Below are 114,308 nucleotides of genomic sequence, written 5' to 3'. Positions count from 1 at the left end.
GACCAGCGATGACCTGCCCGTCCTGGGCGATTTAGGCTACGAAGGCGAATCCGGCACCATCACCGTCGCCTTCAAGAAACCGAAAGGCGGCGAACTCACCGACGACCAGAAAGCCCACAACAAGACCCACAACGGCAAACGAGCCATCGGGGAACGCGGAAACTCCATGCTCAAAACGACCTTCAAAGCACTCCGCAACATAAGCCTGTGCCCCCGGAAAATCGGCACCATCGTCAAAGCCGCCCTCGTCATCCTTCACACCGAACACGACCGCACAACATGATCACCCACAGCGACCAATCGTTACCCGGAAAGGCTCACTGGCTTGCGGTTCAGCCGCTCACCAAGCTCCTCTCGCCACCCCATCAACCCCAGGGCGGCAGTATCGGGGCGCGCCTTCTCCCCTTCCACGTAGGAGCCGCAGACCAGGCTCACGCCGCCTTTATGCCGGGCACCGCCTGGCCAGTAAGCGGGTATCCGCCAGGCTCGTCCCGAGGTCCTTTGTCCACCTCGGTTTTGATGCCATCCTCATAGGTTTCGACACGTCAACAGCTACGACGCCACGTCTTCCTGGTCCCCACCTGACGCCTCTAGAGGGCGCCTTTTCCACCTCGCTCACCACAACAGGCTTCAACTAATGCAGCAGGTGGCGGTTTGAAGCCCTCCCCCGCAGGACGGCTCCGAAGAGCCAACACTCCTTCATCGCCTACGCAGCAACACATCAAGAAGCCCTGCCTACACCAGCTCCTCTCCGCGCTAAGGACACACACAAAGCCCTACTAGTGTCCCGCGTCGGAAATTAGTGGTTTAGTTTGGTATGATATGCGGGTGGCGGGTTCTGATGTTGAGTTCGCGTTGAGTGATGACGAGCGTGATCAGCTCCATCGATGGTCTCGGGGGTCGTCGCGGTTGGCGGTGCGGGCGCGGATTGTGTTGCGCTGCGCGGAATCCGGGGTGGTGTACGAGCAGGTCGCCGCTGATCTGGGTGTGACCGCGATGACCGTGGGTAAGTGGCGTAAGCGGTTTGCCGAGGCGAGGCTGGATGGGTTGGTCGACCGGCAACGGTCGGGACGCCACAAGGCTGATCTGGTGCTCACCGATGAGGAGCGAGAGCAGCTGACGCGGTGGTCACGGCGGGCAAAGTCGTCCCAGGCGTTGGCGTTGCGGTCGCGGATCGTGCTGGCCTGCGCCCAGCCAGGCGTGATGAACAAACAGGTCGCGGCCGATCTGCGCATCGCTGTGAACACGGTGAACAAGTGGCGCCGACGGTTCGTGGCCAAGCGTCTGGAAGGACTGGTGGACGAGTCGCGGCCAGGGCGCCCGCCGTCGATCCTGCTGGACACAGTGGAGGAGGTGATCACGGCAACACTGGAAGAAACGCCAAAGAACGCCACGCATTGGTCCCGGGCGTCGATGGCCGCCCGCAGCGGCCTGTCGAAGTCCACCATCGGGCGCATCTGGCGAAAGTTCGAACTCAAACCGCACCTCGCCGACGGGTTCAAGCTGTCCAGTGACCCGTTGTTCGTGGAGAAGGTCGTCGATGTTGTTGGCCTGTACCACAATCCGCCGGAGAAGGCGGTGGTGTTGTGTGTGGATGAGAAATCCGGGATGCAAGCCCTGGACCGATCACAACCGGTGTTGCCGATGATGCCCGGCATGCCCGAGCTACGCAGTCATGATTACATCCGGCACGGGGTGAGTAGCCTGTTCGCCGCGTTCAACATCGCCGACGGCACCGTGATCTCCGCGATCCACCGCAAGCATCGCGCCGTGGAGTTCAAGAAGTTCCTCGCCCGCATCGACAAAGCCGTCCCAGCCGAGCTGGACGTACACCTGGTCTGCGACAACCTCGCTACCCACAAGACCCCGGCCATCAACGACTGGCTGGCCAAACATCCGCGCTTCAAGCTGCACTTCACCCCCACTGGCTCTTCGTGGATCAACCAGGTGGAGCGTTGGTTCGCCTTCCTCACCGACCAGCTCCTGCGCCGCGGCGTCCATAAAAGCGTTGCGGCGCTGGAAAAAGACGTCCGCGAGTGGATCACAAACTGGAACGCCGACCCCAAACCCTTCGCCTGGACCAAGACCGCAGACGAGATCCTCAACTCACTACACAAATATATCTCACGAATTTCCGGCGCGACACGCTAGGGGGCCGTAGCCGTTCGCTGCGCATCGAGCGCCATCAAGATCGGCGAGCCTGGACCACAGAAGGCGGCACCGCCGGGGTGGCCGGTGCCGCCCACAGGGTCCTAAAAGGACGCCCGTCAACGTTCCCGAGCGGAGCGCTGGTTGAGTTTCTCAAGCCAACTCGCGATTGCCTGTGCGGTGGCCCCGGCGTGCTCGTCCATCATCGAGAAGTGGTCGCCCGGCACCTGGGCCGTGGCATCCGCGAGAGTCCACCCCGGCCGCCAGGAGTCGTCTGTCCACGGCCGCCCTTCAGGGTCTGCGACGCAGTCTTCGGTCCGCACGAACAGCGTCGGAGCACCGATCGGCGTCGGAGTCCACTCGGTGAACATCCGGAAGTACCCGCCCATCGCGGTGATACCGACGTCCTGCATGTCCGTGAAAGTCGCGAGCTTCTCATACGTCCGGTGGGCCATCGCCACGGAGAACCTCGGCGTGATCTCACCGGGGATGTAGGTGTCCAGCAGTACGACCCCGGCCGGGAGGACCCCGCGACGCTCCAGCTCACCGGCTACCTCGTGTGCCAGCCAGCCCCCGGAGGAATGCCCGACCAGCACGAACGAGCCCCCGGCGAATTCCTGCAGCACCGCCTCCGCCTGCGTCCGAACCGCCACTTCGATGGCGGACGGCAGCGGTTCTCCCGCAATGAATCCAGGCATCGGGATCACCGAAACGTTCCGCACATCGCGGAAGCCGGCGGCGATCCGCGCGTACTGCTGCGCGGGCGGCATCCCGATCAGTGCCGGCATGCACACCAAGGCAGGCTCTTCGGGACCGCGGGAAAGCTGGACGGGTTTCGGCAGGGATTCCAGCTCGCCAGGCGAACCGAACACCGGTCGCAACTGGGCAGCGACCTTCACCAAATCCATCCCGTCAAGTATCCGGCCAGCCGCATACGCCTGTTGGAAGAGTGACCTCACGGGCTCTGTGGAGTCGTCGTTGTCGTCGGTTCGCCTCGGTGCCGGCGCGGTCGCGGTCGCGGTGCCCAGCTGCGCGCACACGTGCCAGGCGAGTGCCGCCGCAGTGCCGTGATCGAAGGCCAGCGTTGCGGGAAGCCGCAGTCCGGTGGCGGTAGCGAGGCGGTTGCGAAGTTCGATGGCTGTCAACGAGTCGAAACCCAGCTCGGCCAAAGGCTTCTCGATGTCCACGTCGCTCGACCTGCCGTGCCCCAGTACCACCGCGATTTCGGCGCGGACGCGCTGGAGCACTTGCTCCCGACGTTCGTCCTCCGACAATCCGGCCAGCCGTTCGTGCAACGGCTCAACCCTGGAAGTGAACGAAGTGCGGCGGCTTGGCCCCATTGCCATGCCATGCAGCATCTCCGGAATCTCGGCCTGCGCGGATCGGGCCTGCACACGCAGTGCTTCGACATCCAATCGCACCGGCGCCAGCAACGGTTCGTCCGAGCGAACGGCAGCGTCGAACAAGGCCAGCCCTCCCGGTGCCGAAAGCGGGGCAATGCCCGCCCGCGACAGCCGCTCCACATCTGCCGCAGCGAGGTCGCCCGCCATTCCATCGATACTCGCCCACAGCCCGGAGGCCAGCGACAGCGCGGGCAGCCCCTGGGCCTGCCGGCAATGAGCCAAGGAATTCAGGAAAGCGTTGCCGGCAGCGTAATTGCTCTGCCCCGCGCCGCCGAGCAGGCCCGCGACCGAGGAGAACAACACGAACGCCGACAGACCGAGTTCCCGAGTCAGCTCGTGCAGGTACCACGCGGCATCCACTTTGGGCCGCAACACCGCGTCCAAGCGCTCCGGTGACATCGACATCAGCACACCGTCATCCAGCACACCGGCGGCGTGCACCACCACCCTCAACGGGTTTTCCGCAGGCACCGACGCCACCAGCCGCGCAAGCGAGTCCCGATCTGCCGAGTCGCACGCGACGACCGCGACATCGGCGCCGGCCTGCTCCAGCTCGGCCACCAGCTCGTCCGCTCCTGGCGCCGCCAGACCGCGACGACTTGCGAGCAACAGGTGCCGCACACCGTGGGCGCTGACCAGATGGCGTGCGAGCAGGGCCCCGAGCCCGCCGGTTCCGCCGGTGACCAGCACGGTGCCCTCATCCCACCTGAACGCTTCGCCGCCACTCACCTTCACCTGGCCGAGGCGAGGCGCCAGCACAACTCCCGACCGCACCGCGAGCTGCGCTTCTCCTGCAGTCAGCGCTTCGGCGAGTGCCGTCTGCGAAGCTTGCTCGTCGTCCACATCGATCAAGGCGAATCGGTCCGGGTGCTCCGCTTGCGCGCTGCGGACCAAGCCCCACAGCGGCGCGTGTACCAGGTCGAGCACGTCTTCTCCAGCAACTGCGGAGACCGCCCGATGCGTCAGCAGGACCAGGCGCGTACAGACGAACCGGTCATCGGCAAGCCATTGCTGCAGCATCGCCATCGCCTGTTGCGTCGCCCTTCGCGCGGCGGTCGGCAGCTCCTGCATCGCCTGGGGGCGCGGGCACGGGACGATGACCGCGCCAGGAGCTGAACCCCGCTTGGCAACCTCGGTGGCCAACGAAGCAAGGTCCGCATGGGACTCGACCTGGACACCAGTGGTCTTCAGGGCAGCGTGCAACTCCGGTTCGTCCAAACCGACCACCGCGCAGGAGGTCAGAGACATCTGCGCCGATCCAGCCGACCTTATCCACTCGACGTGCAGCAGCCGCTCTTGATCGCCGCGACCGGCACCGATCTGGTCGGTGGAGACCGGTCGCGTCGAAAGCGATTCCACCGCAGCGACTCGTCGCCCTGTGGCATCCACCAACGTCAATGAGACTGCACCGGAACCCAGCGGCGAGAGCCGTACCCGAAGCGCTGCTCCTCCAGCGCGGTACAGCTGGGCGCCACGCCAGGAAAACGGCAGCCGAGCTTCCGAGTCGGGCGAAGCACCAAGCGCCATCGCGTGCAGTGCAGCGTCCAGCAGCGCCGGGTGGATGCCGAAACCCGTGGCGTCTGGTGACCCGGCCAATTCGGCGAAGATATCGTCGCCGTGCCGCCATGCGGCGCGGAGCCCTTGGAATACCGGACCGTAGGTCAAGCCGCGCTCGGCGAGGCGCTCGTAGAACTCCGCCAGATCGACCTGCCGGGCGCCGTCCGGCGGCCATGCCGTCGAATCCGCCGGCGGCACCGCACTGGCCTGGGCCAACAGCCCGGACGCAATCCGCCGCCAGTCGCCGTCTTCATCAACGCCTCGGGAATAGAGCTGCAAACTGCGCCGGCCGGCCTCGTCCGGAGCCCCCACCGCCAACTGCACCGCCGCAGCACCCCGCTCCGGCAAGACCAGCGGTGCCTCCAAGGTGAGCTCCTCAACACGTTCACAACCGACCTGGCTACCGGCCCGCCACGCCATCTCCAGCAACGCGGTGCCGGGGACGACGACTTGGCCCAGCACGCGGTGTTCCGCCAGCCACAGATGCGTCCCCACCGACAGCCTGCCGGTCAGCAGCACCTCATCGCCGCCCGCGACCGGCACCACGGCACCCAACAGCGGATGCTCCGCCCCGGTCAGGCCAACCCCGGTCACATCACCGGAATCCGGTGGCTCCAGCCAGTACCGCTGTCGTTGAAAGGCATACGTGGGAAGTTCGACTTGCTTTGCCCCCGTACCAGCAAAAAACGACCCCCAGTCCACCGCGTCACCACGAGTGTGGATCTGCGCCAAAGCGGCCAGCACCGTTCGAACCTCATCACGGTCCTTCCGCACCAACGGAATCCCCGTCGCCCGCCCGGCCTCCGCCACACACTCATGAACCAAGCTCGACAACGCCCCGTCCGGACCGAGTTCCACAATCGTGTCGACGCCCTGGTCCACAAGCGCCTGGATACCGTCGGCGAAGCGGACGGGCTCTCGCACCTGGCGCACCCAATACTCCGGCGTAGCCATCACGCCCACGTCATCGAGGTTTCCGGTCAGCGTCGAGACAATCGGCAGTCCTGGAGACCGGTAGTCCACGCGCCGGGCAATCTCGGCGAACTCCGCCAGCATCGGATCCATCCGATGCGAATGAAACGCATGCGAAACGCGCAACCACCTCGACCGGATCCCGTGCCCGTCCAGCCGACCGGCAATGTCATCGAGCACATCCCGGTCACCGGAGAGCACCACTGACCCCGGAGCATTAACCGCCGCGACACCAACACGATCCCGCACCCCATCCAGCAGCGGGCCGACTCGGGCCTCGGTCGCGGACACCGCCAGCATGGCACCGCCAGAAGGCAACGCCTGCATCAACCGCGCACGACCCGCCACCAGCCGAGCCGCCTCCGCCATCGACAGCACACCTGCGGCGAACGCCGCGGCTAGCTCCCCGACCGAATGCCCCAGCACTACGCTGGGCTGAACACCCCACGAACCCAACAACTCCCAGAGACCGACCTGCAACGCGAACAAACCCGACTGCGCCCACAAAGTCCGATCCAGAAGGGACTCGTCGGAGCCGAACACCACATCCCGAACCCCGACTTCCTTCCCCAGATTCGCATCGAGCTCGGCGCACGCTTCGTCGAAAGCACCGGCGAACGCCGGAAACGCCGAATACAACCGGCGGCCCATCCCCAACCACTGACCGCCTTGACCCGCGAACACAAACCCGGTCCGGCCACCAATCCCGACAGGTCCCGTAACCACACCAGCAGCGTCATGACCGGCAGCCAGTGCATTCAGGCCAGACAACAACGTGTCACGATCCGACCCCAGCACCACCGCCCGCTCATCCAGCGCCGAGCGGTTTACCGCAAGCGAATACCCGACGTCCAGAGCGGAAACATCGGTACTTTTGTCCAAGTAGGACACCAACGTTTCCGCCTGGGCGGATCGCGCTTCGGGTGTTTTGCCCGACACCACCCACGGCACCACCGGAACATCCAGAACAGGACTCGAATCCGGCTCCGCTGCCTGATCCATCTCCCCCGTGAACTGTTCCAGGATGACGTGCGCGTTGGTGCCGCTGATCCCGAACGACGACACCCCCACCCGGCAGGGGCGACCACTGTCGGGCCAGGGCGTGTTCTCCGTCAGCAGCTGGACGCTCCCCGCCGACCAATCCACCTGCGAGGAGGGTGCATCCACGTGCAGCGTGCGCGGAAGTTGCCCGTGCCGCATCGCCATCACCATCTTGATCACACCGGCAACACCCGCCGCCGCCTGCGTATGTCCGATGTTGGACTTCACCGACCCCAACCACAACGGCCGACCAGGATCACGATCACGCCCATACGTAGCAATCAGAGCCTGCGCCTCAATCGGATCACCCAACCTGGTCCCGGTCCCATGCGCCTCCACGGCATCCACATCGGACACCGACAGACCCGCACTCGCCAACGCTTGCTGGATGACCCGCTGCTGCGACGGACCGTTCGGCGCGGTCAAGCCATTCGACGCACCATCCTGATTCACCGCCGACCCACGAACCACCGCCAACACCGGATGCCCATTCCGCCGAGCATCCGACAACCGCTCCAACAACACCAAACCAGCACCCTCACCCCAACCGGTACCGTCCGCGCTCTCCGCGAACGACTTGCACCGCCCATCCCGTGCCAGGCCCCGCTGACGGGAAAACTCCACAAACGTCGCGGGCGTCGACATCACCGTCACACCACCGGCAAGGGCGAGATCGCATTCGCCGGAACGCAACGACTGACCCGCCAAATGCAATGCCACCAACGACGACGAACACGCCGTATCCACCGTCACCGCAGGACCCTCGAAACCAAACGAGTACGCAATCCGGCCCGACGCGACACTCCCAGCACTGCCATTGCCGAGATACCCCTCGAAACCTTCCGGGGCTCGGCTGGCGAACCGGGCACCATAGTCGTGGTACATCAGGCCCGCGAATACACCGGTCCGACTCCCCCTCAGCAACCCCGGATCGATCCCCGCCCGTTCAATGGCCTCCCAGGACAGCTCCAGCAGCAGCCGTTGCTGCGGATCCATCGCCAACGCCTCGCGCGGGGAAATCCCGAAGAAACCCGCATCGAATCGGTCGGCGTCGGTGAGGAAGGCCCCTTCCCGCACGTAGGTCTTCCCAGTCCGTTCCGGGTCCGGATCGAACAAGCCCGCCAGATCCCAGCCGCGATCGGCTGGGAAGTCCGCGACCGCATCCACGCCCCCGGCCACCAAACGCCAGAGCTCCTCCGGCGAGGATACCTGACCGGGAAAACGGCATCCCATCCCGACTATCGCGACGAGATCGTCTTCGGCGACCGGTGCCCTGGTCGTCGTCACCGGCGGTGGCGTCGTCGCGATCTCGTCTGCCAGTTCCTGGTGCAGGAACCGGGCCAGCGCCCTCGGCGTCGGATAGTCGAACACCGCAGTCGCCGGCAATCGCACCCCCAGTACCCCGGCAAGGCGGTTCCGCAACTCCACACCAGACAACGAATCAAAGCCCAGATCCCGGAATGCGCGCTCGACCCCGACGTCAGCCGCGCTCGAATACCCAAGCGCGGCTGCGGCGTGCTCCCGCACCACCCCGAGCAGGGTGCCCTCGTCCGCGAGCTCGGTTCCGCTACCTCGCCTATTAGGACGGATGGTGGGTACCAGTGCCGTCAACAACGCAGGCAGCGAGCCCGACCGCGCCTGCTCGGCCAGGAAGGTCCTGTCCAACTTCGCCGGAACTACCGCTGCTCGGTCCAGCGCCAGCCCGGCATCGAACAGCCGCAATCCCTCCTTGGTGGACAACGGCGGGTTAGCGCGCGCGATCCTGCTCCGGTCGACCTCGCTGAGCGTCTCCGTCATCCCGCTCGGCTGCTCCCACAGGCCCCAGGCCAGCGACACCGCAGGCAGTCCCTGTGCCCGCCGGTAATGCGCCAATGCGTCCAGGAACACATTCGCCGCCGCATAATTGCCCTGCCCAGGAGCGCCGACCACACCGGAAAGCGAGGAGAACAACGCGAAGAACGACAGGTCGATATCACGAGTCAGCTCGTGCAGATTCCACGCTCCCGCCGCCTTCGGGCCGAACACCGCTCCCACGTCCTCCGGTGACAACGACTCGATCACCCCGTCGGCCAGCGCCCCCGCAGCATGCACCACGCCGCACAACGGAAATTCCGCCGGGACCGCCGCCAGCAACGACTCCAGATCAGCACGATCCGCGACGTCGCACGCCACCACGTCGACCACGGCACCGAGGCCCTTCAGCTCACCCACCAACTCGGTGATCCCAGGAGCATCCCAGCCACGACGGCCCGTCAACACCAATCGGCGGACACCGCGTTCGGTCACCAGGTGGCGGGCAACCGCGCCCCCCAACAGGCCCGTGCCGCCCGAAATCAGCACGGTTCGGTTGGGATCCGCCACAACCGCGGGCACATCGATCTGCCCGGCGACCGAAGCTAAGCGGGGCGCTCGCACCGCGCCCTTCCGCAGGGTCAACTGCGGTTCCATCGAGCCCAGCGCACTCGGCAATGCATGCCACGATTCGGCGGTTCCGTCGACGTCCGCCAGCACAAACTGGCCCGGGTTCTCCACCTGCGCTGCACGCAACAACCCCCACAACGGCGCATGCGCCAGCTCTGATGCACCGTCACTCGGAGCCGTCGTCACCGCTGCACACGTCACCACCACCAGACGTGCCTCGGCCAACCGCGGCTCAGCCAACCACGCTTGGAGCAGAGCCAATGTCTCCTGGGTCTCCGCAAGCGCGGCTGCGCCGGTGTCGGGATCCGCCGGTTCTCCGGCGCAATAGACCACGACATCAGGAACCAGCGCGCTGGAATCAAGTTCCTCGGCGAGCTCCGCCAGACTCGCGCAGCGAACGGCGGAATCCGTTGCGAGCTTGATGAGATCGTCTTTACCGCAGGCAGTATCACCAAGCAAGGCCCAGCGACGCGGTTCCGTCGGCTGCGTCGCCACCGGCTCCCAGGTCACCTCGAACAGCGCGTCGCGGACAGCGTCCCGATTCGCCAGCTGTCCCGGCGACACGCTTCGGAGCTTGAGGGAATCGATCGAGGCGAGCAACCGCCCACGCTCATCCATCACGGCCACCGATATCGCGTCGGGTCGCCTGGTCTCCAGCCGCACCCTGCTGATCGTCCCTGCCGGAGCGGAAAGTTCGACGCCGGTGAATGAGAACGGCAGCCACGCGCCACCTTGCTCCGGGCGGTCGCCGAGCGCGGACGCCTGCAGCGCGGCATCCAGCAACGCTGGGTCGAGCAGGAATCCCGACGCCATCGCATCGGCCTCTGCCAGCGGGGCGATTTCGGCGAGAACCTCGTCACCACGACGCCATGCCGCCTGAAGCCCCTGGAACAGCGGCCCGTACTCGAACCCGTTTCCGGCCAGAGCGACGTAGAACTCATCGAGAGTAATCGACTCGGCACCCTCAGTCGACCAATCAGGAACCGCCCTACCACCGGTAGTGCCGACGACGAGTTCGCCGGTGGCGTGCCGCGTCCAACCCCCACCTCCTGACCCACCGGCCGGGCGGGAATACAGCGACACCCTTCGCCGACCGCCTAGGTCGGGTGCGTTAACCAGCAGCTGGATTTCGATGGCGTCGTTCATCCGCGCACGTTCTTCCACAGTTTCAATTGAAACTGTGGTCCCCCCCGCAGGGCCACGACTACCGGTGCCCCCCGCGCGGTCGGGCACGACCAGCGGTGTTTCCAGGGTGAGCTCTTCCACCCGGTCACAGCCGAGACGCGCCCCTGCGTGCAGGGCCATCTCCAGGATGGCGGTGCCGGGGACGACGACCTCGCCCAGCACGCGATGCTGGGCCAGCCACGGATGCGTCCCCACCGACAACCGGCCGGTCAGCACCGTCCCATCACCATCGGCCAGCGCAACCACGGCCCCCAGCAACGGATGCTCCGCCGCAGCCAGGCCGATACCCGTCACATCGCCGGAATCCGATGGCTCCAGCCAGTACCGCTGCCGCTGGAAGGCATACGTCGGCAACTCGACCCGTCGAGCCCCGGTGCCGGCGAAATACGCCGACCATTCGACCGGAACGCCACGCGTGTGCGCCCGCGCCACCGCGGCGACGATAGTTTCGGTTTCCGCGCGGTCTTTACGCAGCATTGGAATCGGCATGGCCTGATCAGCCGACGAATGACAATCGGGAATCAGAGCCGACAGCGTCGCGTCGGGGCCGAGTTCGAAGATCGTGGCGACCCCTTGCTGCGCGAGCACCTGGACGCCGTCGGCGAAGCGGACGGGCTCTCGAACCTGACGCACCCAATACTCCGGCGTAGCCATCACACCTGCGGTGTCGAGCTCACCCGTCAACGTCGACACGACCGGTAGGTCGCAACGCCGGTAGTCCACGCTGCGTGCGATTTCGGCGAACTCCTGCAACATCGGGTCCATCCGATACGAATGAAACGCATGCGAAACGCGCAACAACCGCCACCGAAGCCCTTGCCCATCCAGCCCGCCGGCGATGTCCTCAAGCACCTCCCGATCGCCGGAAAGCACCACCGACTCAGGAGCGTTGACCGCGGCGATCCCCGCACGATCACCCCGATCCGCCAACAACGGCCGCAGCTGCTCCTCGTCAGCAGCCACCGCCAACATGGCACCGCCAGAAGGCAACGCCTGCATCAACCGGGCACGACCCGCCACCATCCGAGCCGCATCCGGCAACGACAACACGCCCGCCGCAACCGCCGCCGCCAACTCGCCGACCGAATGGCCCAGCACCACGCCCGGCCGGACACCCCACGAACCCAGCAGGCTCAGCAAACCAACCTGCAACGCGAACAAACCCGACTGGGCCCACAGCGTCCGATCCAACAAGGACGCGTCGGAACCAAACACCACATCCCGGACCCCCACGTCCTGACCCAGATGCGCGTCCAGTCCGGCACATGCTTCATCAAACGCGTCAGCGAACACCGGAAACACCGAGTAGAGCCCCCGGCCCATCCCCAACCGCTGTCCGCCCTGACCGGCGAACACGAACCCAACCCCGCCAGAGACCGGGGATCCCGACACCACCCGAGAAGCCTCGCGGCCGGAAGCCAGCGCTTCCAACCCGGACAACAACGTTTCACGGTCCGCTCCCAGCACCACCGCCCGCTCCTCCAACGCGGCCCGGGAAGAAGCCAACGAAAACGCCGCGTCCAGCGATGAAATATCGCCATTCTCATCCAAATAGGACATCAACGCGCTCGCCTGAGCGCTGAGCGCTGCCGGTGTTCTCCCCGACACGATCAACGGGACCGCTGGAGTGTCCACGGTCGATTCCGCATCGGGCCCGCTCTTGTCCGTAGTCTCCGCTGGTGTTTTCGAGGCTTGTTCGAGGATGACATGTGCGTTGGTGCCGCTGATCCCGAACGACGACACCCCCACCCGACGAGGATGGCTGTTGTCGGGCCAGGGCGTGCTCTCCGTGAGGAGCTGGACCTCCCCCGCCGACCAATCCACTTCCGCCGTAGGTTCATCCACATGCAACGTGGCGGGCAGCTGCCCGTGCCGCATCGCCATCACCATCTTGATCACACCAGCGACACCCGCCGCCGCCTGCGTATGACCAATATTCGACTTCACCGACCCCAACCACAACGGCCGATCCCTATCCCGCCCCTGCCCGTAAGTGGCAATCAGAGCCTGCGCCTCAATCGGATCACCAAGCCTGGTTCCAGTCCCATGCGCCTCCACAGCGTCCACATCAGCCACCGACAAACCCGCACTCGCCAATGCCTGCGTGATCACCCGCTGCTGTGAGGGCCCATTTGGCGCCGTCAAACCATTCGACGCACCATCCTGATTCACCGCGCTACCCCGCACGACCGCCAGAACCGCGTGCCCGTTGCGCCGGGCATCCGACAGCCGCTCCAACAACACCAGGCCCGCGCCTTCTCCCCAACCGGTGCCATCCGCTGCCGCCGCAAACGACTTGCACCGCCCATCCGCCGCCAAGCCCCGTTGACGCGAAAACTCCACGAACATTCCCGGCGTGGCCATCACCGTCACACCACCCGCAAGAGCCAGATCACACTCACCAGACCGCAGTGCTTGACCCGCCAGGTGCAGCGCCACCAACGACGACGAACACGCCGTATCCACCGTCACCGCAGGACCCTCGAAACCAAACGAATACGCAACCCGACCCGAAAACACGCCTCCCGCGCTGCCATTACCTAGATAACCCTCGAAACCCTCTGGCGCCCTCGTGATGAACCGCGCGCCGTAGTCGTGGTGCATCAGCCCCGCGAACACGCCGGTCCGACTCCCCCGCAGCGAAAGCGGATCAATCCCCGCCCGCTCCACGGTTTCCCAAGCGACCTCCAGCAGCAACCGCTGCTGCGGATCCATCGCCAACGCCTCACGCGGGGAAATCCCGAAGAAACCGGCGTCGAACTCTGCCGCATCTCGCAGGAAGCCACCCTCACACACATACGAGGTCCCAAGACGATCGGGATCCGGATCGAACAACCCCGCCTGATCCCAGCCACGATCGTCCGGGAACTCCGCCACCGCATCCAAGCCCCCGGCCACCAAACGCCAAAGCTCCTCCGGCGAGGACACCCCACCCGGATAACGACAGCCCATTCCCACGATCACAACGGGATCGTCAGCAGTCGCCACCGCCACAGCCGCCGGTGCGGAAGTCGGTGCCTCCACGCCACCAATCAGTTTGTTGAGCAAGAACCGAACCAACGCCCGCGGTGTCGGATAGTCGAACACCGCAGTAGCCGGCAACCGAACGCCCAGCACCCCGCCAAGCCGGTTCCGAAACTCCACACCGGACAACGAATCAAAACCCAAATCCCGGAAAGCACGATCGGCCCCAACCTCGACCGCACCCGAATGCCCCAGCACAGCCGAAACATGCTCGCGCACCAAACCCAACAGCTGGGTTTCCTGATCCAGGTCCGGAAGCCTCCGCAGCCGACCGACCAGACCGTTGACATCCGCCGACTCGTTGACCGCGCTCCGCCGCACGGGCGCTGGAGCCAGGTCGCGCAACAACGCAGGCACCCCGCCGTCGGCCGCATCAGCGCGCAGGGCGTTCAGATCGACGTGGACCGGAACCAGAAGCGATTCGCCAGGAACGCGAAACGCCATCTCGAACAGCCGCAACCCGTCCGGCGCGGACATCGGCGGATTAATGCGCGCAATGCGGCTGCGGCCCGCCGCATCGAGCGCTCCGGTCATCCCGCTGGGCTGCTCCCACAAGCCCCAAGCCAGCGACACGGCAGGCAGCCCCGCCGTCCGCCGGTGCTGAGCCAGGCCGTCCAGGAACGCGTTCGCCGCCGCGTAGTTTCCCTGACCCGCAGCCCCCGCCACGCCGGAGAACGAGGAGAAGAGCACGAAGAACGAGAGATCCAGATCACGGGTCAGCTCGTGCAGGTGCCACGCACCGGCGACCTTCGGCCCGAACACCTTTGCCACGTGCTCTGGTGTCAGCGACTCGACGACCCCGTCGGCAAGTGCCCCGGCCGCATGCACCACTCCGCGCAGCGGGAACTCTGCCGAGATCGTCGTCAGCAGCCGGTCCAACTGGGCCCGATCCCCGACATCGCAGCTCGCCACCTCGACCGCAGCTCCCAGGCCCACCAGCTCATCCACCAGGTCGGTGACCCCGGGGGCGCTCCAGCCGCGTCGCCCCGCCAGCACCAGGCGGCGGACACCGCGCTCCGTAACCAAATGCCGGGCAACCAACCCGCCCAGCAAGCCCGTACCGCCGGAAAGCAACACCGTCCCATCCGCACCAAGCACTGGGATCCGGCTGTCCTCGGCGGCAACACATCGTGCCAGGCGAGGCACCCGGACTTCACCGGCGCGCAACGCCAGCTGCGGTTCTCCGGAACGCACGGCCGCCGCGAGCGCACGCCATGACTCGGCGGTTTCGTCCACATCGACCAACGCGAATCGATCCGGGTTCTCCGACTGCGCTGAACGCAACAAACCCCACGACGCAGCATGCACCAGGTCGGAAACACCCTCGGCGGGACCTGTCGACACCGCACCACACGTCACCACCACCAGGCGAGATCCGGCGAATCGCTGCGCCGCCAACCAATTCTGGATCAGGTCAAGCACGCGTTGTGTTGCCGCACGTGCCTCGGAAGCAACGTCCAAGTCCTGGCGAGACGCACCGCATGGCACCACCACGACGTCCGGGGGCGGGTCAGCCAACCCGGTCAGGTCGGGGTGGAGTTCCGTGCCAAGTGCCGAGCCGCAGGCTCGGGCGAGTTCGTCATTGCCGATCACTGCCCAGGAGACCGGCTTGGCAGCGCCGGGCGAGATTCGCTTCCAGTCGACCCGGAACAGGGACTCGTGTTCCATCGCACGGGCCGCTGCCAACTGCTTGTCCGGAATCTGGCGCAGCACCAGCGAATCGATGGAGAGCACGGCTTGGCCAGTCGCGTCGGTCGTGAACACCGACACCGCATTCGCGCCCGCCGGAACGAGATGCACCCGAAGCGAAAGTGCGCCCGTCGCTTTGAGGGACACACCTTGCAACGCGAACGGGAGCCATCCCTCGTCCGGATCCTCTTCGGCTGCGCCCAGCGCCTGCAGTGCCGCGTCCAGCAGAGCAGGGTGGACTCCGAACCTGGCGGCGTTTTCGCGATGTGCGGTGGGCAGACCGACCTCGGCGAAGATCTCGTCTCCGCGCTTCCAAACCGCCTGCAACCCCTGGAACGCCGGACCGAAATCGAAGCCCCGCTCAGCTGCGCGCGCGTAGAAGCTGTCCAGTGGAACCGCGACAGCATCGTTCGGCGGCCAAATCCCATCGCGGCCCTGGCCGGCGTCTGGGTGATCGCTGGAGGTCAACGTACCGGTCGCGTGGCAGGTCCACGAGTCCTGCGGCACGTCGTTGTCCCGACAGGAATGCACGCGGACCGAGCGGCGCCCGGCCTCGTCCGGACCGCCAACCGCGATCTGCACCTGCACCGCACCGGTCGCGGGCAAAACCAGCGGAGTCGTCAGCGACAACTCCTCGATCAGATCGCACCCGACCTGGTCCGTGGCGCGTATCAGCATTTCCACGAAGGCGGTTCCGGGCAGCAGGATCGCCCCGCGGACAACGTGGTCGGCCAACCAGGGCTGGGTCTTGACCGACAGCTTGCCGGTCAGCAGGAACCCGCCCGCATCGGCCAGCGTCACCGCAGCCCCGAGCAGGGGATGCTCGACGGAGCGCAAGCCCACCGAACCGAGATCGCCCGCGTCGTACTCGGCGGACTCCAACCAGTACCGCTGCCGCTGGAACGGGTATGTCGGCAGCGGCACGCGTCGGGCTCCGGTGTTGGGGAATGCCTGTTCCCAATTCACCGGCAGCCCGCGCACCTGGCACTCGGCCAGCGAAGTCAGCCAGCGCCGAGAGCCGCCCTCGCCACGCCGCAGCGAACCGACCACCACCCCGCCCGCGTCCGCGGCTTCCAGGGTTTCCTGGATTCCGGCGGTGAGCAGCGGGTGCGGGCTCACCTCAACGAAGAACCGATAGCCCTGATCTGCCATCCGGGCGACGGTCTTCTGGAAGCGGACGGGCTGCCGTAGGTTCTGGTACCAGTAGTCGGCGTCGAGTCGGCCGGTGTCCGTCCGCTCGCCGGTGACCGTCGAGTAGAAAGCGATCTCAGCAGGTTCGGACCCGACTTCGCCCAGCCGGTCCAGAAGCCGGCCCTGGACCTGCGCGATCTGCGCCGAATGCGAGGCGTAATCAATTCCCACCCGCCGGGTCTGCACGTTTTCCGCGGTCAGTTCGGTCTGCAGACGCTCCAGAGCCGACGGTTCGCCGGAAACGACAGTGGAGCCGGGTCCGTTGACCGCCGCAACGGTAAGCTCCGGCAGGGCTGCGATTCGCTTCACCACCGCGCTTTCCGGCAAGGCGATCGCGAGCATGCCTCCCTTCCCGGTCAGCGCCGACACAGCATTGCAGCGGGCAGCGATGATGCGCACCGCATCAGTCAAAGACAAAGCCCCCGCCACATGGGCGGCGGCGATCTCGCCCTGGGAATGACCGACCACCGCGGCGGGCTTCACTCCGCACGAACGCCACAGTTCGGCCAGCGACACCATCATGGCGAACAGCGCGAACTGAATCACGTCGTCGCGATCCAGCGCGGGTGCATCGGGATCACCGCGAAGGACGCCGAGCAGCGACCAGTCCACGTAAGGGGCCGTAGCCCCCGCGCATTCCTCCAGCTTCCGCCGGAACACCGGCGAGGATTCGGACAGTTCCCTCGCCATCCCCTGCCAATGCGAGCCCTGGCCGGGGAACACGAACGCGACCTTTCCCTTGCAGTCGGCCGCGCCTTGCACCACGTTGGCAGCCGGAACGCCCGCAGCCAACGCCGTCAGTCCGGAGACGAAGGAGTCCCGATCGCCGGCAACCACGACAGCCCGGTGCTCCATCGCAGCGCGACCGGTGGCCAGCGAGTACCCGACGTCCCCCAGTCCCGGCTCCGGGTGCTCGGTCACTGCGGAGAGCAACTCGGCAGCCTGCTCGCGCAATGCCGTCTCCGTCTTGCTGGACAGCGGCCAGGGAAATGCCCCGGTCGGCTCGGTACTGCCCGAGACCGGCTCGTCGGATACTTCCTCGACGATCAGGTGTGCGTTGGTACCGCTCATGCCGAACGAGGACACCCCCGCTCGGCGCGGCCTGCCGGGATCCGGCCAGTCAACGCTGTCCGTGAGCAGCCGCACCGCGCCCGCCGACCAGTCCACGTGCCGCGAGGGCTGGTCGATGTGCAGGCTGCGGGGCATCTCCCGGTGCCTGATGGCCATGACCGACTTGATCACCCCGGCCACACCGGCGGCAGCCTGGGTGTGGCCGATGTTCGACTTGAGGGAACCCAGCAGCAGCGGGTGATCCGCCGACCGGTTCGCCCCATAGGTGGTGATCAGGGCCTGCGCCTCGATCGGGTCGCCCAAGGTAGTGCCCGTGCCGTGCGCCTCGACCACATCGACCTCGGCGGGCGACAACCCGGCGTTCGCCAGAGCTTGGCGGATCACTCGCTGCTGTGCGGGGCCGCTGGGCGCGGTCAGGCCGTTGGACGTCCCGTCCTGGTTGATCGCGGAACCGACCACCGCCGCCAGCACCGGGTGGCCGTTTCGCCGTGCGTCCGACAGCCGTTCCAGCAGCAGCATTCCGGCGCCCTCGCCCCAGCCAGTGCCGTCGGCGGCATCCGCGAAGGGCTTGCACCGGCCATCCGAGGCGAGTGCGCGTTGCCGGCTGAACTCGACGAAGGCTCCCGGCGTGGCCATCACCGAAATGCCACCGGCCAGGGCCAGGTCGCATTCGCCCAGCCGCAGGGACTGGCAGGCCAGGTGCAGCGCCACCAGGGACGACGAGCAGGCGGTGTCCACGGTGACCGCCGGGCCCTCCAACCCGAAGGTGTAAGCCACCCGGCCGGATGCGACGCTGCCCGCGTTCCCGGTGGCGAAGTAACCCTCGAACTCCGCGGGGGTTTTGCTGAACCGCGACGCGTAGTCGTGGTAGATCAGGCCCGCGAACACACCGGTCTTGGTACCCCGCAATGAAAACGGGTCGATGCCGGCGCGCTCGAACACCTCCCACGAGATCTCCAGCAGCAACCGCTGTTGCGGGTCCATCGCCTGTGCCTCGCGCGGACTGATCCCGAAGAGCCCTGCATCGAAGTCCGCGACCCCGCGCAGGAAACCACCCTCGCGGACGTAGGAGGTCCCGGCTCGGCCCGGATCAGGATCGAACAGCTCGTCCAGATTCCAACCACGGTCTTCGGGGAAGTTCGCGATCGCGTCTCCTCCGTCGACGACCAGTCGCCACAGCTCCTCCGGAGTGGAGACGCCACCGGGATAACGACATCCCATCGACACGATCGCGATGGGGTCGTGCTCCTGGCGCTCCAACTCGTGCAGGCGTTCGTGCGCCTCTTCCAGTTCGACGACGACACGCTTGAGGTACTCGCGGAGCTTTTCTTCATTGGCCATCGAAATACACCGTTCCAGTAATCAGGGGAGCTGAGGCGAGGAAAAGGCGGTCAGCGCCGGAACTTCCGGTCAATGAGGTCGAAGATTTCGTCGTCCGTGGCCGCCGTCAGCGATTGGGGTGTCGTCGCTCTGGCCGTGCCGTCACGTGCCCCGTCCCACTTGGCGAGGAGTGCGTGCAAGCGCTCCGCCACCTTGGCCTGGTCCTCCAGCGGGATCGAAGGCCCTTGCGCCAACGTGGTATCCAGCCTGTCGAGCTCGGCGAGCAGCGATTCGATGCCGTTGTCCGGCTCCGCGACCAGGGCCGGAACCAACTGTTCGGACAACGCCAGCGGCGTCGGGTGGTCGAAAACCAGCGTCGGCGGCAGGCGAAGCCCGGTCACCGCGTTCAACCTGTTGCGCAGCTCTACCGCGGTCACCGAATCGAAGCCCAGTTCGGCGAAGGTCCGATCGGGTTGCACAGCCTCCGCCGAATCGTGCCCCAGGGTGTTGGCGGTTTCCGCCAGCACCACCTCCAGCAGCAGGTGTCCGCGCTCAGCGGGCGGCAGTGCGGCCAGCTGCTGCCCCAGCTCGCCGGCACCGTGTTTCTCCTCGGTCTCGGTGTCGGGCCGTAGATCCACGATCTCGTCCAACAGTGGTCGCGGGCGGGCCGCGGTGAAAGAGGCGGCGAATCGCTCCCAGTCCACATCTGCGACGGTGATGGCGGTTTCTCGTTGGGACAGGGCCTGTTGCAGCGCGAAGAGGGCCGACTGCGGTTCCATCGGTACCAGGCCCCTTCGGCGGAGATGCGCCTCGTTGCCTTCCTGAACGGCCATGCCCGAACCCGCCCACGGACCCCAGGCGACGCACGTCGCCGGCCGACCGTAAGCCCGTCGGCGCTCGGCAAGGGCATCGAGATACGCATTGGCGGCCGAATAGGCTCCTTGTCCGCCGGCTCCCCAAACCCCCGAGATCGAGGAGAACAACACGAAGGCGTCCAACGGTTGCCCGCCAAGCAGCCTGTCCAGGTTCGCCGCGCCGACGACCTTTGCCGACAACACGTCGGCGAACTGCGCCAAGGTCGTCTCGGCCAGGTTCGCAGGCGTCCCGACGCCGGCGGTGTGCATTACCGCCGACAGCGGATGCTCCGTCGGGACGGCCGCCAGCACCGCCGCCAGCTCGTCGCGGTCCGTCACATCGCAGGCCACGACTGTGACTTTCACGCCGAGTTCGGTCAGGTCGGCCTGCAGGTCCGCTGCGCCGGGAGCTTCCGGACCGCGGCGACTGATCAACACCAGATGCTCAGCTCCCCGCCGGGCCAGCCATCGTGCGACCTCGGCACCGAGCGCGCCTGTTCCGCCCGTGATGAGGACCGTTCCCCGGCTACGCCATGTCTCTGACCGGGGGTTCTGCGCTGCGCGCACCACTCTGCGAACGAACAACCCGGATGAACGCACGGCGAGCTGATCTTCGGTCCCCGTCCCGGCGAGTGCGGCCACCAACCCGTTCCGGGACGTCTCGTCCAGTGTCTCCGGAAGGTCGATCAGGCCACCCCACCACTGCGGATGTTCAAGGCCGACGACCCTGCCGAGCCCCCAGATCAAGCCGTGGTCCGGATCCGCCGGACCGTCCTCGGTCCGGGCCTCGACGCCACCGGTCGTGGCCAGCCACAGCGGGGCGGAAACACCCGCATCGCCCAACGCCTGCGTCAGGATCACGGTAGCGGCGACACCACGGGACAGGTGCGGATGCGCCGCGCAGGGCATTCCGTCCATCGCCAACAGAGACAGCACACCCGTCACCTCGGTGCGGTCGGCAACGACGGCGCGCACCTTGTCCACAAGCGCACTGCGTCGGAAGTCCTGCTCGGTCAATTCCAGGACCGCGACCTCGGCGCCGCGCGCGATCAGCGCGTCGATGACGACCGCCGGTTGATCTCGGGGCACGTCAGCTGGAAGCACCACCAGCCACACGCCCCGGAGGGCGGCTGCGGACGGCACCTCGACGGACCTCCAGCGCACCTGGTAGCGCCAGGAATCCGCGAGGGCCTTCTGGCGTTGTTTCTCGCGCCAGGAAGCCAGAACGGGCAGCACCTCCCGGAAGGGCTGGTCCCGGTCTATGCAGAGTTCATCCACCAACGGTTCCGGATCGGCGCGCTCGACCAACTCCCAGAAGCGCGCGTCGACCGGGTCGGCAACCACATCGCCGCCGCGCCCGTCCGCTTGCCCGGCCAGCCAGTACCGCTGGCGCTGGAAGGCGTAGGTGGGCAACTCGACGGTGCGGGCGCCGGTGCCGGCGAAGCAAGCCGACCAGTCCACCGCACCACCGCGGACGTGCACGTGCGCCAGCGCCGCCACCGCGGTCTCGACCTCATCGCGGTCCCTGCGCATCAGCGGGATCGCCGCCACCCTCCCAGCCTGGTCGGACCCGGCCAAGCACTGCTCGACCAAGGCCGACAACGCCCCGTCCGGGCCGAACTCGACGATCGTGTCCACACCTTGGCCGACGAGCGCTCGGACACCGTCTCCGAAGCGGACAGGATCACGCACTTGGCGCGTCCAGTAGTCGGCCGCGCACATCAGTCCGGTGGTGTCCAGCGCACCGGTCGCGGCGGAGACGATCGGCACCACCGGTTCACCGAACTCGACGCACCTGGCGGTTTCCGCGTACTTGTCCAGAATCGGTTCCATCCGGTACGAGTGGAAAGCATGGGAGACCCGCAACCATTTGGTCCTAAGCCCTCGGGCATCGAGTTTGCCTGCGAGCTCCACGAGCACGTCGCGGTCGCCGGAGAGCACTACCGACTCCGGGCCGTTGATCGCAGCGATGCTGACCCGATCGCACACCCCGGAAAGCAGCGGTCCGACCGCCTCCTCGCTGGTGGCGACCGCGAGCATTGCGCCGCCGATGGGCAATGCCTGCATCAGATCGGCCCGAGCCGCAACCAACCGTGCAGCGTCCGGCAAGGACAACACACCGGCCGCGTGCGCCGCAGCCAACTCGCCGACAGAGTGCCCCAGCACCGCGGCTGGCCGCACGCCCCACGACCTCAGCAATCCCAGGAGACCGACTTGAACCGTGAAGATCCCCGACTGCGCCCACAACGTCCGGTCGAGCATCTGCTCATCAGCACCGAACAGCACACCCCGAACGTCCGCGCCCAGGTGTGCGCTTAGCGCGTCGCAGGCTTCCTCGAAGGGGTCCGCGAACGCCGGGAAAGCCGCGCACAACGCCTTTCCCATCCCCAGCCACTGACTGCCCTGACCGGAAAAAACGAATCCGATGCGGCCACCGGAATTCGCAGAGCCGGTTACCACCCCCGGCGCCGTCCGGCCATCGGCGAGCGCTGCGAGCCTGGACAGCAGGGCCTCCCGATCGGCACCCCACACGACGGCGCGCTCGTCCAGCACAGAACGAGTGGTCGCGAGTGAATACCCCAAATCCAGCGGAGAAGCGCCAGGCCCCCGGTCCAGCCGGGCCTGCAGCGCAGCCGCTTGGGCCTGCAGCGCTGCGAGACTCCTGGCCGACAACATCCACGGGATCACCGCTGGATGCGCGGTGACCCGCCGATCCGATTGGTCGATCTCCGCTGGTTCCGACGGTGGTTGTTCGAGGATGAGGTGTGCGTTGGTGCCGCTGATCCCGAACGACGACACCCCCGCTCGACGAGGACGGCCGCTCTCGGGCCAGGGCGTGTTCCCGGTGAGGAGCCGAACGGCCCCGGCAGACCAGTCCACCTGCGGAGTGGGCTTGTCCACGTGCAACGTCGCAGGCAACTCCCCGTGCCGCATGGCCTGCACCATCTTGATGACCCCCGCCACACCGGCCGCTGCCTGCGTGTGGCCGATGTTGGATTTGATCGACCCCAGCCACAGGGCCCGTTCAGGATTCCGCTCCTGCCCATATGTCGCGATCAGCGCCTGCGCCTCGATCGGATCCCCGAGCCCGGTACCGGTCCCGTGCGCCTCCACGACATCCACATCGGACGCCGACAGTCCCGCATTCGCGAGGGCCTGCCGAATCACCCGCTGCTGGGACGGACCATTCGGCGCAGTCAAGCCATTCGACGCACCATCCTGATTCACCGCAGACCCGCGAACCACGGCCAACACCCGGTGACCATTCCGAGAAGCATCCGACAACCGCTCCAGCAGAACCAGGCCGGCACCCTCACCCCACCCGGTGCCGTCCGCAGCGGCCGCAAACGACTTGCACCGACCATTTGGCGCCAAACCGCGCTGACGAGAGAACTCGAGGAAAGCCAGGGGCGTCGACATCACCGTCACACCACCCGCCAGCGCCATATCACACTCACCCGAACGCAGCGACTGGCACGCCAAATGCAACGCCACCAACGACGACGAACACGCGGTATCCACCGCCACCGCAGGCCCCTCAAGACCGAACGTGTAGGAAATCCGGCCAGCCAGGACACTCGCGGCGTTTCCGGTCAGGAGGTGACCCGCCGCCTCCGGCGCGGCAGCCACTTTCGCACCGTGGTCCTGTCCATTGGTCCCCGCGAACACACCGGTCCTGCTGCCCCGCAACGACAGCGGAGCGATTCCTGCTCGTTCGAAAACCTCCCACGCCACTTCGAGCAACAACCTCTGCTGCGGATCCATCGCGCGCGCCTCGCGAGGGCTGATGCCGAAGAACCCGGCGTCGAACCGATCAGCAGCGGTCAGGAAGGCACCTTCTCGCACGTAGGTACTGCCTGCCCGATCCGGATCCGGGTCGAACAACGCGTTGCAGTCCCAACCCCGATCGACGGGGAACGTCGATACCGCGTCACGTCCCGCAGAAACCAGCTGCCACAGCTCCTCGGGCGAGCAGACGTCGCCCGGATACCGGCATCCCATCGCGACCACGACAACCGGATCATCCACTGGATCGGCCCCGGCCACGACGGTGGTCGCGGGCTGCGCTCCCACCAGCTCGACGACCAGCTGCTCTGCCAGCGCGGATGGGCTCGGATAATCGAAGATCAACGTTGTCGGCAGACTCAATCCTGTTGCCTCGCCCAACCTGTTGCGCAGTTCGACGGCCATCAGCGAATCGAATCCGAGCTCCTGGAACGCCCGGTCAGGACCAACTGGGTCAGACCCGTTGTGTCCCAACACAGTCGAGGCCTCCGCCAGCACCAAGTCCAGCATCGCCCGGCGGCGTTCGGCGGCGGCCATGCCTCCGAGCCGCTGTAGCGGGCCGGCCGAGTCCGCCGCACCGGTGGTGTTCTCCGCATCCGCCAACGCCTGCTGTGCTTCGGGCAGCTCGTCGAGCAGCGGACGCCGACGGGACATGGCGAACACCGGGGCGAACGTCTCCCACGCCATATCGGCTACGACCAGGGATGTCTCGTCACGATCCAATGCGCCCTGAAGTGCCAGCAACGCCCGATCCGCAGCCATTGGCACCAGACCGGCCCGGCGCAGCTGTGCACCGCCTTCACCTGCGGCCATGCCGTCACCGGCCCACGGCCCCCACGCAACCGCAGTCCCTACCAACCCCCTTGCCCGACGCTGCTGCGCCAACGCATCCAAGTAGGCATTCGCCGCCGCATAAGCGCCCTGCCCCCCAGCACCCCACACACCGGAGACTGAGGAAAACAGCACGAAGGCATCCAGTTCGATGTCGGCGAGCAACTCATCGAGATTCGCCGCACCACCTACCTTCGCCGACAGCACCCCAACGAAGTCGGTCAAATCCATCGACGCCACGTCGCCGACTTCAACGACCCCCGCCGCATGCATCACCGCGGTCAGCGGGCAATCATCCGGAATGGTCGCCAACACTTCGGCCAAAGCGTCACGATCAGCCACGTCACAGGCCTTGATCGACACCCGAGCGCCCAGCGCCTCCAGCTCCGCCCGCAAATCTCCAGCGCCCGGAGCCGCCGCGCCTCGACGGCTGGTCAACACCACATGCTCAGCCCCCGCACCCGCCAACCACCGAGCAACATGCGCCCCCAAACCGCCCGTACCACCCGTCACCAACACCGTCCCCCGAGGACGCCACACCGACCCGGCACCCGACGCACCAGCGCGTTCCAACCGCCGCATGAACACACCATCGGGACGTACCGCGATCTCGTCCTCGCCAAGACCTGCCAACACGACCGACAAGCGTCCTCGAGCGTCCTCATCGAGCAAGCCCGGCACGTCGACCAGGCCACCCCACCGGTCCGGATGTTCCAGACCGACGACGCGGCCCAGTCCCCACACCAGCGCCTGCCCCGGGTTCACCGGCACATCCCCGACCGCCACACCACCACACGTCGCCAACCACAATGGCGCCGACACATCCGCGACCCGCAGAGCTCGCAGCAGTACCAACGAGTTCAGCGCGCCATTCGGCAAAGCAGCGTTCGGCGAGGACGGCGATTCATCCAGCGCCAGCAAGGACAACACGCCGCTTATTCCCCCTGATGCGACAAGCAACGAGCGGAATCGTTGCGCCAGGGCTTCCTCGTCGTGCCCGGCGAGCTCGCACAGAACTGCCGAGCAACCCCGTTCCTCGAACATCTCGTTGAAACGCAGAACTTGCCGACTCGCAGACCACCCCTCCGGCACGACGACGAGCCATGTCCCCGACAACGAGGGGTCTGGCAAATCTGCCCGCTCATGCCAGGAAATCCGGTACCGCCACTGGTGCAACAGGGATTCATTGCGGATCCGGCGATGCCAGGAGGAGAGGACCGGAACCACCGACTCCAGGGACGCCTGCACGTCGTGATCGCCGGTTATGTGCAGAGCAGCGCTCAGCGCGCCGACATCTTCCTGCTCGACGAGTTCCCAGAAGTCCGACTGGGGCGCGGGATCGGCGGATTGCCCGACCGGTTCGGATGGTGAGTCAAGCCAGTACCGCTGTCGTTGGAAGGCATACGTGGGCAGCTCGACCTGCTTTGCCCCAGTACCGGCGAAAAACGACCGCCAGTCCACCTCGGCACCACACACATGGACCTGCGCCAAGGCCGTTGTCACCGTTTGCGCCTCGTCGCGATTGCAGCGCATGAGCGGAACCGCGGCCACCCGTCCGCCCTGATCGGATCCGGCCACGCACTCCTGCACCAGCGCCGACAACACCCCATCCGGACCGACCTCGACGATGGTGCTCACGCCGTGAGCCGCGAGCGCAGCAACACCGTCGGCGAAGCGGACGGATTCTCGCACCTGGCGCACCCAATACTCCGGCGTAGCCAGCATGCCGACCTCATCGAGCTCACCCGTCAACGTCGACACGATCGGCAGCCCTGACGACCGGTAGTCCACGCTCCGGGCGATTTCGGTGAACTCCGCCAGCATCGGATCCATCCGATGCGAATGAAACGCATGCGATACCCGCAACCACCTCGACCGGAGCCCTTGCCCGTCCAGCCGACCGGCAATGTCATCGAGCACATTCCGATCACCGGAGAGCACCACCGACCCGGGAGCATTGACCGCGGCGATCCCCACACGATCACCGCAGTCGGCCAACAACGGCCGCAGCTGCTCCTCTCCAGCAGCCGCAGCGAGCATGGCACCGCCAGCTGGCAGGGCTTGCATCAACCGGGCACGGCCCGCCACCAACCGAGCCGCATCCCGCAACGACAACACTCCAGCAGCAAACGCCGCCGCCAGCTCGCCGACCGAATGGCCCAGCACCACAGCGGGTCGGACACCCCACGAACCCAACAACTCCCAGAGTCCGACTTGCAACGCGAACAGGCCCGACTGCGCCCACAAGGTCTGGTCCAGAAGTTGGGTATCCGAACCAGACATCACATCTCGTAGCCGGGTTTTCTGCCCGAGATGCGCATCCAGCTCACCGCAGGCTTCGTCAAACGCGTCGGCGAACACCGGAAACGCCGAGTGGAGCCCGCTTCCCATCCCGGGCCACTGACCACCTTGACCGGAGAAAACGAATCCGACCGGCCCAGCGGCACGAGTGCCTGTGATCACCTCGGCAGCGTCATTACTGGCGGCCAGCGCCTTCAACCCCGGCAGCAACGCGGCACGATCCGCACCCAGCACGACAGCGCGGTGGTCCAACGCCGGACGGGTAACCGCAAGCGAATAGCCGATATCTCGCGGGGAAGCATCAACGCGATTGCTCAAGTAGGACATCAATGCATCTGCCTGGGCGGATAGCGCTTCGGGTGTTTTGCCCGACACCATCCACGGCACCACCGGAACATCGCGGACAGAACCCGAATCCGGCTCTGTTGAGCGCTGCGACTCTCGCGGAGGTTGTTCAAGGATCAGGTGCGCGTTGGTGCCGCTGATCCCGAACGACGACACGCCCGCCCGGCGATGACGACCGCTGTCGGGCCAGGGCGTGTTCTCCGTGAGGAGTCGGACCGTGCCCGCAGACCAGTCCACCTGGGCGGAGGGCTCGTCCACGTGCAACGTGCGCGGCAGCTCCCCCTGCCGCATCGCCATCACCATCTTGATCACACCAGCAACACCCGCCGCCGCCTGGGTATGACCAATATTCGACTTCACCGACCCCAGCCACAACGGCCGACCGGGATCACGATCTCGGCCGTACGTAGCGATCAACGCCTGCGCCTCGATCGGATCACCAAGCCGCGTGCCCGTCCCATGCGCCTCCACAGCATCCACGTCGGACACGGACAGCCCGGCACTCGTGAGTGCCTGGGTGATCACCCTTTGCTGTGACGGACCATTTGGCGCCGTCAAGCCATTCGACGCGCCGTCCTGGTTCACCGCGCTACCCCGCACCACCGCCAGAACCTCGTGCCCATTGCGCCGGGCGTCCGACAACCGCTCCAGCAACACCAGACCGGCACCCTCACCCCACCCGGTGCCATCAGCGGCCGCCGCGAACGACTTGCACCGCCCATCCGGAGCCAGACCCCGTTGACGGGAGAACTCCACGAACGTCGTCGGCGTCGACATCACCGTGACGCCACCGGCAAGGGCGAGGTCGCACTCACCGGCCCGAAGTGCTTGACCCGCCAGGTGCAACGCCACCAACGACGACGAACACGCCGTATCCACCGTCACCGCAGGCCCCTCGAAACCAAACGAATACGCAACCCGACCCGACAGCACGCTCCCCGCGTTACCCGTCCCGAGGTGCCCTTCGAAGCCCTCCGGTGCTCTGGTGATGAATCGGGCCCCATAGTCGTGGTACATCAAGCCCGCGAACACACCGGTCCGGCTGCCGTGCAACGAGAACGGATCGATCCCGGCCCGCTCCAAGGTTTCCCAGGCGACCTCCAGCAGCAACCGCTGCTGCGGATCCATCGCCAACGCCTCACGCGGGCTGATGCCGAACATGTCAGCATCGAACTCCGCCGCGTCCCGCAGAAACCCGCCCTCACACACATACGAGGTCCCGAGACGATCGGGATCAGGATCGAACAACGCCGCGAGATCCCAGCCGCGATCGTCCGGGAACCCAGCCACCGCATCCACGCCGCTGGCCACCAGCCGCCAGAGCTCCTCCGGCGACGACACCCCACCCGGAAAACGACATCCCATCCCGACAATCGCAACAAGATCCTCTTCGACACTCGCTGCCCTGGTCGCCGGCGTCGACGTGGACGCGACCTCACCTGCCAGTTCCTGATGCAGGAAACGCGCCAGCGCCCGCGGCGTCGGATAGTCGAACACCGCAGTCGCCGGCAACCGCACCCCCAGCACCCCGGCAAGGCGGTTCCGCAACTCCACGCCAGACAACGAATCAAAACCCAGATCACGGAAAGCACGGTCGCCCCCAACCTCGACCGCACCGGAATAACCCAGCACGGCCGAAACGTGCTCCCGCACCAAACCCAACAGTGCGTCCTCATCCTCGACCTGAGAATTGGCAGCTCTCCTCGCCACACCGCCGCGAACAGGAACCAACGCGCTCAACAACGCCGGAATCGCGTGCGATCGTCCGTTCCCGACTAGCAGCGCCCTGTCGAATCGAGCGGCAACGACGCAAGCCCGGTCCCTCGCGAACGCGGCATCGAACAGGCGGAGTCCATCCTCCGTGGAAAGTTCTGCGATGCCCGTCCGCGCCAACCGCTCCACCGCCGCCGCGTCCAAGCCACTCGTCATACCGCTGGGTTGCGCCCACAGTCCCCACGCCAACGACAACCCAGGCAGCCCACGCGACCGGCGATAACGTGCCAATGCATCCAGGAACGTGTTCGCCGCCGCGTAGTTGGCCTGCCCCGCGGCACCCGCAATCCCAGAGAAGGACGAGAAAAGAACGAAGAACGAGAGATCCAGATCGCGGGTCAACTCGTGCAGATGCCATGCCCCCGCCACCTTCGGGGCGAACACCGTGGCCACATCCGCCGCCGACAAGGACCCGATCACTGCGTCGGCCAACACCCCAGCGGTATGCACGATCCCCCGCAGCGGGCAGTCGACCGGAATGGCGGCCAGCACCTGCTCCAGATCGGTGCGGTCGGCCACATCGCAAGCCACCACGTCAACCACGGCGCCCGCGCGCGCCAGCTCATCCACCAATTCGTGGACTCCAGGCGCATTCCAGCCACGCCGACCTGCCAACACCAAACGCCGAATCCCATGCTCCTCCACCAGGTGACGGGCAACCACTCCACCCAACGCACCGGTGCCACCGGTGATGAGGACGGTCCCGTCGGTGTCGAGTTGCGGGGAGGAGCCCTCCTCACGCACCTTGAGTCGCCCCAACCGAGGCACCAGCGTCACGCCGCGCCGAAGTGCCAGCTGCGGTTCTCCTGCTCGCGCGGCGGCCGGCAACGCCTGCCACGACTCAGGTGTGCCGTCCACGTCCGCCAGCACGAAGCGACCCGGGTTCTCCGACTGGGCTGAACTCAACAACCCCCACGACGACGCACCCACCAGGTCGGCGACGTCCGAATCCGAGTCGGCCGACACCGCTGCACGCGTGACGACCACGAGCTGGGATTCGGCGAACCGCTCGTCCGCAAGCCACGACTGCACGAGAGCCAGCAGATCGGAGGTCGACTCTTGGGCGCGCGACGGCAGGGATCCACCCTCGACCTCTTCGGCCGACATAGCTGCGACCAACACCGAACCCGGGGCAGGAACGTCCGAGTCCACCGCCACACGGAGCTCATCCAGGGTCGCGAACCGTGCGGTTGCGCGCACCGATTCCGGCCAAATGGGACCGTCACCGACGATGGCAAGGTCGTCGCCGGCGGTTGTTCCCAACAACGCCTGCCGGTGCCAGTCCACCTCGAACAGGCAATCACCGATCGCGCCAGACCTCACCTGCTGCCGGGAAATCGGGCGTGTCACCAGCGAATCAACCGATGCCACGAATCGGCCAGCCGGGTCCACTGCGACCAACGACAGTTCGTCATCCGCAGTCAACGAGAGGCGGGCCCGCACCACCGCGCTTTCAGTAGCGCGAATTTCCACCCCACGCCACGAGAACGGCGCCCGCGCTTCGCTCTGGACCACCGACGGCTCGCCCGCGGCGGCATGCAGAACCGCGTCCAGCAACGCGGGGTGGACGCCGAATCGATCGACTCCCACCTGCATGTCATCCGGCAACGCGACCTCGGCGAACACCTCCCCGCCTCGTCGCCAGGCAACGCGCAGACATCTAAAGGCCGGTCCGTACGCGAAACCGTGCCCTTCAAGGAATGCGTAGACCCCGTCGGCATCGATTTCGGTCGCATTCTCCGGGGGCCATGCGGTCAGCTCATGGTTCTCGGCGGCCACGGGTGGGAGAACCACGCCCGTCGCGTGCTTCTTCCACTCGGGTTCGGTCGCCTCGTCAGGACGGGAGTAGAGCGCCACCGACCGGGCTCCGGATTCCCCGGGCGGTCCCACCAGCACCTGAACCTGGACCGCTCCGTGATCCGGCAGGATCAGGGGCGCTTCCAAAGCCAGTTCTTCCACCCGGCCACAACCGAGGCGCTCGCCGACGTGCCACACCAGCTCGACGATCGCGGTGCCGGGGACGACGATTTCGCCCAGCACCCGGTGATCGGACAACCACGGATGCGAACCCGCTGTCAGCCGACCGGTCAGCACCACACCTTCGCCGTCTGCCAACGCAACCACCGCACCGAGCAGCGGATGGTCCGCCTCGGTCAATCCGGCGGCGGTCACGTCACCCGCACGCCCGGTGGATGCCAGCCAGTACCGCTGCCGCTGGAAGGCGTAGGTGGGCAGGTCGACTTGCTTCGCCCCGGTCCCGGCGAAAAACGACCGCCAGTCCACCGCACCACCACGGGTGTGGATCTGCGCCAAAGCTGCCAGCACGGTTCGCGCCTCGTCGCGGTCCTTGCGCACCAGCAGGATCCCGGCCACCCGCCCGGAATCCGCCACACACTCCTCGACCAACGTCGACAACGCCCCGTCCGGACCCAATTCGACAATCGTGCCGACACCCTGACCGACAAGCGCCTGGACACCCTCGGCGAAACGGACGGGCTCACGCACCTGACGCACCCAGTACTCGGGAGTGCCCATCACTCGACGACCGTCCAGCTCACCGGTCAGGGTCGAGATGATCGGCAGTTCCGGTGCGTGATACTCGCGGCCTCGGGCGATCTGGGCGAACTCTTCCAGCATCGGCTCCATATGGGGCGAATGGAAAGCATGCGACACCCGCAACCACCGGGTCCGGCACCCCTGATCGTGCAACCGATCAGCGATCTCGGTCAGCAGCTCGCGGTCGCCTGAGAGCACAACCGATTCCGGGCCATTCACCGCCGCGATACCGATCCGGTCCCGCACCCCATCGAGCAGAGGATCGACCTGAAACTCACCCGTAGCGACCGCGAGCATGGCACCACCAGAAGGCAACGCCTGCATCAACCGGGCACGACCCGCCACCAACCGCGCGGCCTCCGACAACGACAAGACACCAGCCGCATGCACCGCAGCCAGCTCACCCACCGAGTGCCCCAACACCACATCCGGCCGAACACCCCACGAACCCAGCAGCCGCAGCAAACCAATCTGCAACGCGAACAAACCCGACTGCGCCCACACCGTCCGATCCAGCAACCGAGCTTGCGAACCGAACACCACATCCCGAACCCGCAGTTCCTGGCCCAGGTGTGCATCCAACTCTGCGCAAGCCTCGTCGAATGCATCGGCGAACACCGGAAACACCGAGTAGAGACCCCGGCCCATCCCCGGCCACTGACCACCCTGACCAGAGAACACGAACCCGACGCGGCCACCAAGCCCCACAGATCCCGAAACCACTCCGGGCACATCGCAGCCGTCGGCGAATGCCCTCAACCCGGTCAGGAGCGCGGCACGGTCCGAGCCCAACACCACTGCGCGTTCATCCAGCGCCGCGCGCGTCATTCCAAGCGAATACGCCACATCCACCGGCGACAGCTCCGGCCGGTCCTCGATATGCGAAAGCACCCGTTCGGCCTGCGCCCGCGCAGCCTCCGGTGTCTTACCCGACAGCACCCACGGCACCACGGGGACGGCTGCATCCGGTTCGCGCCCGCCTTCGACCGGCCCGGCCGGTTCGCCCTGCTCGACTGGAGACTGTTCGAGAATGACATGGGCGTTGGTGCCGCTGACCCCGAACGACGACACCCCTACCCGGCAAGGACGACCACTGTCCGGCCAGGGCGTGTTCTCCGTGAGAAGCCGGACAGAACCCGCCGACCAGTCCACCGCCGACGTGGGCTCATCCACATGCAACGTGGCGGGCAGCTGCCCGTGCCGCATCGCCAAGACCATCTTGATGACGCCGGCAATGCCAGCGGCCGCCTGCGTGTGACCGATGTTGGACTTGACCGACCCCAACCACAACGGCCGATCCTTCTCCCGGCCCTGCCCGTACGTGGCGATCAGGGCCTGAGCCTCGATCGGATCACCCAACGTGGTCCCGGTCCCATGTGCCTCGACCGCATCCACATCGGACACCGACAGCCCCGCACTCGCCAACGCCTGGGTGATCACCCGCTGCTGCGACGGACCATTCGGCGCGGTCAAACCATTCGACGCGCCGTCCTGGTTTACCGCGCTACCCCGCACCACCGCCAGAACCTCGTGCCCATTCCGCCGCGCATCCGACAACCGCTCCAACAACACCAGACCGGCACCCTCACCCCACCCGGTGCCATCAGCGGCAGCCGCAAACGACTTGCACCGCCCGTCCGGAGCCAAACCACGCTGACGGGAGAACTCCACGAACGTCGCCGGCGTGGCCATCACCGTCACACCGCCGGCCAGCGCGAGATCGCATTCGCCGGAACGCAACGACTGACACGCCAAATGCAGGGCCACCAACGACGACGAGCAAGCCGTATCCACCGTCACCGCAGGACCCTCAAACCCAAACGAATACGCAACCCGACCCGACGCCACACTCACCATCCGCCCGGTGAGTCCAAAACCACCAGCGTTTCGGCTCATCTCCTGCAAGGACGGCCCGTACTCCTGGGGCGTGACCCCGCCGAAGACACCGGTCTTGCTGCCGCGCAGGGATGTCGGGTCTATTCCCGCCCGTTCGAGGGCCTCCCAGGACAGCTCCAGCAGCAACCGTTGCTGCGGGTCCATCGCCAACGCCTCACGCGGCGAAATCCCGAACATGGCGGGGTCGAAATCGCCCGCTCCTGCGAGGAACCCGCCGGCCCGCGTGTACGACGTTCCCTGGTGGTTCGGGTCAGGATCGTACAACCGGTCGAGATCCCAGCCCCGGTCGGCGGGGAATTCCGAGATGGCGTCGGCGCCAGTGCGCACGAGTTGCCAGAGCGCATCGGGAGAGTCGACGCCGCCGGGCAGTCGGCAGCTCGCTGAGACGATCGCGATCGGCTCCTGACTCCGGCTCTCGGCTGCGAGCAGGCGCTGCCGGGTCTGATGCAGGTCCGCAGTTACCTTCTTCAGATAGCCGAAAAGCTTTTCTTCATTGGCCATTGTGATTTCCACCCGATTTCGGCGCTTGAAGTTTCCGCAGGAACTGCTCAGGACAGGTCGAGCTCATTGTCGATGAACTCGAATATCTCGTCGTGCGTCGCCGAATCGAGCGTGCTCAGGACATCGGATCCGGTCGGTACTTCAGATGCGCTGTTCCACTTCTCGTGGAGGGCTCGCAGTCGTGTCGCGATTCGGTCCCGTGCCCGCGCTTCGTCGGTGAACATCGAGAGCTGCTGCTCGATTCGATCGAGCTCGGCAAGGGCCGAGTCCACGGTTGTCTCCGTTGGGAAGAGCTCGGTGCAGAGGTGACACGACAGCGACTCGGCGTTGGGATAGTCGAAAATCGTGCTGGCGGGCAGCTGGATCCCGGTGGCGGTGTTCAGCCGGTTGCGCAACTCCACCGCCATCAAGGAGTCGAATCCGAGTTCCTGGAACGGCCGCGATGGCGCCAGGGCCGTGGCATCGTCGCGTCCCAGCACAGCCGCCGTCTCCACCCGCACCAGATCCAATACCGCATCGTCGCGTTCCTTCCGTGACAATCCGGCCAGGCGTTGCGTCAGCTCAACGGGTTTGCCTGTGCCCGCTTGTTCGCCGGTGGTTTCCAATGCGGCCCGGGCCTCGTCGATGGTGTCCAGCAGCGGGCGTCGACGTGCCGAGGTGAAGGCTGGGGCGAACCGTGCCCAATCGACATCGGCCACGACGAGGGAGGTCTCATCACGGTCCAATGCACCCTGAAGCGCCAGCAGAGCCACGCTCGGTTCCATCGACACCAGGCCCATCCGATGCAGCTGTGCGCCGGTTTCGCCGGCGGCCATGCCGTCACCGGCCCACGGTCCCCACGCAACCGCGGTCCCGACCAATCCCCTCGCCCGACGCTGCTCGGCCAACGCATCCAAGTAGGCGTTCGCAGCCGCATACGCACCCTGCCCGCCGGCTCCCCACACCCCCGACACCGAGGAGAACATCACAAACGCATCCAGCTCCGAGCCGGCCAGCAACTCGTCCAGATTCGCCGCACCACGCACCTTCGCCGACAACACCGCTGCAAAATCCGCCAAGCCCATCTCCACCACATCGCCCGCCTCGCCGACCCCGGCGGCGTGTACTACCGCAGTCAGCGGACACTCGCCGCCGATCCCTGCCAACACTCCAGCCACTGCGTCACGATCAGCCACGTCGCAGGGCACAATCGACACCCGAGCACCCAGCGTCTCCAGCTCCGCTCGCAATTCCCCAGCGGCCGGAGCCTCCGCGCCTCGACGGCTGGTCAACACCACATGCTCAGCCCCCGCACCCGCCAACCACCGAGCAACATGCGCCCCCAAACCGCCCGTACCACCCGTCACCAACACCGTCCCCCGAGGACGCCACACCGACCCGGCACCCGACGCACCGGCGCGTTCCAACCGCCGCACGAACACACCACCACGGCGAATGGCAACTTGATCCTCGCCACCATCCGCCAGCACACCCGCCAACCGCGCACCCAATCGGTCGTCCCAGTCCGATGGCAGGTCGATCAAGCCACCCCAGAGCTCCGGGTGCTCCAGTCCCGCGACACGCAGCAGCCCCCAGACCAAGGCCTGCTCCGGAGATACGCGTACATCTTCCAACGCGACGCCGCCGCGCGTCACCGCCCACAAAGGCGCCTCGACCTCGGCCTTGCGCAAGGCCCGCATCAGCTGCACAGTCAGCGCGAAACCAGTTGGCAAGCAGGAGAATTCCGCAGCAGGAGATTCATCGAGCCCCAACAGCGAAAGCACGCCACCGAGTTGACCGACATCCGTCAGCGCATTGGCCAGCCGCTGTGCGACGTCCTCGCGGTGCGGGTCCTCTTCGGACAGGCCGATCCGGATGACCTCGGCGCCACCACCGACCAGTGAACTCGTCAAAGCCGTGACCAATCCGTCATCCGCATCAGCGGGCACGACCAACAGCCAGGTACCGGAAATCTTCGGGGCCTGCACCTCCCGGGAGGAATGCCAACTGATTCGGTACCGGCAGGAATCGACGAGCGAACGGTTGCGGAGTCCGCTTCGCCAAGACGACAGCGCGGGCAATACATCACTCAAAGATGCGCATGTGTCGTCGTCCGGACCAAGATTCAGATCGGAGACCAATGCTGCCAGATCACCTTGGTCAACCGCGGTCCAGAACTGTTCCGGCACCTCGCCGACGTCTGCGCGGTCGCGTGCTGGCCGCGCACTGGACTCGATCCAGTAGTGCTGCCGTTGGAAGGCATACGTTGGCAACTCGAGCTGCCGAGCACCGGTGCCGGCGAAAAACGCCTGCCAGTCCACCTCACCACCACGGGTGTGGAGATGCGCCAGGGCTGTCATCACCGAACGGGTCTCGTCCCGCTCCCGGCGCATCAGTGGAATCGACGAAATCCGCCCGACCCGATCGGACTCGATCGCACAATCCTCAACCAGTACGGCCAGCGTTCCGTCCGGGCCGAGCTCAACAACCGTGCCTATGCCCTGCGCTGCCAAGGCCTGGACGCCGTCGGCGAAACGGACGGGTTCACGCGCCTGGCGCACCCAATACCCTGGTGTGCTCATTTCCCCAGCTCTGTCGAGCTCACCCGTCAACGTCGACACAAGCGGTGTCGTTGGCCTACCGAACTCCGCAGACTCGGCGATCTGGGCGAACTCGCCCAACATCGGGTCCATCCGGTGCGAGTGAAAAGCATGGGAGACCCGCAAGCGCCTCGTCCGGACTCGGAGCTCGGTCAGCCGGACGACAATGCCGGCCAGCACATCCCGATCGCCCGACAACACCACCGAACCGGGGGCATTGAGCGCGGCGACGCTCACGGACGCCTCCCGACCGGCCAGCAATGGCCGAACAAGGTCTTCACCAGCCGCCACCGCCAACATCGCGCCGTCAGAGGGCAGGGCTTGCATCAATCGGGCGCGCGCGGCCACCAACCGAGCCGCATCCCGCAACGACAACACTCCAGCCGCAAACGCGGCGGCCAGCTCCCCGACCGAATGCCCCATCACCACATCCGGCCGAACACCCCACGAACCCAGCAGCCCCAAGAGGCCGGCTTGCAGCGCGAACAGACCCGACTGCGCCCACAACGTCTGATCCAGCAGCTGTGCATCGGAACCGAAGACCACATCCCGAACCCGGCGGTCTTCCCCCAGATGTGCCTCCAACTCGGCGCAAGCCTCATCAAACGCAGCAGCGAAAACCGGAAACTTCGAGTAGAGCTCTCGACCCATCCCCAACCACTGACCACCCTGCCCCGAGAACACGAACCCGAACCGAGCAGAAGCACGAGTTCCGGTGATCACCCCAGACGCCTCATGACCGGCGGCCAACGCCGCCAGTCCAGCAACCAACTCACCGCGGTCCGCACCCAGCACGACAGCGCGTTCATCCAGCGCGGCTCGGCCAGAAGCAAGCGAGTAAGCCAGATCCAGCGAACGCTGCTCCGGCCGGGACTCGACCTGAGACAAGACTCGTTCGACTTGTCCCCGCAGGGAATCCGGCGTCTTTCCCGACACCAACCAGGGAATGACCGGAATATCGACAGTAGATCCGGATTCTGATTTGTCCGTCTCCGCCGTTCTATCTGGCGCATTCGTAGCTTGTTCGAGGATCACATGTGCGTTGGTGCCACTGATCCCGAACGACGAAACCCCCACCCGACGAACACGGTCAGACTCCGGCCAAGGTACCTGTTCGGTGAGGAGCCGCACCGCCCCCGCCGACCAATCGACCTCCGACGTGGGCTCATCCGCGTGCAGCGAGGCGGGCAGCTCGTCGTGCCGCATGGCCATCACCATCTTGATCACGCCGGCAACACCCGCCGCGGCCTGCGTATGACCGATGTTCGACTTGACCGACCCCAGCCACAACGGCCGATCCCGCTCCCGGGCCTGCCCATACGTTGCGATCAATGCCTGCGCCTCGATCGGATCACCCAGCCTGGTCCCGGTCCCATGTGCCTCCACCGCATCCACATCGGACGCCGAAAGACCCGCATTCGCGAGTGCCTGGTTGATCACCCGCTGCTGCGACGGACCATTCGGCGCCGCCAGTCCGTTCGAGGCGCCGTCCTGATTAACCGCTGACCCACGAACCACCGCCAACACCCGATGCCCATTCCGGTGGGCGTCCGACAACCGCTCCAGCAACAACAGGCCCGCGCCTTCGCCCCAGCCGGTGCCGTCCGCGCTCTCCGCGAACGACTTGCACCGCCCATCCGGCGCCAAACCACGCTGACGGGAGAACTCCACGAACATCTCCGGCGTCGACATCACGGTCACACCACCGGCCAACGCCAGATCACACTCACCCGAACGCAACGACTGGCACGCCAGATGCAACGCCACCAACGACGACGAACAAGCCGTATCCACCGTCACCGCGGGACCCTCGAAACCAAACGAATACGCAACCCGACCCGACAGCACACTGGCAGAGGTACCCGTCAGCAAGTAGCCCTCCGCCTCCTCGGGAAACTGCCGCACATCCGTCGCGTACCCACGGCTTCCAGCACCGATGTACGTGCCGACCCCACTGCCCTTCAGAGACAACGGATCGATTCCGGCCCGTTCGAGGGCTTCCCAGGCGATTTCGAGCACCAACCGCTGCTGCGGATCCATCGCCAACGCCTCACGTGGGCTGATGCCGAACAAGTCGGCATCGAACTCACCGGCGTCGTAGAGGAATCCCGCCATCCGCGCATACGTCGTTCCAGGCCTGGAAGCATCCGGATCGTAAAGGCCTTCCGCATCCCAGCCCCGGTCGGAGGGGAACTCGCCGATCACCTCCGTGCCGGCGGCGACCAGCCGCCACAGGTCCTCCGGCGAGTGCGCGCCACCCGGAAACCGGCAGCTCATCGCGACGATCGCGATCGGTTCGTCACCCGCAGGCGCGCTGGCAGCGGTCACCGCAGCCGACGCGACTTCACCCACCAGCTCCTCGAGCAGGTGAGCGGCCAAGGCGGCCGGATTCGGGTAGTCGAAGACGGTTGTGGTCGGCAGGCGCAACCCGGTGGCGGTGGTCAAACGATTGCGCAGGTCCACCGCCATGAGGGAGTCGAACCCGAGCGCGCGGAACGCCCGCTCGGGCTGGACTTCCTCGCGACTGCCGTGCCCGAGCACGGCTGCCACCTGGGCGCACACCAGATCCACCAGTTCATGGCGTCGTTGGGCTTCCGGCAGCTCCGCGAGATTGCGGGCGAACAGCGAGCCGCCTGGTTCTGCCGGCCCATTCGCGGGCATCGCATTTCTCGCCGCGGGCACTTCGTCCAACAACCGGGTGGCGCGAGTCGCGGTGAACGTGGGAACGAATCGGTCCCAGTCCACATCAGCGATCGACACGCACGTCTCATCCTGGTCAAGTACTTCCTGCAGAGCCAGGATGGCCGACGCCGCCGGCATCGGCCGTATCCCGCGTCGCCGCAGGTGTTCGCCCGGCGCGCCGTCGGCCATGCCGCCGCCGGCCCAACTGCCCCAGGAGATCGAGGTTGCCGGCAGACCGCGTGCTCGGCGTTGTTCGGCGAGTGCGTCCAAGAATGCGTTCGCCGCGCCATAAGCGCCCTGACCGCCCCCGCCCCAGACCCCGGCACCCGAGGAGAACAGGACGAAGGCATCGAGATCGGTGCTGTCGCACAGTTCGTCCAACACCTGAGCGCCGCGAACCTTCGCCGCGCATATTTCGGCCAGGCCGTTCTGGTCGGTCTCCGCCAGCGGCAGCAGCCGACTGGCTCCGGCGGCGTGGAAAACCGCGGTGACGTCGAACTCGGCCAGTAGTGCGGACATCTCGGCACGATCGGTCACGTCACATGCCACGATGGACACTTGCGCTCCAAGGGCCCGGAGTTCGGCTTCCAGCTCGGCGGCGCCTGGTGCTTGGTTGCCCCGTCGACCGGTGAGCACGATTCGCTCGGCTCCGCTTTCGGCCAACCACCTCGCCACCTGTGCGCCCACCGCGCCGAGTCCGCCCGTGATCAGCGCGCTACCTCGGGGGCGCCACTTACGTCCAGCGGGCTGATTCGCCGGGGCGGGTACCAGTCGCCGGGCCAGCACGCCCGACCGGCGAATCGCCAGTTGGTCTTCCGCCAAGCCGTTGGTGAGCGCTTCGCCCAGCCTTGTGAGGACGTCGCCGTCCAGCGCATCCGGCAGGTCGATCAGCCCACCCCAGCGCTCGGGGTGTTCGAGTGCGGCTACTCGCCCCAGACCCCATGCTTGCGCCTGCATCGGGCGCAGCAGCCGATCTGCGGGGCCTGCCTTGACCGCACCACGCGTGATGGTCCACAGAGGAATTCTGAGATCGGCTTCACCGAGTGCCTTGACCAGGTTCAGCAGCAAGGCAATCCCGCTCGGGACGGCCTTGCATTCGGGGTGGGGTCGCTCGTCCAACGCGGTGAGCGACAGGATTCCCTTCACCGGGTCACCGTCGGCTGCGGCGCGGAGTTCGGTTGCGAGTTCGTCACTGGTCGCCGCCGGTGGCACGTCGAGGCGCAGGGTGCTGATCCCCCGCGTGTTCAACGCATCCGTCAGCCGTTCGACCAGCGCTTCCTCGATGCCGCCCGGGGGAACGACCAGGAGCCAGGTTTCCCGTGTACTCCGGACCGGCTGCGGGGCCACCCGTACCCAGTCGACTCGGTACCGCCAACCGTCCACCAAGACCTTTTCTCGTTCCTGACGGTGCCAGACGGACAAGGCTGGAAGTGTTGCGCTCAGCGGTGCGTCGGCGTCGAGATCGAGGGCATCGGCCACGCTTTTCAGGTCTTGGCGCGCCACGGCTTGCCAGAACCAGCCCGCCGCCGGGTCCGAGAACGCACGAGCTTCCTCGGAGGCAGCTCCCTTGTCCAGCCAGTACCGCTGGCGCTGGAACGGGTAGGTCGGCAGGTCCAGCCGTCGGCCCACGCCCCCGAACGCCACGGCCCAGTCCACGGTGGCGCCACGCACGTACGCCTCGGCCAGCGAATGCAACAACCTCCGGCGGCCGCCCGAGTCACGTCGCAAGGTACCTACCGCGGCCACGGCGGTCTCCGACTCCGCACCCGTTTCCTCGACCGCCACGGTCAGCACCGGATGCGCACTCATTTCGATGAACAGGCCGAATCCCCGCTCAACCAGGCCCTGCACGGCGTGTTCGAATCGGACCGGCTGCCGGAGGTTCCGGTACCAGTACTCGCCGTCCAGCCCGGCCGGATCCACCCAGTCGCCGATCACCGTCGACCACCACGGCACCTGGCCGTCCCGGTGTCGCACCCCGGCGGCGGCCGCCAGCACTGGGCTCCGAACCACCTCCACGTGCGCTGAATGCGAGGCGTAGTCGACGGGGATACGGCGTGCACGCATGTCCTTGTCAGCGCACTCTGCCAGCAGTTTCTCCACCGCTTCCAGATCGCCGGACACCACGACCGATCGCGGGCCGTTGATCGCCGCAACTTCCAGACGGCCGCCCGATCCCGCGAACAACGCCGCGACCTCATCCGCAGAGCAGGCCAGCGACGCCATGCCACCTTGCCCCGAAAGTGCCTTCAACGCTCTGCTGCGCAATGTGACAAGCCTGGCCGCATCCTCCAGTGGCAGCACCCCGGCTGCGCAGGCCGCGGCGATTTCGCCTTGACTGTGGCCGACGACGGCCGCCGGCCGCACCCCGTAGGAACGCCACACCTCGGCGAGGCACACCATCACCGCGAAGGACGCCGGTTGGAGCACGTCCACCCGGTCCAGCGGTGGGGAGTTCTCCGCTCCGCGCAGCACGTCGACCAACGACCAGTCCACGTACCGCCGCAGAGCGGTGGCGCACTCGTCCATGTGGCGCGCGAACGTCGGCGAAGCGTCCAGCAGGTCGACTGCCATACCGGCCCACTGCCAACCCTGACCCGGGAAGACGAAGACGACCTCGCCGTCCAGGACGCTCCCCTCAACGACATCGACTGCTGGTTCACCGCTGGCAACAACGCCAAGCCCGGAACGCAATGTCGCGCTGTCCCGACCAAGCACCACCGCTCGGTGCTCCCAAGCCGTGCGCGTGGCGGCCAGTGAGAAACCGACATCGACGGGGTCGGGATCGGTCTGCTCGCACACCTCGCGCAGCCGTTCGGCCTGGGCCCGCAGCGCCGTCGACGACCGCCCGGACAACGCCCAAGGCACGATCCCAGGTGCTGGAGACAGCGCTGCGTCCTCGTTCTCGGTCACGGCGAGCGGGTCATGTTCGAGGATGACGTGTGCGTTGGTACCGCTTACCCCGAACGACGACACGCCAACCCGGCGCGTACCCGTCCCTGGCCAGCGGATGTTCTCGGTCAGGAGTCGGACCGCACCAGCCGACCAGTCCACGTGCGAATTCGGCTCGTCCACGTGCAACGTGCGCGGCAGCTCCCCGTGCCGCATCGCCATAACCATCTTGATCACACCAGCAACGCCCGCAGCCGCCTGCGTATGACCGATGTTGGACTTGACCGACCCCAACCACAACGGCCGATACCGGTCCCGATCCTGTCCATAGGTGGCTATCAGAGCCTGCGCCTCGATCGGATCACCAAGCCGCGTACCCGTCCCATGCGCGTCCACAGCGTCCACATCGGACGCCGACAGGCCCGCACTCGTGAGCGCCTGCTGAATGACCCGCTCCTGGGCCAGCCCGTTCGGGGCCGTCAATCCGTTCGACGCACCGTCCTGATTCACCGCACTACCACGAACAACCGCCAGTACCCGATGCCCGTTGCGCCTGGCGTCTGACAGCCGCTCCAGCAACACCAAACCGGCGCCCTCACCCCAACCGGTTCCATCCGCAGCCGCCGCGAACGACTTACACCGCCCATCCGGTGCGAGACCACGCTGACGGGAGAACTCCACGAACCTCTCCGGCGTCGACATCACCGTCACTCCACCGGCCAGCGCCAGATCACACTCGCCCTGCCGCAACGACTGACACGCCAAATGCAGCGCCACCAACGACGACGAGCACGCCGTATCCACCGTCACCGCTGGGCCCTCGAACCCGAACGAATACGCAACCCGACCAGAGGCGACGCTTCCCGCATTGCCGGTTCCGAGATAGCCTTCGACACTTTCTCCTGCCCGGTGGGCGCCGGTGTCATAACCCTCGTACATCAATCCCGCGAACACCCCGGTGCGGCTCCCCCGCAAGGACCTCGGGTCCATCCCAGCGGATTCGACGGTCTCCCAGGAGATTTCCAGCAGCAGCCGCTGCTGCGGGTCCATAGCGAGCGCCTCACGCGGGCTGATGTCGAAGAATCCCGCGTCGAACTCGCCGGCCTCGTGGAGGAAGCCGCCGTGCCGGGTGTAGCAGGTTCCGGGCTGATCCGGGTCGGGATCGTAGAGCTCGTCGAGGTGCCAACCACGATCAGCGGGGAATTCACCGATGGCGTCGCCACCGGAGGCGACCAGTTTCCACAGTCCTTCCGGGTCCTGGACCCCACCCGGGTACCGGCAGCCCATCGCCACGATCGCGATGGGTTCCCGCTCTCCCGACTCCGCCGCGTGCAGCCGCTCGCGCGCCTGGTGCAGATCCACGAGCGCACGCCGCAAGTACTCCCGGAGCTTCTCTTCATTCGACATGTGGCGTTTCCCTCCAGGAAGTTGCGAAGGCTCCGGCTGAGGCATCAGGGAAGTTCGAGATCGTTGTCGAGGAGTTGGAAAAGCTCGTCGTCCGTGGCCGATCTGAGCCGGTCCGGCACGGAGCCGCCGCCGGTTCCGCCGGACACGTCCGCCAGGCTCTGCAAGATCGCCTGTAGCCGGGTGGTGATCTGCGCCCGCGTGGCCTCATCCCTGGCCAGCGTGGGCAGGTTCGCCGCCCACCTGTCGAGTTCCTCGAACGTCCCGGCCAGGCGGTCTGCGGACAGCGCGGTGACGAGGTGTGCGGCGAGCGCATCCGGCGTCGGGTAGTTGAACACCAGGGTGGCGGGCAGTCGCAGCCCCGTCGCCCCGTTGATCCGGTTGCGCAACTCGACCACGGTCAACGAGTCGAAGCCCAGCACCTTGAACGTGCCGTCCGCAGTGATCTCCTGAGGACCGGCGAATCCGAGCACTGCCGCCACATGCGTGCGGACGAGGTCCAGCAGAATCCGATGTTGTTCTGCATCCGGCAAGCGTCCCAACCGTTTCCGGAAGCTCTCGGCATCATCCGCAGTCGCCGCCGTGTTGACGCGATGCGGCCCGACCAAGCCTTGCAGGACGGAGAACTTGAGCGCGTTCCCGTTGGACGAGCGGCTGAATCGAACCGGCGCCACCACGGAATGCGCGCCGCCGCACGCGGCGTCGAACTGGGACAGGCCCTCCTCGGTCGAGATCGGCAGCAGCCCAGATCGCGCCAATCGATCCTGCTCGGCTTCGCGCAAGATGCTGGCCATGCCATGTTCCGCCCAGGGCCCCCAGGCCAACGATCTCGTCGGTAGGCCGCGCGACTGCCTTTGCTGCGCCAATGCGTCGAGGAAGGAGTTGGCCGCCGCGTAGTTACCCTGCCCGCCGCTGCCGAGCACGCCCGACACCGACGAGAACAACACGAGGGCCACGTCCGGGTCCATCAGCTCGAGCAGATTCCGCGCGCCATCAACCTTCGGGCGCAGAACCTGGTTCAGCCGCTCCGCGGTGAGCGATTCGGACACTCCGTCGTCGAGAACACCAGCCGCGTGCACCACGGCGGTCAACGGATGCTCGTCCGGGATTACGGAAAGCACCTTCGCCAAGGCCTCACGGTCGGCGACATCGCAAGCCTGCACGGAAACCTCGGCACCGTAAGCCGTCAGTTGCGCCACGAGCTCAGCAGCGCCACTGGCTGCGGGACCGCGCCTGCTGACGAGGACCAGGTTTCGCACCCCTCGCTCGATCACGAGGTGCCGGGCGACCTCTGCGCCAAGTGCTCCCGTTCCGCCGGTGACCAGAACCGTACCGGCGGCGTCCCACACCGGAGGCATGGTGAGCACCAGCTTTCCCACATGCCGCGCTTGGCTCAGGTGCCGTAGCGCCTCAGGCGCCTGCCGAACGTCCCAAGCCGTGACAGGCAGGGGCTCCAGCACGCGTCCCTCGAACAGCTCCACCAGCTCGTAAAGCATCTCGCCGATTCGCTGCGGGCCAGCCTCTACCGTATCGAAAGCCTGGTAGGACACGCCCGGATGCGCATCGGCGACCTCGACGGGGTCACGAACATCCGTCTTTCCCATCTCCAGGAAACGGCCACCGCGCGGCAGCATTCGCAGGGACGCATCGGCGAACTCCCCGGCGAGGGAGTTGAGCACGACGTCGACGCCGCGTCCGCCGGTTGCCCCGAGGAACTGCTGCTCGAAATCGCACGTCCGCGACGACGCGAGGTGTTCTCGGCTCAGCTCCACGGCTTGCCACTTGTCCTCGCTAGCGGTGGCGTACACCTCTGCACCGAGGTGCCTGGCGAGTTGGATCGCGGCCATGCCCACCCCACCGGCGGCCGAATGAACCAGCAACGACTCCCCTGGTCTCAACCCGGCGAGATCAACCAGCGCGTAGTAGGCGGTGAGAAAGACGATCGGCACCGATGCGGCCTGCGCGAAGCTCCAACCAGCGGGAATCCTCGTCACCATGCGATGGTCGGCGACCGCGAGCGGCCCGAACGCCTTCGGGATCATCCCCATCACGCGGTCGCCGGGTGCCAGGCCGGTGACGCCGGGGCCGGTCTCCACCACGACCCCGGCGCCCTCACTGCCCAGCGATGCCGCACCGGGATACATGCCGAGCGCGATGAGCGCATCCCGGAAGTTCACCCCGGCAGCGCGCATCGCAATCCTGACCTGCCCGTCACCCAGCGGTGCCGTGGCCGTCGGTTCCTCTAGCAATGCCAACCCATCCAGGCTTCCCGGGCTCGTGGACTCCAATCGCCACCCGGTGTTGTCCGGCACGGGCAGGACGTCATCGCTGCCCAGTCCAGCCAGTCTGGGCGCATGCGCGCCGCCACGTCGCAACGCGAGCTGAGGCTCGCCGCAGGCCAGCACCCCCGGCAGCGCGGGGAGGAGTTGCGCGGGCTCAGGCACATCGACGAGGACGAAGCGATCAGGGTGTTCGGTCTGCGTCGACCGCAGCAGTCCCCACAGCGCGGCCTGCGCCAGATCGGTCACTGGTTCGCCCGGCTCCACGGCCACTGCTCCCTGTGTCACCAGGAGCAATCGGGATTCGTTGAGTCGCTGATCGGCAAGCCAGCCTTGTACCAGGTCGAGTGCATGCCGAGTCGTCTCCCGGACATCCGCTGTTCGTCCACCGCCGGGGGGCGTGGGTGCGATGACGACGCCGGGTGGTTCGGCACCGGCATCCAACGCAGCCGTCAACGACCGGAGGTCCGGATACACCTGTATGTCAGCGGACACTTCCGAGGTGCCGAGAAGCACGCAGGACGGTGGCTGAGCGGATGTCGGGAGCTGAACCGTTGGCCAGCTCAACCGGTACAACCGAGCTCGGTGGGCCTGCGGGCGCGCACCGGTCCGCCGGGCCGCAGCCGACCGCAACACGAGTCGGTCCACCGAGATCACCGGTCGACCGGTGCCATCACAAACCAGCAGGGACTTGGCATCGTCACCAGCCGGGACCACGCGGACTCGCAAAGCCGACGCGGCCTTGGCGTGCAGGGACACGCCTTCCCACTGGAACGGCAACCGTGCGTCATCCATGTCTCGGACAGCCGTTGCGTGCAGAGCCGCGTCCAGCAGTGCCGGATGCACCCCGAAACCAAAATCCTCCGTTCCTGGTAGCGCGGCTTCGGCGTACACCTCGTCCCCTTGCTGCCAGGCCGCCTTGAGCCCTTGGAAGATCGGGCCGTACTCCAGGCCATGCTCTGCGAGGTCCCGATAGAATTCGTCGAGGTCGACCGGCAGCGCGCCAGGAGCCGGCCAGTCGGCCAGGTCTCCGGCCGCCTCGCCGCGGCCTGGCGCCAACCGGCCCGTGGCGTGCCGCGTCCAGTCATGCTCCGCCGCCCCTTCGGGGCGAGAGTAGAGCACCATCGGCCTGCGTCCGGAATTCTCGGGCGCGCCCACTCGCAGCTGAACCTGGATCGCCTCGCGCTCCGGCAGGACCAGCGGTGCTTCCAGGGTGAGTTCTTCCACCCGTTCACAACCAAGACGTTCCCCCGCGTGCAAGGCGATCTCCAGCAACGCGGTGCCCGGAACGATCACTTCACCCAGCACCCGGTGTTCGGCCAGCCACGGATGCGTCCGCACCGAAATCCTGCCGGTCAGCAACACCTCATCACCACCCGCGACCGGCACCACAGCACCCAACAGCGGATGCTCCGCCCCGGCCAGACCGGCACCTGTCACATCACCGGAATCCGATGGCAGCAGCCAGTACCGCTGTCGTTGGAAGGTGTAGGTGGGTAGCTCGATTTGCTTCGCCCCCGTACCGGCGAAGAACGACCGCCAGTCCACCGCACCGCCACGTACGTGGACGTGCGCCAGGGCCGTCATCACCTTCTGCGCCTCGTCCTGGTTCCTGCGCATCGCCGGGACCGCGCTCAGCCGTCCGGCGTGGTCGGATGCGGCTACACATTCCTGGATCAGCGCCGACAGCGCCCCGTCCGGACCGAGCTCGACAACGGTGGCCACATCGTGCTTGACGAGTGCCTGGACACCGTCGGCGAAGCGGACGGGCTCTCGCACCTGACGCACCCAGTAGTCGGGGCCGCTCATCCTGCCAGTGTCATCGAGGTGTCCGGTCAGGGTCGACACGATCGGCTGTTCGCAACGCCGGTAGTCCACGGTTCGTGCGATTTCGGCGAACTCCGCCAGCATCGGATCCATCCGATACGAATGAAACGCATGCGACACCCGCAACCACCTCGACCGGAGCCCTTGCCCGTCCAGCCGACCGGCAAGCTCATCGAGCACATCCCGATCACCGGAGAGCACCACCGACTCCGCAGCGTTGACCGCGGCGATCCCGACACGATCACCGTGATCGCCCAACAACGGCCGCAGCCGCTGCTCACCAGCAGGCACCGCCAGCATGCCACCGCCAGACGGCAACGCCTGCATCAACCGGGCACGACCCGCCACCAACCGAGCCGCACCCGACAACGACACCACACCCGCCGCGAACGCCGCCGCCAACTCGCCCACCGAATGCCCCAACACCACACTCGGCCGAACCCCCCACGAGTCCAGCAACTTCAGCAAGCCCACCTGCAACGCGAACAAACCCGACTGCGCCCACAACGTCCGATCCAGCAACTGCGCATCCGAACCGGACACCACCTCCCGAACCCCGATTTCCTGGCCCAGCTGTGCATCCAGCTCGGCACAGGCTTCGTCAAAGGCAGCAGCGAACACCGGAAATGCCCGGTAAAGCCCCCGGCCCATCCCCAACCACTGACCACCCTGACCGGAAAACACAAACCCGATGCGGCCCCCAGTCCCCACAGATCCGGTCACCACGCCAGAAGCCTCATGACCGGCAGACAGCGCTTTCACACCGCACAACAACGTTTCGCGGTCCGGCCCCAGCACCACCGCTCGCTCATCCAGCGCCGAACGTGTCATCGCCAGCGAGTACCCAATATCCAGCAACGAGACGTCAGATCGCTGGTCCAGATAGGTCATCAATGCCGTTGCCTGGGCGGATAGTGCTTCGGGTGTTTTGCCCGACACCATCCACGGCACCACCGGAACATCCACGACAGAGCCCGAACCCGGCCCCGCTGGCTGACTCGGCGCTCCCGTGGGCTGTTCGAGGATGACGTGCGCGTTGGTACCGCTGATCCCGAACGACGACACCCCCACCCGACGAACACGACCGCTCTCGGGCCAGGGCGTGTTCTCCGTAAGGAGTTGAACCGTCCCCGCCGACCAATCCACCTCCGGCGACGGCGCATCCACGTGCAACGTCGCGGGTAGCTGCCCGTGCCGCATCGCCATCACCATCTTGATCACACCAGCCACGCCCGCCGCCGCTTGCGTATGACCGATGTTCGACTTGACCGACCCCAACCACAACGGCCGGCCAGGATCACGATCACGGCCATACGTATCGATCAGAGCCTGCGCCTCGATCGGATCACCAAGCCGCGTGCCCGTCCCATGCGCCTCCACAGCATCCACATCGGACACCGACAACCCCGCACTCGCCAACGCCTGGGTGATCACCCGCTGCTGCGACGAACCACTCGGCGCGGTCAAACCATTCGACGCGCCGTCCTGGTTCACCGCGCTACCGCGAATCACCGCCAGCACCTCATGCCCATTCCGCCGGGCATCCGACAACCGCTCCAGCAACAACAGTCCGGCACCCTCGGACCAGCCGGTGCCATCCGCGGCCTCCGCGAACGACTTGCACCGCCCGTCGGGCGCGAGACCCCGTTGGCGGGAGAACTCCAGGAACACCTTCGGCGTCGACATCACCGTGACGCCACCGGCAAGGGCGAGTTCGCACTCACCGGCCCGCAGTGCTTGACCCGCCAGGTGTAACGCCACCAACGACGACGAACACGCCGTATCCACCGTCACTGCCGGACCCTCGAACCCGAACGAATACGCAACCCGACCCGAAAGAACCGCTGCCGCACCGCCCGTCAGCACATGACCTGCCACCGCAGGCGGCGGCGTCCGCAACCACGACGCGTAGTCCTGGCCATTGGTGCCGACGAACACGCCAACGCGGGAACCGCGTGTCGACCGCTGCTCCAGCCCAGCCCTCTCGAAGAGCTCCCACGCGACTTCCAGCAGCAACCTCTGCTGCGGATCCATCGCCAGCGCCTCACGCGGCGAAATCCCGAAGAAACCCGCGTCGAACTCCGACACGCCCTGAAGAAAACCGCCCGCGCAGGCATACGACGTGCCAGGACGATCGGAGTCCGGATCGAACACGCCTTCCAGGTCCCAACCGCGATCCCCCGGAACTTCGGAGATCGCGTCCACACCGCCGGCAGCCAGCTGCCACAGGTCCTCCGGCGAGGAGACCTGACCGGGATAACGACAACTCATCGCCACGATCGCGATGGGATCGTCCTTCTCCGCAGTGAACCGATCCCTGCCGCGCCGGAGACGTTCGTTCTCCTTGAGCGATGCTCGCAGTGCCTCGACAACTTCTTCGTAACTGGTGGTCACCGTCATCTCCCAGGTCGGCGGTCTCAGGACTCGCGTTCGCCCAGCGCTGCTTCGACGAGGCCGGCTACATCCATCGCATCGATCGAGGTCGCGGCCGCATCGTCCGAGGCGATACCGGAGTCGACCGGGTGTCCGGCAAGTGCGAGCAGCGGGCTCACCAAGCCTGCCTCGCGCAAGGCCGCGAACGGGATCGACGTCAGTGCCGCTCTGATTCGCGCCTCGTCCTCCTCGGGAATGTCTCCTCCTGCGGACTCGGGAAGAAGCCTCGCCCGCAGCTCCGCAGCCAGTTCCGCAGGCGTGGGATGGCTGAAGATAATTGTCGATGGCAACTGGAGGCCGGTAGCTCGATTGAGCCGAATGCGGAGTTCGACCGCGGCCTGCGAGTCGAATCCGCTGTCCTTGAAGGCTCGTTCCGATGCAACGGCCTCTGCGCCGGGGTGTCCCAGTACCAGAGCTGTTTCTCCGCGTACCAGCTCCAGGATCAGCTGTTCCTGTGTCGGCCTCGGTGCCGCGGACAATCGCTGCCGCCATTCCAACGACGCGTCGGCAAGGACTCCCGCCTCGGGCTGGGCATCGACGAGGAGTTCCTTGACCTCGGCCAGTTCGTTTAGCAGCGGCCGCGGCCTAGCCGCCAGCAATCCCGCGCTGAAACGTGCCCAATCGACGTCGGCCACTACCAGGGAACTTTCGTCCTGTTCCACTGCCAGCCGAATTCCGGCGATGGCGTGCTGCGGAGCCATTGGGTAAAGGCCGTATCGGCGCAGCTGGTCTCCTGTTTCGCCGGTGGCCATGCCCTCGCCGGCCCACGGCCCCCATGCCACCGCAGTCGCGACCAGCCCTCGCGACCGACGCTCTTCCGCCAGCGCATCCAGATAGGCATTCGCCGCTGCGTAAGCCCCGTGTCCCCCAGCGCCCCAAACTCCTGACACCGATGAGAACAAGACGAACGCGTCCAATTCCACATCGGCCAACAAGGCATCCAGATTCGCGGCACCGGCCACCTTTGCGGACAACACGTCATCGAAATCAGCCAAGCTCATTGCCGCCGCATCACCAGTCTCGATCATGCCTGCCGCATGCACTACCGCGGTCAACGGGTTTTCAGCCGGGAGGGCTTTCAGCACTTCGGCGAGCGCCTCGCGATCGGTCACATCGCATGACACGATCGACACCCGAGTACCCAGATCCTCCAGTTCCGTCCGCAACTTCTCAGCACTCGGTGCCTGCTCGCCGCGTCGACTTACCATCACCACATGTTCGGCTCCGGCGTCGGCCAGCCAGCGAGCAACGTGCGCCCCCAAACCACCCGTGCCGCCCGTCACCAGCACCGATCCCCTGGGGCGCCACGCCTTCTTCGCATCAGCTGAGACAGTGTGGCGTAGCAACCGACGCGCGAACACGCCGTCAGGACGGATCGCGACCTCGTCCTCATCGAGACCTGCCAGCACAATCGACAAACGCTCTTGAGCGTCTTCGTCGACCAAGACCGGAATATCGATCAAGCCGCCCCACCAGTCCGGATGCTCCAACCCCACAACACGCCCCAACCCCCACGCCAGGGCCTGCGCTGGACGAACCGGTAAATCTCCCACCGACACGCCACCACACGTCAGCAACCACAACCGGGCAGCCGCACCAGCTGCCCCCAAGAGCCGCACCAACTCCACGGTCAACGCAAAACCCCGTGAGACCGCAGAAAATCCCGGAAGGGCCGATTCTTCCAAGCACAGCATTGACAACACGCCAACAAGATCCGGAAGGCCCGAACACAGGGTTCGTACCCGATCGCCGAAGGAGGTCGGGTCGGGATCAGCTTCCACCAATACCACCGAGGCACCACGTGCCCGCAGTGCCGCAACGCAGTTCACCACCTTCGGGTCGCTGGACCAGCCATGAGGCGCGAAGACCAGCCAGGTACCGAAGACAGTTCCCATCGGCGGGAGTCCTGCTACCTGCCGCCAGCCAATTCGGTAACACCGCTGATCCATAATGGACTCGGTGGTGCGGGTTCGCTGCCAACCGGCCAACACCGGAAGGGCGCTTCTCAGGGAATCCACGGCAGCGCCGTCGTCCACAATGCCCAATACGCGTGCAAGCGATTCCACATCTTCGTGCTCAACGGCGCCCCAGAACTTCGCTTCGACACGCCTGCCCATGTCGTCGGCGGAAGATTCACGCACCGCGTTCAGCCAGTACCGCTGTCGTTGGAAGGTGTAGGTGGGTAGCTCGATTTGCTTCGCCCCCGTACCGGCGAAGAACGACCGCCAGTCCACCGCACCGCCACGTACGTGGACGTGCGCCAGGGCCGTCATCACCTTCTGCGCCTCGTCCTGGTTCCTGCGCATCGCCGGGACCGCGCTCAGCCGTCCGGCGTGGTCGGATGCGGCTACACATTCCTGGATCAGCGCCGACAGCGCCCCGTCCGGACCGAGCTCGACAACGGTGGCCACATCGTGCTTGACGAGTGCCTGGACACCGTCGGCGAAGCGGACGGGCTCTCGCACCTGACGCACCCAGTAGTCGGGGCCGCTCATCCTGCCAGTGTCATCGAGGTGTCCGGTCAGGGTCGACACGATCGGCTGTTCGCAACGCCGGTAGTCCACGGTTCGTGCGATTTCGGCGAACTCCGCCAGCATCGGATCCATCCGATACGAATGAAACGCATGCGACACCCGCAACCACCTCGACCGGAGCCCTTGCCCGTCCAGCCGACCGGCAAGCTCATCGAGCACATCCCGATCACCGGAGAGCACCACCGACTCCGCAGCGTTGACCGCGGCGATCCCGACACGATCACCGTGATCGCCCAACAACGGCCGCAGCCGCTGCTCACCAGCAGGCACCGCCAGCATGCCACCGCCAGACGGCAACGCCTGCATCAACCGGGCACGACCCGCCACCAACCGAGCCGCACCCGACAACGACACCACACCCGCCGCGAACGCCGCCGCCAACTCGCCCACCGAATGCCCCAACACCACACTCGGCCGAACCCCCCACGAGTCCAGCAACTTCAGCAAGCCCACCTGCAACGCGAACAAACCCGACTGCGCCCACAACGTCCGATCCAGCAACTGCGCATCCGAACCGGACACCACCTCCCGAACCCCGATTTCCTGGCCCAGCTGTGCATCCAGCTCGGCACAGGCTTCGTCAAAGGCAGCAGCGAACACCGGAAATGCCCGGTAAAGCCCCCGGCCCATCCCCAACCACTGACCACCCTGACCGGAAAACACAAACCCGATGCGGCCCCCAGTCCCCACAGATCCGGTCACCACGCCAGAAGCCTCATGACCGGCAGACAGCGCTTTCACACCGCACAACAACGTTTCGCGGTCCGGCCCCAGCACCACCGCTCGCTCATCCAGCGCCGAACGTGTCATCGCCAGCGAGTACCCAATATCCAGCAACGAGACGTCAGATCGCTGGTCCAGATAGGTCATCAATGCCGTTGCCTGGGCGGATAGTGCTTCGGGTGTTTTGCCCGACACCATCCACGGCACCACCGGAACATCCACGACAGAGCCCGAACCCGGCCCCGCTGGCTGACTCGGCGCTCCCGTGGGCTGTTCGAGGATGACGTGCGCGTTGGTACCGCTGATCCCGAACGACGACACCCCCACCCGACGAACACGACCGCTCTCGGGCCAGGGCGTGTTCTCCGTAAGGAGTTGAACCGTCCCCGCCGACCAATCCACCTCCGGCGACGGCGCATCCACGTGCAACGTCGCGGGTAGCTGCCCGTGCCGCATCGCCATCACCATCTTGATCACACCAGCCACGCCCGCCGCCGCTTGCGTATGACCGATGTTCGACTTGACCGACCCCAACCACAACGGCCGGCCAGGATCACGATCACGGCCATACGTATCGATCAGAGCCTGCGCCTCGATCGGATCACCAAGCCGCGTGCCCGTCCCATGCGCCTCCACAGCATCCACATCGGACACCGACAACCCCGCACTCGCCAACGCCTGGGTGATCACCCGCTGCTGCGACGAACCACTCGGCGCGGTCAAACCATTCGACGCGCCGTCCTGGTTCACCGCGCTACCGCGAATCACCGCCAGCACCTCATGCCCATTCCGCCGGGCATCCGACAACCGCTCCAGTAGAACCAGGCCGGCACCCTCGGACCAGCCGGTGCCGTCCGCGGCCTCCGCGAACGACTTGCACCGCCCATCCGGCGCCAAACCACGCTGCCGCGAAAACTCCACGAACATCCCCGGCGTGGCCATCACGGTCACACCACCGGCCAACGCCAGATCACACTCACCCGAACGCAGCGAGTGACACGCCAAATGCAGGGCCACCAACGACGACGAACACGCCGTATCCACCGTCACCGCCGGACCCTCGAACCCGAACGAATACGCAACCCGACCCGACGCCACACTCGTGGTGCTGCCGGTGAGCACGTACCCGGCCGCCTCCTCGGGCGCTTCGTGCAGGCGTGGCCCGTAGTCCAGGGAGGTCGCGCCGACGAAGACTCCGGTTTGACTTCCGTGCAGGTGCTGCGGGTTGATCCCGCCTCGTTCCACTGCTTCCCAGGCGATTTCCAGCAGCAACCGCTGCTGCGGATCCATCGCCAACGCCTCGCGCGGAGAAATCCGGAAGAACCCGGGGTCAAAATCCGGGGCGCCATGCAAGAACCCGCCGACGCGCACCTGCGAAGTCCCCGCACGCTCCAGGTCCCAACCTCGGTCAGCCGGGAACTCGGACACGGCGTCCCGCCCAGCAGCGACCAACTGCCACAACTCCTCGGGCGAGGACACCCCACCCGGAAACCGACAGCCCATCCCGATCACGGCGATAGGCTCGTCCGCTTCGGACTTCGGCCGGGGTGACGTCCTGGGGGCTGGCTCGCCCAACAACAACGTCCGTACCTGGCGGGCGAGCTTGTCCGGCGTAGGACAGTCGAAAACCACGCTCGGCGCGAGGCGCAGTCCCGTGGCGGCGTTTAGACGGTCGCACAGTTCAACCACCAGCGAGGAATCGAAGCCCAGGTCCTTGAACGTCCGATCCGGGTCCACCTCTTTCGGATCGGAGTGGCCGAGGACCACGGCTGCCTGTGCACGGATCACCGTGAGGGTCGTCGAGTCCACGTCCGCCCTCGGCGAAGACCGCAGCTTTTCCCGCAACGCCGTCGACACGTCGCTCTCGGGCATGGCGACGTCGGGAAGCTTCGCGTCCAGCCAGTAGCGCTGTCGCTGAAAGGCATACGTCGGCAGGTCGACCCGCTGCGCCCCGGTACCCGCGAAGACCGCATGCCAGTCCGCGGCCACTCCATGTACATGTGCTCTGGCCAGCGACGTCAGCGCCTGCCGCATGCCGCCTTCGCCGCGGCGGAGTGTCCCGAGCGCCACTACCTTCCGCCCTGCTCGCGCGGCGGTTTCCTGGATATTCGCGGTCAGCACCGGGTGTGGGCTGATCTCGATGAATGCGTTGTGCCCCCGATTCAGCAGGACCTCGATGGCCGCTTCGAAGCGCACCGGTTGACGTAGGTTGCGGTACCAGTAGTCGGCGTCCATCGGCCGGTCCAGCAGTTCCCCGGTCGTCGTCGAATATATCGGGATGCTCCCCGTCCTGGGTTCGACCGGCGCCAACAGCCCCAGCAGCTCGTCCCGGACAACCTCGATGTGAGGCGAATGGGAGGCGTATTCAACGGGAATCCGGCGCATCCGGAGCTCTCGGTCTGCGCACTCGGCCAGCAGTTCCGCCATCGCCTCCCGGTCCCCTGACACCAGGGTCGACGACGGCCCGTTCACCCCCGCCAGGCCGATCCGATCGCGCCAGGGCGACAGGATTTGTCGCACCTCTTCAACGGGATGCTGCAACGAGGCCATCGCGCCTCTGCCGGCCAGCGCCGTCAGAAGCCTGCTGCGCACCGCCACCACCCTGGCGGCATCGCGGACGGACAGGGCCCCGGCGACGCAGGCCGCCGCGATCTCCCCCTGCGAGTGCCCGACGACCGCCACCGGACGCACGCCCCACGAACGCCAGAGCTCTGCGAGCGAGACCATGACGGCGAACAGTGCGGGCTGGACTACATCGTCGTGGTCAAGGTGCGCAGCGCCGGCCGCGTTGCGCAGCACATCCAGCAGGGACCAATCCAGGTGCGGCGCCAATGCGTCGGCGCAGTCCGACATGGACGCCGCGAAAATCTCGGAGGTTTCGAGCAGCTGCCTACCCATCCCGATCCACTGGCTGCCCTGTCCGGGAAAGACGAAGACTGCTGCCCGCTCGCCGGAAGTCGCGCCGTGGCACAGCGTGGGCGCGTCCTCGCCGTCAGCGAGGGCCTTCAACCCGGCGAGCAGTTTCGGTTCGTCGTCCGCGACCAGCGCGGCCCGGTGCGGCAGCGCGGATCGCGTGGTCGCCAGTGAGTAGGCGACGTCCAATGGACTTTGACCGGCTGTATTGAGGTGCGTGTGCAAGCGCGCCGCCTGCGCACGCAATGCGACCGGTGTTCTGGCCGACAAGACCCACGGCATGGTCGCCTCAGCGGGTCCACTGCGCCTTGGCTCCACCCGGGACGAGCCGGAGAGCACCAGGTGGCAGTTCGTGCCTCCCATTCCGAAGGCACTGACGCCCGCCAGCAGCGGCCCCTCGCTCTCGGGCCACGGCCGCAGGTCACGCTGGACGCGCAAATTCAATTCGTCCAGCGGGATTTCCGGGTTGGGGGCGGTGAAATGAAGACTCGGCGGCAGTTCGCGGTGCCAGATGCTGAGTGCAGTCTTCAGTAACCCGGTGACGCCCGCCGCTGCTTCCAGATGGCCGACGTTGGTTTTCGCCGACCCCACACGCAGCTCGTCGCCGGGCCGTCTCGCCGCCCCCAGGACAGCTCCGAGGGCTGCTGCTTCGACGGGATCCCCGACCCTGGTGGCGCTGCCGTGGAGCTCGACATACTGCACGGCGGCCGGGTCGACGCCCGCGTTCCGGTATGCCTGGCGCAGCAGCTCCGCTTGGGCGTCCGCCGCCGGAACGGTGAGCCCGGCACCGCCCCCATCGTTGTTGACCGCGCTGCCGCGGATGAGGCAGTAGATCCGGTCGCCATCGGCGCGCGCCTGATCGGCCTTCTTCAGCACGACAAGGCCGCCGCCCTCACCACGGACGTAACCGTTCGCCCGCGCATCGAAGGTGAAGCAGCGACCGTCCGGGGAGAGCGCACCGAAGTCCATCAGAGCGCTGTTGCTCTCGGCGGCCAGGTTGAGGTTCACGCCGCCGGCGAGTGCGATCGCGCACTCACCCCGCCGCAGGCTCTCGCTGGCGAGATGCACGCCGACCAGGGACGAGGACTGACCTGAATCCACCGTCAGGCTTGGCCCGCGCAGGCCGAGCACGTAGGACACGCGGTTGGCGATCAGGCTTCGATGGGTGCCGGTGAGGCGGTACTGCGCAGCCACTTCCGGCGGGCTCTTGCGAAGCAGTGCGGCGTAGTCGTCAGAGATCGCCCCCATGAACACACCTGCGGCAGTACCGCGCAGCTCGCCGGCGGTGATACCGGCGTCTTCGAGTGCCTCCCAGGCGAGCTCCAGAGCCAGCCTCTGCTGGGGATCCACGGCTGCCGCTTCTCGCGGCGAGATCCCGAAGAACTCGGGATCGAAGCAGTCGACATCAGCCAGGAAACCTCCCCATTCCGGGCCCTTGGGCGCATCCCGACCAGGCAACGGGTCGTCCCACCGCCCTTCCGGGACCGTGGTGATGGCGTCCGTTCCGGTGCGCAGCAACCGCCAGAAGGACGCCGGGTCAGGCGCCTGGGGTAGGCGGCAGGACAGTCCGATGACGGCGATCAGGTTCCCGGCTTCGCTCATTCGGTACTGCCCCTCCGATTCCTGGACACACCACCAGCAAGTTCAGCCTCTTCTGGCGCCGCCACCGGCGATTCCCCCACACGGCGCATGAACGTCATCGAATTGCGGCGCGTCCTCAGCCGACCGGCTTCCGCGCCGTCAGAATCGCATAGCCCATGTCGTGAGCATATTTCTCATAATCGCAGACCGCGGCGGCCCAGTCGGCGACAGCCGGCCCGTACCTGTCCGCGATCCCTTGCTGGTGCGCAGCGAGCTCCTCGGCGAACTGCGGCATGAAGTACCGGGTCCTCGACGACACGTCCTCCCAATCGAGGATCTCGAACCCCGCTGCACGCAGTGATTCCAGAAGCTGCTCAGCCAGGCAGATCCGAAGGCCGGTCGGCCACCTGTCCCCGGACACCGGCATCCCGCTGCCCGCTTCTCGTTTGACGACCTCGGTGACGCCGAGGATGCCACCGGGTTTCAGTACTCGAAGGATTTCCCGGATGGCACGGGCTGGTTCGGGCATCTCCAACAGCGACTGCATGGCCCAGGCAGCGTCGAAAGCATTGTCCGTGTACGGCAGGGACATGGCATCGACGAGTGAGAAGTCCACCCGGTGGCTTAGTCCGCGTTCGCGTGCGCAATCAGCGGCGATGGCCGCTTGCACCTGGCTGACGGTGATGCCGGTGATCTGGATCACGTTGCCGCGCGCGACGCGCAGCGCTGGTTGTCCGGTACCGCACCCCACATCCAGCAGTCGAATGCCGCCATCGAGCACAGTCCGTTCGGCGACAAGGTCGGTGAGCCGGTCGGCGGCCTGCTGCCAGGAAGCCCGCCCGTTGTTGTCCCAGCAGCCGTGGTGGATGGCGCAGGGGCCGCCCGCGACCGAGTTCAGCAACGGCGTGACCAGGTCATACATCTGCCCAACCTGCTGCGATGTTGGTGCGCCACCCGGCAACACCGGTATGCCTGATCTCTGCAACGTTCACCTTCTCGTAATTTTCTGGAACCGAGCAGGAAACACACAGAGAGAAAAGACGGCAAACTAGCCGTCAGTTAATTCGCGGTTACCGCCGCATGCGGCGCCACCGACTATAACTATCCGGCCAGGAGGCAAACAGCCAGAGCAAATCTTCCCCATGAATCCCCGCAGAACCAACGGAGATCACCGTACAGGTCTGGCCCACCCCGACCGAGCGAAGCTCGCGCATTTCACTCGTACGTGTGAAACCAGGTGCGGCGACCCAAAGATCCTCGATGATCGCGTGACATTCCTGCCGTGACACACTATTGTTGCCGCCGGAAGTCCGTTGGACGTCAACGGCGATCGACGTACGCAGCGCACTTTCCAAATCCTGGCCAATGGGAGTAGGGGTTGCTGCGCTAATCGGGGGAAAGAGACTGGGGTCCGAAGTATGCGCGTACTCGTCGTTCCCTTGCCCTATCCGACGCATCTCATGGCAATGGTGCCGCTGTGCTGGGCGCTGCAAGCATCCGGGCACGAGGTCCTGATCGCCGCACCACCAGAGCTGCAGGCGACCGCGCATGGTGCCGGTCTCACCACGGCCGGGATCCGCGGGACCGACATGACCGGCGACACGGGTGGAACCACGCAGCTGCGCTTTCCCAATCCGGCGTTCGGTCAGCGCGATACCGATGCAGGCCGGCAACTGTGGGAGCAGACCGCGTCCAATGTCGTGCAAAGCTCGCTCGATCAGCTCCCCGAATACCTTCGACTGGCCGAGGCCTGGCGACCGTCAGTGCTGTTGGTCGACGTCTGCGCGCTGATCGGCCGGGTGCTCGGCGGATTGCTCGACCTGCCGGTCGTGCTGCACCGCTGGGGAGTCGACCCCACCGCAGGCCCCTTCAGCGATCGAGCCCACGAGTTGCTTGACCCGGTGTGCCGGCACCACGGACTGCCCGGACTGCCCACTCCCGAGCTCATCCTCGATCCCTGCCCGCCGAGCCTGCAAGCAAGCGACGCGCCGCAAGGCGCACCAGTCCAGTACGTGCCGTACAACGGAAGCGGCGCATTCCCGGGATGGGGCGCGGCGCGCACCTCAGCACGGCGGGTCTGCATCTGCATGGGCCGCATGGTGCTGAACGCCACCGGACCGGCGCCGCTACTGCGCGCAGTAGCGGCTGCCACCGAGTTGTCCGGCGTCGAGGCCGTGATCGCCGTTCCCCCCGAGCACCGGGCGCTTCTCACCGACCTACCCGACAACGCCCGGATCGCCGAATCGGTCCCGCTCAACCTGTTCCTGCGTACCTGCGAGCTGGTCATCTGCGCGGGCGGCTCGGGAACGGCGTTCACCGCGACCCGACTCGGCATCCCCCAACTCGTGCTTCCCCAGTACTTCGACCAGTTCGACTACGCGCGCAACCTCGCCGCTGCTGGGGCGGGCATCTGCTTGCCGGATGAGCAGGCCCAGTCCGACCACGAACAGATCACCAACTCCATCGCAACGGTGCTCGGCGACACCGGCTTCGCTGCTGCCGCAATCAAACTCAGCGACGAGATCACCGCCATGCCCCATCCCGCGGCGCTGGTGCGGACGCTGGAGAACACTGCGCGCATCCGTGCCTGATGAACTAGTCACCCGAGAACAGCTGGATCCGGAGAACCGATGCCCTCCCAGAACGCGCTGTACCTGGACCTGCTCAAGAAGGTACTCACCAACACGATTTACAGTGATCGGCCGCATCCGAACGCCTGGCAGGACAACACCGACTACAGGCAGGCCGCTCGGGCCAAGGGCACGGACTGGCCAACTGTCGCGCACACGATGATCGGTCTGGAGCGGCTGGACAACCTCCAGCACTGCGTGGAAGCCGTGCTCGCAGACGGTGTTCCCGGGGATTTCGCCGAGACCGGTGTCTGGCGGGGCGGCGCATGCATCTTCATGCGCGCGGTTCTTCAGGCATTCGGAGATACCGGACGTACCGTCTGGGTGGTGGATTCCTTCCAGGGAATGCCGGAAAGCTCTGCGCAAGACCACGAAGCGGACCAGGCTATGGCGCTGCACGAGTACAACGACGTGCTTGGCGTCCCGCTTGAGACCGTCCGGCAGAACTTCGCCCGCTACGGGCTGCTCGACGAACAGGTCAGGTTCCTCCCCGGCTGGTTCCGGGACACCTTGCCCACCGCTCCCATCCAGGAACTCGCCGTGCTGCGACTCGACGGCGATCTCTACGAATCCACAATGGACTCATTGCGGAACCTGTACCCGAAGCTCTCGCCGGGCGGATTCGTCATCATCGACGACTATTTTCTGCCGTCCTGCCAGGACGCGGTGAAGGGGTTCCGCGCGGAACTCGGGATCACGGAACCCATCCACGACATCGACGGCACGGGCGCCTACTGGCGCCGCAACTGGTGAACGGCTCAGCCGTCCTCGACGCCGAGCGCTTGCCGGGGCACGAACCCCGGCGCGGCAGGCTCAGCGTTGAGCCCTTTCTCCACGAATACCAGGTTGTGGTAGAAGTGCAGGGCCGCCACGTTCCGTTCCGTGTAGGAGGGCTCGGTCCCGCACCGCGATTCGCGCTCCTGATAATGCAGGCCGTCGATCAGTTCTTTGAGCATGTCGATCGAGGTGCGCTGGGTCGCAGGTTCCGCGTCGCGACCGCCGTAGCCGGGCCAGTACGCCGTCTGGAGATCCTCGATGACGTACAAACCACCTGGGCGGACGTGCGGAAACAGGGATTGGAAGGATTTCTTGACGTGGTCGTTGACATGGCTGCCATCGTCGATGATAACGTCGAACGGCCCGATCTTCCCCGCCATGTCTTCCAGGAATTCCGCATCGCTCTGGTCACCTCGCAGCTTTCGCACTCGGTGCCCTTCGTTCCCGGCTTTCTCGAAAATGTCCAGCCCGTAAACGAGACCTCGCCGGAAGTACCGCTGCCACATGCGCAGCGAAGCACCACCGAGTTCGGGTGCGTGATAACCACCGATTCCTATTTCCAACACGCGCACCGGGGCATCCTGGAATCGGGAGAAGTGGTGCTCGTAATGTTCGGTGTACCAGTGCAGGTCCGCCCATTTATCGGATCCGTAGCGGACTGCCAGCGCACCGAGGTCCGAGCACCTGGCGGCGGCTGCGGCCAGCACGGCGTGCACGGCGGTGGACACCCTGTTCCGGAAGGCCAGCAGGCGCTGCGCGCCGGCGAGGCCCTGGTCGGGCGAGAACTGCGTCATGCTGTCCGACCAGCGGACTTCACGGCTGTTGTGCCGCCTGCCGTCAACCGGGCCGAAGAGCCCTTCCAGCAGATCCACCGCGTCGAACCGGAGAACAGCAGGTGCTTCGGCGACCGCCGCGAGCCGCAGGCCTGCGTGATCGAGCTCAACGGTTCTCCGGACCAGTTGAGCGCCAGAAGTGATCTCAAGGCCGATTCGCACCGACTCGTCCAACGACAGCGGATCGCAGCGTACGACGAGTTCGTCGACGATGGCGTCGGCCACCGCCTCCAGGCCGGCCACCTGCACTGCCTCCTGGAGCTTCTCCGGACCCGCACCCGCCGCGAGCAGCAAGCGATCCACCACCGACCAGGGGGCAACTGCGATCTCACTCATGGAAAGTCATCACCTTTTCGATTCCAGCGCATACGACACCATGCGCAACGCGATATCGATCCACAAAGTAGAGCCGGCGGAGGCGGCCGGGTTTCACGTATGAGCTGAAACACACAGATAATCACCCGGACGCGTAGATGATCTCGGCCGCGGGCGGACAAAGTGGACCAGTCAGAAAAGGAGGGGCGGTGCCCGAATTCCATGACCCGGCACCCATGAATCGTCGAAACCCAGGAACAGAGATCACCGTCGAGCCCAACGATCCTCGTTATCCGGACCTCGTCGTCGGGCACAACCCCCGTTTCACCGGAAAACCCGAACGCATCCACATCGCCAGCTCCGCCGAAGACGTCGTGCACGCCGTCGCCGACGCCGTGCGCACCGGCAGCCGGATAGGCGTCCGCAGCGGCGGGCACTGCTTCGAGAATCTCGTTGCGGACCCGGCGATCCGAGCGCTCGTCGACGTCTCCGAGCTCAACCGCGTGTACTACGACAGCACGCGCGGGGCATTCGCGATCGAGGCGGGCGCCGCCCTCGGGCAGGTGTACCGAACCCTATTCAAGAACTGGGGCGTGACGATCCCGACCGGCGCATGTCCCGGGGTCGGCGCAGGCGGGCACATCCTCGGCGGAGGATACGGCCCGCTGTCGCGCCGATTCGGCTCGGTCGTCGACTACCTTCAAGGCGTCGAGGTCGTCGTGGTCGACCGGGCCGGTGAAGTGCACATCGTCGAGGCCGACCGGAACTCCACGGGCGCCGGTCACGACTTGTGGTGGGCGCACACCGGTGGCGGTGGCGGCAACTTCGGAATCGTCACCAGGTTTTGGCTCCGAACGCCGGACGCGGTCAGCACCGACGCCACAGAGCTCCTGCCACGGCCGCCCGCGACAGTGCTGCTCCGATCGTTCCACTGGCCGTGGCACGAACTGACAGAGCAGTCATTCTCCGTGCTCCTACGGAACTTCGGCACTTGGTACGAGCAGCACAGCGCGCCTGAATCCACGCAACTCGGGTTGTTCAGCACGCTCGTCTGCGCACACCGGCAAGCTGGCTACGTCACGCTGAACGTTCACCTGGACGGCACGGATCCGAACGCGGAACGCACCTTGGCCGAACACCTGTCGGCGATCAACGCCCAGGTCGGCGTGACTCCAGCCGAAGGGCTGCGGGAAACCCTGCCGTGGTTGCGATCGACCCAGGTCGCCGGGGCGATCGCCGAAGGCGGCGAACCGGGCAGGCAGCGGACCAAGGTCAAGGCCGCCTACTTGCGCACCGGGCTGTCCGAACCTCAACTAGCCACGGTTTACCGGCGGCTGACCGTCTCCGGATACGACAATCCTGCAGCGGCGCTGTTGCTGCTCGGTTACGGCGGTATGGCGAATGCCGTGGCTCCGTCGGCCACCGCACTCGCTCAGCGCGACTCGGTTCTCAAAGCGCTGTTCGTCACGAACTGGTCGGAGCCCGCCGAGGACGAGCGGCATCTGACCTGGATTCGCGGTTTCTACCGCGAGATGTACGCCGAAACCGGCGGAGTTCCGGTGCCAGGTACCCGTGTCGACGGCTCCTACATCAACTACCCGGACACCGACTTGGCCGATCCATTGTGGAACACCTCCGGAGTTGCCTGGCACGACCTGTACTACAAGGACAACTACCCGCGGCTGCAGCGGGCCAAAGCGCGGTGGGATCCGCAGAACATCTTCCAGCACGGCCTGTCGATCAAACCGCCGGCACGGCTTTCACCCGGTCAGCCATGAGGAGCTCATCACGATGTCCGCAACGCACGAGATCGAAACCGTGGAACGCATTATCCTCGCCGCCGGTTCCAGTGCGGCGAGCCTGGCCGACCTGACCACCGAACTCGGACTGGCCAGGATCGCACCCCTGCTGATCGAGGAGATCCTCTTCCGCGCGGGACCGGCCCCCGACATCGAACGGACCGAGGTCGCGGTCCAGATCACCCACAAAGGCGAGACCGTTGACTTCGTCCTGACGCTACAGTCCGGTGAGCTGATCACGGCCGAGCAACGACCGGTCGGAGACGTCCCGCTGCGGATCGGTTACGAGCTCACCGATCTCATCGCCGAGTTGTTCGGTCCAGGAACTCCCAGGGCCGTCGGCGCCAGGAGCACCAACTTCCTCCGAACCACCACATCCGGTTCGATACCCGGCCCGTCCGAACTGTCCGATGGCTTCCAGGCCATCTCCGCAGTGGTCGCCGGCTGCGGGCACCGACGTCCCGACCTCAACCTGCTCGCCTCCCACTACCGCACGGACAAGTGGGGCGGCCTGCACTGGTTCACCACGCTGTACGAGCGACATCTCGGCGAGTTCCGTGATCGCCCGGTGCGCATCCTGGAGATCGGTGTCGGGGGCTACAACTTCGACGGTGGCGGCGGCGAATCCCTGAAGATGTGGAAGCGCTACTTCCACCGCGGCCTCGTGTTCGGGATGGACGTTTTCGACAAGTCCTTCCTCGACCAGCAAAGGCTCTGCACCGTCCGCGCCGACCAGAGCAAGCCCGAAGAGCTGGCCGCCGTTGACGACAAGTACGGACCGTTCGACATCATCATCGATGACGGCAGCCACATCAACGGACACGTGCGCACGTCCCTGGAAACGCTGTTCCCCCGGTTGCGCAGCGGTGGCGTATACGTGATCGAGGATCTGTGGACGACCTATGCTCCCGGATTCGGCGGGCAGGCGCAGTGCCCGGCCGCGCCCGGCACCACGGTCAGCCTGCTCAAGAACCTGTTGGAAGGCGTTCAGCACGAGGAGCATCCGCATGCGGGCTCGTACGAGCCGAGCTACCTGGAACGCAATTTGGTCGGCCTCCACATCTACCACAACATCGCGTTCCTGGAGAAAGGCGTCAACGCCGAAGGCGGCGTTCCTGCTTGGGTGCCAAGGAGTCTGGACGACATATTGCACCTGGCCGACGTGAACAGCGCGGAGGACAAGTGAACAGCAGAGGGGCGAACACACAGGCATTTCCGACCGCGGATCAGGTGGAGTCCATCTTCGATGCGTTGGCGCACGGGCGTCCCCTGCACCACGGTTACTGGACGGGCGGGTATCGGGAGGATGCCGGGGCCACACCGTGGTCGGATGCTGCCGACCAACTGACCGACCTGTTCATCGACAAGGCCGCACTCCGCCCCGGAGCGCACCTGTTCGACCTGGGCTGCGGCAATGGTCAGCCCGTAGTCCGCGCGGCACGCGCCAGCGGCGTTCGAGTCACCGGAATCACCGTGAACCCCCAGCATCTCGCCGCCGCCACCAGGCTCGCCAACGAGACCGGACTGGCCCGCAGTCTTCGGTTCGATCTAGTCGACGGCGCCCAGCTGCCCTACCCGGACGGTTTCTTTCAGGCCGCCTGGGCGATGCAGTCCGTGGTGCAGATCGTGGACCAGGCCGCCGCGATCCGCGAGGTCCACCGAGTCCTGGAACCCGGCGGCCGGTTCGTTCTCGGAGACATCATCACCCGTGTTCGACTCCCGGAAGAGTACGCGGCGGTTTGGACGGGCACGACCGCCCATACCTTGAACAGCCTCACCGCGCTGGTGAGCGAAGCCGGATTCGAGATTCTCGAAGTCACCGACCTCACGGCGCAGACCAGGTGCATGGTCTCCTGGTACGTCGACGAGTTGCTCCGGAAACTCGATGAGCTCGCCGGCGTCGAGCCTGCGGCTGTCGGCACCTACCAGCAACGCTACTTGGGAGACATCGCGGCGAAACACGGACCGGGACCAGCACAGCTGATCGCCGCGGTTGCGGAATACCGGAAACATCCGGATTACGCCAGAAACGAGGAAAGCATGGGTTACATGCTCCTGCAGGCTCGAAAGAAGCAGTCCTGATGGCCTCCGAGCACGCCAGCCTGGTCGGCGACGATCTGCGGGCACCCGCGGACGATCCCTTCTACCGACCGCCGACACCGCTACCGCCGGGTGTCCCGGGCACGCTCATCAGGGCCCGGCCCGTCTCGGCACTGCGCGGCGCGGGCGAACCCGTCGCAGCCAAGGCCTGGCAAATCCTCTACCGGTCCAACTCCGCCCTTGGCATGCCGAACGCCGTCTCCGGCACCGTTCTGGTGCCGAACATCTCGTGGCCGGGTGAAGATCGCCCCATCATCACTTTCGCAGTGGGCACCCACGGCCTCGGTAGCCAAGCTGCCCCGTCCTACCTGCTCCGAACCGGAACCGAGCCGGAGACCGAGCTGATCGCCGTGGCGCTCGACCGCGGGTGGGCCGTGGTCATCACCGACTACGAGGGCCTCGGTACTCCTGGAACCCACACCTACACCGTCGGCAGGGCGCAGGGACACGCCATGCTCGATGCCGCCCGCGCTGCGCAACGGCTACCGGGCTCCGGCCTGGCGACCGACTGCCCGGTCGGCATCTGGGGCTATGCGCAGGGTGGGCAAGCGTCGGCCTTCGCCGGCGAACTGCACCCCACCTACGCACCTGAACTGCGAATCCGCGCTGCGGCCGCAGGTGCGGTGCCGATCGATCTGCTGGACATCATCCACCGAAATGACGGGGTGTTCACCGGGCCGGTGCTGGCCGGCCTGGTCGGGCATGCCTCCGCCTACCCCGATCTGCCATTCGACGAGCTGCTCACCGAAGCGGGTCGTATCGCCGTTGATGAAGTGCGCGAGCTCGGCGCACCGGAGCTCGTCACCCGCTTCCTCGGCCGCGAGCTGAGCGACTTCCTCGACACTTCCGGCCTTTTCGAGCAACCTCGATGGCGAGCACGACTGGCAGAAAGCGTCGTAGGTCGGAATTGCGGTCCGGTGGTCCCCACGCTCGTCTACCACAGCACGGACGACGAGATCGTTCCTTTCGCATTCGGCGAGCGGCTCCGGGACAGCTACCGCTCGGCGGGTACGCCGGTGCGGTGGCATCCGCTCTCCGGATTGGCTCACTTTCCCGCCGCCCTGGCCAGCTCGCGAGTGGTCGTCTCGTGGTTCGACGAGCACTTCTCCGAGCCGTCCGCGATCAGCGGTCCGCGAGATGCCGGGTGAGCGGATGGCGGTGAGCCTCTCCAGGGGCTTCGCCGCCAGCTTCCGGACGCCCGGTCAGGCTTCGAGGCGAACAGCTACCCGCAGATGCCGGGCGGCTAGGTGGACCCGCACCGGCAGGCCTGACCGATCGCCTCCACCAGCGCGGCCTGCTGGATCATCGATTCGCCCGAATCTCCGGCCACCACAGGGTCGTCCACGCCTGCTTCTGCTCTGATGTCGCGTGCAAAGGCAGTGACCGTCTTGCGAACCTGATCTTCCGCTGGCAAGGACAACTCGTCGACAACGCCCTTCCGCTCGATTCGGATCACGGCCTGCCACTCGGCGGGCGGCGTGAACGCCCGGTCGACGACGATTCGCCCACGACTCCCCCACAGCTCGTACGCGCTGCGGTAGTGGTGCACGAAACCGTATCCGAGGTGAGCAACGGTGCCGCCTTCCGATTGGAGCAGCACGCTGCCCGACAAGTCGACGCCCAACTCCTGAGCCTCGTGCGAGCTTGCGCCGAGAACCGTGAGCGGTCCGAGGAGAAAGTGCCGAGCGGCACGGGCTGGATAGACACCGATGTCCAGCAACGCTCCGCCACCGAGTTCGGTGCGATAACGGATGTCCGTGTCGGGAAGCGGCGGAATTCCGAACACGGCGGTGAACTCCCGGAGCTCACCGATCTCCCCGGATTGCGCCAGGTCGCGGACCACGTCGTGCCGGCCGTGGTGGAGGAACAGGTAATTCTCCCGCAGCAGCAAATTCTTCCTCCTGGCCAGCCCGACCAGGCGAGCGGTGTCGGACGCCGACGTCGTCAGCGGTTTCTCGGCAAGCACGTGTTTGTCTGCCTCAAGCGCCTTGCCGATCCACTCTGCATGCATGCCAGGAGGCAACGGCACGTAGACGGCATCGATGTCCGGCCGCTCCAGGAGCCGCTGGTAACCCAGCACCGCCTCGCATTCGAATCGCGCTGCGAACCGTTCGGCTTTCGCCGGATCACGGCTCGCGACCGCCACCACCTCTGTTTCGGCCACGTCGCACATCGCGGGCAGCATCCGTCGCCACGCGAAGGAGGCACACCCGAGCACACCGATGCGCACCGGCTTTCGCATCGAGCTGGTCATCGCCCCAACGCCCACAAGCTATGCAGGGAGGCAACCAAGCTGCGCGCCTGGATGTTCAAGAAGTGGGTGCTCCGGAGCAGCTCGCCCAACTGTCCCAAAGTCATCCACCGGAAGTCGCTGGGAGGTCGTGCCGCGAAGTCCTCATGCACCTCGATAATCCGATACCTGTTCTGCGCCTGGTAGAATCGACCGCCTTCTTCGGACAGGATCGATTCGTACCGCACGGTTCCGGGATCGGCAGTGAGCACGTCGTCCAAGAACGGCGGCCAGTCGTTCGACGGGGTGCTTTGGTAGTTGGCCACACTGCACTGGACCGTGGGAGCGATTTCCGCAGTCCACTTATACCCAGCCTCCACCCGAGCGTGGACCAAACCGCGCAGCACTCCGCCGATCCGCTTGACCAACAGTGCGATCTCACCTTGTTCTCGTGGTTCGATCATCGGCTGCGTCCAGCTGGTGACCTCACGATTGGTCGCGGACACCGACACCGCAATCACCGCGAAGTACTTGCCGTCCTGGTGGGCGATCTCGGTATCGGTTCGATACCACTTGTCAACCCTGCTCAGCGGAACGCGCGTTGCCCGCAAGCTGTAGCGGGCCTTGGCTTCCTCGAACCAACCGACCGCCTCGGAGATACTCGACGAATCGATGCCGTGCGAGAGCGACCTGGCCACCGCCTGCCGGAAGGGCTCCTCCGAGGCGGCTAGTTCGGGTCCGGTGGCGGAATCGTGGAATGGGATGCAAGACAGCACCGTCCGGGTGTCCATGTTGACGATGTTGTCGTGACGAAGGAGAGCCAGCACCTGGCCGAGGGTCAACCAGCAGAAGTCGGGCAGGACTTGCACTTCCTCGTGGACTTCCACCACCATGTTCCGGTTGCGCTTCCGGTAGAACCAGGACCCCTGTTCAGACTGGAGCACGTCTACCAGCACTCTGCCGCGGCCTCGCCCGAGGAAGTAGTCCACATAGGGCGGAATGCTGCCACGGTGTGCCTGCGTGTAGTTGCTCCGAGTTGCCTGAACCGTCGGCGAGAGCTGCAGGACGTTGACGTTGCCCGGTTCCATCTTGGCTGACATGAGGCAGTGCAGCACGCCGTCGATCTCCTTGACGAGAATGCCGAGGATGCCTACTTCAGCCTGGTTGATGATCGGTTGGTGCCAGCTGGGTGCCGCGCCATAGTTGGTCTCGACCTGCAGGCCTTCTACCGTGAAGAACCTGCCGTCAGCATGAACCAGGTTCTCCGTGCTGGCATCGAATTTCCATTTCGACAGGCGGTCGAACGGGATGCGACTGGTCTCGAAGCTGTTCTCGCCCAGCCGATCGGCGAGCCAGCAGTGGAACTCCGTGGTCGGAATCATGCCATTGCAAGCTCTCAGCGCAGAGTCGACGAACCGCCGCGTGTTGTTGCTGCCGAGCGGCGCAGCAGCACTTGCCTCAGCTTCGACAGAACTGCTCATGCCCAATCCCTCACTGCCGTGACGATGTGCACGCCGGCTCCCAGGGCGTCGCGGTCTGGTCCAGCGGCCTGGCGAGGATCATCGAAGCGATCCGCCCGTAAGGACCGCGAGCACCTCGTCCTGGCGTTCGGTCATGAAGAAATGCCCGCCGCAGAAGACACGGACGTCGGGAACGTTCTCGGTGTGCTCTCGCCAGGCTTCCGCCTCATCCAAGGTGACGTTCGGCTCGGCATCTACCACCAGCACGGTCATCGGGCAACCCACCTTCGCTCCTGGTGCACAGCGGTAGGTCTCGACCGCGCGGTAGTCGTTGCTCAGCGGGCGCCACGATCTTCGTCGGAAATCGGTTGGAGCGCAAACCTCTGGGGAGATCAACACTCCATTGGGCGATTCTGGACGAGAATCTGACTTCGGGACTCGCCCTGGCGTCGTCCGGGTCACGGCGGAATCCGAGTCGACGCAACAGCGATGAACACCTGCCAAACCCCGGCGTTCATGTTTCCGGCCATACGTTGCTCACGGATGGCCATCGGACTGCCCAGTGCGGCGGTTCTCACGTTCGGCAACTAGCTTTTCCAGACGTGGAACGATGTCGTGCGGGCTGGGACTTTCGTCGATTTCACGGCGGATCAGCGCCGCGTTGGCAGCGAACGACGGCTCGTCGAGCAGGCGGGTCAGCTGACGTCGCACGTCGTCTTCGGTAAACGTCGCGCGGTCGAGGACCAGACCGGCTCCCCGATCGGCGAGGAGTTCCGCCCTACGAGATTCGTCCCAGAAGGTCCCAGGGAGAATCAACTGCGGTACGCCGTTGACCGTGGCGGTTTCCTGCGTCGTCGTCGAGCCATGATGGATGATCACCGAACACGACTCCAGCAGTTCGTTGAGCGGTACGTATTCGTGGACCCGGACGTTCGAGGGCAACTCCCCCATCTCCCGTACTTCGTCGTCAGACAAGGTGGCGATCACCTCGACGTCGAGCCTGGCCGCGCCGCGCAACAACCTTTCCACCATTGCTTGTTCCTGGTCACTTTGCTCCCCGTACTGTTCGGTCACCCTGCTCAGCCGCCGCTTGGTCAGCCCGCGCGTGATGCAGACGCGCGGCTTCGCCGGGCGTTCGCGCAACCACTCCGGCACCACCGCCGGACCGTTGTACGGCACGAAGCGCATCGAGATGTAGTCCAAGTCCACAGGCAGGCGCATCCAGGATGGAATCGGATCTATGGTCGCTTGGCCCGTCACGATCTCTTCATCGAACGTGGCTCCGAACTTGGCGAGCTTCGCTCCCAGCCACGTCCCGAGCGGGTCGACGCGCTGCTCAGGCGGCTTCGATTCCTGGTATTCGAGGAAACCGGACCGCAGCCACCCCGAAACATCGAGGGCGACGAGCATCCGCACGTGTCGTGCGCCGAGCGCTCGCGCCACAACTGGCCCCGAACACACCATAGCGTCCCACACAACGAGATCAGGCTGCCATTTCTCGGCGAACCCCATGAGATCGTCCAGCGATCGGTCATCCACAAGGTGGAGTTGCTCCACGGCGTCGGTGTCTCTGCCGGAGTTGATTGACAGCAGCTCGTCGAAGAGTTCCGGATGCCGCCCCTTCTCGTCGAACGAGACCCCACTGCCGAGAACGAGTTCGTTCTTGGCAGCCAAGGAGATGAGGTCGAGATCGTCGCCGACGGGAACCGCGGTGAGTCCTGCTCCGGTGACCATCGACACCATATTCGGGCAGATGGCGACACGGACCTCGTGCCCCGCGGCACGCAACGCCCACGCCAACGGCACCATGTTGAAGAAGTGCGAACTCGCCGGCAGCGGGGTGAACAGGACACGCATGAACTCTCCGATCGCAATTGAACACCCGGGAAAACATGCCAAGAATCACAGAACTCTCTGATATCCCCCGGGAAACGCCGCTTTCGCAAGCCAAATCTTAGGCCTTCCAGGTGATGGTAGCGATCTTGACAAGCGCAAGCAGGTCGTTCCCGCTAGCCTGGGCTCTACCGAGTCGGGTGTGCCGGGTAGATCGAGGAGTTCTGAGTCAACGAGCGCTTCTCCTTGCTCCGCTGTCCTGATGTCCCGCACCGCATCGAACCAGGGCAGGAAGGTGTAAGGCTCCGAGACAGCACACTGTCCCGCTGGGACGTCATAACGCGATTCGCCACGGGCATCGCTCATCTCCTGAAGGCAAGGCGCGAAGACTGATCGTCGCCTGCATGCAGAGCCGGAAAACCAGAGCGCTGGGGAAAGGGCGCGCCAGAGTGACTTCGTGTGACGACACTTGCGCTACCGCTACTGAGATGGTGCCGGATGCCAAGGACCGGATATTGGCATCCGTACGCGATTACCACCACGAACAGGAATCCCCGACCTTCGTGGCTGGATCGACACCGATCCGGCCATCGGGCGCCGTGCTCGACGAGGACGACCGGGTGGCACTGGTGGAAGCGGCGCTGGAGCTCCGGATCGCCGCGGGCGGGAATGCACGGCGATTCGAGAGCGAGTTCGCCCGCTTCTTCGGCCTCCGCAAGGCTCATCTCGTCAACTCCGGTTCGTCGGCCAATCTCCTGGCGCTGAGTTCGCTTACCTCCCCCAAACTCGGCGAGGCACGACTCCGGCCCGGCGACGAAGTGATCACTGCGGCGGTCGGCTTTCCCACGACCATCAATCCAGCGGTCCAAAACGGACTCGTCCCGGTGTTCGTCGACGTGGAACTGGGCACCTACAACGCAACGCCGGACCGCATCAAGGCCGCCGTCACGGAACGGACGCGAGCCATCATGCTGGCGCACACCCTGGGTAACCCCTTCGCCGCTGACGAAATCGCAGAGATCGCAAGAGAGCACGAGCTGTTCCTCGTCGAAGACAACTGTGATGCGGTGGGATCCACCTACCGGGGACGGCTGACCGGAACCTTCGGCGACCTGACGACGGTCAGCTTCTATCCTGCCCATCACATCACCAGCGGTGAGGGTGGCTGCGTGTTGACCGGCAGCCTGGAGTTGGCTCGCATCATCGAGTCGCTGCGTGACTGGGGACGGGATTGCTGGTGCGAGCCCGGCGTGGACAACACCTGCCGCAAGAGGTTTGACTACCACCTCGGTACTCTTCCACCGGGCTACGACCACAAGTACACGTTCTCCCACGTCGGTTACAACCTCAAGACCACCGACCTGCAGGCCGCACTTGCGCTGAGCCAGTTGAGCAAGATTTCCGCATTCGGGTCGGCACGCCGCCATAACTGGCGACGGTTGCGCGAAGGGCTGTCCGGGTTGCCGGGCCTGCTGCTGCCGGTAGCCACACCGCACAGCGACCCGAGCTGGTTCGGGTTTGCGATCACCATCAGTGCGGACGCCGGGTTCACCCGTGCCGCCCTGGTGAACTTCCTGGAGTCCCGCAACATCGGCACCCGACTGCTGTTCGGCGGTAACATCACCCGGCACCCGGCCTTCGAGCATGTGCGGTACCGGATTGCCGACGCGCTCACCAACAGCGACATCGTCACCGACCGGACCTTCTGGGTTGGCGTCTACCCAGGCATAACGGACCAAATGATCGACTACGTCGTCGAATCAATCGCTGAATTCGTGGCCAAGAATTCCTAGCATCCAGCATGGCGGCATCTCGGAGGATTTCAGCAACGTGATCAACCTGCACCAGCCGATCCTGGGCACCGAAGAACTCGACGCGATCGCGGAGGTGTTCGCCTCCAACTGGATCGGGCTCGGGCCGCGCACCCGGACGTTCGAGGCCGAATTCGCCCACCACCTGGGAGTGGATCCCGAACAGGTTGTGTTCCTCAACTCGGGGACTGCCGCGCTGTTCCTTACCGTGCAGGTGCTCGACCTCGGCCCAGGCGACGACGTGGTACTTCCTTCGATAAGCTTCGTGGCGGCGGCCAACGCCATCGCATCCTCCGGTGCCCGCCCGGTGTTCTGCGACGTCGACCCCCGGACGTTGAACCCCACGCTGGATGATGTGGCGAAGGCCATCACGCCGGCGACCAAGGCCGTATTGCTGCTCCACTATGGAGGATCCCCGGGAGAAGTCACCGCGATCACCGATTTCTGTCGTGAAAAGGGCCTCGTGCTCATCGAGGACACCGCCTGTGCGGTGGCGTCGTCCGTGCACGGCACCTCTTGCGGAACCTTTGGTGACCTGGCCACCTGGAGTTTCGATGCGATGAAGATCCTGGTCACCGGGGATGGGGGCATGTTCTACGCGGCGGATCCGGAGCTGGCGCACCGTGCAAGACGACTCGCCTACCACGGTCTTGAGCAGATGAGCGGATTCGATTCGGCCAAGTCTTCCAACCGCTGGTGGGATATTCGCGTCGAAGACATCGGCCAGCGGCTGATCGGGAACGACATGACGGCGGTGCTTGGCAGCGTGCAGCTGCGCAAACTGCCAGAATTCATCAGCAGGCGTAGAGAAATCGCTACGCAGTACGACCGGTTGCTTTCCGATGTGCCGGGTGTCCTCCTACCGCCGACGCTACCGGATGGGCACGTCTCGTCACACTACTTCTACTGGGTCCAGCTGGCTCCGGAGATCCGCGACCAGGTGGCGCAACAAATGCTGGAACGCGGCATCTACACGAGCTACCGCTACCCGCCCCTGCACAAGGTGCCCATCTACCGCGCGGACTGCGAGCTGCCTTCTGCGGAGCAAGCCTGCCGCAGAACACTCCTGCTACCACTTCACCCAAGCCTTGACGACGCCGAGGTGCGCACGGTGGCTGACGAGTTCCAGAAGGCCGTCGAGCACCACATCAGCCAAATATCACCACTCCGAAAGTGAGGATTTCGCGCGTGAGCGACACATTCGCAGAAACCTCCTCGGTATACAGCCCAGACCATGCCGACATCTACGACGCGATCCACTCCGCGCGTGGCCGGGACTGGGCAACCGAGGCCGAGGAGATAGTCCAGCTCGTACGGACCAGGCTGCCCGAAGCACAGTCCCTACTCGACGTCGCCTGTGGGACCGGGGCGCACCTAGAGCGGTTCCGTGCCGAATACGCGAAGGTCGCGGGGCTTGAACTGTCAGATGCGATGCGGGAGATCGCGATCAGACGAGTCCCTGAGGTACCGATTCACATCGGTGACATCCGCGATTTCGACCTCGGCGAGCCATTCGACGTCATCACTTGCCTGTGCTTTACCGCGGCTTACATGCGGACCGTTGACGACCTGCGACGCGTGACGCGGAACATGGCCCGGCACCTGGCCCCTGGCGGAGTCGCGGTCATCGAACCCTGGTGGTTTCCCGACAAGTTCATCGACGGGTTCGTCACCGGAGCCGTCGCGCACCACGGCGAGCGGGTGATCAGCCGGCTATCGCACTCGGTCCTGGAGGGCCGTACGAGCCGGATGACCGTCCGCTACACAGTCGCCGAACCCACCGGCATCCGGGATTTCACAGAGTTTGAAATTCTCTCGCTGTTCACTGAGGACGAGTACACCGCCGCGCTCGAAGACGCAGGAATCCGCGCGGAATACCTTCCTGGAGCACCGAACGGCCGAGGCCTGTTCGTCGGAATCCGCAACTGAGCCCGGAACAACGACGCAGGACCTGGCTGGGCAGGCCCCGGACTCACTCGACCGATAAGCCGACGGGACCCCCGGGATCACTTCGATCGTCCCGATGCCGGCAAGCTTCTGACCGTCGTGATCTAGGTGCCAACCAGGTCGACGAAGCCCTGGCCCTGGCGACGATCGTCGGCGAGTTCGCCGAGGACGAACTCGCCTCGCCCTGCGACCACCTCGCCGCAGCTGTTCCGGCAGATGTTGTGATCCGAGCCGACGAGAACCACTCGGTTCAGCCCGGCACCTGCGGCTGGGAGGTGTTCGGCTCCTGAGCAGCCCCAAAGTACCGGCCATCGGCGAAGAACTCGTCCGGCTCCCGCGTCGGATGCGCCTGCCCTACCTACGCAAAGCCGCATCCGACGTGCTGGCAACCGCCCGCGCCAATCGCTGACGTGATCGCCCTTCTCGATCTCCGGCGATCGCAGCATTCGTTGCGTGGTCGCTGCGGACACGGCCTCGTCGGCGCATTGGCGGTGGATCTCGTCGAGGCATCACGACAGGAAGCGGAAGTGCCCGATGCGGTTGGCCCTGATCAGCACGTTGATGGAAAGGTTTCGCTGAGCCAGCCGTCGCGAATACTCCAACACCGCAGCAGGACCCGGCGAATTTTCCAACGGAATCTCGTATTCGAGAATATGCGGCAATCTGGCGAAATTTTCCTCAACACTCGTCCGTAGAATGCTGAGGGCGATCTCATCGGCTCGCAACTGCGGAGCCTCGGAAATCAGGTGCGTGTAGACGTCCCGGCTGACTTCCGAGACGCACGACGCGACTCTCGATGCCACGGCCGCTGTAGCTTCGAGGAATCGAGGCTGTCCGTGGCCGTGACACGACGGTACTGCGGCGGGAGCAGAAGCAGCGCTTCCTGAGCCGATGGCGCGCCTGGAGAAGATCAGCACTTCGGCCTGACCGAGCCGGCGCACGGCACCGACGTGGTCCAGCTGGAGCTCGGAGACGCAGCGTGGCGGAGTTTCAGGTGTTCAGCGCCGCCAGGTCCAGCGGCCGGCTGCCTGGCGTGCGGCGCTTCGGGAGAACCAAGCCACTACAGGTTGTGCGAGAGCAGCCGGCTCAGCACCTCGTCGACGTTCATCCACCGGTGTTCATCACCGGGTGCGACCACGTCGTAAGTGTCGTTCACGAAGTCCGCAAGCTGATCAGCATTCACCTCGAAGGAGGCCTGCCCCGACGGCGAGCTCAACTTGATCACGACCACACCCGAAGAGTCCAGTATGGGGCCGATTCGCACATCGCCTTCGCCTGCCTCGGCGATCAGCCCGTCGGCCAGCAGGTCGCGGGCGATCACCCAATCCACCTGACCGTCCGTGCCCACGTTGAACTTCATGGAGATCTCGTACGGATTGCGGCTGTCGTACCGCAGCTCCACACCAACCGGCGCGATCACTCCCGCCGGGGCTACCAGGTTGAAGGTCATGGTGGCGAGCACCGTGCCGTGATCGTTTGCCATCATGTCCGCACTCCCAAGCCTCGGCTTTGCTTCCGAGATGAAGCATGCCCAACCCGGGTACATACCTTCTTCACGAAGTCTTCAGACCCTGGTGGCAGTCCCCCTCGGGCTCCCCGCGAGGAACCTTCACTCACACTGAACCCACGGGACACTCTGGGCCCGGAACTCCCGAAGCTGACCCAAGGTGCAAAGCAACCGGCGAGTAGCTTTTCGCTGCGCCAGTCAATCAATGACGGCTCCGGGAATGTCTCGTGACAATGCTAGGGGTCCCGTAGTACTCGCCGAAAATGGGACGGATACGGGCTGACCAGCAGGAACGCGGTCAGGCGGTCTGGTCCTCGGGAAAGAATCGGGCGGGTTTGTCTGGCGAGATGGTGGCGGCGCCGAGCGGGACGGTCACCGCCGCACTGGTCACCCACCTGCACCGGGACCACACCGACGCGGCCGCGCTCGCGGCCGCGCTGACGCCGGGGGCACCGGTGCTCCGACCCGCGCCCGGCCACGGCGACGACGTGGACAACGTGACGACACTGCTGGCCGAGCGCGAACTGGCCCTGCACCGACTGGCGGCCGAGGTCGTGGATGCCTGGTCCACCCGCGACCTCGGGCCGTTCCGCGTCACCGCGGTCCCCGCCGTCGACGGGCTGGGTGCCCGCAGCTGAACTGGGTGGTGCAGGCCGACGGGCAGCGGGTCTTCCACGGCGGCGACACGATGTTCCACGGCTACTGGTGGCTCATCGCGCGCCGGTTCAGCCCGTTCGACGCGGTGTTCCTGCCCGCCAACGGCGCGGTGGTCGACGCGCCACACCTCCAGCCGCCGAGCCCGCTGCCAGCCGCGATGGACCCGAGGCAGGCCGCCGCAGCCGCAGAGATCCTCGACGCCCGGTACGCAGTGCCGATGCACTACGAGGCGGAGCAGCCGGACAAGATCGCGGGCTACGTCGAGGTCTCCGACCCGGAGAATGAGTTCCGCACGCACGCCGGACACCGCGCACACGTGCTGCCCATCGAGGAATGGCTGGACCTGGCCACTCCGCCGCGCCAACGGGCTCAGGTCGCAACAGAACATAGATCCGATGGATGGTCCGGAATCGCGTGGGAATCGGTTGCTCCAAGGCACACTCCGGTTGTAGCGGCGTCAATCACAAGATTCAGCATCCATTACTGCGGGAAACCACGATCGAATGCGACACTCCGAGCTGAGCCGAACCCACGGGTCCAGTCCTGGTCCTGGGCGGGACGGACCTTTGGTTTCACGCCGAACCCTCACTTGCGCTGAACCCAGCGGCCGAAGCGGCCCGATAGCAGACACCGGAAACCAGCGCTTAGCTCGGGAACGCTCGCTGCGGACCGGGTCCAGAGGCGAGCGGTCGGCTGGTGCTGAGTTCGGGGACGTTGTAGATCGTCGAGCGGAAGACGCACCGCACGCTTGAGCTTGAACGGCGCAGCACGCGACCCTCCCGAGATACCGGTTATGCGTGGTCAGATCAACACTGACCATTGTGCACCTTTAGTCGCATATGTCCGGTCACAATCGATCTGATGCGGAGCCGTCGCGCTGCTCTCTTGGGAGCTTTGGCCTGCGGTGCATCAGATCGACTGAGACCAGCCGCAGACCGGCCGTCTCGCTCTACCCGATGCACGTGCAAGCCCGACCCTCGGTCATGCCTGAACCGTGCGGTGGCGACGGATACGGCGCGACCCGGAACTACCGAGCCAGGCCGGTCCGACACGGCCAGCTGATCTCCGCAGCACGTACCTACAGATAGATACGCAGCTGGCTACGTAGTGCCACCGATGTCTGCGTATCGGGGGACTAAAGACACTGATGGCAACCCGATAAGCAGATCCGTCCAAGGCCAAACCATGCTCCCCCTTTCCCACACCGACCGAATCGAACCGGATTCGCCGCGCCCCCGACGTTCGTCGCGCCCCTCCCGGCCGAGCGCCACAGAGGTACTACGGTACGGCGAGCGCTACGCGGACCTCCGTGACCAGCACCTCGCACACACCTTGATCATCGAGGATGCGGGTGAAGAACGCGAGGAGATTTCGGCTCACGAGCGCATCACCTGCCACGTTCACCGTCGCTGGGCACACGAATGCATTGCCTCGCCGATGCACGTCATCCCCGTCACAGGGCACCGCTGGTGCCGCCCCTGCGAGGCCGAGGCATCCGTCGCGGTCGACGAGGTGACCAGATCGGTGACCGTAGTGTGCACGCGGTGCCGCCAGACCCCCGAGACCGCGGCGACTCGGCAGATCACCCGGACCTGCCGAGCCAGCCTGGCCGCTGCGCACGAAAGCCGCCGAGCCCGTGTGCAGGCCCAGAACACCGCCTCGGCGGCGGCCTGAACGATCACCTCGACGCCCAACAACCCAGTCATCACCACCATCACCAGCGCCGAACGGCCACACCGAACCCGCACCACGATCAACCCGGCTCTGCTCGCCCGATCCGACGAACGCCTCACCGACCAGGTCGTTTCCGTGGCCCGCCGCCACGAGTTCGGCACCACCGGCAGCCTGCCCCAAGGCCGCCACTAGACCCCGTCCCGGCCGCTACGACCTCGCAGTTCATCGCCGGCCCCGGCTCGGTTGGTACTGGCCGAGTCCCCCGAAAAACCGGGCATCGGCGGAATTGGCGATCTACGAAACCAGGCCTTCTACCAGGCTGCCGCGATGCTGCTAACCCGGATGGCCAGCGAACCGGCGGGCCCCTCTCGGCGGCATCGCGCAGAGCGTCGCTCGCGAGGTCCACGCTCGGGCCGCGTGCCTGGGCACCCCTTAGCCGAACAGCATGCTGACGACGGTTGCCACGCCGTTGTTGACCGCGTGAACGATCACACCTGGCCACACCGACTTGGTGCGCACCAGGAGAAGGCCATTGATCGCGCCGAAGACGATCGCCGGAATGAGGGTCAGGTTGATGCCCGGTTGATGCCGTGGGCCAAGACGAAGATGACGGTGCTGCCAACGACACTCACCCGTGTGCCGTATCTGCCGAGCGCGATTACGCCTCGGGACGAAAAGCGTTGGAGACAAAGGTGATCACCGCCGACGCCAAACACGCCAGCAGCGCCTTCATCGCCGAAGTCGAGGCCGCCGGGGCGTTCTGGCTCCTACCGGTCAAGGGCAACCGACCCAGTACACATCAGCGGCTGAAAACCCTGCCGTGGAACCACACCCGGATAGACGCCGACGACCGCACCCGGGGAGCGGACGGACCGAGACCCGCAGCCTGAAAGTCCTTGCCCTCGACAATGAACTGCGATCAAAGCTACTCCGAGCCCCGCAGGCCATCCAGATCCGGCGCTGGCGCCGACCGAAAGGAAAACCCGCTGCCGTCGAAACGGTCCACTACCTCACCAACCTGCCACCGGCCGACGCCGGCCCGGAGAAGCTGGGCAAACTCATCCCCGGACACTCGGGCATTGAAGGGCGACTCCACCTCGTCCGCGACGCCGCCTACAACGAAGATCACCGCGCCCGCACCGGCAACGCACCCCAAAACCTCGCCGTCCTCCGCAACACCGCCATCACCCCGCACCGCCAGAACGGAGCCACCGGAATCCAACCCGCCCTTGGCGCCGGCAACCGCAAACCCGAACGACTCCTCGACCTACTCCCCGAAACCACCTAAACCGGACAGGTCAACTTTGCACACGCCCCGGTGCGGAGCGGATGTGGCGTTCGCTCCACACCGGAGATCATTTGGGGGCTTCCGCGTGGGCGCTTGTTAACGCCCAGCTCCCGGCCCAACCGGGCGATCGGCCGGACCGTCTCCCGGACGATCCGGACCGCGCCCCTCCCGGAACTCCCAACCTAAATGACGGAGCGCGGCAATTGTGGCGCCTTGAGCGCAAAGTCCAGGGCGCCCAATCGTCGCTGGCCGGGATCATTGATTTCGCAGGCGAATGTGGAAGATGGGCCTGACCAGCGCACCGAGAGAGATTGAAGCCGACGTCAGAAACGAAGCCCGCAAGCTCGCGCAGTCCCGATCCCGCCAGTTGGCCGGCACCGGGACGAAATCCCCCGGTGCGCACGCGCGCTTCAACGATCTGGAGGCCACCGCACGACTGGAAGGTTCCGGGCAGGCTCGCGATCTTCGCAGACGCGTCCTGTTAGGTCCACCGTCCGGTGCCGTGGGTTTCGGCCGTTGCCGTGATCTCCTGCAGTAGGGCGAGGCGGCGGACCTTGCCGGTTCCGGTGCGTGGGATCTGATCCCAAGTCAGGGCTATCGGCGCTTGGAGTGGCAGAAGGTCGTGGGCCGCTCTCAGCCAGCTCGCTTCATCGAGCTCGCCGTCGGCGGTGACGACGACCGGCAGCGGCGCCTTCCCGGGTTGCCCGAGGACCACGCACTCCAGCGCCTGTGGTAGCCGTTCCTCCAAGATGTCTTCGACACGCAAACAACTCAGCTCCGGCACCATGTCGACCTCGCGGTCGAGCAAATCCACGCTGCCATCCCGGTTGCGCACCCCGAGATCACCGGTGATCCACCAGTCGCCCCAATGCTTAGCCTGCCATCGGTCCGTCTCCCCGACGTAGTCCAGGCAGCGGGCGGCGGTCTTGGTCAGCACAAGCCCAGGCCGGCCGAGCGGTACAGGCTGGAAGCTGTCGGGATCGACGACGCGCAACCGGGTTTTGACCGGGACCGCGTACCCAACGTTGCGGCTGGTGCGGGCGCTGCGCCTCGGATCGACCGAAGACCGGGTGTGGAAGCGGAAGGTCAGCGGCCCGGTCTCGGACTGCCCCCAACCCTGCATCCACAGTGCCCGCTTGCGATGACTTGCGGTCAGATACGAACGGATCGTGGGCGGGTGCATGGCGTCGTAGGTACTCACGAACAGCCGCGTCCGCCGGAACGGGTTGTCCAGCCGCTCGGTCAGCTCTGCGAACCGCACGTACGTCGCCGGAAGGGCTTCCATGACCGTCGGCGGATGTGCGCGCAGCACCGGGTCCGCCCGGTCGGCATCCTGCTGCGAGACGATGACGATCTCCCGCGGCGCCAGGCAGAACGCGCTCGCGGTCCAGCAGAAGGTGCGGCCGTGCGCGTATGCGCTCGCATTGACGAGCGTATCGTCACCACGCACGCCGATCACCGGGTAGCGCACCGTCTCGAACCTCGCCAACTGACCGATGATCGTGTTGCGCGAGTGCACTACCAGTTTGGGTGTCCCGGTCGTGCCGGAAGTGTGCATCACAGCGAGCGGTTCGTCGCCATGGCGCCGGCGCGGCCCGGGTGCGGTGTGCCCGCGCACATCATCCAGCGACAGCGTGCCGGGCACCGCACCATCCAGTACCAGCGTCGAGCCGGCGAACGACGCCAGGTCGACGCCTGCTGCACGGGCATGCTCGAGCACCGCTGCTGTAGTGACGAGTACTTTGGGATCGAGGCGCTTGAGAAGGGCCCCGACGGTATTGCTGGGCAAGCGGTCGGAAAGCTTCGCCGGGACGGCGCCGATGCGCACAGCCGCACAGGACAACAAGTCGTAGTCCCAGTGGTTCTCCTTGACGATCGCCACTCGGTCGCGGTGACCGGCGCCAGCCGTCGCCAGCCAACCGGCCAGTTCTTGCACCAACTCCGCGAGATCCGCGACGCCGAACTTGCGACGGTCGTCGCCGAGGTCCAGTGGGCGGTCCAGGTGAACTGTGCTGGGGGTGCCGTGTTCGGCGATCTCATCGAACAGGACGCCCATGTCATCCGGTTTCACAAGGCCTCCAATGCCGAATTGAGCGACGGTTGTCGACGGTCTGTTGTTCCCCTGAGCCGGCTCAGCGTTCGAGAAGCGGCGAGCGCACCCGCGCGCACGGCGCCTTCACTCGACGGCCGCAGCGTCAACCAGTCACCCGCGTAGTCGACCGGCGCGCAGGCGCGTGCCATGAACGCGCCACGCAACCGCAGCGCCGCCGGTGTCGCCTCGGGCAGCCCATACCGGAACCGGTGTACGAAGTTCGCCGCATTGGCCGATTCCAAGCCGGGCACGTAGCGGGCTGCCGCAGCGGTCAGCCGCGCGATCACCTCAGGTTCCGGAGCGTCCAGCAACGCCGCAACGGTGCGGGCGTTGGCCATCAGAGTCAGCAGTCCCTTGCCTGCCGGCGCGCGCCCAGGGTGCTTGGCGTGGTCGATGATGATCCCGGACAGCACCGATTCCTCGACTTCCGGGGTGAGCAGCACATACAGCGGATGGCGGGACTCCGGTGCCACCGGCCGGTCCAGCAGGCAGCTGACCTTCAGCGTCGGGGTGAACGTGCACGCCGACAGGAACGGACGCTCGTGGTCGGGCGTGTTGGAGTACAGCTTCGCGGCGATCGGCGCCGGCACGCACAGCAGGACCGAACGGGCCGTCACGGTGTCCCCACCGATCAGCAAGCGTGCCGAATCCCGGTCCGCGACGACCTGGTCCACGCGCAAACCGGTGGCGACGTCGAGGCCATCGGCCAGTCGGCGCGCGAGCGTGTCCATCCCATCGCGATAGGTGCGCCAGCTGCCGACCTGGCCAACGGAAATTAGCAGACTCAACATCGGCGCCGCAGCGGAGCGCGCCGTATCCCATCCGAAGAAACAGCCCGCAACCGGTTGGAACAGGTAATTGTGCAGGTCGTCGTGGTAGCGCCTGGTGAACTCGCGGATGGTCGCGGCGCCCAGCGGTGTGGACTCCGGAAAGTCGCAGTCGTATTCCGCCTTCCGGCGCGATGCGCCGCCGAGCACTCGCGCCAGGTCCAGGCGCGCTCGCAGCGACAGCCCCATGCCGGTGAGCATCCCAGCCCGGTCTGCGACACCGTGATGGGCGCGCCCGTCCCGCCACATACCGATGGCGCTGCCGATCTTGGGAATGTCGTCGAGCGACACCCCAAGGCGCGCCAGAAGCTGCCAGGTGGCGCGGTAGCCGTGCGGGGACAACTGCTCCGCCCCCTCATCGAGCACGAAACCTTCGTGCCGGAAACTGTGCATCCGGCCGCCGACTTCCGGCTGCGCCTCGAACACCCGCACACCCAAGCCTGCCCGCTGCAACTCGTGCGCCGCGGTCAGGCCAGAAACGCCCGCGCCGACGACGGCGACATCAAGATCAGTGCTCACACCGGGCCTCCCAAACCGGCGAGCAGGTTCGCCAAGATCAGCAGCCCGACGCTGACCCGGTGAACCTTGAAGCCCAACTTGCGTGCTCGCATGATGTCGCCGGCGCGGAATCCGAGGTAGTACTGCCGTGCGCGCAGCGCCGTCGCCGGAAGCATCAGCATCACGAACCACCACGGCGCCGCCCCGGCCGCCGAAGCCAACGCACCGATGGCGAACTCGGCGAACGAGAGCGCACCAATGAAAATCGTGTTGCCCCGGTGCGAGACTACAGCCGCGACGGTCGGCCGGTTCACTAAGCGGTCGCCCTCGACGTCGTTGCTGTTGGAGTAGACACCGAACATGAGCGGGCCGAAGCCGAACAAAACGCCCTGCACGAACATGAACCAGGAGAACTGCCCGGACACAAGACCATAGGGCGCGATAACCATGGAGAGGCCGAGCCAGACGAGGAAGATCTCCTGGAGCCCGCGGTAGCTCAGCTTGAGTCCGTAGGAGTACTGCAACGCCAGGACATAGAGCACGCCTATTGTCGCGACAGTCCATACCGGACTCGCGGGTGCGATTGCGATCGTGCCCGCCCAGACCGCGGCCCCAAGCAGTGCGGTGATCCAGCCGAAGCGCTCCGCTTCGCGAGGTTTCAGCGTGCCGGCGACGAGCGGCTTCCGCAGCTTCTTGCGGAACGGATTGTCCGGCCCGTAGTTCTTGATATCGCTGCCGTCGAGGAATCCGGTTAGGTCGTCGAAAGCGACCAGGGCGACGGTCACGAGGACCTCGCCGATGAGGAAGCCGAGCAGCGTAAGGACGGTGCGCGCATTTAACGCACCCGACGGCAGAACTACTGCGGAGGCGACCACCAAGATGCTGAGGTAGTAGTCGTAGACGTCGAGCTTGGCCAGTCGCACGTAACTGCGGAGCTTGCTCTCCGGCCGGGCTTTTTCGGTCGGGCTCGACAGACCCGTTTCGGTGTTCATGATCAGCACCCCGCTTCAGCCGGGAAACCGGATCAGTGCCGCCGTGGAACGGTCCCCGCCGTACTGCAGCTCGTGGGTCTCAACGAGCTGTGCGCCCGGCATCAGCGCAAGGTAGTCGTCCACCGACCGCAGCCGGGACCACTCGCTGACCGGGATCGCTGCCTGCGCGTACTCCACGAGCACGAGGTAACGGCTGGAATGCGAGATCGACCGGCAGATCTCGGCCAGTGCCGCCTCGTCGAGTACGTGCATCAGCACCCAAACCGACACGGCGACATCGAACTTCCGTCCATGCCAAGGCACGTCTTCCGCACGAGCCAGCTCGAAATCGACATTGGACAGGTCGGAGCAGGAGTTCTTTGCTTCGTCCAACATTCCGGGAGTCATGTCCAGTGCCGTAACACGGTCCGCCTGTGCGGCCAGAGTCGGTGTCAGGCGGCCGATCCCGCATCCGATCTCCAGCGCGGCGGACAGCGGGCGGGCGAGTTCTCGGGCCGCGGTTCGCAGGTGCCCCGCCACGACCTGCCGAGTCCGCTCCGTCGTGTCGGCGTTGTACTCCGCCGGCTGGGAAGCACGCATCACGCGGGCCAGGCCCTTCCGCCGGGCCCGCTGCCGCCACTCTTCCGTTACGTCACCTGCCGTGACAGTAGAAGCGTTGTTATACAAGGATTATCCCCTCAGTTCGGATGTCCGCGCGGCCGGTGACCACAACGGCACCGGCCGCGCGGAATCAGCATCCGCGGCGAAGGTCAGCCCAACAGCTCGACGTCGGACCGGCCGAAGTGGTAGTCGCGGACGGCCGCCAGGAGCTCGTCCGTGGACAGCTCACCATTTCCGTCCTTGTCGACCCGCTGGAACGCATCCGCGGCCTGGCTCCGGTCCATCCCCAGGGCGCTGAGCCAAGTGGCGAACTCCGCGCCGTTGATCTTCCCATCGCCGTTCTTGTCGCACAACGCAACGATGCCCTGTACCACCGGCGTCAGCGCACGGTTGAACTCGGCCTCGCCCTTCTCGAAGATGAGCTTCTCCGTGACGTCCATGAACTGCGCCTCGGTGACCGAGCCTTTGCTCCCGGCCTCCTGGTCGACGTATTCGAAGAGACCGAGCAAGGCGTTCTTGATCGGCTGCACGTCAGCCGAGTCCACGCTCTTACCGAAAGCCTGAGCGATCTGGGCGGCCTCCTGCTCGAAGTCCTTCCGCTCCAAACGGCCGCTGCCGTCGTGATCCCACTTGGCAAAACGCCTCTGCAGCCGCTCGCTGGCGACGGTCGTGGTCATCTCTCGATCACTCCATTTCCTTATCACACGGGAAAAGCAACGCGCGAAGCACGCGTCGCCTCACACAGACGTTCGCTGAACGTCAGCGTAAGATCGGTTTTTTCTTAGATTTAAGCTATCGGAATACGGCGGTCGATTGCAGCAGCACCGAACACGCAGCGAGCACCGACGCCGCGTCTCAGAGGGAGAAGCTCCCGCTGCCCGGCGCAACGTGGGAGCCTCGTCCCGGCTCGACGGTCAGGCTCGGCGTCATGCAGAACGGATCCCCGTAGATGCGCACCGGCTTATCGGTCTGGTTGTTCAAGACGTGCGCCGCGAGCGGCAGTTTGTAGCAGCCGTCCGGGTTCTCGTATGTTGTCAGCGGCTGCGCTTCGGTTTCGAAAACCGTCACCTGTCCGGTGGCCGCCGAGGCGGGAACTGCGACAGCTCCCATCGCGGAGAGAGCACCGAAAAGACCGAGCAGCGCCATACCCGTCTTAGACATGCGGGTTCCTTTCTCACATCTCGTTTCGCTACCAACGGCAACTTATTGATCAACCGCCGCGGTCTCGACGGGATCGCCGATACATATGCACGAACGAGTATCGGGTTATGCAGGTACAAGCGGTCGATAAGCCGGCCCTAGGAAACCGAGGCGGTCGCTATGGACAGCCGGTTGTAGGCGTTGATCAACGCGACGGTCCACAGCAGACTCGCCAGCTGCGGTTCGTCGAAGTGCTTCTCCGCCGGCCGGTAATCCTCGTCTGGCACCTTCCGGTCGTTGAGCAGCGTCACGGACTCGGTCAACCGCAGCGCCGCCTGCTCACTTTCGGTGAACAGGCTCGAGTCCGGCCAGTTCTCCAGCTCCCGCAAACGATGTTCGGACTCGCCCGCCTCTCGCGCGGAACGCGTGTGCATCGCCACGCAGAACCGGCACCCGTTGAGCTGCGAGGCGCGGATGCGGACGAGCTCGAGCAATTTCGCGTCCACACCGGATCTCCGCGCGTGTTCATCCGCGTCCCGGCTGAGCGCGTTCAGGGCACCGAAGTTCTCCGGCGATTCCTGGACGAGATTGACTCGATGGCTCATGGTTCAGCTCCCAACCGGGTCACAAACCTGGGCAGTACTGCGTTCGACGGCGATTGCCGTCGTGGTACGGCGGCATACCTTCCCCGTCGGGGCCAACGGAAGTTCCGCCAACCGCACCAGGAACTCCGGTAATTTTCGCCGTTCAAGACCGCGCTCCTGCTCTAGGAACCCGGTGATCTCGGCGAGAGAGAGCTCAGGAGTTCCCGCGGCTTGACTGATGCACGCGCACATTCGTTCGCCGAGGTCGTCATCTGGCACCGGAACGCAAGCCACATCGACGACCGCCGGATGTGCGCTGATCTCACGCTCGACCTCAGCCGGGCTGATCTTGTAGCCACCCCTCGAAACGACCTGTTCGATCCTACCGAGGACGTGCAACCGCCCGTGCTCGTCCAGCAACCCCCGGTCTCCGCTACGTACCCAACCGCCCGGGGCGCGATAACGGGCATCGAGCTCAGGGGCAGCCACGTAGCACAGCGGGCTCATCGGACCACGAGCCCAGATTTCGCCGGATTCGCCCAGCCTAACAGGCTGTCCCCGGCGGTCCACTATGCGGATAGATGCAACCACCTCGTCCGGAATTCCGGTACCTGTTTGCCGGCTGGTGCCCGTTCTCGCGGTGTGGCAGTTCACCCCGTCCGACGATCCGTAGATGGTGATGACCTCGCAGCCAAACCGCCGACGGCATTGCGCCGCGGTGACATCGGAGAGCGGAGCAGCACTCGACACTACGGCGCGCAGGCTCGACGTGTCTTCGTCCGGTTCGCCGGAATGTTCCGATAGCCGCCGCAACATCGTCGGCACCCCGAACAGGTGGGTCGGACGGTACTTGGTGACCATCCGCAGGACTTGCGCCGAATCGAACCGCTGCGCGAGCACAAGCGTCCAGCCCAAAGCGGCAATGGCGACGAAGGTCGCGCACGAACCGTACGACGAGGCCATCGACATGAGGATGAGGCCGCGCGCCGGCGCATTTCCGCTGTGCAGGGCCCGCACGTAGTTCGCTCGCCCGCCCGCCATGGCGTTGTGCGAATAGGCGATCATCTTCGGCTCCGCCGAGGTACCAGAGGTGACGAGAATCCGGACGGGGGCCTCCGGATCGACCGGCCGCGGGGACCAATCGTTACCCGGGCCCACGTTGTCCAGCGAGCGTGCCCCGTCCTCGCCCGCACCGAAGGTGAACACGGCGCGAGTATGCGGCAGTTCGCGGGCGACGTCCGCGTCCGGCGCGGCGCCGAAGATACCGGCGCTGGCACGCGACCGGCCGAGCAAACTGATCGTATCCCTGCTACCGCGGCCCGCCGGGTACGGCAGCGCCACCGCGCCGATGGCGGCGACTGCGAGTTCCGCTACGGCCATCCGCCACCCGTTGGGCATCCGGATTCCGATAATGTCCCGCTCGCCCAGCCCGGCATCGGTCAGCGCTGCCGCGATCCGGCGCACCTCACGGTCCAGCGCAGCGTAGTCGAGCGACCGTTGCGCGTCGATTACCGCTTCGCGATCCGGGTGTGCGTGGACATGCTCGGTGAACAGCGTGTAGATGTCCTTACCCGGGCAGTCGCCTTGGCGCACCCACTGGCTCCGCAGCTCCGCAGGCACGCAGTCCCGGATCTCGATGTCCGCCAGGGACCTCCAGGGGTCGGTCATTCGAACTCCCAAGGTGTCAGGGGAAATACGTGCTCGTCGCGTCCCAGTGCCAAATCGAATCTCGAATCAGCGGCCAGGTCCCGCAGCTCGGTACACACCTGTGTCGCCACCACGTCTGCCTCGGCCAACAGGGAGATCGATGTCGCCGTCGGTTGCTCCCGCAGCCTGGTAGCGATCTCGGCGGCGGTGCCGCAAGACCCGAGTCCAAGCGGCCCCGCAACGCTGCTGGGCGCAACGCCCCGCGGCAGCACGAGGTATCCGTCACCGGTTGCCAGGGGGCGATCGAGCTCCGTCCACACCGGCCTGTGGTCAGGCCGCGGCACCACGCCGGCCGATGAGTACAACGAAGAGTCCACCCTCGACCCGTTACCGGTGCGAACCCGCCTGAGCAACGAAGCCAGCACTCCCTGCGCACAAACCAGCCCGCCGAGAATGTCCGTGAGAGTCATCAACGACGGCGCGCTCGGCTCGTCCTCGGGGTAGGCAGCGGCGCCGAGACCGCTATGCGCCTGCACCAGGAAATCGGTGCCCACCGGTTTATCGAGCCAGGGCAGCGGTTCCCAGCCCGATGCCCACGCATAGGTGAGTCCCGGTCTGCATCGGGCGAGATCCGCCGCGTCCAGACCCAGCTGTTCGGCCTTGCCGGGCGCCCAGTTGTGCACGAACACGTCAGCCTCCGCGACGAGCTCGTAAACTGCGCGCCGACCGGAGTCGGTCTTGAAGTCCAACTCGACAACCCGTTTGCCCTCGTTCAGGGCGCGGAAGCGCGCGGAGCAATCGCCCGCCATCGGTGGGATCCCCCGCATCGGGTCGCCACCCGGCGGCTCGATGCGAATGACCTCGGCCCCCAGCATCCGCAGAACATGTCCCGCTACCGGGCCCTGGACCCGTCGTGTCGACTCCACCACGACGATCCCCTCGAGTGGTCTCGCAAGGGATGTCGCCGGAGGGACCGCCCCCGCACCCGGGAGAATGCGCAGGCTGCACGCCGCAACGTCTACCGGATGCGCAGGATGTTCCCGCAACGGCAGCGCGTGGATACCGGCGGACACGGCTGCGGCAGAAATGACTTCGTAGTCCACGCCCGCCATCGTCTTGTGCAGTTCCGACGGCAGATTGGCCGATGCCGTGGCGAAACGCTGCTGGAAGGGCCGCCAGCCCGCGCCGATCGCTGCGGGCTCGGCCCCGAGCGCACGCCAGAACAGCTGCCAGCCCTCGGGATACAACGTTTCAATTTCGAACCGGATACCGTCCCGCGACCGGAATGGTGGACGGCCACCAGCTTCCCAACTCTCCGCCCAATCGTCGTCGCTGGTCGCCGCCGCGAGATACTGCTGTACCGCCAGCAACGCGGCCTGCGCAACGGACGTGCGGACCACGTTGAGCCGGGTGCCCCGCTCGCGTGCGATCGAAGCCGCCAAGACTCCCTGCGCCGCAAGCACCCCGGCCACCGTCGAGGCGTAGTCCACGCCAAGCCTGGCCGGCCGACCGACGGCTCGCCCGTGCACGTGCATGATCCCGCACGCCGCCTGCACCGCAGACTCGTCCCGCAGCGGTATACCGACCGGGCCGGACCAATCGATATCGGCATCGACATGCTCCGCCGCGCAATCCGCCGGCAAGGCGCTCAACTGCGCCTCCGCCACCCGGGCGGCGACCTCTGCGGCCGTCTTCCGAACCGGAGCCGGCGCCGTCACGGCTGCCGTTCCTTTCGCCCCTGCACCGAGTACATGACGCTCGACGATGCCCGAAAAGATGGTTCGCGCATCACCACGCGCACCTCCGCCAGCTCCTCATCGGTCATCCCCACCGAGACCAGCCCGTCCCGCAGCTGATAGGTGTGGTTCAGCTGCAGCTGCAGAGTCGCCGACTGCGCGTGCCGCAACTGGATGTACGGTTGCGGGTCGATTTCCACCAGGCCCGCCGCGCGCATCGCCCCGGCGACCCGCCTTCCCCACTCGGGATCGCCGCCACGGGAGCGCATCAACTTCGTCTTGGCAGTCAGGAACTTCTGGTAGACCTGCGCGGCGCGTTCATCAGGTGCCAGCAGCACTGGTTCGTATGCGGCGTCGAACTCCTCGATCTGCAACCAGCCTCCCGGTTTCAACGCCCGGACGAGTTTCGCCATGATCGCGTCGCGTTCGGCAAGCTGTTGGAGAACCAGCCTGGCCACGATCAGATCGAACCGGTTTTCCGGCAACGGTTCGATCCTGGCGTCGTGCGCGGCTGCGGTCAGGTTTGGGTGATCATCAATGCGGCCCTGCTCGACGTCGGTGGCCAAGACGCTTCCGGTGGGCGCGACGCGGTCGGCAAGCCACCTCGCGACCGAGCCGTTGCCCGCCCCCAGCTCCAGGCAGTGCCAGCCGTCGGAAACCCCAGTGGCGGCGAGGCGTTCGGTGGTCATCGGGTCATACGCAGCGGTCAAACACCGGTACTGCTCACCTCGACGGCTACTGTCGCTGAACACGTAGCCGTGCGTGTCGGATGCGACGGTCGTCAATGCGATACACCTTCCTCGCCGGCAAAATCGCAAACCGCGTCGGCGATGCAGGTCACCTCGGAGTCACTGAGGTGCGGGTAGATCGGGAGTGCCAGAATCCGCCGGCTCGCGTATTCGGCGTTCGGCCACCGCCCGCCTTCGGGTGCGTGCGGCGCGAACCCCGCCTGCAGCGGAAGCGGCTGCGGGTAGTAGACGTGCGAGCCGATGCCCCGCTCCGCCAGGTGATCGCGCAACTCATCGCGTTCCTCGGCTTGAACGCAGTAGACGTAGTAGCAGCGCCCCTCCCTCCCCGACGGCGGAGGCACGACACTGCGACCGTCCAGCCCGGAGAAGCGTTCGGTGTAGTAGTCGGCGATGGCAGCCCGACGTTCCAGGCGCGCCGGGAGTCCCTTGAACCGGTACGTCTGGAAGGCCGCCTGGATCTCGTCGAACCGGCTGTTCGTTCCGACGATTTCGTAGACGAACCGCCGCCGGTTCTGCCCGTGGTTGCGCAGCATCCGCACCTTGCGCCCCAGCTCTGGGTCGCGGGTGACGACAGCACCCCCCTCGCCGGGCATGCCGAAGGACTTCACCTGCACGAACGAGAAGACGCCGGCTTCACCCCAAAGCCCGGCGGGTGTGCCGTCCAGTACCGCCCCCTGGGCTACCGCGGAGTCTTCGAGAAGCCGCAGCCCGTACTTCGCCGCCAGCTCAGCGAAACGCGGCATGTCCGCCATGATCGAGAACATGTGCGCCGGCATGATCGCCTTGGTCCGGTCGGTGATCCGCCGCTCGACGTCGTCCGGATCGACGACCATGGTGCGCGGGTTGATGTCGGCGAAGACCGGCTTCGCCCCCACCTCGAGGACCGACGACGCCAATGGCGCACAACCGAAGGCCGGCACCACCACCTCGTCCCCGGGCCCGATGTCCATCGCGCGCAGCATCAGGCCGAGAGCGGCGGTGCCACTACCGCAGGCGACGACATCGGCTGCGCCGAGCGATTCCCGCAGCAGTTCCTCGAAATCGGCGGTGCGCTCACCGAGGATGAACTTCTGTTCGCGCCCGGTGCCGATCTCCCTGAGCAGCTCGAGCATTGCCAACCGGTCGTCGGCGAACAGGTCCGGTGGGAAGAATGGGAGTTCCGAACGCATCAGGCGCACCTCCGGAAGCAGAACTCGCGAACGGCGGAGCAGACCCGGTCGAGTTGCGCGTCTTCGAGATCGGGATAAAGCGGTAGCGCCACGGCCCGCTCGCTGGCGGCTTCCGAGGTCGGGAAGTCCCCTCGCCGGTGCCCGAGCCCGGCGAAGCAGGGCTGCAGGTGCAGTGGCGTCGGGTAGTACGTCTCGGTGCCGACCCCGCACCCGGCCAAGTGGTCGACCAGCTCGTCGCGATGTTCGACCTCGATCAGGTAAGCGTAGAAGACCGCCGCCGACCCCGGTCCCCGGTCGACCACCTGCGGAAGCCGGAGCACGCCGGGTACCCCGCGGAGCCTTTCCCGGTAGGCTTCGGCTAGTTCCGCTCGGCGTGCGATGTCGGCATCCAGGCTCGTCATCTTGGCCAGCAGCACGGCCGCCTGGATGTCGTCCATCTTGCTGTTGGTGCCGACCAGACCTGTTTCGGTGGAAATGCCTGGGAAGTTGTCGAGGGTCCGGCCGAATCGGCCGTGGTGCCGCAGCCCGGAGACCAGCTCAGCAATCTGCGGATCGTTCGTGAGCACCGCACCGGCGTCGCCCAGCGCACCCAACGTCTTGCTGGGGAAGAACGAAAGCACACCACCAGCACCGTGCAGGCCCGCGTGGATCCCGCCCTGCCGCATCCCGATGCTCTCGGCGCTGTCCTCCAGCAGGGTCAGCCCACGGCGGTCGACGACTTCGCGCAACGCGGGCATATCGGCCATCTGGCAGAACAAGTGCGCCGGCATCACGAAGCGGGTGCGCGGCCCCGCGACCCGGTCGACCTCGGCCGCATCCAGCGCGTAGGTGACCGGATCGATGTCGGCGAACACCGGCCGCCCGCCGGCGAGCAGGACCGACGTCGCGGTGGAGACGAACGAATACGTCGGCACAACGACTTCGTCCCCGGGACGCAACCCAGCCGCGCGCAGCAACAAAATCAGCGCGTCAGTGCCGCTGTTGACCCCTACCGCGAAACGCGCACCGGTGTAATCGGCGAGCCGACGCTCTAATTCGCCGACCTGGCGCCCGTGGGAGAACTTCCCGTTGTCGAAGACCTCCTCGACTCGGGCGCTGATGGACGGCCAAAGCCGGTCGAACGTTCGGGCTTGGGAGAAGAACGGTACAGAAACGTCGTCGGCAGCTGGTTCATCCGGCGATGTCCTTAATCCTTCAATCGCGCTGACGGAATCCGTCCCGCGGGACAATACGACCACACTCCTGTTAGGACCTTCGATCGGAGTTCGTGATCACGAACCTAGCCGACTCGCAAGCCGAACCGAAAGCCGTCAGCCACCTCGCTAGAATTTTTCACTCTTTCCGGTGAGAGACCAACCTTCATGTTTCGTTGCCACTTCCGTTGGACCTCTGAGGACAGTAACTTCGCTCCGACCGGACTTCCGCCGAGCCGAGTTGGTCCAACCGATCGGCGTGGAACTGCTGATCCGGCCCCTTCCACCCGAGAATCAACCCGTAAGGGCTACGGAGTACCATGCTGCAACCATTCGTGGTCGGCCTTGGCCGGGCAGGCGCCGGCCTGCATTTACCGGTCCTGGCAAAAGCGCGAGCCGCCGCGAGCGAACTCTTCCGACCCGGCCCCGTCGTCGCCTGCGACCCCGACCCGAACAAGCGCCCGGCCACTCCCGGCGTGACCACCGTCGACTCCGCACGCGCGGCCGCGCAACGACTGGACCCGGATGGCACTGTGGTACACCTCTGCACGCCACCGCAGAATCGGGCCGAAACGCTCGCCGTCCTCGCCGAACTCGGCTTCCAGCGGTTCATCATCGAAAAACCGCTCGCCACCGGTGTCGATGAGCTCGGTGAGATCAGCGCACTGCGCGGTCGGCATGGGCTCGACCCGGCGGTGGTGACGCATTGGCTGGACTCCGAGCTCACCCGCCGGCTCCTGTCATTGATCCGGCAGCAACCGCTCGGGGAGCTCCGATCAATCGCGGTGGCACAGCACAAACCCCGGTTCACCCGCTCCACCGGGGTTGATGGGCACCCGACGGCTTTCGACGTCGAGATACCGCATTCCCTCGGCGTAGTGCTGCACCTGGCCGGGCCAGCGACGGTCCGCCACGCGAAGTGGACCGACATGCACGGCCCGAGCGCCGTGCTCCCCCGGATGGGCAGCGCACAGCTGGTCCTGCAGCACCACAACGGCGTCGTCACCGAGATCTTCTCCGATCTGACCGCACCGGTGAAGCAACGCCAGATCACCTTGGAATTCGACCGCGGCCAGGCGATCGGCCACTACCCCATCAGCGACAGCGACGACCACGCACAGCTGGTGATCCGCGGCGAATCCCCGAGCCGGGAGGTCTTCTGCGATGACGCACTGACCAGCTTCATGGTGCGCGCCTACCGCCATTTCCAAGCAGCCGCGCGCGGCGACCACGGGACGTTCGACCTGCACTGCGACGTCGTCGGTCTACTTACGGCAGCGAAGCGGCACTGCCTGGCCGCCGAGCAGGTCCTCCCGTCCACGCCGAAGGGCAGGATTGGCCACGATGCGCGCTGAACAACCTCCCGCGCCGAACCTGCTCGCCGGTATCGGAGACGAAGCGGCCACCGCGCTGGCCGACCAGATCACGGCCGTCAAACGTCTCGGCTGGTCGGCGATCGAACTGCGCACAGCAGACGGGATCGCGCTGGCGGATCTGGACGCGCAGCAGTTCTCCAGCGTGCTGCGCGCCGTCCGCGCCGCGGACCTCGACGTGGTGTGCCTCGCCTCCCGAATCGGCAACTGGTCCCGGAGCATCACCTCGCCGTTCGCCGACGACATCCATGAACTCGACGTCCTGGCGCAACGTTGCCACCAACTGGGCACCCGGTTGATCCGCATCATGTCCTACCCCAACAACGGCCTTCCCCACACCGAGTGGCGCGATCGCGCGCTCGCGCGCGTTACCCGGCTGGCCGAACGCGCCGCAGAGCACGGCGTCACGCTGGTGCACGAGAACTGCGCGGGATGGGCAGGCAGCAACGCCGACCGGATGCTGGAGCTCGTCCAGGAGGCCGGTGGTGCCTCGCTGCGGTTGCTCTTCGACACGGGCAACGGCGTCGAGTACGGCTACGACACCCACGACGTACTCCGCCGAATCCTGCCGCACGTCGCACACGTGCACATCAAGGACGCGATCGGCGAGCCCGGCGACGCCGCATACGTCCTACCCGGCGAAGGGCAGTGCCGCGTCGCCGAAAGCCTGCGACTGCTGATCGCGTCCGGCTACCCGGGAGCCTTGTCGATCGAACCGCACCTGCTCAACCGACCGCATGAAGGCATCCAGGCGGCCGGTTCCGGCGCGGAGCCGTTCGTGCAGGCCGGCCAACGCCTGGAAACGCTGCTGAACGAGGCGAGAACGCCCGCCGCGCTCGACGAGCCGGATCGGTCCGCCAAGACCGGGCACGGCACGTCCTGATGCGGCGCGAGATCTTCAGCTGCGACGATCGGGACCTACTCCTGCACCTGCTGGCGACCCCAACCGTCGGGCCGTTGGAAGCGTCCGCAACCGACCCACCGCCGCAGCTGTGGGAAGCGCAGCGCAGCTACGCCCGGGCCGCTGCCGCCCTCGGATTCCAGACGTTGCGCCACGAAAGCCCGGCGCCTGAGGTCTTGGCTCGTGCCGACGTGCCGCGCACCGTGCGCGACGCCGCAGCAGACCCGCAGTTCCTCGCGCAACAACCGAGCCTCGTGCTCCGCCTCGGCCCCGAGCTCCCGCGCGAGGCCACCGTGCTGTTCAACGTCCACCTGGACACGGTCGCCGGCGTCGAACCGGTGGCCTTCCGCGACGGCTGCTTCACCGGACGCGGCGCCATCGATGCGAAAGGCCCGGCGGTGGCCCTGCTCGCGGGCATCCGCGATGCCACCCGGAACAACCCCGCACTCGGGCGCGACGTCGGAGTCCTCGTGCAGGCGGTGTCGGGCGAAGAAGGCGGCGCGATGGGCACCTTCGGGACCCGCCCGCTCGTGGAGTCCGGTTTTTTTGGCCGCCTCAACCTCTTCTGCGAACCAACCGGCCTGCAGTACCTGCCCCGTGCGACGGCCTCGATGACGGCCTGCGTGCAGGTGGACGGCCACGGCGCCATCGACGACCGGCCCGACGCCGGGCACAACGCCACCGTGCTCCTCGGTTTCCTCGCGCAGCACATCGCCCGTGAACTCGATCCGCGGCACCGCCCTGGCCGGCTCTGCGTCGCCGGAATCCACACCGGTGACTTGCACAACCGGGTCTACGGCAGCGGAAAACTGCTGATCAACCTCTCCTACTCGACCGTTTCCGAGGGTGCTGCGGCGGAGGCCGAACTGCTCGCAGTGGTCAATAGCGGAGTCGAGCAGTTCACCGCGACCTTCACCGGCACCCGAGAATTCGCCCGCACCGCGGCCGACGCCTCGTCCATCACCCGCGTGGACTGGCTCAAGCGCGGCTTGCCCTGCCTGAGCAACTCCGCGGCGTGGGCCGAAGAGCTCCTCACCAACGCTGGTGCGGCTCGCTGGCCGGAGAGCACCCCGGCCTTCACCTGCGACGCGATCTGGATGGACGGCGTTCCCGACACCTACACCGCGGTGCTGGGGCCCGGAACCCTCGACGGGAACAACGCGCACGCCGAAGGGGAATACGCCGAACTGGACGAACTCCGGAGATACGCATCCATCGTGTCCTCGCTGCTCAACGGCTTCGCCGATCAGCACCGCCGCCAGTTCCAGAAAGGGAAGATTCGATGACGCTGCAACAGCGAACGCGGGCTGCCTCGGGCACCGTCCGGGTACGCTACGAAGACCTGCACGCCTGGGTCAGCGAACTGTTCACCGAACGCGGGATACCGCCGCACCGCGCACGCACTGCCGCCTCCGCGCTGTGCCACGGCGACCTGACGGGATTCGACTCGCACGGCGTGTTCAACCTGTCCCGCCTCTACCTGCCGCTGTTGGACTCCGGCCGCGTCGACCCGGCCGCGGAGCCGGAGACCGTCACAGACACCGGTGCGTGCGCCGTCGTCGACTCGCGGCGCGCACTCGGCCTGTGGTCGGCCGCCGAAGCGATGGACACCGCCGTCGAACGCGCCGGAATACACGGGATCGGTCTGGTGTCCGTCCGCGACGCGACGCACTTCGGTTGCGCGGGCTATCACGCGACACGTGCCGCCGAGCAGGGCATGGTTGGTATCGTCGCGAGCAACTGCGGAGGCCAACGCATTGCCCGGCCTCCGCTCGGCGCCCTGACGATGCTCGGGACCAATCCGCTCGCCGTCGCGGCCCCAGCATTGACGGACCACCCATTCGTGCTGGACATGAGCACCACAGTGGTTCCCACCGGCAAGGTGCGCATCGCCGCGAGCCGCGGCGAGACCATCCCGCCAGGTTGGCTCACCGACGACGCCGGGAACCCGGTCACCGATCCCACCGTCTTCGACCGCGGCACGGCACACCTGGGTTGGCTTGGTGGTTCCCCGGAAACCGGCGCCTACAAGGGTTACGGCCTGGGACTCGCCGTCGAGTTGCTCGCCGCGTTGCTACCCGGCGCCGATTTCGGCCCCGCGCCGGCGGCCCTGCAGGGCGACGGCGGCCCGCACGGACGCGACGACGGAATCGGGTTCTTCCTCCTGGCGATCGCGCCGGATCTTCTTCGCCCAAATGGCGACTTCGGCGCCGACGCGCACACGATGTTCACCACCCTGGCCGACTGCCCACCGGCAGCCCCGGGCAACCTGGTCCGGTATCCCGGCTGGTGGGAGGCCGAACGAGCCCTCGAACGCCACCGCTGCGGAGTCCCCATCCCCGCACACGTCCACCGCGATCTGCTCGAACTCGGGCTGCCTTGCACCGAACCGGCGGGTGAGCACCAGTGACCCCTACCGCCGGGAACGCGCGAGCGGTGGCCGTCGTCGGCCTGGGCACGATCTCGAAGTACTACCTGGACGCGATCAACCACGATCCCGGTTGGACGTTGGCGGCGGTGTGCGACATCCGTTCCGCCGCGCTGGCACCTCACCGATCCGATACGCCGTGCTTCCGCGACCACCGCACGATGTTCCAGGAGATCACCCTGGACGCCGTGGTGGTCACCGCGCCCAACGACGTCCACGCAGCGGTGTGCCGGGACGCCCTGCGCGCTGGTCTCCCGGTCTGCGTGGAAAAGCCGTTGGCGGTGTCGCTTGAGGACGGCCGCGAGCTTGCGGCGCTGGCCGACGCCACTGGAACACCGCTGTTCACCGCCTTCCACCGCCGGTACAACGAGAACGTGTTGCGCCTGGCGGACCAGGTCCGCAGCGGCGGCGCCATCGAGAAGCTAACCGTCCGGTACAACGAACTCATCGAAGACCACATAGGTGCCGACAACTGGTACCTGGACCCGCTGCGGTGCGGCGGCGGATGCGTCGCCGACAACGGGCCCAACGCCTTCGACCTGGTTCGCATGTTCGTCGGCGATGTCACGGTCACGGCCGCGAGCGTGCGACGCGACCAACGCGGAACGGACCGCCAAGCGGTGATCGAACTGCGCTCGGCCACCGGCATCCCGGCCACCGTCGAACTCGACTGGTCGTATGCCGGGGAGAGCAAAGACGTCGATGTCCTGCTCTCGGGCGGAACGCGGTTCCAGGCGGACATGCTGGCCGGTCACCCTGGCTTCAAATCCTCGCTGTGGCACGAATACGCCGGAATCCTCGGCGACTTCGCCGCGACCATCTCCGGTGCCCCGCGAGAGGACGGCGGCCTACCAGCACTCGACCTCGTCGCACAGAGCTATCGAATCGGACGACCCGGCGTCCTGGCGCCGGAAGGGCAGGCAAGGTGAATTTCGAAGAGGACGGCGCGAAACGAGCCGTCAGCGGCACACTGGTGAAAGTGCTACTGCACCGCCGGGAACAACGGGGCATGTCCCTCGAACCGCACGCGAGCCGCTGTGTCCGGCGAGGCGAGATCCACGAGCTGGTGACCACCGACCAGGACGACACCTCGCCCGGCGCCCGCATCGACCGCGTCGGCTTCCTGGGGTTCGCCGAGATCGGGTGCGCCGGTGTGATCGACCGCGGCGACGAGTTATGGATCGGGGCAACGCTGCTCGGGACCGTGCTGGGCTTCGACGCTTGCCACTTTCCGAACCACTACAACATCCTGATCCAAGCCGAGACACCGGTGACCGGTGCGGACCTGCGGCTCGAGCCGGAAATGCCGGTCACGTTCGCCCCCGCGCTGCTACCCGCGAAGTCAACTTCTCGGCTCTGAAGGCCGAGCTTGCGGCTAGCTGAGGCTGCCGCATCGTGATCAGCTATGCGCCGACCGGACGCGTGACTCACGCCCCGCGTTCCACACAGATTGCCCCGCTGGGCGATGTTGCGGGAAACGTTCCGGTCGGCGTGCTGAGCGTGGCCGCACGACCGGCAAGTGAAAGACCCCTGCGACACACGGTTCTTCTTGTCCGTGTACCCGCACTCGGCGCACCTCTGTGATGTGTACGCGGGATCGACGTAGACCACCGGCACCCCAGCCACGGTGGCCTTGTAGACGATAAACTGCCCAAGCTGGTCGAACGACCAGGAACGCAGCGTGACCCGCTCAGGGCTACGCCAGTCGTACCCGGTCGCGGATCCCCTTGAATTTCTCCAGACAACGCCGGTGCCACCCCCATGGGATGAGCGCCGGCCGTTTCGTCCGTTGATCTCGCCGACGATGGTCAGGAGTTGCAATACTTCATGAACGGGCCGTCACAGCAGGGTCACGTTCGCGCCCGTGCTCCGTCCCCGGGTGTCCAGCAGCACACACTTGGAGGCAGCGAGTTCTACCGGGTCATAGCAGGCGTGGTCCTGCATCAGGATCGCGATGTCCGCGGTCCGCAGCGCATCGGCCAGCTGATCCACTTTGACCAGTGCCGTCCCGTCCACCGCGAACGACTGCACGTTGGGATCGTGGAAGCGGACATCCGCGCCTCGGGCCAGCAGGCCGCGCGCAACCGGGAACGCCGGCGACTCGCGCGTATCGGCCACATCCCGTTTGTAGGTCACGCCCAGCAACACCACCCGCGCACCGGAAACTGGCTGCCCCTGCTCCTCGATGAGCTTCACCACCCGAGTCACCACGTACTCCGGTATGCGCTGGTTCACCTCTCGCGCGGCGGCGAGCACGTTGAACGAAAATCCCACGCTGTTCGCCTTGCTTTGGAGGTACAGCGGGTCGACCGGGATGCAATGGCCCCCAACCCCCGGTCCGGGCTGGAACGGTGCGAAACCGAACGGTTTCGTCGCAGCGCAATGCAGGACATCCCAGACGTCAATGCCCATCTGGTCGCAGAACAGCGCGACCTCGTTCACCAACGCGATGTTCACGTAGCGGTAGGTGTTCTCCAGCACCTTGGCCATCTCCGCCTCCCGCGTGCCGCGGGACACCACGAGGGTATCGACGAATCGGCCGTAGAACGCGACACCGTACTTGGCGCAAAGCGGAGTAACACCGCTGATGATCTTCGGCGTGTTTTTTACACCGAACGCCGCGTTGCCCGGGTCGATTCGCTCCGGCGAGTAGGCCAGGTGGAAATCGGGACCGGCGCGCAGTCCGCTTCCCCGCTCCAGGATCGGGAGCACCACCTCCTCGGTGGTGCCCGGATATGAGGTGGATTCCAGCACCACGAGGGTGCCGGGGCGCAGGTGCCCGGAAACCGTTCGGGCCGCCGTCCGCACCGCCGTCAGGTCCGGCTCACCGGTCTCCGACAACCCCGTGGGCACGCAGAGCACGATGGTGTCGGCGTCGCCGAGCACCGAAGGGTCGGTGGTCGCGGTGAATCCGTTCGCTGCCATGCCCGCGATCACGTCGTTGGAGACGTCCCGGACGTGCGACCGACCCGCGTGGATCTCCGCGACCACTTCGCTGCTGATGTCCAGGCCGATGACTGCTAAGCCGGCTTCACATGCCCGGGCTGCCAGCGGCAACCCGACGTAGCCGAGCCCAACGACGACCAGTTCTGCGGACATGCGTGACTCCTAGCTACTCGTCGTGTTCAACAGGCCGAACCGCGAACTCCCGCGCAAAGTCACTTGCCGGCACGGGACGCCGAGGACAGCGCACCGACGCTGACCATCATCACGAGCACACCGAGGATCGCGATGAAACCCGCCGCCTTGGCAGGAGATTCCCGCAGGACGCTGGGCTCGGTTTCCGCGTAGCGCGGTGTGGGAGACTCATCGAGTGGCGAAGCAGGCGCGGCGAGAGGCGGCGTGACGGGCACCACCGCATGCGTGGTGGCTCGCACCAGCTGTGCGGGCTCTGCCACCACACCCCCGATCAACGGTCTCCCGACAACCGTGAGGTCAACCGACTCCCCGAGGCTCGCCCGGCAACGGTAGGAAAAAATCTGCCCCGGCTCCAGGCGTTCGACCTCGCGCCGGCAAGAAGCCGGCCGCCCGGTCACCACGACGTCAACCAACGGCACCGATGAAGATTTGTTGTGCACCGTGACCGGAACCTCGGCCGCATCCGCGCCCGGGATACGCTCCATCTTCCCGATGTCCAGCGACACCGCCGCTTGCGGCGGGGGACGCAGCTGAACCCGCTTGATCGCCTCCGCATGAACCGGCCAGCCCCCAAGGCTCCAGCCGCGCACTTCTGCGGCCACCTGGCCGTGCACGGGCGTTTTACCCGGGCAGGAAACCACGTGCTGCTTTCCGGGATCGAGCCGGCCGATCTGGATGCGGCACGGCCCGGAATCGAGATCGGCCACCACGCCGACCAATGGCATATCACCAGTGTTGGTGATCACGGCGGTCTGGCTCAGCCGGTCGCCGGGGCTACCTTCCGCTGGAGTCGCCGCGGTGCGGATATCGATGGCAGGTATTCCGGTGGTCCACACGACGTGCAGCGTCCAGCCGACGCCGCAGGAAGCCCCGAGCCCCTGCCACGAGCCGTGGAAAGCGATCGTGCTCCCATCGGCATCGAGCATGCCTGGCAGACGTTCGGTCACGTTCGCGTGTGCGATGTGGCCATCCGGACCCCCGGTGATGCGTTCGGCCACGACCTGCTCCGAACCGATCGGAAGCGTGGGCACAACCCGCTCCAGCTCTCCGAGGCCGGGAAGCAGACAGGTCTTCGGATTGCCGGTCCACTGGAGTTGCGCATCGACAATCCGCTTTCCACGCGGGATTTTCAGCTTGGCCACCGACGGAGCACCGGGAGACGAGACCCCTGCGATCGTCGTGGACCCGGCGCCGGGGTCATCCTCGACCCGAGTGGCCCCGGGGAAGTATGCGGAGCAGAGCAGCGGCTCCAGCAACACCAGCGCGAACAAGAGCAACCAGGACGGCCGTGACACACGTCGTTTCCGCACAGCATCTCACCGCCCTTCGTGCGTTTGCTGGGGAGCAAGTTCCACACCTGCTGGCCGAATCCAACCCTGCGAGGACATCCGCTTGGGTTTTCACATCAAACCGGCTGGAACCTAGCAGGGACAAAGTCGGTTGCATGCATAGCCTTTTCCGACTGTCCACAGCGGACTCCGGGACCACATGTCCAGGCATTACCCGGGACCCACGATGCCCAGAAGCGCTCGCGCAGGCATGCTATCCGTTCCCAACGACCGTCCAAGATCACCCTATAGTGTGAAGTTTCCGGCGCTAGCCTCAAGACAGGTTTCACGTCAATCCGCAGCAGGTAATGTTTTTCGAAGGTCGAGTGGTTCCGCTCCGCATCCGCTCCCATTCTTGTCCTGTCAAGCAACCGAGAACGGAAGTTTCGTGCTTATCCTCACCCTGCTGGCTTTGGTGCTGTTGCCCCTGTGCGTCGTCGGGTTCACCGTGCTCAACGCGCGCCGCAAGGCCGCAGCCTCCGGTGAGGCGGACTCGGATTCGCAATCGTTCGTCGGCGGTGTACTCAACGCTTTGTTCACCGTTGTACTGGCGTTCTACATCGTGTTCGCCTGGCAGAACGGTGACGACATCAGCAAGGCGTCAGACCAAGAGGCGAACGCGCTCATCGACACCCACTGGCAGGTCAGCAGGGCGCCCGAGCCACACGCAACCACCATCCAGTCCCTGACCGCCCAGTACGCGGCGCGGGTCGCCGACCACGAGTGGTCCGCACTGGACCGGGGCGAGACCGATCCCGAGACCGACCGGTTGCTGAACTCGCTACGCTCCGAGGTGCTCGCGCTCCCTGCGGACACCGAGACGCTCAAGAGCGCGCGGGAACAGTCGATGCAGAACGTCCGGCAAATCGACGAAGGGCATCGCCAGCGGGTCGAGGTGGCCACCGATGACCAGAACTTCAACATCATGCTGCTAATGGCCAGCATCCTCGGAGGCGTGCTGATGATCGCATTCCCGCTGATCGTCGGGCTCAGCATGCGGCAGGCCAACGTCGCGACGATGGTACTGCTGACATTGACCATCGGCTTCACCATCTTCATCTCGATCGAGCTGCTGCACCCGCTGCACGGACCGTTCGGCGTCGCCCCCGACGCCTTCAAAACGGCACTGGACGCGTTCGCCACTCACACAAGTGCAGGGGCCTGACGCACCCGTCAGGTTCGTGGACCGTGCTCATCCGCCGCACGTGCTTCGCGGTGAACTCGGTGGCGATCTAATGACGCCTTGCGGTCGGCATGCTCAACGTCCGCGCCGTTGGCCTGAGACAAGGCCGTGACCTCGGCAGATTTCTGTTTTTCCTCACCCATTTCCAGATAGCTGATCTGCGCTTGGCCGCACTACGAAAGGAAACCCGCGACCGTGAGTGGCTCGGCTGTCTGACTGGTCCTATTCGACGGATGTTCACCGAACCATCCCCGCGTGCGCGGGGCCGATCGCCTTCGCGCAGACGCTGGGGTGGTGTGGACCCGCAAGGCGGTGGCCGAGTTGATCCGGGTGCGCCACGGCGTCGTGTTGAGTTTGCGCACCGTCGGCAACTATCGGCTTTCCTGGGGTTTGTCGCCGCAGAAACCGATCCGCAGGGCCTACGAGCAGGACCCCGAGGCCGTGCGCCGATGGCCGGAGGAGGACTATCCGGCCATCGCCGCCCGCACCCGCCGCGAGGGCGCGGTGATCTTGTGGCTGGATGAGACCGGGATCCGGGGCCTGCTCAGGCGGTGGTCGTGGTCCATCCGGTTGCCGTGCGGGCGATCCCGAGCACGCCGAGGCGCGCGAGGTCGACCCCGGCGGCCAGCAGTGAAAAGTCAGCGGCTGTTTCAGCAGCCCTCGGGCGCGGGCCCGGCGCCGCTTCGAGCTGTTTTCCTTTACCACGACGCCCAGCCGGTGCGTGGTGAGGACCAAGAGCGCGTCGCCGGGAACGTTCGTGATGTGGTCGCCGAATAGCACGGCGTCGCGTTCCGGCTCCACGGAGAGGACTCACCTCCTGATCGAGGGGGCGTCCTTTATCTCACGACCACGAAGAGTGTTCATCGGGTTACCCGATTGATCTGGAATCATCGACCTGTGATACATAATGCGCTCGCGCAGTAACTGTGAGTGGGAGGTTTGGTAGATGGTGCGGTATCTGCCGGGAGACACGATCGACCCCGTGGTGGATGATTTGCCGCACCTGGATTGCGGCATGGAGTGGTGGTACTTCCACACCCACCTCACAACGGAGAATGGTGACGACGTCGGCCTGGTCCTTGTGTTCACCCGCCACCTGGCGACGCGCGCTGAAGGGGAGCCGCTGCGCGCGCATTTCGCCATGATCGGAAGCACCGATCACACGGCTGGACGGCACACGAGTGCGGTGTGGGTTGATCGAGGCTGGATCGACACCGTGCGCACCACGATCACGAATGACGCGGTCATGGATGCCGGTGTGCGGCGGGCGCTTGTGGAACTTTTCGACGACGACACCCCGGTCGCTCCCGACCTGCTCATGGGCGGCGAGGTGACGATCGCCGAGCAGGAGCTCGACTTGCGTTATGGCGAAGTCGCGACCTTGCGCAAGCTGGCGGACGGCTCGTATCACGTCACGTTTGACGACGAAACGCAGTCGTGCGATCTGGTTTTCACGCCCGTGAAGCCGCCCATCATCCAGCACGATGATGTGTTTCAGGTCAGGTTTCAGGGACCGGAGTCGCAGGCGTTCTCCTACTTCGCCCCACGCATGGCGGTGCAAGGTCGCATCGGGAACGCCACAGCGTCCGGCAGCGGCTGGTACGAGCACACCTTCGGCGCGGAGTACCTGCGGCCGGACGGGGACCAGCGCTACCCGGACGGTTCTTGGAACTGGACCGGAATCCAACTGGACAACGGATGGGAGATCAGCGCGGCGACGATCGACCACATCGACGTCGACTCCCGCCAAAGCGTGTTCACCCAGCGGTTCGCCACCGCGTACTCGCCGGACTGCGAGCGGGTGTCCTGCGATCTCGAGCTAGTCGGTGACCGGCCGTGGACATCACTGTCCTCGTTGAACACCTATCCCACGCGATGGGCCTTGTCCGCGCCCGCGCTGGAACTAGACGTCGTCGTCGAAGCCGAGCTCCCGCAGCAGGAAATCCTCACGATGGTCACCCACGGCTCCTATCTGGAGGCTTGCGCGAACGTGCGCGGCACCATGCGGGGCGAACCGGTGTCAGGCCGCGCGTTCATCGAAGTGATGCCCGCGAACAGGGTCGCGCGGATCGAGGAGTTTCTCGGGCGGCTTAGGGACGTCACGCGCGACGAGGTGCGCAAGCTGTACCCGGATTCCCCGAGCGAAGCGCTCACCGCGGCACTCGCCGCGCGGGAGGCGTCCGGCGCACCCCACACGGTCGTGTACGACGCCATGGTCCGGCCCCTGCGCTACCTCTCGGACACATCCGGCCGGGGATGGCGGTCGTTCATCACCTGCGCCGCGCTCGAACTGTTCGGTGTGCGGGCCGAGCAGTACCGGCAGCTGCTCGCCGTGACCGAGCTGATCCACTCGGGATACCTCATGGTCGATGACGTGGAAGACGACTCGCCGATGCGGCGGGGCGAGCCGACTGCGCATTTGGTGTTCGGCGCGGCGACAGCCATCAACGCGGGTACCGCTTCCTACTTCGTGCTTGACCGCGTCATCGCCGAGATCTTGCCGGACGAGCGGCGCCGCTTACGCGCCTACGAGACCTACCTACGGGCAATGCGGGGCTCGCACGTCGGGCAGGGCATCGACATCACTGGACACCACGACGCCATGAACCTCGCGGTCGCGACCGGTGATCCGACCTCGTTGCTAGCTGGTCTGCGCTGGGCGCAGCGGCTCAAGACCGGTGCCTACTCCCGTACGCTCGCCGAGATCGGCGCACTGGCCGCCGGGGCCAGCGACGAGCAAATTACCGCCATGGGCAACTACTTCGAGGCTGTCGGGCTGGCGTATCAGATCACCGACGACGTGATGGACCTCGACGGTGTCACCAACCGCCTGCCGTCCGGCGAGGTCCGCGCTACCAAGCACATCGGCGAGGACCTGCGCGCGGGCAAGGTGACGATGCCGCTGGCGCAGGCGGTGGGACGGTTGCCGCAAGACCGGATGGCCGCGATCTGGACGGCCGTGCGTGAGGGTAACGCCGACGACGCGAACGTGAGAGAGGCCGCTGCCGCACTGGTGGAGTGCGGCGCGGTGCAGGCCTGTTACGACGACGCCAAGGCGCAGGTCGACGCGGCGTGGGCCCCGCTGGACCCGTTGCTGCCCAAGAGTTTCGCCAAGGCCATGGTGCGCGCCCTCGGCTTCTACGCCTCGCTTCGCGAACACGAGCCTGCAACGGGCGACCACCAGGCCGCCGCGGGCAAATACGTCTATAGTGGACAGTGAACGATGGTCCTTCGCGTGAACGAGCTGCACCACCGCTACGGCAAGCGTCAGGTCTTGCGGGGCGTCACCTTCGAGGTTTTGCCCGGCAGCCTCGTCGGGGTTGTCGGCGAGAACGGAGCGGGCAAGACGACGTTGCTGCGCATCCTGTGCGGCGAGCTGACCCCCACCAACGGAACGGCCTCGGTGAGCGGACGGCTCGGCTACTGTCCTCAGCATGTGGTGCTCAACGACGCGTTCACCGTCGCCCAGCACCTCGCCTTCTTCCAGGTGGCGTACGGACTTCCCGACCTCAGCTACGCCCGCGAGTTGATTGACGTACTACAGTTCGCGGATTTTCTCGATGAGCGCGTCGGTGTGCTCAGCGGCGGCACGCGGCAGAAGCTGAACCTGACCATCGCCCTCATGCACGACCCGGACGTGCTACTGCTGGACGAGCCCTACCAGGGCTTCGACTGGGAGACCTACCTGCGGTTCTGGGAACTTGCCCAGCGGTTGCGCGACCGCGGACGTTCGGTGCTGGTGATCTCCCACCTCGCTTACGACGCCGACCGCCTCGACACGCTGCACCGCCTTGCGGCCGGTGTCCTGCGCGAAGGCACTACTTCCCACGGAGGCCGGTAGATGTGGTGGACGCGCTTCGGTACTGCCACCCGGATGGCGTTGCTCGAACACCTCCGCAATCGCCTCGCCATGTGGCTGGTGACGCTCTACGTGCCGATCTGGCTGACCCTGGCCTACACGATAATCGCGAACATGCCCGTCCGGTTCTACCTGCGCGCCACGGACCAAACCGTACTTGCGCAGGGCAACGAGCTGACCCAGATCTCGGGCGCGCTCAACGCCGTCACCCAGATCGTCGGCTTCATGATGTTCACCGTCACGTTCAAATCCAGTGCGTTCGACCGACGGCTTGCGATGGCGGGATACCCGCGCGGCCACCTGCTCGCTGCCAAGGTGGTCGCCCTCATGCTGGTCTCGACCGTGCTCTCTTGCTACGCCACCGCGATCGCGTGGTGCTTCTGGCATCCCCAGCAGCCGTTGCTGCTCGCGGTGAGTGTGTTCACCGACGCGCTGACCTACGGCGCGCTCGGCGTGATGCTGGGCGCGTTGCTGCGTGGCGAACTCGAGGGCATGTTCCTCATAGTCATGATCAGCATCATTGACATTTCGCTGCAGAACCCGATCCCTAACCCCGCCGCGGACAGCGACTTCCTCCGCGTCTTACCGTCCTACGGAGCGATGCAAGCCGCGACCACCGCTGGATTTTCCACAGTTACCCCCGTCGCGCACCTGCTGCTGCAGCTGTCCTGGTGCGCCCTGCTCACCGGCATGGGACTGCTGGCGTTCCTGCGACGCACCCGCGACCAGAACCGTGGTGGCCGCGTGTCCACGACAGCAGGGATTCCCGCTACATAGTCGGCCTTGCCGTCGTCTCGAGCATCCCGGTTTCGGCCACCAATCGCCCCCGAAGCCGACACTGCCAATGCGGATACGCCTTGCCTGCGTCATGGAAAAGCCCCGAATTCAGCACGTAGGCCCGGTACAGGCAGCGGTGGGTGCTGGCGATCCACTCCACCTTCGCCCGCTGGTTTTCGGTGTGGTCTTCGCGGTTTAGATCCAGCCTCCGGCACAAACAGCGTGACGCTCGATGAGCTGCCGCCTCCCGGGCACGGCAGCCTCACCCGCTACGACCAGGGGTGCCGATGCGCCCACTGCCGCCACGCCCTCGCTACCTATCGAGCCCGGCGCCGCGCCCACGGCAAAGGCCACCCACGCCGCGCTCGCCACCGCGACACCGACGGACACCTGAACCGCCCCGGGTCTGCTGGAGCCTCCTCTAACCAGTGACCATGTGGATCACGGCCCGGCGGATGAGTTACCCGGTGAGGTGCGGGAACGTGCCGTTGCGTTGGTGTGTGAGCAGGTGGGGCAGTATTCGTCGCAGCTGGGGGCGATCTGCTTGGTGGCCGCGAAGCTGAACATCTCCAGCGAGACGGTGCGTAAGTAGGTGCGTCAGACTGAGTTGGCCGCGGGGCTCGGGCGGGGTACCTCACGTGAGGAGTCTGCCGAGCTGAAGCGGCTTCGCCGGGAAGTCACTGAATTGCGTCGAGCCCTGCATGGCCAGCTCGGCGTTCTCTTTGCGCAACCGGTTCAGTTCGTCGCGTTCGCTCTCGCTGAGCGCCCGTCGCCCTCACTGGCCCGTCGCCCTCACTGGCCCGTCGCCCTCACTGGCCCGCCGGCCCGGGTTCGCCTACCGGCCCGGCTTGCCCCTTCTGATGCCCAGCTCCCGGGCGACCCGCACGAACGTTCCAGACCGCGCCTTCCCGAAACCTCGATCAAAATGCCGCCGTTTCACCGCCGTCACTCCTCGTCGGCGATGCCTCTACGGTACGTAGGGAAGCCCACCGCCCTGACTGCCGCGCAGCACGTAACTGCCTGATCGTGCCGCGTGGTCCGCCCGTGGCTGAGGATGCTGACCAGGATGTGTCGCGAACGGCTACGGTACGCTCGCAACTCGAGTACGACCATCACAGCTCGTGACCGAGGAGACGCTGATTCTCCCGATCGATCCAACTAAAATGGTTCCTTCGGGCAGGCATCGAACGAATATGTCACTTTTGGTCGTAATCTCTGTCAGTCCACCGAGGACGGCACAAACGTACGTGAACGTAGGTGGCTGATCATGCCTTCACTCGACCTCACATCGACGGTCTCCGTCGTGTCACCGCAGATGGTCCCGCCCGTCGTCGGGCCACAAGGCCAGAAGCTCTACTCTTGCGTGACTGCGGCCAACTCCGCCGCCACTGGTATCTCGGCCGGCATGGTCGTGATGCCGCCGGGCGGGATATCACGCCCGCACCTGCACGCGCACAGCGAGATCATCGTCTGTTGCGTGGTCGGGGCCGCGGTCACGCTGGTCGGTCCCGAGCTAAAGCCAGTACCCCACGCTGCTGGTGAGTTCATCCACATACCCGCGGGCATCGTCCATGTCGCAGTGAACCTGAGTTCGGCCGCTACACTCGTCGCCATCGAAATGCGCACCGACCCGATGTTCAACGAGGACGTGGTGGTGCTGCCGGAGCTGACCGAGGCCGCGGCTGCGGCCGCAAACCTCGCACGTCGTGACTTCGCGTCGAGTTCTGAGTCCGCGTTCTTGCGCGTACCGATCCCGCGGGGAGACGCACCGGTCGCCGATGCCGTCGCGAGGTGACGGGATGGATATCGCGTCCCGACTGTCCATCCCGGCCAAATCGAGCCGGCCGGGCGCCATCGACCAGCTGTTCGACCTGGCCCGTGCGCAACCGGATATCGTCTCGCTCGCCGCGGGCGCACCGGACACCTCGCTATTGCCGGTCGAGTTGATCGGCGAGCTCACCGCGTCCGCGGTGGACCGATTCGGCCGCGAGGTCCTCCAATATGGGGCAACCCAGGGCTTCCTGCCACTGTGTGAAGCGCTCGTGCCCCGTCTCCGCGACCGTGGTGTCCGCTGTGGATCAGAGGATGTCCATGTGTCCACCGGAGGTTCCGGTGCGCTCAACAACGTGTGCCTCGCCCTGCTGGATCCCGGCGATGTCGTCGCGGTGGAACGGCCGACGTACGCACCGGCCGTCAAGGTGTTTCGGGCCTACCAGGCCACGATTCTCGATGTCGCTTGCGATGCCGACGGCATGCTGCCGGACGCTCTGGACGAGACGCTACGGGCCCGGCCGGTGAAGTTCGTCTATCTGATGCCGACCTTCCAGAACCCGACGGGCCGATCGATGCCGCCAGAGCGCCGCGCAGCGATCGCGAGTGTGGCCCGGCACGCGGATGTCCTGCTGGTCGAGGACGATGTTTACAGCGAACTGCGTTACGCTGGCACGCCCGTCGCCGCGCTGACCGCGTTCGCGCCGGAACGGTCGGTCTACCTCACGTCCTGTTCGAAGCTGTTCGCACCGGCCATGCGGGTCGGTGTCGCGGTCATGCCGAAGGAACTGCTCGCGCGAGTGCTCATGCTGAAGCAGGGGATCGACATGCAGACCTCGACCTACACCCAGGCCCTTGTCACCGAGTTCCTGACGGGCGGCCACGCCGAAGCGTACCTGGTCCGGCTCCACGATGCCTACGCCGCAAGACTTCGCGCGCTAGACAGCGCACTCACCACCTACCTGCCCCCCGGCTTCTCCTGGCAGCGCCCCGACGGCGGGATGTTCCTGTGGTTGACCGGGCCGGCCTCACTCGACACGGAGGCAATCTTGCCGACCGCTATTGCCGGCGGTGTGGCCTACGTGCCAGGCAGCGCATTCCACGTCTCCCCGGGCGAGGGCAGGGAAACGATGCGGTTGAGCTTCGCCGGTGTCAAGGAAGAATCCATCGAGGAGGGCGTGCGCCGGCTGGCCGCGGTGGTGACGACGTGACCGACCGTCCAGTCACCGGTGTGTGGCTCTTGGTGGCTCCGGACGCACCGTTCCGCCACCACGTCTTCACCTTCCATGGCAACGGCACGATGGCCCAGTCCAACCCGGACGGCGGCAATCGGAATGCCAGCGACAGTGCTGGCATGGGCCTGTGGCAGCAGGATGGTGACGTCGTACGTGGCCGGTTCGTCGAGGTGCATGCCCACCGGGAGTCCGGCGCGCCCACCGGCGCTACGGTGGTCGAGTTCGAACTGATCATAGACGGCGATGCATGCCATGGCTCGGCACGTTCTTGGTCGTCCGGCGTGGACGGACCCCCACCCGGAACCGTCCTCACCGGATACCGAATGACGCTCGACGAACCGCCCAGCGCATTCCTGTCGCGGGCCGGCTTCGACGCCTAACCCTTCAGCTGGTGCGCCCAGTGATCAGGAGACGATCGGGGAGTCGCGGCACGACCTGGTTAGCATCAGAGGCGCTCTCCAAGATCATGGCCCAAATCCTGTGCCCGGGCGTGTGTGACTCGGCCTGGCAGATCAGCTTGGACTACGACGTCGTCGTACTCGACCGGGGAATCCCCTTGGTGCACGGCGACGAAGTACGCCGCTCGCTCGTCGCGGAGCGTCGCGAGACACGGATCTTGCTGATCACCGCCGCGTCCGCGGTCGCCGACCACGTCGCTGGACTCGAACTCGGTCCGGATGACTATCTCCCCAAACCGTCCGCCTTCACCGAACTCGTCGCTAGAGTGCGCTCACTGGGACGACAGAGCAGGCCGGGTGTACCGCCGCTACTGCAACGCGCGGGCATCGCCTTGGACCCCGCACGGCACCGGGTCCCGCGTCACGATCGCCCGATTTCCTTGACCAAAAAGAATTCGTTGTCCGCGAAGAATCGCTTCGCACGGATGGTGCGGTCGTTTCGGCCGAGGAACCGCTGACCTCACTCGCGACACGTGTCTGCGTGGACCACGTCATCCGCGACGCAATGCGTTCGTGGAAGACCGATGAACATCCCGGCAGGTGATCAACGGACTTGGCTCACCGGTTGCGGTGGCTCGGTGACCGCGGTGTTGCCGCGCTGCTCCCGGCATCCGCTGTACTCTCATGCAACTCCCGCAACGCAGATTAAGCCACGCATCGAGATCGACGTCAGCAGGCCCCGCGTCCTGTTCGCCCTGCCCAGACCCAGTCCACTCCCCATCTCAGTCCCGCACCATTGCATCCTTCTGCCCACTTCCCCCACGACCGCAATGCGATCCGACCCAGCCTCCTGCATCAGCTTAAGCTTCTTACTTCCCCGGTCGCCGCCAGAACATCGGCTTTCTCGGTTTCCTTGCCCTTCTGCGGATCCCACCACACGACCACACCGTGCCCAGCAAGGTCTTTGTTGCCGGTATGCACCGCATTGATCACATGCCCACTACCGTCGGCTCGCCGGTAAATCATCGGCACAGCACCACCCACCGGCCGCCGCGCACATCCCGCTCAGCCCCGGCCACACCTCCACCTGCCAAGCCTGCCGGCCGAGCGCCACCTACAACTGAGTTGGGTCCCGATCATCACCCGGGGCCGCCACGAACTGCCGACCAAACTTCACAGAATTATGGAACGCCACACACGCCTCCAGGCAATTCACCCGAGAACGCTCATCGTAAGAAAAATAACTACCCTGATTCACCCCCCTGCACAAACCGATACCCAGACCCCACTGCACCCGGCCACACGCCATCGGGCCCCACCGCAACTTCCGGAAACGGCTCACCAAGAGATGCCCCGTCAGGCCCTTCGACGCCAAACAACCCAACGGAACCGTTCCAGCCGTGGTAGTCGGGGAGGAAGCCGGCGAAATCATCCGCTCCGGCGACCTGCCTGGTGTCGTCCTGTGGCCTGACCGGAGGCGGCGCGCTGGGGGGGGCATTGTGCGCCCGGTCCAGCGTGCCGTGCAGGTCGTGTGCGGCGGGGAAGAAATCGTGCCCGGCCTGTCCTGACTCAGCAAAACTCGCCCAATCCACCGGCAAGAAATCCAGATCGCCAGCAACATCCGTCTCGCCAACACCGTCAAATCCCTCCCAGGAGAATGGATCGTCCACATGCTCAAAATCAGCAGACCAGTGATCCAAAACCTTAAGATTACGCCACGCAGCCCACCAAACCCCATTCTTAACCCCGAACCCCTTTCCCTTCACCCAGTCCAGTCCGGCCTCAGCCGTCTTGGCCCCTCCCTCCTTTTGAGCCCGCACAACCCACTCATACAACCGCTCCTTACCTATCCCAGGCCGCCGAACCCGCTTCGCCTTCCCAGTCGCGGCAAGCCACGCCTTACCCCAAACGGTTTTCCCAACCTCGAGCCCCTGTTCACTCGCCCATTTCAGTCCTGCCGCAGCCGTATCCGCCCCTCCCTCCTTTTGAGCCCGCACAACCCACTCCTTCACCCGCTCCTTACCTACCGGAGGCCGCCGAACCCGCTTCACCGTCCCCGCCTCAGCATCCTGTTGATCAGAGGCCGCCACACCACCATCAGCCGCCCCCTGGTGGGCG

The 114,308-nt window shown here is 66.0% G+C and carries 60 protein-coding genes and 2 pseudogenes; 30 read left to right on the top strand and 32 right to left on the bottom strand.

Features of this window, described 5'->3' with window-relative positions; all coding sequences use genetic code 11:
• The coding region (locus ACWDKQ_RS04150; RefSeq protein WP_450137284.1) for a transposase family protein at positions 1–283 on the top strand (283 nt) is incomplete at its 5' end.
• A gap of 632 nt (positions 284–915) precedes the next feature.
• A complete protein-coding gene (locus ACWDKQ_RS04145; protein WP_450137283.1) occupies positions 916–2,151 on the top strand; it encodes an IS630 family transposase in 1,236 nt (411 codons plus the stop codon).
• 116 nt (positions 2,152–2,267) lie between these two features.
• Here the strand turns inward: ACWDKQ_RS04145 and ACWDKQ_RS04140 are convergent, their stop codons facing one another.
• The 6 genes from ACWDKQ_RS04140 to ACWDKQ_RS04115 form a co-directional block, all read right to left on the bottom strand.
• Positions 2,268–19,043, bottom strand: a complete 16,776-nt coding sequence (locus tag ACWDKQ_RS04140) for an SDR family NAD(P)-dependent oxidoreductase (protein ID WP_450137282.1) — start codon at positions 19,041–19,043, stop codon at positions 2,268–2,270.
• Positions 19,044–19,093: 50 nt separating this feature from the next.
• A complete protein-coding gene (locus ACWDKQ_RS04135; protein ID WP_450137281.1) occupies positions 19,094–33,865 on the bottom strand; it encodes a type I polyketide synthase in 14,772 nt (4,923 codons plus the stop codon).
• Positions 33,866–33,912: 47 nt separating this feature from the next.
• Positions 33,913–43,473, bottom strand: a complete 9,561-nt coding sequence (locus ACWDKQ_RS04130) for a type I polyketide synthase (protein WP_450137286.1) — start codon at positions 43,471–43,473, stop codon at positions 33,913–33,915.
• Positions 43,470–49,922, bottom strand: a complete 6,453-nt coding sequence (locus ACWDKQ_RS04125) for an SDR family NAD(P)-dependent oxidoreductase (protein WP_450137280.1) — start codon at positions 49,920–49,922, stop codon at positions 43,470–43,472. The genes ACWDKQ_RS04130 and ACWDKQ_RS04125 overlap by 4 nt, the downstream gene beginning before the upstream one ends.
• Before the next feature lie 23 nt (positions 49,923–49,945).
• Entirely contained in the window at positions 49,946–57,733 is a 7,788-nt protein-coding gene (locus tag ACWDKQ_RS04120) for a type I polyketide synthase (RefSeq protein WP_450137279.1), read from the bottom strand.
• Between the two features lie 115 nt (positions 57,734–57,848).
• Complete coding sequence (locus tag ACWDKQ_RS04115; RefSeq protein WP_450137278.1) at positions 57,849–58,634, bottom strand: class I SAM-dependent methyltransferase; 786 nt, start codon at positions 58,632–58,634, stop codon at positions 57,849–57,851.
• Positions 58,635–59,130: 496 nt separating this feature from the next.
• Between ACWDKQ_RS04115 and ACWDKQ_RS04110 the strand changes: the two genes are divergently transcribed.
• On the top strand, positions 59,131–60,303 hold the full coding sequence (locus tag ACWDKQ_RS04110; RefSeq protein ID WP_450137277.1) for a nucleotide disphospho-sugar-binding domain-containing protein: 1,173 nt from the start codon (positions 59,131–59,133) through the stop codon (positions 60,301–60,303).
• Between the two features lie 39 nt (positions 60,304–60,342).
• The gene (locus ACWDKQ_RS04105; protein WP_450137276.1) at positions 60,343–61,095 is read left to right on the top strand and encodes a TylF/MycF family methyltransferase; all 753 of its coding nucleotides are present in this window, start codon (positions 60,343–60,345) and stop codon (positions 61,093–61,095) included.
• A 5-nt stretch (positions 61,096–61,100) separates the two neighbouring features.
• On the opposite strand, the gene ACWDKQ_RS04100 is transcribed toward ACWDKQ_RS04105, so the two are convergent.
• Complete coding sequence (locus ACWDKQ_RS04100; RefSeq protein WP_450137275.1) at positions 61,101–62,288, bottom strand: class I SAM-dependent methyltransferase; 1,188 nt, start codon at positions 62,286–62,288, stop codon at positions 61,101–61,103.
• Positions 62,289–62,476: 188 nt separating this feature from the next.
• Here ACWDKQ_RS04100 and ACWDKQ_RS04095 point away from each other — a divergent pair, with 188 nt between their 5' ends.
• From ACWDKQ_RS04095 to ACWDKQ_RS04080, 4 genes are read left to right on the top strand one after another with little or no spacing between them, the layout of a single operon-like run.
• The gene (locus tag ACWDKQ_RS04095) at positions 62,477–64,045 is read left to right on the top strand and encodes an FAD-binding oxidoreductase (protein WP_450137274.1); all 1,569 of its coding nucleotides are present in this window, start codon (positions 62,477–62,479) and stop codon (positions 64,043–64,045) included.
• A 13-nt stretch (positions 64,046–64,058) separates the two neighbouring features.
• Positions 64,059–65,252, top strand: a complete 1,194-nt coding sequence (locus ACWDKQ_RS04090; protein ID WP_450137273.1) for a class I SAM-dependent methyltransferase — start codon at positions 64,059–64,061, stop codon at positions 65,250–65,252.
• Positions 65,249–66,148, top strand: coding sequence for an SAM-dependent methyltransferase (locus ACWDKQ_RS04085; RefSeq protein WP_450137272.1), 900 nt, complete (start codon positions 65,249–65,251; stop codon positions 66,146–66,148). The genes ACWDKQ_RS04090 and ACWDKQ_RS04085 overlap by 4 nt, the downstream gene beginning before the upstream one ends.
• The gene (locus tag ACWDKQ_RS04080; protein ID WP_450137271.1) at positions 66,148–67,314 is read left to right on the top strand and encodes a lipase family protein; all 1,167 of its coding nucleotides are present in this window, start codon (positions 66,148–66,150) and stop codon (positions 67,312–67,314) included. The genes ACWDKQ_RS04085 and ACWDKQ_RS04080 overlap by 1 nt, the downstream gene beginning before the upstream one ends.
• A gap of 95 nt (positions 67,315–67,409) precedes the next feature.
• Here ACWDKQ_RS04080 and ACWDKQ_RS04075 read toward each other — a convergent pair whose 3' ends face one another.
• The 4 genes from ACWDKQ_RS04075 to ACWDKQ_RS04060 form a co-directional block, all read right to left on the bottom strand.
• Positions 67,410–68,420, bottom strand: coding sequence for a Gfo/Idh/MocA family protein (locus ACWDKQ_RS04075; RefSeq protein WP_450137270.1), 1,011 nt, complete (start codon positions 68,418–68,420; stop codon positions 67,410–67,412).
• On the bottom strand, positions 68,417–69,877 hold the full coding sequence (gene spnO / locus ACWDKQ_RS04070) for a dTDP-4-dehydro-6-deoxy-alpha-D-glucopyranose 2,3-dehydratase SpnO (RefSeq protein ID WP_450137269.1): 1,461 nt from the start codon (positions 69,875–69,877) through the stop codon (positions 68,417–68,419). Before spnO ends, ACWDKQ_RS04075 begins: the two co-directional genes overlap by 4 nt.
• A gap of 78 nt (positions 69,878–69,955) precedes the next feature.
• Positions 69,956–70,255 (bottom strand): thioesterase II family protein, encoded by a 300-nt coding sequence (locus ACWDKQ_RS04065; RefSeq protein WP_450137268.1) that lies wholly within the window; start codon positions 70,253–70,255, stop codon positions 69,956–69,958.
• A 138-nt stretch (positions 70,256–70,393) separates the two neighbouring features.
• Positions 70,394–71,713, bottom strand: coding sequence for an activator-dependent family glycosyltransferase (locus ACWDKQ_RS04060; RefSeq protein WP_450137267.1), 1,320 nt, complete (start codon positions 71,711–71,713; stop codon positions 70,394–70,396).
• Positions 71,714–72,177: 464 nt separating this feature from the next.
• Here ACWDKQ_RS04060 and rfbH point away from each other — a divergent pair, with 464 nt between their 5' ends.
• Genes rfbH through ACWDKQ_RS04045 form a run of 3 tightly spaced genes read left to right on the top strand, consistent with a single transcriptional unit; the run spans position 72,178 to position 75,429 of the window.
• Complete coding sequence (rfbH, locus tag ACWDKQ_RS04055; RefSeq protein WP_450137266.1) at positions 72,178–73,482, top strand: lipopolysaccharide biosynthesis protein RfbH; 1,305 nt, start codon at positions 72,178–72,180, stop codon at positions 73,480–73,482.
• 37 nt (positions 73,483–73,519) lie between these two features.
• Entirely contained in the window at positions 73,520–74,677 is a 1,158-nt protein-coding gene (locus tag ACWDKQ_RS04050; RefSeq protein ID WP_450137265.1) for a DegT/DnrJ/EryC1/StrS aminotransferase family protein, read from the top strand.
• Positions 74,678–74,688: 11 nt separating this feature from the next.
• Positions 74,689–75,429, top strand: coding sequence for a class I SAM-dependent methyltransferase (locus ACWDKQ_RS04045; RefSeq protein WP_450137264.1), 741 nt, complete (start codon positions 74,689–74,691; stop codon positions 75,427–75,429).
• A gap of 527 nt (positions 75,430–75,956) precedes the next feature.
• On the opposite strand, the gene ACWDKQ_RS04040 is transcribed toward ACWDKQ_RS04045, so the two are convergent.
• Together ACWDKQ_RS04040 and ACWDKQ_RS04035 are read right to left on the bottom strand one after the other, a co-directional pair.
• Positions 75,957–76,388 carry a hypothetical protein gene (locus ACWDKQ_RS04040; protein ID WP_450137263.1) on the bottom strand — a complete coding sequence of 144 codons (432 nt, stop codon included), beginning with the start codon at positions 76,386–76,388 and terminating at the stop codon, positions 75,957–75,959.
• A 119-nt stretch (positions 76,389–76,507) separates the two neighbouring features.
• On the bottom strand, positions 76,508–76,933 hold the full coding sequence (locus ACWDKQ_RS04035; protein WP_450137262.1) for an SsgA family sporulation/cell division regulator: 426 nt from the start codon (positions 76,931–76,933) through the stop codon (positions 76,508–76,510).
• A gap of 356 nt (positions 76,934–77,289) precedes the next feature.
• Between ACWDKQ_RS04035 and ACWDKQ_RS04030 the strand changes: the two genes are divergently transcribed.
• Entirely contained in the window at positions 77,290–77,592 is a 303-nt protein-coding gene (locus tag ACWDKQ_RS04030; RefSeq protein WP_450137261.1) for a hypothetical protein, read from the top strand.
• 5 nt (positions 77,593–77,597) lie between these two features.
• Positions 77,598–78,209, top strand: a complete 612-nt coding sequence (locus ACWDKQ_RS04025) for an MBL fold metallo-hydrolase (RefSeq protein WP_450137260.1) — start codon at positions 77,598–77,600, stop codon at positions 78,207–78,209.
• An 802-nt stretch (positions 78,210–79,011) separates the two neighbouring features.
• On the opposite strand, the gene ACWDKQ_RS04020 is transcribed toward ACWDKQ_RS04025, so the two are convergent.
• Both ACWDKQ_RS04020 and ACWDKQ_RS04015 read right to left on the bottom strand, forming a co-directional pair.
• Positions 79,012–79,317: a hypothetical protein gene (locus ACWDKQ_RS04020; protein ID WP_450137259.1), complete on the bottom strand. Its 306-nt coding sequence runs from the start codon at positions 79,315–79,317 to the stop codon at positions 79,012–79,014.
• A gap of 400 nt (positions 79,318–79,717) precedes the next feature.
• On the bottom strand, positions 79,718–79,975 hold the full coding sequence (locus tag ACWDKQ_RS04015) for a CPBP family glutamic-type intramembrane protease (protein WP_450137258.1): 258 nt from the start codon (positions 79,973–79,975) through the stop codon (positions 79,718–79,720).
• 2 nt (positions 79,976–79,977) lie between these two features.
• Here ACWDKQ_RS04015 and ACWDKQ_RS04010 point away from each other — a divergent pair, with 2 nt between their 5' ends.
• Positions 79,978–80,175, top strand: a complete 198-nt coding sequence (locus tag ACWDKQ_RS04010) for a hypothetical protein (protein ID WP_450137257.1) — start codon at positions 79,978–79,980, stop codon at positions 80,173–80,175.
• Between the two features lie 879 nt (positions 80,176–81,054).
• On the opposite strand, the gene ACWDKQ_RS04005 is transcribed toward ACWDKQ_RS04010, so the two are convergent.
• The 12 genes from ACWDKQ_RS04005 to ACWDKQ_RS03950 form a co-directional block, all read right to left on the bottom strand.
• A complete protein-coding gene (locus tag ACWDKQ_RS04005; RefSeq protein WP_450137285.1) occupies positions 81,055–82,629 on the bottom strand; it encodes an AMP-binding protein in 1,575 nt (524 codons plus the stop codon).
• 11 nt (positions 82,630–82,640) lie between these two features.
• On the bottom strand, positions 82,641–84,011 hold the full coding sequence (locus tag ACWDKQ_RS04000; RefSeq protein WP_450137256.1) for a protoporphyrinogen/coproporphyrinogen oxidase: 1,371 nt from the start codon (positions 84,009–84,011) through the stop codon (positions 82,641–82,643).
• The gene (locus ACWDKQ_RS03995) at positions 84,008–84,913 is read right to left on the bottom strand and encodes a UbiA family prenyltransferase (protein ID WP_450137255.1); all 906 of its coding nucleotides are present in this window, start codon (positions 84,911–84,913) and stop codon (positions 84,008–84,010) included. Before ACWDKQ_RS03995 ends, ACWDKQ_RS04000 begins: the two co-directional genes overlap by 4 nt.
• Before the next feature lie 84 nt (positions 84,914–84,997).
• On the bottom strand, positions 84,998–85,648 hold the full coding sequence (locus tag ACWDKQ_RS03990; protein WP_450137254.1) for a class I SAM-dependent methyltransferase: 651 nt from the start codon (positions 85,646–85,648) through the stop codon (positions 84,998–85,000).
• Between the two features lie 83 nt (positions 85,649–85,731).
• Positions 85,732–86,259: an EF-hand domain-containing protein gene (locus tag ACWDKQ_RS03985; RefSeq protein WP_450137253.1), complete on the bottom strand. Its 528-nt coding sequence runs from the start codon at positions 86,257–86,259 to the stop codon at positions 85,732–85,734.
• Positions 86,260–86,437: 178 nt separating this feature from the next.
• Entirely contained in the window at positions 86,438–86,743 is a 306-nt protein-coding gene (locus ACWDKQ_RS03980) for a hypothetical protein (protein WP_450137252.1), read from the bottom strand.
• A 137-nt stretch (positions 86,744–86,880) separates the two neighbouring features.
• A complete protein-coding gene (locus tag ACWDKQ_RS03975; protein ID WP_450137251.1) occupies positions 86,881–87,327 on the bottom strand; it encodes a carboxymuconolactone decarboxylase family protein in 447 nt (148 codons plus the stop codon).
• Positions 87,328–87,330: 3 nt separating this feature from the next.
• Positions 87,331–88,974, bottom strand: coding sequence for a class I adenylate-forming enzyme family protein (locus ACWDKQ_RS03970; protein WP_450137250.1), 1,644 nt, complete (start codon positions 88,972–88,974; stop codon positions 87,331–87,333).
• Complete coding sequence (locus ACWDKQ_RS03965; protein ID WP_450137249.1) at positions 88,971–90,671, bottom strand: CoA transferase; 1,701 nt, start codon at positions 90,669–90,671, stop codon at positions 88,971–88,973. The genes ACWDKQ_RS03970 and ACWDKQ_RS03965 overlap by 4 nt, the downstream gene beginning before the upstream one ends.
• Positions 90,668–91,474, bottom strand: coding sequence for a methyltransferase domain-containing protein (locus tag ACWDKQ_RS03960; protein WP_450137248.1), 807 nt, complete (start codon positions 91,472–91,474; stop codon positions 90,668–90,670). Before ACWDKQ_RS03960 ends, ACWDKQ_RS03965 begins: the two co-directional genes overlap by 4 nt.
• Entirely contained in the window at positions 91,471–92,607 is a 1,137-nt protein-coding gene (locus ACWDKQ_RS03955; protein WP_450137247.1) for a DegT/DnrJ/EryC1/StrS family aminotransferase, read from the bottom strand. Before ACWDKQ_RS03955 ends, ACWDKQ_RS03960 begins: the two co-directional genes overlap by 4 nt.
• On the bottom strand, positions 92,607–93,845 hold the full coding sequence (locus ACWDKQ_RS03950; protein WP_450137246.1) for a DegT/DnrJ/EryC1/StrS family aminotransferase: 1,239 nt from the start codon (positions 93,843–93,845) through the stop codon (positions 92,607–92,609). The genes ACWDKQ_RS03955 and ACWDKQ_RS03950 overlap by 1 nt, the downstream gene beginning before the upstream one ends.
• 275 nt (positions 93,846–94,120) lie before the next feature.
• On the opposite strand from ACWDKQ_RS03950, the gene ACWDKQ_RS03945 reads away from it, so the two are divergent.
• From ACWDKQ_RS03945 to ACWDKQ_RS03920, 6 genes are read left to right on the top strand one after another with little or no spacing between them, the layout of a single operon-like run.
• The gene (locus ACWDKQ_RS03945) at positions 94,121–95,155 is read left to right on the top strand and encodes a hypothetical protein (RefSeq protein WP_450137245.1); all 1,035 of its coding nucleotides are present in this window, start codon (positions 94,121–94,123) and stop codon (positions 95,153–95,155) included.
• On the top strand, positions 95,145–96,056 hold the full coding sequence (locus tag ACWDKQ_RS03940) for a sugar phosphate isomerase/epimerase family protein (RefSeq protein ID WP_450137244.1): 912 nt from the start codon (positions 95,145–95,147) through the stop codon (positions 96,054–96,056). The genes ACWDKQ_RS03945 and ACWDKQ_RS03940 overlap by 11 nt, the downstream gene beginning before the upstream one ends.
• The gene (locus tag ACWDKQ_RS03935; RefSeq protein ID WP_450137243.1) at positions 96,056–97,360 is read left to right on the top strand and encodes a M20/M25/M40 family metallo-hydrolase; all 1,305 of its coding nucleotides are present in this window, start codon (positions 96,056–96,058) and stop codon (positions 97,358–97,360) included. The genes ACWDKQ_RS03940 and ACWDKQ_RS03935 overlap by 1 nt, the downstream gene beginning before the upstream one ends.
• Positions 97,357–98,484, top strand: coding sequence for an Ldh family oxidoreductase (locus tag ACWDKQ_RS03930; protein ID WP_450137242.1), 1,128 nt, complete (start codon positions 97,357–97,359; stop codon positions 98,482–98,484). The genes ACWDKQ_RS03935 and ACWDKQ_RS03930 overlap by 4 nt, the downstream gene beginning before the upstream one ends.
• Positions 98,481–99,431: a Gfo/Idh/MocA family protein gene (locus ACWDKQ_RS03925; RefSeq protein ID WP_450137241.1), complete on the top strand. Its 951-nt coding sequence runs from the start codon at positions 98,481–98,483 to the stop codon at positions 99,429–99,431. The genes ACWDKQ_RS03930 and ACWDKQ_RS03925 overlap by 4 nt, the downstream gene beginning before the upstream one ends.
• The gene (locus ACWDKQ_RS03920; RefSeq protein ID WP_450137240.1) at positions 99,428–99,862 is read left to right on the top strand and encodes a DUF6917 domain-containing protein; all 435 of its coding nucleotides are present in this window, start codon (positions 99,428–99,430) and stop codon (positions 99,860–99,862) included. The genes ACWDKQ_RS03925 and ACWDKQ_RS03920 overlap by 4 nt, the downstream gene beginning before the upstream one ends.
• Before the next feature lie 116 nt (positions 99,863–99,978).
• Here ACWDKQ_RS03920 and ACWDKQ_RS03915 read toward each other — a convergent pair.
• The 3 genes and pseudogenes from ACWDKQ_RS03915 to ACWDKQ_RS03905 all read right to left on the bottom strand — a co-directional run.
• Positions 99,979–100,323: pseudogene (locus ACWDKQ_RS03915) on the bottom strand (zinc ribbon domain-containing protein); the annotation flags it as partial.
• Between the two features lie 18 nt (positions 100,324–100,341).
• Positions 100,342–101,601: a nucleotide sugar dehydrogenase gene (locus ACWDKQ_RS03910; protein ID WP_450137239.1), complete on the bottom strand. Its 1,260-nt coding sequence runs from the start codon at positions 101,599–101,601 to the stop codon at positions 100,342–100,344.
• 59 nt (positions 101,602–101,660) lie between these two features.
• Positions 101,661–102,935 carry a hypothetical protein gene (locus tag ACWDKQ_RS03905; protein WP_450137238.1) on the bottom strand — a complete coding sequence of 425 codons (1,275 nt, stop codon included), beginning with the start codon at positions 102,933–102,935 and terminating at the stop codon, positions 101,661–101,663.
• A 421-nt stretch (positions 102,936–103,356) separates the two neighbouring features.
• Between ACWDKQ_RS03905 and ACWDKQ_RS03900 the strand changes: the two genes are divergently transcribed.
• From ACWDKQ_RS03900 to ACWDKQ_RS03855, 10 genes and pseudogenes are all read left to right on the top strand, one after another.
• Positions 103,357–104,133 (top strand): bestrophin-like domain, encoded by a 777-nt coding sequence (locus ACWDKQ_RS03900; RefSeq protein WP_450137237.1) that lies wholly within the window; start codon positions 103,357–103,359, stop codon positions 104,131–104,133.
• A 273-nt stretch (positions 104,134–104,406) separates the two neighbouring features.
• The gene (locus ACWDKQ_RS03895) at positions 104,407–104,928 is read left to right on the top strand and encodes a winged helix-turn-helix domain-containing protein (RefSeq protein WP_450137236.1); all 522 of its coding nucleotides are present in this window, start codon (positions 104,407–104,409) and stop codon (positions 104,926–104,928) included.
• A 169-nt stretch (positions 104,929–105,097) separates the two neighbouring features.
• On the top strand, positions 105,098–107,371 hold the full coding sequence (locus ACWDKQ_RS03890) for a polyprenyl synthetase family protein (RefSeq protein ID WP_450137235.1): 2,274 nt from the start codon (positions 105,098–105,100) through the stop codon (positions 107,369–107,371).
• 15 nt (positions 107,372–107,386) lie between these two features.
• Positions 107,387–107,992, top strand: a complete 606-nt coding sequence (locus ACWDKQ_RS03885) for an ABC transporter ATP-binding protein (RefSeq protein WP_450137234.1) — start codon at positions 107,387–107,389, stop codon at positions 107,990–107,992.
• Positions 107,993–108,787 (top strand): ABC transporter permease, encoded by a 795-nt coding sequence (locus ACWDKQ_RS03880; RefSeq protein WP_450137233.1) that lies wholly within the window; start codon positions 107,993–107,995, stop codon positions 108,785–108,787.
• A 436-nt stretch (positions 108,788–109,223) separates the two neighbouring features.
• A complete protein-coding gene (locus tag ACWDKQ_RS03875) occupies positions 109,224–109,379 on the top strand; it encodes a hypothetical protein (RefSeq protein ID WP_450137232.1) in 156 nt (51 codons plus the stop codon).
• 675 nt (positions 109,380–110,054) lie between these two features.
• Positions 110,055–110,582, top strand: coding sequence for a cupin domain-containing protein (locus ACWDKQ_RS03870; protein ID WP_450137231.1), 528 nt, complete (start codon positions 110,055–110,057; stop codon positions 110,580–110,582).
• 4 nt (positions 110,583–110,586) lie between these two features.
• Positions 110,587–111,768 (top strand): aminotransferase-like domain-containing protein, encoded by a 1,182-nt coding sequence (locus ACWDKQ_RS03865; protein WP_450137230.1) that lies wholly within the window; start codon positions 110,587–110,589, stop codon positions 111,766–111,768.
• Positions 111,765–112,172 carry a hypothetical protein gene (locus tag ACWDKQ_RS03860; RefSeq protein ID WP_450137229.1) on the top strand — a complete coding sequence of 136 codons (408 nt, stop codon included), beginning with the start codon at positions 111,765–111,767 and terminating at the stop codon, positions 112,170–112,172. The genes ACWDKQ_RS03865 and ACWDKQ_RS03860 overlap by 4 nt, the downstream gene beginning before the upstream one ends.
• Before the next feature lie 140 nt (positions 112,173–112,312).
• A pseudogene (locus tag ACWDKQ_RS03855) lies at positions 112,313–112,707 on the top strand (response regulator transcription factor); the annotation flags it as partial.
• A gap of 338 nt (positions 112,708–113,045) precedes the next feature.
• Here ACWDKQ_RS03855 and ACWDKQ_RS03850 read toward each other — a convergent pair.
• Together ACWDKQ_RS03850 and ACWDKQ_RS03845 are read right to left on the bottom strand one after the other, a co-directional pair.
• Positions 113,046–113,222 carry a hypothetical protein gene (locus ACWDKQ_RS03850; protein WP_450137228.1) on the bottom strand — a complete coding sequence of 59 codons (177 nt, stop codon included), beginning with the start codon at positions 113,220–113,222 and terminating at the stop codon, positions 113,046–113,048.
• Positions 113,223–113,434: 212 nt separating this feature from the next.
• Entirely contained in the window at positions 113,435–114,025 is a 591-nt protein-coding gene (locus tag ACWDKQ_RS03845) for a hypothetical protein (RefSeq protein WP_450137227.1), read from the bottom strand.
• Between the last annotated feature and the right edge of the window lie 283 nt (positions 114,026–114,308).

This window comes from Saccharopolyspora sp. NPDC000995 (assembly GCF_053599315.1).
Note: the sequence above shows the minus strand (reverse complement) of the source record. Positions and strands in the feature narration are given on the sequence as shown.

Coding starts and splice junctions, on each gene's coding strand:
- ACWDKQ_RS04090 (WP_450137273.1), top strand. CDS start 64,059: ATGTCCGCAACGCACGAGATCGAAACCGTGGAACGCATTATCCTCGCC.
- ACWDKQ_RS04035 (WP_450137262.1), bottom strand. CDS start 76,933: ATGATGGCAAACGATCACGGCACGGTGCTCGCCACCATGACCTTCAAC.
- ACWDKQ_RS04075 (WP_450137270.1), bottom strand. CDS start 68,420: ATGACCAGCTCGATGCGAAAGCCGGTGCGCATCGGTGTGCTCGGGTGT.
- ACWDKQ_RS03985 (WP_450137253.1), bottom strand. CDS start 86,259: ATGACCACGACCGTCGCCAGCGAGCGGCTGCAGAGGCGTTTTGCCAAG.
- ACWDKQ_RS03970 (WP_450137250.1), bottom strand. CDS start 88,974: ATGACCGACCCCTGGAGGTCCCTGGCGGACATCGAGATCCGGGACTGC.
- ACWDKQ_RS03930 (WP_450137242.1), top strand. CDS start 97,357: ATGACGCTGCAACAGCGAACGCGGGCTGCCTCGGGCACCGTCCGGGTA.
- ACWDKQ_RS04005 (WP_450137285.1), bottom strand. CDS start 82,629: ATGGGCGTCCTGTTCGATGAGATCGCCGAACACGGCACCCCCAGCACA.
- ACWDKQ_RS04140 (WP_450137282.1), bottom strand. CDS start 19,043: ATGGCCAATGAAGAAAAGCTCCGCGAGTACCTCAAGCGTGTCGTCGTC.
- spnO (WP_450137269.1), bottom strand. CDS start 69,877: ATGAGCAGTTCTGTCGAAGCTGAGGCAAGTGCTGCTGCGCCGCTCGGC.
- ACWDKQ_RS03945 (WP_450137245.1), top strand. CDS start 94,121: ATGCTGCAACCATTCGTGGTCGGCCTTGGCCGGGCAGGCGCCGGCCTG.
- ACWDKQ_RS04120 (WP_450137279.1), bottom strand. CDS start 57,733: ATGAGCGAAGCCGGGAACCTGATCGCCGTCATCGGACTGTCCTGCCGC.
- ACWDKQ_RS03880 (WP_450137233.1), top strand. CDS start 107,993: ATGTGGTGGACGCGCTTCGGTACTGCCACCCGGATGGCGTTGCTCGAA.
- ACWDKQ_RS03870 (WP_450137231.1), top strand. CDS start 110,055: ATGCCTTCACTCGACCTCACATCGACGGTCTCCGTCGTGTCACCGCAG.
- ACWDKQ_RS04135 (WP_450137281.1), bottom strand. CDS start 33,865: ATGGCCAATGAAGAAAAGCTTTTCGGCTATCTGAAGAAGGTAACTGCG.
- ACWDKQ_RS04100 (WP_450137275.1), bottom strand. CDS start 62,288: ATGAGTGAGATCGCAGTTGCCCCCTGGTCGGTGGTGGATCGCTTGCTG.
- ACWDKQ_RS03910 (WP_450137239.1), bottom strand. CDS start 101,601: ATGTCCGCAGAACTGGTCGTCGTTGGGCTCGGCTACGTCGGGTTGCCG.
- ACWDKQ_RS04080 (WP_450137271.1), top strand. CDS start 66,148: ATGGCCTCCGAGCACGCCAGCCTGGTCGGCGACGATCTGCGGGCACCC.
- ACWDKQ_RS03865 (WP_450137230.1), top strand. CDS start 110,587: ATGGATATCGCGTCCCGACTGTCCATCCCGGCCAAATCGAGCCGGCCG.
- ACWDKQ_RS03980 (WP_450137252.1), bottom strand. CDS start 86,743: ATGTCTAAGACGGGTATGGCGCTGCTCGGTCTTTTCGGTGCTCTCTCC.
- ACWDKQ_RS04110 (WP_450137277.1), top strand. CDS start 59,131: ATGCGCGTACTCGTCGTTCCCTTGCCCTATCCGACGCATCTCATGGCA.
- ACWDKQ_RS03935 (WP_450137243.1), top strand. CDS start 96,056: ATGCGGCGCGAGATCTTCAGCTGCGACGATCGGGACCTACTCCTGCAC.
- ACWDKQ_RS03955 (WP_450137247.1), bottom strand. CDS start 92,607: ATGCGTTCGGAACTCCCATTCTTCCCACCGGACCTGTTCGCCGACGAC.
- ACWDKQ_RS03890 (WP_450137235.1), top strand. CDS start 105,098: ATGGTGCGGTATCTGCCGGGAGACACGATCGACCCCGTGGTGGATGAT.
- ACWDKQ_RS03975 (WP_450137251.1), bottom strand. CDS start 87,327: ATGAGCCATCGAGTCAATCTCGTCCAGGAATCGCCGGAGAACTTCGGT.
- ACWDKQ_RS04115 (WP_450137278.1), bottom strand. CDS start 58,634: ATGTATGACCTGGTCACGCCGTTGCTGAACTCGGTCGCGGGCGGCCCC.
- ACWDKQ_RS04020 (WP_450137259.1), bottom strand. CDS start 79,317: ATGACTGGGTTGTTGGGCGTCGAGGTGATCGTTCAGGCCGCCGCCGAG.
- ACWDKQ_RS03940 (WP_450137244.1), top strand. CDS start 95,145: ATGCGCGCTGAACAACCTCCCGCGCCGAACCTGCTCGCCGGTATCGGA.
- ACWDKQ_RS04105 (WP_450137276.1), top strand. CDS start 60,343: ATGCCCTCCCAGAACGCGCTGTACCTGGACCTGCTCAAGAAGGTACTC.
- ACWDKQ_RS04060 (WP_450137267.1), bottom strand. CDS start 71,713: ATGCGTGTCCTGTTCACCCCGCTGCCGGCGAGTTCGCACTTCTTCAAC.
- rfbH (WP_450137266.1), top strand. CDS start 72,178: ATGGTGCCGGATGCCAAGGACCGGATATTGGCATCCGTACGCGATTAC.